This window comes from Flavobacterium sp. FlaQc-52, from assembly GCF_044007495.1.
Classification (GTDB): Bacteria; Bacteroidota; Bacteroidia; order Flavobacteriales; family Flavobacteriaceae; genus Flavobacterium; species Flavobacterium cupriresistens.
Map to the genome: position 1 here is coordinate 287,579 of NZ_JBIPCV010000002.1, position 115,343 is coordinate 402,921.

The 115,343-nt window shown below is 35.0% G+C and carries 104 protein-coding genes (2 of these 104 running past the window's edge); 38 read left to right on the forward strand and 66 right to left on the reverse strand.

The genetic code is table 11. From position 1 onward, the window contains the following. From ACHRV5_RS05010 to ACHRV5_RS05020, 3 genes are all read left to right on the forward strand, one after another. Positions 1–495, forward strand: the 3' portion of a protein-coding gene (locus ACHRV5_RS05010) for a PAS domain-containing protein (protein ID WP_047776165.1). 132 nt of this gene lie to the left of the window's left edge; only the last 495 of its 627 coding nucleotides appear in the window; its start codon lies off the left edge, out of view; it ends in the stop codon at positions 493–495. Between the two features lie 135 nt (positions 496–630). Next, positions 631–1,047: a Holliday junction resolvase RuvX gene (ruvX, locus tag ACHRV5_RS05015; RefSeq protein WP_230001566.1), complete on the forward strand. Its 417-nt coding sequence runs from the start codon at positions 631–633 to the stop codon at positions 1,045–1,047. A 121-nt stretch (positions 1,048–1,168) separates the two neighbouring features. Further along, complete coding sequence (locus tag ACHRV5_RS05020; RefSeq protein WP_047776162.1) at positions 1,169–2,665, forward strand: malate:quinone oxidoreductase; 1,497 nt, start codon at positions 1,169–1,171, stop codon at positions 2,663–2,665. 40 nt (positions 2,666–2,705) lie between these two features. On the opposite strand, the gene ACHRV5_RS05025 is transcribed toward ACHRV5_RS05020, so the two are convergent. Continuing rightward, positions 2,706–4,928 (reverse strand): FUSC family membrane protein, encoded by a 2,223-nt coding sequence (locus ACHRV5_RS05025; protein WP_395425995.1) that lies wholly within the window; start codon positions 4,926–4,928, stop codon positions 2,706–2,708. A 199-nt stretch (positions 4,929–5,127) separates the two neighbouring features. On the opposite strand from ACHRV5_RS05025, the gene def reads away from it, so the two are divergent. The 3 genes from def to mazG all read left to right on the forward strand — a co-directional run bounded on the left by def (position 5,128) and on the right by mazG (position 7,137). Beyond that, the gene (gene def, locus ACHRV5_RS05030; RefSeq protein WP_047776159.1) at positions 5,128–5,718 is read left to right on the forward strand and encodes a peptide deformylase; all 591 of its coding nucleotides are present in this window, start codon (positions 5,128–5,130) and stop codon (positions 5,716–5,718) included. Positions 5,719–5,783: 65 nt separating this feature from the next. Next, positions 5,784–6,266: a DUF5606 domain-containing protein gene (locus ACHRV5_RS05035; RefSeq protein ID WP_047776158.1), complete on the forward strand. Its 483-nt coding sequence runs from the start codon at positions 5,784–5,786 to the stop codon at positions 6,264–6,266. Positions 6,267–6,366: 100 nt separating this feature from the next. After that, positions 6,367–7,137, forward strand: a complete 771-nt coding sequence (gene mazG / locus ACHRV5_RS05040) for a nucleoside triphosphate pyrophosphohydrolase (protein ID WP_047776314.1) — start codon at positions 6,367–6,369, stop codon at positions 7,135–7,137. A 273-nt stretch (positions 7,138–7,410) separates the two neighbouring features. On the opposite strand, the gene ACHRV5_RS05045 is transcribed toward mazG, so the two are convergent. After that, positions 7,411–8,091, reverse strand: a complete 681-nt coding sequence (locus ACHRV5_RS05045; protein WP_047776156.1) for a Crp/Fnr family transcriptional regulator — start codon at positions 8,089–8,091, stop codon at positions 7,411–7,413. A gap of 1,165 nt (positions 8,092–9,256) precedes the next feature. Between ACHRV5_RS05045 and ACHRV5_RS05050 the strand changes: the two genes are divergently transcribed. The 8 genes from ACHRV5_RS05050 (at position 9,257) to ACHRV5_RS05085 (ending at position 18,337) form a co-directional block, all read left to right on the forward strand. Continuing rightward, positions 9,257–11,644, forward strand: a complete 2,388-nt coding sequence (locus ACHRV5_RS05050) for a heavy metal translocating P-type ATPase (protein WP_395425996.1) — start codon at positions 9,257–9,259, stop codon at positions 11,642–11,644. A gap of 114 nt (positions 11,645–11,758) precedes the next feature. After that, positions 11,759–11,950, forward strand: a complete 192-nt coding sequence (ccoS, locus tag ACHRV5_RS05055) for a cbb3-type cytochrome oxidase assembly protein CcoS (RefSeq protein ID WP_047776152.1) — start codon at positions 11,759–11,761, stop codon at positions 11,948–11,950. Between the two features lie 2 nt (positions 11,951–11,952). Next, entirely contained in the window at positions 11,953–14,142 is a 2,190-nt protein-coding gene (ccoN, locus tag ACHRV5_RS05060) for a cytochrome-c oxidase, cbb3-type subunit I (RefSeq protein ID WP_395425997.1), read from the forward strand. Positions 14,143–14,147: 5 nt separating this feature from the next. Then, complete coding sequence (locus tag ACHRV5_RS05065; protein ID WP_395425998.1) at positions 14,148–14,342, forward strand: CcoQ/FixQ family Cbb3-type cytochrome c oxidase assembly chaperone; 195 nt, start codon at positions 14,148–14,150, stop codon at positions 14,340–14,342. Position 14,343: 1 nt separating this feature from the next. Next, positions 14,344–15,279, forward strand: coding sequence for a cbb3-type cytochrome c oxidase N-terminal domain-containing protein (locus tag ACHRV5_RS05070; RefSeq protein WP_395425999.1), 936 nt, complete (start codon positions 14,344–14,346; stop codon positions 15,277–15,279). A 13-nt stretch (positions 15,280–15,292) separates the two neighbouring features. After that, entirely contained in the window at positions 15,293–16,711 is a 1,419-nt protein-coding gene (gene ccoG, locus ACHRV5_RS05075; protein ID WP_395426000.1) for a cytochrome c oxidase accessory protein CcoG, read from the forward strand. Between the two features lie 463 nt (positions 16,712–17,174). Next, entirely contained in the window at positions 17,175–17,624 is a 450-nt protein-coding gene (locus ACHRV5_RS05080) for a FixH family protein (RefSeq protein ID WP_395426001.1), read from the forward strand. Between the two features lie 11 nt (positions 17,625–17,635). Then, the gene (locus tag ACHRV5_RS05085; protein WP_395426002.1) at positions 17,636–18,337 is read left to right on the forward strand and encodes a sulfite exporter TauE/SafE family protein; all 702 of its coding nucleotides are present in this window, start codon (positions 17,636–17,638) and stop codon (positions 18,335–18,337) included. A 2-nt stretch (positions 18,338–18,339) separates the two neighbouring features. Here the strand turns inward: ACHRV5_RS05085 and hemN are convergent, their stop codons facing one another. The 8 genes from hemN to prfB form a co-directional block, all read right to left on the reverse strand. Next, entirely contained in the window at positions 18,340–19,704 is a 1,365-nt protein-coding gene (gene hemN, locus ACHRV5_RS05090; protein WP_395426003.1) for an oxygen-independent coproporphyrinogen III oxidase, read from the reverse strand. Positions 19,705–19,830: 126 nt separating this feature from the next. Continuing rightward, entirely contained in the window at positions 19,831–20,301 is a 471-nt protein-coding gene (locus tag ACHRV5_RS05095) for a hypothetical protein (protein ID WP_047776139.1), read from the reverse strand. A 109-nt stretch (positions 20,302–20,410) separates the two neighbouring features. Beyond that, complete coding sequence (locus tag ACHRV5_RS05100) at positions 20,411–20,758, reverse strand: hypothetical protein (RefSeq protein ID WP_395426004.1); 348 nt, start codon at positions 20,756–20,758, stop codon at positions 20,411–20,413. 1,237 nt (positions 20,759–21,995) lie between these two features. After that, complete coding sequence (locus ACHRV5_RS05105; protein ID WP_047776135.1) at positions 21,996–22,418, reverse strand: DoxX family protein; 423 nt, start codon at positions 22,416–22,418, stop codon at positions 21,996–21,998. Between the two features lie 121 nt (positions 22,419–22,539). After that, positions 22,540–24,168, reverse strand: a complete 1,629-nt coding sequence (locus ACHRV5_RS05110) for an acyl-CoA carboxylase subunit beta (RefSeq protein WP_047776134.1) — start codon at positions 24,166–24,168, stop codon at positions 22,540–22,542. A gap of 162 nt (positions 24,169–24,330) precedes the next feature. After that, positions 24,331–25,329: a UDP-3-O-(3-hydroxymyristoyl)glucosamine N-acyltransferase gene (lpxD, locus tag ACHRV5_RS05115; RefSeq protein WP_395426005.1), complete on the reverse strand. Its 999-nt coding sequence runs from the start codon at positions 25,327–25,329 to the stop codon at positions 24,331–24,333. A 1,048-nt stretch (positions 25,330–26,377) separates the two neighbouring features. Then, the gene (gene msrB / locus ACHRV5_RS05120) at positions 26,378–26,824 is read right to left on the reverse strand and encodes a peptide-methionine (R)-S-oxide reductase MsrB (RefSeq protein WP_047776131.1); all 447 of its coding nucleotides are present in this window, start codon (positions 26,822–26,824) and stop codon (positions 26,378–26,380) included. A 148-nt stretch (positions 26,825–26,972) separates the two neighbouring features. Next, positions 26,973–28,071 (reverse strand): peptide chain release factor 2 gene (prfB, locus tag ACHRV5_RS05125; RefSeq protein ID WP_117610300.1). Its coding sequence is split into 2 segments (ribosomal slippage): positions 26,973–28,007 and positions 28,009–28,071, totalling 1,098 coding nucleotides; the frame shifts between segments, so codons are not numbered across the junction. A gap of 150 nt (positions 28,072–28,221) precedes the next feature. Between prfB and ACHRV5_RS05130 the strand changes: the two genes are divergently transcribed. Next, on the forward strand, positions 28,222–29,241 hold the full coding sequence (locus ACHRV5_RS05130) for a low specificity L-threonine aldolase (RefSeq protein WP_047776127.1): 1,020 nt from the start codon (positions 28,222–28,224) through the stop codon (positions 29,239–29,241). A 94-nt stretch (positions 29,242–29,335) separates the two neighbouring features. Here the strand turns inward: ACHRV5_RS05130 and ACHRV5_RS05135 are convergent, their stop codons facing one another. Continuing rightward, on the reverse strand, positions 29,336–29,656 hold the full coding sequence (locus ACHRV5_RS05135) for a YbaB/EbfC family nucleoid-associated protein (RefSeq protein ID WP_047776126.1): 321 nt from the start codon (positions 29,654–29,656) through the stop codon (positions 29,336–29,338). A gap of 68 nt (positions 29,657–29,724) precedes the next feature. Here ACHRV5_RS05135 and ACHRV5_RS05140 point away from each other — a divergent pair, with 68 nt between their 5' ends. Beyond that, positions 29,725–31,860, forward strand: a complete 2,136-nt coding sequence (locus ACHRV5_RS05140) for a S9 family peptidase (protein ID WP_395426006.1) — start codon at positions 29,725–29,727, stop codon at positions 31,858–31,860. 70 nt (positions 31,861–31,930) lie between these two features. Further along, entirely contained in the window at positions 31,931–32,971 is a 1,041-nt protein-coding gene (locus tag ACHRV5_RS05145) for a PLP-dependent cysteine synthase family protein (RefSeq protein WP_047776313.1), read from the forward strand. A 1,374-nt stretch (positions 32,972–34,345) separates the two neighbouring features. On the opposite strand, the gene ACHRV5_RS05150 is transcribed toward ACHRV5_RS05145, so the two are convergent. From ACHRV5_RS05150 to gcvT, 3 genes are all read right to left on the reverse strand, one after another. Then, on the reverse strand, positions 34,346–35,059 hold the full coding sequence (locus ACHRV5_RS05150) for a YebC/PmpR family DNA-binding transcriptional regulator (protein ID WP_047776123.1): 714 nt from the start codon (positions 35,057–35,059) through the stop codon (positions 34,346–34,348). 354 nt (positions 35,060–35,413) lie between these two features. Continuing rightward, the gene (locus ACHRV5_RS05155) at positions 35,414–37,444 is read right to left on the reverse strand and encodes a S41 family peptidase (protein ID WP_395426007.1); all 2,031 of its coding nucleotides are present in this window, start codon (positions 37,442–37,444) and stop codon (positions 35,414–35,416) included. 491 nt (positions 37,445–37,935) lie between these two features. Further along, a complete protein-coding gene (gene gcvT / locus ACHRV5_RS05160) occupies positions 37,936–39,018 on the reverse strand; it encodes a glycine cleavage system aminomethyltransferase GcvT (RefSeq protein ID WP_047776118.1) in 1,083 nt (360 codons plus the stop codon). Positions 39,019–39,299: 281 nt separating this feature from the next. On the opposite strand from gcvT, the gene ACHRV5_RS05165 reads away from it, so the two are divergent. The 3 genes from ACHRV5_RS05165 to ACHRV5_RS05175 all read left to right on the forward strand — a co-directional run bounded on the left by ACHRV5_RS05165 (position 39,300) and on the right by ACHRV5_RS05175 (position 41,445). Beyond that, positions 39,300–40,148: an NAD(P)H-hydrate dehydratase gene (locus tag ACHRV5_RS05165; protein ID WP_395426008.1), complete on the forward strand. Its 849-nt coding sequence runs from the start codon at positions 39,300–39,302 to the stop codon at positions 40,146–40,148. 141 nt (positions 40,149–40,289) lie between these two features. After that, positions 40,290–41,072, forward strand: coding sequence for a HipA family kinase (locus ACHRV5_RS05170; RefSeq protein WP_047776115.1), 783 nt, complete (start codon positions 40,290–40,292; stop codon positions 41,070–41,072). Next, positions 41,062–41,445, forward strand: coding sequence for a DUF3037 domain-containing protein (locus tag ACHRV5_RS05175; protein WP_395426009.1), 384 nt, complete (start codon positions 41,062–41,064; stop codon positions 41,443–41,445). The genes ACHRV5_RS05170 and ACHRV5_RS05175 overlap by 11 nt, the downstream gene beginning before the upstream one ends. 188 nt (positions 41,446–41,633) lie before the next feature. Here the strand turns inward: ACHRV5_RS05175 and ACHRV5_RS05180 are convergent, their stop codons facing one another. From ACHRV5_RS05180 to ACHRV5_RS05190, 3 genes are all read right to left on the reverse strand, one after another. Further along, positions 41,634–42,182: a HutD family protein gene (locus ACHRV5_RS05180; protein ID WP_395426010.1), complete on the reverse strand. Its 549-nt coding sequence runs from the start codon at positions 42,180–42,182 to the stop codon at positions 41,634–41,636. A 68-nt stretch (positions 42,183–42,250) separates the two neighbouring features. Further along, on the reverse strand, positions 42,251–42,757 hold the full coding sequence (locus tag ACHRV5_RS05185; protein ID WP_047776104.1) for a GNAT family N-acetyltransferase: 507 nt from the start codon (positions 42,755–42,757) through the stop codon (positions 42,251–42,253). A 365-nt stretch (positions 42,758–43,122) separates the two neighbouring features. Continuing rightward, entirely contained in the window at positions 43,123–44,127 is a 1,005-nt protein-coding gene (locus ACHRV5_RS05190) for a hypothetical protein (protein WP_395426011.1), read from the reverse strand. 325 nt (positions 44,128–44,452) lie between these two features. Between ACHRV5_RS05190 and ACHRV5_RS05195 the strand changes: the two genes are divergently transcribed. Next, positions 44,453–45,382: a hypothetical protein gene (locus ACHRV5_RS05195; protein ID WP_395426012.1), complete on the forward strand. Its 930-nt coding sequence runs from the start codon at positions 44,453–44,455 to the stop codon at positions 45,380–45,382. A 195-nt stretch (positions 45,383–45,577) separates the two neighbouring features. On the opposite strand, the gene ACHRV5_RS05200 is transcribed toward ACHRV5_RS05195, so the two are convergent. The 4 genes from ACHRV5_RS05200 to ACHRV5_RS05215 all read right to left on the reverse strand — a co-directional run bounded on the left by ACHRV5_RS05200 (position 45,578) and on the right by ACHRV5_RS05215 (position 48,677). Beyond that, on the reverse strand, positions 45,578–47,047 hold the full coding sequence (locus ACHRV5_RS05200; RefSeq protein ID WP_395426013.1) for an FAD-dependent oxidoreductase: 1,470 nt from the start codon (positions 47,045–47,047) through the stop codon (positions 45,578–45,580). A gap of 104 nt (positions 47,048–47,151) precedes the next feature. Then, a complete protein-coding gene (locus tag ACHRV5_RS05205) occupies positions 47,152–47,739 on the reverse strand; it encodes a hypothetical protein (RefSeq protein ID WP_395426014.1) in 588 nt (195 codons plus the stop codon). A gap of 74 nt (positions 47,740–47,813) precedes the next feature. Beyond that, the gene (locus ACHRV5_RS05210; protein WP_395426015.1) at positions 47,814–48,395 is read right to left on the reverse strand and encodes a hypothetical protein; all 582 of its coding nucleotides are present in this window, start codon (positions 48,393–48,395) and stop codon (positions 47,814–47,816) included. A 75-nt stretch (positions 48,396–48,470) separates the two neighbouring features. Then, positions 48,471–48,677: a helix-turn-helix transcriptional regulator gene (locus ACHRV5_RS05215; protein WP_395426016.1), complete on the reverse strand. Its 207-nt coding sequence runs from the start codon at positions 48,675–48,677 to the stop codon at positions 48,471–48,473. A gap of 146 nt (positions 48,678–48,823) precedes the next feature. Between ACHRV5_RS05215 and ACHRV5_RS05220 the strand changes: the two genes are divergently transcribed. Then, positions 48,824–49,024: a hypothetical protein gene (locus tag ACHRV5_RS05220; protein WP_395426017.1), complete on the forward strand. Its 201-nt coding sequence runs from the start codon at positions 48,824–48,826 to the stop codon at positions 49,022–49,024. Positions 49,025–49,258: 234 nt separating this feature from the next. On the opposite strand, the gene thrC is transcribed toward ACHRV5_RS05220, so the two are convergent. From thrC to thrA, 3 genes are all read right to left on the reverse strand, one after another. Then, positions 49,259–50,548 (reverse strand): threonine synthase, encoded by a 1,290-nt coding sequence (gene thrC, locus ACHRV5_RS05225; protein WP_395426018.1) that lies wholly within the window; start codon positions 50,546–50,548, stop codon positions 49,259–49,261. A gap of 226 nt (positions 50,549–50,774) precedes the next feature. Beyond that, positions 50,775–51,698 carry a homoserine kinase gene (locus tag ACHRV5_RS05230; RefSeq protein ID WP_395426019.1) on the reverse strand — a complete coding sequence of 308 codons (924 nt, stop codon included), beginning with the start codon at positions 51,696–51,698 and terminating at the stop codon, positions 50,775–50,777. Positions 51,699–51,787: 89 nt separating this feature from the next. Next, positions 51,788–54,235, reverse strand: coding sequence for a bifunctional aspartate kinase/homoserine dehydrogenase I (thrA, locus tag ACHRV5_RS05235; RefSeq protein WP_395426020.1), 2,448 nt, complete (start codon positions 54,233–54,235; stop codon positions 51,788–51,790). Positions 54,236–54,882: 647 nt separating this feature from the next. Between thrA and hutH the strand changes: the two genes are divergently transcribed. The 4 genes from hutH (at position 54,883) to ACHRV5_RS05255 (ending at position 60,009) form a co-directional block, all read left to right on the forward strand. Next, a complete protein-coding gene (gene hutH / locus ACHRV5_RS05240; RefSeq protein WP_395426021.1) occupies positions 54,883–56,397 on the forward strand; it encodes a histidine ammonia-lyase in 1,515 nt (504 codons plus the stop codon). 48 nt (positions 56,398–56,445) lie between these two features. Next, entirely contained in the window at positions 56,446–57,090 is a 645-nt protein-coding gene (locus ACHRV5_RS05245) for a DUF47 domain-containing protein (RefSeq protein WP_230001592.1), read from the forward strand. A gap of 32 nt (positions 57,091–57,122) precedes the next feature. After that, positions 57,123–58,466 carry an inorganic phosphate transporter gene (locus ACHRV5_RS05250; RefSeq protein ID WP_230001593.1) on the forward strand — a complete coding sequence of 448 codons (1,344 nt, stop codon included), beginning with the start codon at positions 57,123–57,125 and terminating at the stop codon, positions 58,464–58,466. Between the two features lie 139 nt (positions 58,467–58,605). Then, positions 58,606–60,009, forward strand: coding sequence for an SMI1/KNR4 family protein (locus ACHRV5_RS05255; RefSeq protein WP_395426022.1), 1,404 nt, complete (start codon positions 58,606–58,608; stop codon positions 60,007–60,009). 130 nt (positions 60,010–60,139) lie between these two features. Here the strand turns inward: ACHRV5_RS05255 and ACHRV5_RS05260 are convergent, their stop codons facing one another. From ACHRV5_RS05260 to ACHRV5_RS05270, 3 genes are all read right to left on the reverse strand, one after another. Then, complete coding sequence (locus ACHRV5_RS05260; protein WP_047776309.1) at positions 60,140–60,655, reverse strand: DUF421 domain-containing protein; 516 nt, start codon at positions 60,653–60,655, stop codon at positions 60,140–60,142. Positions 60,656–60,757: 102 nt separating this feature from the next. After that, positions 60,758–62,128 (reverse strand): 30S ribosomal protein S6--L-glutamate ligase, encoded by a 1,371-nt coding sequence (gene rimK, locus ACHRV5_RS05265; RefSeq protein ID WP_047776087.1) that lies wholly within the window; start codon positions 62,126–62,128, stop codon positions 60,758–60,760. Between the two features lie 138 nt (positions 62,129–62,266). Continuing rightward, positions 62,267–64,813 carry an ATP-dependent Clp protease ATP-binding subunit gene (locus tag ACHRV5_RS05270; RefSeq protein WP_230001596.1) on the reverse strand — a complete coding sequence of 849 codons (2,547 nt, stop codon included), beginning with the start codon at positions 64,811–64,813 and terminating at the stop codon, positions 62,267–62,269. Positions 64,814–65,074: 261 nt separating this feature from the next. Here ACHRV5_RS05270 and gyrA point away from each other — a divergent pair, with 261 nt between their 5' ends. Together gyrA and ACHRV5_RS05280 are read left to right on the forward strand one after the other, a co-directional pair. Then, positions 65,075–67,717 (forward strand): DNA gyrase subunit A, encoded by a 2,643-nt coding sequence (gene gyrA / locus ACHRV5_RS05275; RefSeq protein ID WP_395426023.1) that lies wholly within the window; start codon positions 65,075–65,077, stop codon positions 67,715–67,717. A 40-nt stretch (positions 67,718–67,757) separates the two neighbouring features. Continuing rightward, positions 67,758–69,026, forward strand: a complete 1,269-nt coding sequence (locus ACHRV5_RS05280) for a tetratricopeptide repeat protein (protein ID WP_230001598.1) — start codon at positions 67,758–67,760, stop codon at positions 69,024–69,026. A gap of 67 nt (positions 69,027–69,093) precedes the next feature. Here the strand turns inward: ACHRV5_RS05280 and ACHRV5_RS05285 are convergent, their stop codons facing one another. From ACHRV5_RS05285 to ACHRV5_RS05315, 7 genes are all read right to left on the reverse strand, one after another. Then, positions 69,094–69,513 carry an OsmC family protein gene (locus tag ACHRV5_RS05285; RefSeq protein WP_047776081.1) on the reverse strand — a complete coding sequence of 140 codons (420 nt, stop codon included), beginning with the start codon at positions 69,511–69,513 and terminating at the stop codon, positions 69,094–69,096. A 640-nt stretch (positions 69,514–70,153) separates the two neighbouring features. Next, on the reverse strand, positions 70,154–72,145 hold the full coding sequence (locus tag ACHRV5_RS05290; protein WP_047776079.1) for a DUF349 domain-containing protein: 1,992 nt from the start codon (positions 72,143–72,145) through the stop codon (positions 70,154–70,156). 279 nt (positions 72,146–72,424) lie between these two features. Next, a complete protein-coding gene (locus ACHRV5_RS05295) occupies positions 72,425–73,165 on the reverse strand; it encodes a lipid A phosphoethanolamine transferase (protein ID WP_395426024.1) in 741 nt (246 codons plus the stop codon). 66 nt (positions 73,166–73,231) lie between these two features. Further along, entirely contained in the window at positions 73,232–73,981 is a 750-nt protein-coding gene (locus tag ACHRV5_RS05300; protein WP_395426025.1) for a shikimate dehydrogenase family protein, read from the reverse strand. Beyond that, complete coding sequence (locus tag ACHRV5_RS05305) at positions 73,981–75,378, reverse strand: tetratricopeptide repeat protein (RefSeq protein ID WP_047776073.1); 1,398 nt, start codon at positions 75,376–75,378, stop codon at positions 73,981–73,983. The genes ACHRV5_RS05300 and ACHRV5_RS05305 overlap by 1 nt, the downstream gene beginning before the upstream one ends. Before the next feature lie 206 nt (positions 75,379–75,584). After that, positions 75,585–76,781 carry an aspartate aminotransferase family protein gene (locus tag ACHRV5_RS05310; protein ID WP_047776072.1) on the reverse strand — a complete coding sequence of 399 codons (1,197 nt, stop codon included), beginning with the start codon at positions 76,779–76,781 and terminating at the stop codon, positions 75,585–75,587. 277 nt (positions 76,782–77,058) lie between these two features. Continuing rightward, entirely contained in the window at positions 77,059–78,726 is a 1,668-nt protein-coding gene (locus ACHRV5_RS05315; RefSeq protein WP_395426026.1) for an OstA-like protein, read from the reverse strand. Positions 78,727–79,011: 285 nt separating this feature from the next. Here ACHRV5_RS05315 and ACHRV5_RS05320 point away from each other — a divergent pair, with 285 nt between their 5' ends. Continuing rightward, the gene (locus ACHRV5_RS05320) at positions 79,012–80,880 is read left to right on the forward strand and encodes an alpha-amylase family glycosyl hydrolase (RefSeq protein ID WP_395426027.1); all 1,869 of its coding nucleotides are present in this window, start codon (positions 79,012–79,014) and stop codon (positions 80,878–80,880) included. Between the two features lie 446 nt (positions 80,881–81,326). Here ACHRV5_RS05320 and ACHRV5_RS05325 read toward each other — a convergent pair whose 3' ends face one another. The 7 genes from ACHRV5_RS05325 to rsfS all read right to left on the reverse strand — a co-directional run bounded on the left by ACHRV5_RS05325 (position 81,327) and on the right by rsfS (position 86,954). Then, the gene (locus ACHRV5_RS05325) at positions 81,327–82,106 is read right to left on the reverse strand and encodes a superoxide dismutase (RefSeq protein WP_047776067.1); all 780 of its coding nucleotides are present in this window, start codon (positions 82,104–82,106) and stop codon (positions 81,327–81,329) included. Between the two features lie 8 nt (positions 82,107–82,114). Beyond that, positions 82,115–82,384 (reverse strand): acyl-CoA-binding protein, encoded by a 270-nt coding sequence (locus tag ACHRV5_RS05330; RefSeq protein WP_047776065.1) that lies wholly within the window; start codon positions 82,382–82,384, stop codon positions 82,115–82,117. Next, positions 82,385–83,038 (reverse strand): phosphatidylserine decarboxylase family protein, encoded by a 654-nt coding sequence (locus ACHRV5_RS05335; RefSeq protein WP_047776063.1) that lies wholly within the window; start codon positions 83,036–83,038, stop codon positions 82,385–82,387. Further along, positions 83,028–83,918: a phosphatidate cytidylyltransferase gene (locus ACHRV5_RS05340; protein WP_047776060.1), complete on the reverse strand. Its 891-nt coding sequence runs from the start codon at positions 83,916–83,918 to the stop codon at positions 83,028–83,030. Before ACHRV5_RS05340 ends, ACHRV5_RS05335 begins: the two co-directional genes overlap by 11 nt. 1 nt (position 83,919) lies before the next feature. Then, complete coding sequence (locus ACHRV5_RS05345) at positions 83,920–84,528, reverse strand: lactate utilization protein B/C (RefSeq protein ID WP_047776058.1); 609 nt, start codon at positions 84,526–84,528, stop codon at positions 83,920–83,922. Between the two features lie 113 nt (positions 84,529–84,641). After that, the gene (gene ftsH / locus ACHRV5_RS05350) at positions 84,642–86,567 is read right to left on the reverse strand and encodes an ATP-dependent zinc metalloprotease FtsH (protein WP_395426028.1); all 1,926 of its coding nucleotides are present in this window, start codon (positions 86,565–86,567) and stop codon (positions 84,642–84,644) included. A 15-nt stretch (positions 86,568–86,582) separates the two neighbouring features. Continuing rightward, on the reverse strand, positions 86,583–86,954 hold the full coding sequence (gene rsfS, locus ACHRV5_RS05355) for a ribosome silencing factor (RefSeq protein ID WP_007809313.1): 372 nt from the start codon (positions 86,952–86,954) through the stop codon (positions 86,583–86,585). 94 nt (positions 86,955–87,048) lie between these two features. Here rsfS and ACHRV5_RS05360 point away from each other — a divergent pair, with 94 nt between their 5' ends. Continuing rightward, positions 87,049–87,777, forward strand: a complete 729-nt coding sequence (locus ACHRV5_RS05360) for a biotin--[acetyl-CoA-carboxylase] ligase (protein WP_395426029.1) — start codon at positions 87,049–87,051, stop codon at positions 87,775–87,777. Between the two features lie 160 nt (positions 87,778–87,937). Here the strand turns inward: ACHRV5_RS05360 and ACHRV5_RS05365 are convergent, their stop codons facing one another. The 3 genes from ACHRV5_RS05365 to pyrE all read right to left on the reverse strand — a co-directional run bounded on the left by ACHRV5_RS05365 (position 87,938) and on the right by pyrE (position 90,115). After that, entirely contained in the window at positions 87,938–88,603 is a 666-nt protein-coding gene (locus ACHRV5_RS05365) for a hypothetical protein (protein WP_395426030.1), read from the reverse strand. A gap of 316 nt (positions 88,604–88,919) precedes the next feature. Next, a complete protein-coding gene (locus ACHRV5_RS05370; RefSeq protein WP_047776047.1) occupies positions 88,920–89,312 on the reverse strand; it encodes a hypothetical protein in 393 nt (130 codons plus the stop codon). A 158-nt stretch (positions 89,313–89,470) separates the two neighbouring features. Then, positions 89,471–90,115, reverse strand: coding sequence for an orotate phosphoribosyltransferase (gene pyrE, locus ACHRV5_RS05375; RefSeq protein WP_047776045.1), 645 nt, complete (start codon positions 90,113–90,115; stop codon positions 89,471–89,473). A gap of 7 nt (positions 90,116–90,122) precedes the next feature. Between pyrE and ACHRV5_RS05380 the strand changes: the two genes are divergently transcribed. Continuing rightward, positions 90,123–90,725 (forward strand): NUDIX hydrolase, encoded by a 603-nt coding sequence (locus ACHRV5_RS05380; protein ID WP_395426032.1) that lies wholly within the window; start codon positions 90,123–90,125, stop codon positions 90,723–90,725. A 285-nt stretch (positions 90,726–91,010) separates the two neighbouring features. Here the strand turns inward: ACHRV5_RS05380 and ACHRV5_RS05385 are convergent, their stop codons facing one another. The 3 genes from ACHRV5_RS05385 to ACHRV5_RS05395 are packed head-to-tail and all read right to left on the reverse strand — an operon-like array spanning position 91,011 to position 93,485. Then, positions 91,011–91,355 carry a cyclic-phosphate processing receiver domain-containing protein gene (locus ACHRV5_RS05385; RefSeq protein ID WP_395426033.1) on the reverse strand — a complete coding sequence of 115 codons (345 nt, stop codon included), beginning with the start codon at positions 91,353–91,355 and terminating at the stop codon, positions 91,011–91,013. After that, a complete protein-coding gene (locus tag ACHRV5_RS05390; protein WP_395426034.1) occupies positions 91,355–91,756 on the reverse strand; it encodes a hypothetical protein in 402 nt (133 codons plus the stop codon). The genes ACHRV5_RS05385 and ACHRV5_RS05390 overlap by 1 nt, the downstream gene beginning before the upstream one ends. Position 91,757: 1 nt before the next feature. Then, complete coding sequence (locus ACHRV5_RS05395) at positions 91,758–93,485, reverse strand: M14 family metallopeptidase (protein WP_395426035.1); 1,728 nt, start codon at positions 93,483–93,485, stop codon at positions 91,758–91,760. A gap of 208 nt (positions 93,486–93,693) precedes the next feature. Here ACHRV5_RS05395 and ACHRV5_RS05400 point away from each other — a divergent pair, with 208 nt between their 5' ends. From ACHRV5_RS05400 to ACHRV5_RS05415, 4 genes are all read left to right on the forward strand, one after another. Next, the gene (locus tag ACHRV5_RS05400) at positions 93,694–94,152 is read left to right on the forward strand and encodes a cupin domain-containing protein (protein ID WP_047775967.1); all 459 of its coding nucleotides are present in this window, start codon (positions 93,694–93,696) and stop codon (positions 94,150–94,152) included. A gap of 18 nt (positions 94,153–94,170) precedes the next feature. Next, entirely contained in the window at positions 94,171–95,049 is an 879-nt protein-coding gene (locus ACHRV5_RS05405; RefSeq protein WP_395426036.1) for a dihydrodipicolinate synthase family protein, read from the forward strand. Between the two features lie 457 nt (positions 95,050–95,506). Next, positions 95,507–96,856 (forward strand): DEAD/DEAH box helicase, encoded by a 1,350-nt coding sequence (locus ACHRV5_RS05410; protein ID WP_395426037.1) that lies wholly within the window; start codon positions 95,507–95,509, stop codon positions 96,854–96,856. Between the two features lie 224 nt (positions 96,857–97,080). Next, positions 97,081–97,527 carry a hypothetical protein gene (locus ACHRV5_RS05415; RefSeq protein WP_047775962.1) on the forward strand — a complete coding sequence of 149 codons (447 nt, stop codon included), beginning with the start codon at positions 97,081–97,083 and terminating at the stop codon, positions 97,525–97,527. Positions 97,528–97,645: 118 nt separating this feature from the next. On the opposite strand, the gene ACHRV5_RS05420 is transcribed toward ACHRV5_RS05415, so the two are convergent. The 5 genes from ACHRV5_RS05420 to ACHRV5_RS05440 all read right to left on the reverse strand — a co-directional run bounded on the left by ACHRV5_RS05420 (position 97,646) and on the right by ACHRV5_RS05440 (position 101,385). Next, on the reverse strand, positions 97,646–98,224 hold the full coding sequence (locus tag ACHRV5_RS05420) for an alkylphosphonate utilization protein (protein WP_230001612.1): 579 nt from the start codon (positions 98,222–98,224) through the stop codon (positions 97,646–97,648). Positions 98,225–98,294: 70 nt separating this feature from the next. Next, the gene (locus tag ACHRV5_RS05425; RefSeq protein ID WP_395426038.1) at positions 98,295–98,912 is read right to left on the reverse strand and encodes a hypothetical protein; all 618 of its coding nucleotides are present in this window, start codon (positions 98,910–98,912) and stop codon (positions 98,295–98,297) included. A gap of 72 nt (positions 98,913–98,984) precedes the next feature. Continuing rightward, on the reverse strand, positions 98,985–99,443 hold the full coding sequence (coaD, locus tag ACHRV5_RS05430) for a pantetheine-phosphate adenylyltransferase (RefSeq protein ID WP_047775957.1): 459 nt from the start codon (positions 99,441–99,443) through the stop codon (positions 98,985–98,987). 189 nt (positions 99,444–99,632) lie between these two features. Further along, a complete protein-coding gene (locus ACHRV5_RS05435; RefSeq protein WP_395426039.1) occupies positions 99,633–100,241 on the reverse strand; it encodes a hypothetical protein in 609 nt (202 codons plus the stop codon). A gap of 172 nt (positions 100,242–100,413) precedes the next feature. Beyond that, complete coding sequence (locus ACHRV5_RS05440; protein WP_047776301.1) at positions 100,414–101,385, reverse strand: D-alanine--D-alanine ligase; 972 nt, start codon at positions 101,383–101,385, stop codon at positions 100,414–100,416. Positions 101,386–101,615: 230 nt separating this feature from the next. Between ACHRV5_RS05440 and ACHRV5_RS05445 the strand changes: the two genes are divergently transcribed. Then, positions 101,616–102,239, forward strand: a complete 624-nt coding sequence (locus ACHRV5_RS05445) for a PASTA domain-containing protein (protein ID WP_047775955.1) — start codon at positions 101,616–101,618, stop codon at positions 102,237–102,239. Continuing rightward, positions 102,229–103,272 carry an RluA family pseudouridine synthase gene (locus tag ACHRV5_RS05450; RefSeq protein WP_047775954.1) on the forward strand — a complete coding sequence of 348 codons (1,044 nt, stop codon included), beginning with the start codon at positions 102,229–102,231 and terminating at the stop codon, positions 103,270–103,272. The genes ACHRV5_RS05445 and ACHRV5_RS05450 overlap by 11 nt, the downstream gene beginning before the upstream one ends. Before the next feature lie 46 nt (positions 103,273–103,318). Here ACHRV5_RS05450 and ACHRV5_RS05455 read toward each other — a convergent pair whose 3' ends face one another. The 4 genes from ACHRV5_RS05455 to ACHRV5_RS05470 form a co-directional block, all read right to left on the reverse strand. Beyond that, positions 103,319–103,930, reverse strand: coding sequence for a hypothetical protein (locus tag ACHRV5_RS05455; protein WP_395426040.1), 612 nt, complete (start codon positions 103,928–103,930; stop codon positions 103,319–103,321). Between the two features lie 325 nt (positions 103,931–104,255). Continuing rightward, on the reverse strand, positions 104,256–105,479 hold the full coding sequence (locus ACHRV5_RS05460; RefSeq protein ID WP_395426041.1) for an ATP-binding cassette domain-containing protein: 1,224 nt from the start codon (positions 105,477–105,479) through the stop codon (positions 104,256–104,258). Between the two features lie 17 nt (positions 105,480–105,496). Continuing rightward, positions 105,497–106,354, reverse strand: coding sequence for a sulfurtransferase (locus ACHRV5_RS05465; protein ID WP_395426042.1), 858 nt, complete (start codon positions 106,352–106,354; stop codon positions 105,497–105,499). 127 nt (positions 106,355–106,481) lie between these two features. Next, positions 106,482–106,871, reverse strand: coding sequence for a DUF1398 domain-containing protein (locus tag ACHRV5_RS05470; protein ID WP_047775941.1), 390 nt, complete (start codon positions 106,869–106,871; stop codon positions 106,482–106,484). A gap of 357 nt (positions 106,872–107,228) precedes the next feature. Between ACHRV5_RS05470 and ACHRV5_RS05475 the strand changes: the two genes are divergently transcribed. Further along, positions 107,229–107,921: a hypothetical protein gene (locus tag ACHRV5_RS05475; RefSeq protein ID WP_395426043.1), complete on the forward strand. Its 693-nt coding sequence runs from the start codon at positions 107,229–107,231 to the stop codon at positions 107,919–107,921. Between the two features lie 26 nt (positions 107,922–107,947). Here ACHRV5_RS05475 and ACHRV5_RS05480 read toward each other — a convergent pair whose 3' ends face one another. The 10 genes from ACHRV5_RS05480 to ACHRV5_RS05525 form a co-directional block, all read right to left on the reverse strand. Then, positions 107,948–108,784: a mechanosensitive ion channel family protein gene (locus ACHRV5_RS05480; protein ID WP_047775938.1), complete on the reverse strand. Its 837-nt coding sequence runs from the start codon at positions 108,782–108,784 to the stop codon at positions 107,948–107,950. Positions 108,785–108,804: 20 nt separating this feature from the next. Beyond that, entirely contained in the window at positions 108,805–109,248 is a 444-nt protein-coding gene (locus ACHRV5_RS05485; protein WP_395426044.1) for a nuclear transport factor 2 family protein, read from the reverse strand. Between the two features lie 80 nt (positions 109,249–109,328). Next, the gene (locus ACHRV5_RS05490) at positions 109,329–109,766 is read right to left on the reverse strand and encodes an acyl-CoA thioesterase (RefSeq protein WP_395426045.1); all 438 of its coding nucleotides are present in this window, start codon (positions 109,764–109,766) and stop codon (positions 109,329–109,331) included. Between the two features lie 137 nt (positions 109,767–109,903). Beyond that, entirely contained in the window at positions 109,904–110,494 is a 591-nt protein-coding gene (locus ACHRV5_RS05495) for a hypothetical protein (protein WP_395426046.1), read from the reverse strand. 22 nt (positions 110,495–110,516) lie between these two features. Next, the gene (locus ACHRV5_RS05500; protein ID WP_395426047.1) at positions 110,517–111,545 is read right to left on the reverse strand and encodes a saccharopine dehydrogenase family protein; all 1,029 of its coding nucleotides are present in this window, start codon (positions 111,543–111,545) and stop codon (positions 110,517–110,519) included. 38 nt (positions 111,546–111,583) lie between these two features. Beyond that, positions 111,584–112,849, reverse strand: coding sequence for a Na+/H+ antiporter (locus ACHRV5_RS05505; protein ID WP_395426048.1), 1,266 nt, complete (start codon positions 112,847–112,849; stop codon positions 111,584–111,586). A gap of 294 nt (positions 112,850–113,143) precedes the next feature. After that, entirely contained in the window at positions 113,144–113,497 is a 354-nt protein-coding gene (locus ACHRV5_RS05510; protein WP_395426049.1) for a DoxX family protein, read from the reverse strand. 71 nt (positions 113,498–113,568) lie between these two features. Next, positions 113,569–114,324 carry an SDR family oxidoreductase gene (locus ACHRV5_RS05515; protein ID WP_395426050.1) on the reverse strand — a complete coding sequence of 252 codons (756 nt, stop codon included), beginning with the start codon at positions 114,322–114,324 and terminating at the stop codon, positions 113,569–113,571. A 91-nt stretch (positions 114,325–114,415) separates the two neighbouring features. Then, positions 114,416–114,793, reverse strand: a complete 378-nt coding sequence (locus tag ACHRV5_RS05520) for a helix-turn-helix domain-containing protein (RefSeq protein WP_395426051.1) — start codon at positions 114,791–114,793, stop codon at positions 114,416–114,418. Between the two features lie 187 nt (positions 114,794–114,980). After that, on the reverse strand, positions 114,981–115,343 hold the 3' portion of the coding sequence (locus ACHRV5_RS05525) for a hypothetical protein (RefSeq protein ID WP_395426052.1). Its footprint extends 174 nt past the window's final position; 363 of the gene's 537 nt are visible here — the last part of the coding sequence; its start codon lies beyond the right edge, outside the window — the gene reads right to left on this strand; its stop codon occupies positions 114,981–114,983.

A 115,343-nucleotide genomic window follows, 5' to 3' on the forward strand; every position in this document is an offset into this window, starting at 1 on the left:
GTTTGCGGATATGAAGATTACGAGCTTATGGGACAGCCACATAATATTGTCAGGCATCCCGATATGCCCAAAGTAATTTTTAAAGTTTTATGGGAAAATCTTAAAGCAGGTAAAAACTTTCATGCCGTTGTAAAAAATCTGGCCAAGTCAGGGAGATATTACTGGGTCATTACCGATTTTGAAATTGCGAAAGATGAAAATGGCGTCATTGTAAATTATTTTGGAAGAAGACAAGCCATTCCTCAAGAAGTCATTGCCCTGCATATTGAACCCTTGTATAAAAAATTACTGCAAATAGAAAACGCGAGCGGAGTGGAGTTCAGCGAAAAATACCTGATCGGATTTTTAGAAGAAAAAAAGAGATCGTATGTAGAATATATCAAGGAACTGATTTTAGACCACGAAAGAGCACAATCTAAGTCTTTCCACCAGGAGCAACAGGAAGAGGAGGAAGAAGACGAGAGAGGTTTTTTTAGTCGTTTATTTGGTAGATAACCCCATTTTTTTTAGGTTTTAATGTTGGATGAGTTCGTTTTGAGCAATCAAGACGGACTCTTTTTTTATAAAATGAAATAATTCTTTTTTCAGGTTTGTGAATTTTCCTTTCTATCTTTGATAAAAATTACTAAAATGCCAAGAATCCTCTCTATAGATTACGGACAAAAACGTACCGGAATTGCCGTTACAGACGAAATGCAGATTATTGCCTCGGGTTTGACAACGATTCCGACGAATACTTTAATAGATTTTCTGAAAGATTATTTCGCTAAAGAAAAAGTAGAAGCGGTCTTGATCGGGGAGCCTAAACAAATGAACGGGCTTCCGTCTGAAAGTGCTTCGATAATTAAAGGATTTGTAACGCATTTTTCAAATATCTTTCCGGATATGAAAGTAGTTCGTGTAGACGAGCGTTTTACTTCAAAAATGGCATTCCAAACGATGATAGATAGCGGATTAAGCAAAAAGCAACGCCAGAATAAAGGGTTGATTGATGAAATTTCGGCTACCATAATGCTTCAGGATTATCTTTCTTCAAAACGATTTTAGCATTTTCTTTTTCGGAATCTTCAAGGATTTTAGAGTTTTAAATTTCCTAACTTTTATCCTATGAAATTAGTTTTTTTTTGCAATTATAAAAAGTACCTTTGCGTTTTAAAATAAATTTGTTATGCCTGACGAAACAATACGTTCAAATAGTGAAGTAGTTCTCATTGGAGCTGGAATTATGAGTGCCACTCTTGGAGTAATTTTGAAAGAGTTACAACCGGATATTAAAATTGAAATATACGAAAGATTAGATGTTGCTGCAGCCGAAAGCTCTGATGCTTGGAATAATGCAGGAACCGGTCACTCGGCCTTTTGTGAATTAAACTACACTCCGGAAAAGGCAGACGGAAGTATTGATCCTAAAAAAGCCATAAGTATAGCGGAATCTTTCGAGGTTTCCCGCCAGTTTTGGGCCTACTTAGTGCAACAAAATAAAGTTCCCTCTCCCGACAATTTTATAAAAAGCGTTCCACATATGAGTTTTGTATGGGGAGATAAAAACGTTGAATACTTAAAAACACGTTTTGAAGCTTTACAAAGCAATCCAATTTTTGCTCAAATGACTTTTAGTACTGAATTTGAACAATTGAAACAATGGATGCCTCTTGTAATGGAAGGTAGAGAAAATAATGAAAAATTAGCAGCCACCTTTATGCCAATTGGTACCGATGTAAACTTCGGTGCATTGACCAGAAGCATGTTTAATTATCTGGAAAAACTAGATGGTGTGTCGCTGCATTTCAATCACGAGGTTCAAAAAATGAGACAACGTGAAGATAAATCCTGGAGAATTAAAATTACCGATTTAGCTACAGGACAAAAAAGAAAATCCTATACCAAGTTTGTTTTTATCGGAGCTGGTGGAGGTTCATTACCTTTATTAGAAAAAGCCAATGTTCCGGAAGGAAATGGGTACGGCGGTTTCCCGGTAAGCGGACAATGGTTAAAATGTACCAATCCTGAAGTGATTGCAAAACATCAGGCAAAAGTGTACGGAAAAGCAAGTGTTGGAGCACCTCCAATGTCCGTTCCACATATTGATACCCGTGTCATTGATGGTGAAAAAGCGCTTCTTTTTGGGCCCTTCGCCGGATTCTCTACACGATTCTTAAAAAACGGATCGTATTTGGACTTGCCTTTGTCTATAAAAGCAAACAACGTAATCCCAATGTTATCAGCGGGATTTCATAATATTCCATTAACCAAATATCTGATCGAACAAGTGCGTCAGTCTCCAAAAGACCGAATGAAAGCACTTCGTGAATATTTGCCAACAGCACGTTCTAAGGACTGGACATTAGAAAGAGCCGGACAACGTGTTCAGGTGATTAAAAAAGACGAAAACGGTGGTGGAGTTTTAGAATTTGGAACAGAAGTAATTAATACACATGACGGAACTTTAGCGGTTTTATTAGGTGCTTCTCCGGGAGCTTCTACTGCTGTTTCTATTATGGTGGACTTAATTAGCAGATGTTTTGCAGATCAAAGTAAATCACCTGAATGGGAAGAGAAAATGAAAATCATGATTCCTTCCTACGGTAAAAACCTGAATGAAACACCGGAGCTTTTAGAAGAAATGAGAAAATATACTTCTGAAGTTTTAAAACTGAAAAACTAGAATCAACTACTTACTATTATAAACAACAAATCCAGATGAATTAATCTGGATTTGTTGCTTTTAGCTCTTTCGTAATTTTTAGTATTTTTTCTGCCAGATTGCTCATCCAGATCAATTGCTCAATGACCATTTGAGCCTCCTGCATTTTAGCCTGACGGGTTTCTTTATCAAGTTCATCGTCTGCTGCCAGACGCGTAAAGTTAATACGTTTAAGTTCCTCGAATTGCAGGGTTACATCTTCCTTATCAAAAAAGGTATCGGTTATAATCGTTTCGTTTTTTAAAACCGAAATAGAATGATCAAGATTCGATAATATCGTTTTTATAATATAATTGAATGATTCCGAAGCAGATGTGGTTTGATGCGATTGAATATAAGTAGACAAAGAAGCCAAAGCCGATAGCAAAGAATGATTCAGAACCACCAGTTTATTGACTAATGGTAGCGTTTTTTGCTTTGATTTAGGTTCTTGCATCATGCGTTGAAACGAGGTCGTTAAATTGCCAATTTCAACAAAAGCATGTTTTCTGGCCAATCTGTAGGATGTTGGCGTTTCTCCTTTTTTATTGTAAAAATCAGCAATTTCTTTAAGGTAATTTCGATTGGCGCGAATCGAATTTTCGATATGAATCGGAGTATTGATAAACTCCCAGGCCGGCCATAAAAACTGATTGGCGATAAAAGCTAAAATAGCTCCGGCAAGTGAATCTAATATTCTGAACTGGATTACTTCTACAACATTTGGCGTTAGGATTCCGTAGATAAAAACCACATACATGGTTACGAAAGTGGCACTTATTTTATAGTTAATCTGTGTAAATGAGATACCCAGTAACATACAAACAATAGAAAATATACTCAACGCCACATGGTTCTGAATAAGGGATACAATCCCGAATGCCAGAAGTCCGCCAAGTACAGTTCCGAAAATTCGATTATATGAACGTTCTTTTGTTAATCCATAACCCGGACGCATGATAACAACGATAGTCAGTAGAATCCAATAGACATTCTGAAAAGGAAGAAAGTTCCCAACAACAAGACCAATCAGAATTGTAATGGTCAGTCTTAGAGAATGTCTGAAAATAGAAGAAGAAAAACTCATATTTTCAATAAGCGTGCGGAGCGGATAATACTGTGGTGTCAGAAATTTTTCCAGTTCCTTGTCTTTGTCTTTTAACTTGTAAGATTGCATGGCAAGCGAAAAGGCCCTTTGTATGATCTTGATTTTTCCAACCTGATTTTTAGCATATTTCAGCATATTGGTCAGCATAAGAACTCCTTCGTTTGCTTCTTCTCTTCCTAAGCTTTTTTCATAATCAAAAATGGCAAATTCGAGCGCGTCCAATTCATTTTTTAGATCATTTTTGTCCACATAAGCGGCAATATGATGTACATTTTTGGATAGTTTTTTTAAAGTGGAAGCCAGTTTGTACGCCACATTTTGATACGTTCTTAAAACATCAGGATGTTTGTCAAACTTTTCATGAAGTTTGTCGTAATCAAATGAGGTATATAATGCTAATTCCTGGATTTCAACAAGCGTTATAAAAACAAGTAACATTTTACGATTCTGACTGGTGGCAGCGGAAGTGCTTTGATTTCCAATTAACACTTTCCTTAAATCTTCGTTGATTTGGTTTAGTTCTACCTGAACAGCCAATTGCTTTTGAGTTATTTTCTCGCGATTCGCTTCAGGGCTCCATAAATCCCCTCTTAGTTTTAAATATTTTGCCGTAAGTTTTATGCCTTCAGCAATTTGTAATTCAACATATTTATAAGGTTGTACAAAATGAAAAATAAGCGAGACAATGAGGTATAAAATACCACCAATAAAGATAAAACCGGAATATTCAACCGCGTCCCAGCCTTCATGTAAATGGCCAAAAGACAAAGAAATTGAAAGTAATGCAGAAAAGGAAACCAAGGTAGCGCGCTGTCCATAAACAGAAATCATACAGCATAAAAACAGTAACAATCCTAAAAACGGATAAAATAATATCGGGAACGGATAAGCAAGATTCACCAGAAGATTTACACCCGAAACGATTAAGGAGGCCACAATAAGACCTTTTATCTTATGCGTTAAAGTACTCGGAATATCACTCGGATAGGTATAAAAAGCTCCTAAGGCAATCGTAAAACCAATTTCAAAATGTCCCAAAAAGTTCAAGATCAGAACAGGAACAACAGAAGCAATAGTTACTTTAGAAGCATTTAGAAAAGAGGTACTATTGGTAAATTTGGAGATACGATTAAACATATAGTATGGTTTACCAGCAAAGGTAAGAATTGTACGAATTCTTTTGGTACAATTATAGCTGAGTTTTTAATAAGCATGCAAAAATGAGATTAATATGTTGTTTAGAATTATTCATTGACTATTTTTTACTATTTTTGCCAGCTGAATTAGGAGAATAAAATTCAGTGTTTTCCAGTAGATAATACAAAAAATAATACAAATGATTTTACCAATTGTAGGATACGGTGATCCAGTTTTAAGAAAAGTGTGTGAGGTAATTACACCGGAGTATCCAAACTTAAAAGAGATATTAGCAAACATGTATGAAACCATGTACAACGCTTATGGTGTTGGACTTGCTGCGCCACAGGTTGGAATAGCAATTCGTTTGTTTGTAATTGATACAACTCCTTTTAGTGACGATGAAGATTACTCAACAGAAGAACAAAATAAATTAAAAGGTTTCAAAAAAACATTTATCAACGCCAGAATCGTGAAAGAAGAAGGCGAGGAGTGGAGTTTTAACGAAGGCTGTTTGAGTATTCCTGATGTTCGTGAAGACGTTTACAGAAAGCCAACCGTTACAATCGAGTATTGTGAAGAAGATTTTGTTGTAAAAACAGAGGTTTTTGACGGTTTGATTGCCAGAGTTATTCAGCACGAATACGATCATATTGAAGGAGTGTTGTTTACAGACAAAATATCTTCTTTAAAAAAGCGTTTGATTCAAAAGAAATTAAAAAATATTACAGAAGGCAAGACTTTTCAGGATTATAAAATGAAATTTGTTGCTGCCAAAAAAGGCAGATAATTATTTTTGAAAAAAAAAGAGACAATAAAAAATAAACGAAATTCTTAATACAAATTATAATAAACATGAATTTAGAAAAAATATTAGCTGTTTCCGGGAAACCAGGTTTATATGCTTTAAAAGTACAGACTCGTACAGGATTTGTAGCTGAATCATTAACTGATGGAAAAAAAATCACTGTAAGCTTAAAAAGTAATGTAAGTTTATTGTCTGAAATTTCAATTTATACGCAAGATGGTGAAAAACCGTTGACTGAAGTAATGCAACGCATTGCGGTTAAAGAAAACAAAGGTCAGGCGATTTCTCATAAAGAAGATAATGCAACTTTAACGGCTTATTTTAAAGAAGTTTTACCTGATTATGATGAAGAAAGAGTTTACCCATCTGATATTAAAAAAGTATTAAACTGGTACAATACACTTCAAGGAAAAGGTTTAGTGACAGATTTAGCTCCGGTTCCAACTGAAACTGAAGAAGCTCCTGTTGCTGAGGAAAAACCAAAAAAAGCTGCAGCTCCTAAAAAAGCAAAAGTTAAAAAAGAAGAATAGTAAATTTTACATTCAAATATAATAATCCTGTTAAGATGTTTTCTTGACAGGATTTTTTACTTTTACACCGTTCGGTTATACAATCAAAAAAACGTCAAAAATGAGCAAAGAACTTCAACTTCAGGCTTTCGAAAGATTATTAGTTATTATGGATGAACTTCGTGAGCAATGTCCGTGGGATAAAAAACAGACTTTGCAAACCCTGCGACACCTTACTATTGAAGAAACCTACGAATTAGGAGATGCCATTTTGGATAATGATTTGAATGAAGTTAAAAAAGAACTTGGAGATCTGTTATTGCATATCGTTTTTTATGCTAAAATAGGCAGTGAAACCAATGCTTTTGATATGGCTGATGTGTGCAATGAAATCTGTGATAAACTGATTCATCGCCATCCTCATATTTACAGCGATACGGTTGTAAAAGATGAAGAAGAAGTCAAACAAAACTGGGAAAAACTAAAGCTTAAAGAAGGCAAAAAATCAGTTTTAGAAGGCGTTCCGAGAAGTTTACCCGCTTTAGTAAAAGCCAGTAGAATACAGGATAAGGTAAAAGGTGTAGGTTTTGACTGGGAAGAACCACATCAGGTTTGGGATAAAGTACAGGAAGAACTAGAAGAATTACAAGTTGAAGTAAAAGCAGGCGATCAGGATAAAATAGAAGCCGAATTCGGAGATGTTTTATTCTCAATGATCAATTATGCCCGTTTTTTAAATGTTAATCCCGAAGATGCTTTAGAACGCACCAATAAAAAATTCATTAAGCGTTTTCAATATTTAGAAAGCAAAGCAAGTGATATGGGGAAACCTTTAATGGATATGACCTTAGCAGAAATGGATGTGTTTTGGAATGAAGCAAAAAAACAGTAATTAATAAGTTGTGGTTTTTTTTACCCCAATAATGAAACCAGCGATACCTCATTTTCTGAATTGTAATGACGTAAATTTCGAGAAAAAATTTAAAGATTTATAAAGGATTATTTTGAATATTTTTCACGCAGATTCTGCGGATTTTTTTGTCTCAATCTGTTTCAATCTGTGTGAGATTTTTTTGAGAATCCTTAGCTTAATGAAATTGAGCCAAAGCAGAAGGCTATTGAAATGGCAGCAGATTGAAAAATAATAATTAGCAACTGGAGTCAATTATTCCGCCAATCGCTTCAGGGAATTGATATCTTTAAGCACAATTTTTTTACCAACCAATTCGATTAGTCCGAGTTTATTGAAATCGGATAATAAACGAATACAGCTTTCAGTGGCAGTACCAATCATTCCGGCTAATTCTTCACGAGTAAGTTGAACTTTTAAGGTTTTGTCTGTGTTTTCGCCAAAAGTAGCCAGCAAATACAATAAAGTTTCGGCCAGTCTTTGTTTTACGGTTTTTTGTGCCAATGCGATTTTGTCGTTTTCAGATTCTTTTAAATCTTCGCACACCGATTGCATCAGGTTCATGGAGAACTGATTATTGTTGTTAAAAAAGTTGATGATTTCTGTTTTTGGAATAAAACAAACTTCCATGTCAGCGACAGCTTTTGCGCTTAGATTTGCGGGTTCGTTACTGATCATCGAGCGTTGCCCTAAAAGTTCACCTGATTTAACAAGCTTTACAATCTGATCTTTTCCGTTAGCACTTAACTTAGAAAGTTTTCCAATACCGTCTTTTACACAAAAGACACCATTGGTAATTTCACCTTCTTCAAAAATAGCATCCCCTTTTTTTATGCTTAATGTTGTTTTGCTATTTGCTAATCTAATAACCTCATCTTTATTCAGTGCTTTTAGAGAAGTAAGTTGTCTTACGATGCATTGATCACATTTGTTCATAGCAAAAAAATTTACTGCAAAATTACGATTATTCGTATTCAAAACCCCAATTATGCTGGAAAAATAACAGCAAAAAATTATTGATAGCTAGTATTTTTTTATTTCTGTAAAGTTAGAATTGTAATTGCGTGCAGTACATTTAAGTAACATTGTATTTTTTGAATAGCCGTTGGTTTCAACCAACGGATTTAAAAGGTGTTGATGTAAGGCTTTAGCCCAATATCATTAAGCCAAGGATTCTCAAAAAAGTTTCACGCAGATTTAGCGGATTTAGCAGATAAAAAAAATCCCCGAAATCTGCAAAATCTGCGTGAAAAAACATTTTAATCTAGTGACACTGGACTTTAGTAAAAAACTTAAAGAATAAATTTTGGCTAAAGCCTCTGGACTCGGACCTACAGTACCGTTGGTTGAAACCAACGGCAATTCAAATCCGGATTGATTATTTACAGTGGGAAGTGCCAATTTTAGAAGTTACAGATAGTATTTGCAATAAAAAATTCTCCTGATTTACTTTTTGTGTTTTATCCAAAATCGTATGTAAGAGTTTTAATAGCATGCTCCAATTATACTGGAAAAATAACAGTAAAAAATTATTGTTAGCTAGTATTTTTTATTTCTATAAAGTTAGAATTGTAATTGAGTGCAGTACATCTAAGCAATATGCATTTTTTGAATAGCCGTTGGTTTCAACCAACGGATTTAAAAGGTGTTGATGTAAGGCTTTAGCCCAATATGATTAAGCTAAGAATTGTCAAAAAAAAGTCTCACGCAGATTTAGCGGATTTAGCAGATAAAAAAAAATCCCCGAAATCTGCAAAATCTGCGTGAAAAAACATTTTAATTTGAATGACATTAGGCTTTAGCAAAAAAATTAAAGAGTAAAATTTTGGCTAAAGCCTCCGAACTCGGACCTACAGTACCGTTGGTTGAAACCAACGGCAATTCAAATCCGGATTGATTATTTTGCAGTGGGAAGTGCTAATTTTAGAAGTTATAGATAGTATATGTAATTAAAAATTCTCCTGATTTGCTATATGCGCTTTTTTAGTTGGTTTTCTAAATGCACTGCGGGTTTGTAATTATCCGATACCTGCGAATGATAAATATCATAGTTAAAGTCTTTTGTGATTTATAAACTTTGCATAAGTTAAAATAACAAATTATGAGCGAGCAAGGATGTTTTCATTGCGGATTAACCATTTCTAAAGACGAAGAGATCAATTTTGATGAAAAAAAGTTTTGTTGCAAAGGCTGCAAAACAGTTTACGAAATTTTCAGCGTTCATAATCTAACCTCTTATTATGATTTTGAAAAAGCACCAGGAGCTACACCGCAAGATATTCACGGCAAATATGATTTCCTGGAAAATGAAGCCATACTGTCTAAACTATTAGAATTTCAGGAAGGGAATACCGCTATTGTATCCTTAAGTATTCCGCATATACATTGTAGTTCGTGTATTTGGATTCTGGAAAACCTCAATAGGATGCAACCCGGAATCAGTAACTCGCAAGTTAATTTTCCGGACAAGAAAGTTCGAATTACCTTTAATTCTGAACTCGTTTCTCTTAAAACTATCGTTTACCTGTTAAGTTCAATAGGATATGAACCTTATATAAGTTTAGAAAATTATGAAACCGGAAAAAATAATGTAGATCGTAGTCTTACTTATAAATTAGGGGTCGCTTTCTTTTGTTTTGGAAACATTATGTTACTGTCATTTCCGGAATATTTCGAAATAAAGGAATTTTGGTTAGACAATTACAAACCATTTTTCAGGGTTTTGATTTTGATTTTATCATTGCCCAGTTTTTTATATTCAGCAAGTGGTTATTACGTTTCGGCTTATAAAAGTATAAGGGCCGGAATGTTAAATATTGATATTCCAATAGCCCTGGGTATTATTGTAATGTTCATCCGAAGTACTTTTGATATTGTAATGGATTATGGTTCAGGTTTCTTTGATAGTTTAACGGGGCTCGTTTTCTTTATGCTCCTGGGGAAAATGTTTCAGATTAAAACCTACAGTTTTTTAAGTTTTGAAAGAGATTTTAAATCCTATTTTCCGATCGCCGTCACCCGAATTGATGCTGACGGATCTGAAGAAAGTGTTCCGGTTTATGATATAGTAGAAGGCAATAGATTAATAATCAGAAATCAGGAATTGATCCCCGTTGATGGTATTTTGATTAGTGAAAAAGCAGAGATCGATTATAGTTTTGTTACCGGTGAAGCCATTCCGATTACCAAAAAATCAGGGGATAAAGTTTTTGCCGGAGGAAAACAAATTGGGAAGGTCATCGAAATGGAAGTTTTGCATTCGGTTTCACAAAGTTACCTGACACAATTATGGAGCAATGAGATTTTTCAGAAAAAGGTACTTCAGCAACATAAAACCATTACGGATACGATTAGTCGTTATTTTACGCCTCTGTTGTTATTAATTGCGTTTGCAGGTTTTGGATATTGGATTGCTATTGATGCAAACATTGCTTTTAATGTCTTTACGGCGGTGCTTATCGTAGCATGTCCTTGCGCCCTCGCACTGACAGCGCCTTTTACTTTTGGGAACATCCTCAGGATTTTAGGAAAACAAAAATTCTATCTTAAAAATGCGCTGGTAATTGAGCAGCTGGCAAAAGTAGATACTATAGTTTTTGATAAAACGGGGACGATCACCACCAGTAAAAAGGCAAATATCAAGTATGACGGGAAGCCAATTTCAGAAGAAAATAATGCACTTATAAAAAATGTACTTCGTGCATCAAATCACCCGTTATGCCGAATGTTGTATGACTTTTTACCTGAAAATAAAAAAACTAAAATCGATGATTTCTGCGAAATAACCGGAAAAGGAATTCAGGCCTCAGTTGCTAATAAAACAGTAAGGATAGGTTCAGCAGTATTTCTGGATGCTCCTGTTTCCGAAGAGACGCAGGCTGGGAAAACTTCGCTTCATATCGAAATTGACGGTATTTATTATGGCAGATTTACATTTCAAAATCAATATCGGGAGGGTTTAGAAAAATTGTTTTTAGCATTAAGCAAAAAGTATCAGATAAAAGTACTTTCGGGTGACAATGATGGTGAAAGAGCCAATTTAGAAGTAATCCTGCCGGAAAATACAGAATTGGTTTTTAATCAAAAACCCGAGCAGAAATTAGAATTCATTAAACAACTGCAGGAAAAAGGACAAAACGTGATGATGGTCGGAGATGGTTTGAATGATGCAGGTGCTTTGGTGCAAAGTAATATCGGAGTTTCAATCTCAGAGAATGTGAATGTTTTTTCCCCCGCCTGCGATGCCATTTTAGATGCATCGGAGTTTGCCCGCTTAGGTTATTTTTTAAAACTTTCGAAAAAATCAATTCTTATTATCAAGATGAGTTTTGCTTTATCCTTACTGTATAATATTGTTGGTTTATCTTTTGCTGTTACAGGCAATCTCCTTCCTTTAGTGGCGGCTATAATTATGCCTTTAAGTACGATTACTATAGTTGGATTTGTAACTTTTACTACTAACTATTTTAGTGCTAGGAATCTACGGTAAACTAAAAATATACGGAAGGTATTTTTATAAAGTCAACATTCCTCCCTTACCATGATAAATATCATTTTTTATACGCTCGTTACACAATAATTTTGGTAACATAAAATTTAGAGTATGAGTGTCATTTATCTGCTAATTACAGTAAGTATTTTCGTAGCAATTGGATTCTTTATTGCTTTTATCGTTGCTGTCAAATCCGGACAATACGACGATGATTATACCCCCTCGGTCAGAATGCTTTTTGACGATGAGACCAATATTACCCCCAAAAAGAATAAATCAAATACAGAAGAAAAACAAGTATAATTATGGAAATGGAACAGTTTTATTACGACAACAAAATTGTAAAGAAGTTCATTTACGCTACGATCCTTTTTGGAGTCGTAGGGATGTTAGTAGGACTGACCTTAGCGGTTATGTACCTCTTTCCCAATATAACCGACGGGATTCCGTGGCTGAGTTACGGGAGATTAAGACCTTTGCACACCAATGCGGTTATTTTTGCCTTTGTAGGTAACGCCTTTTTTGCTGGGATGTATTATTCGCTGCAACGATTGTTGAAAGCCAGAATGTTTAGCGACTTTTTAAGTAATCTTCATTTCTGGGGATGGCAGCTTATTATCGTTGCCGCTGCAATTACGCTGCCGTTAGGCTATACTTCTTCAAAAGAATATGCAGAGCTCGAATGGCCAATTGATATTGCTATTGCGCTTATTTGGGTCGTAATGGGGATTAATATGATTGGTACGATGTTGCGTCGTAGAGAACGCCATTTGTATGTAGCCATTTGGTTTTATCTGGCCACATTTGTTACCGTTGCCGTATTGCATATTTTCAACAATATCGAAATTCCGGTTTCAGCTTTAAAAAGTTATTCTGTTTACGCGGGTGTTCAGGACGCTTTAGTGCAGTGGTGGTACGGGCATAATGCCGTGGCCTTTTTCCTTACAACGCCATTTTTAGGATTAATGTACTATTTCGTTCCAAAAGTAGCCAACAGACCCGTTTACTCGTATCGTTTATCAATTATACATTTCTGGTCTTTAATATTTATCTATATCTGGGCAGGACCACACCACTTGCTATACTCTGCTTTACCAAACTGGGCACAAAATTTAGGAGTTGCATTCTCTGTAATGCTTATTGCCCCATCATGGGGAGGTATGATCAACGGACTTTTAACATTAAGAGGAGCATGGGATAAAGTTCGTGAAGAACCGGTTTTAAAATTCTTTGTAGTCGCCATTACAGGATACGGTATGGCAACCTTTGAAGGGCCAATGTTATCGTTTAAAAACGTAAATGCTATTGCACACTATACGGACTGGATTATTGCCCACGTACACGTTGGAGCTTTAGCATGGAATGGGTTTATGTCATTTGGTATCATTTATTGGTTAATTCCAAGAATGACAAAAAGCACTTTGTTTTCAAATAAATTAGCAAACTTCCATTTCTGGATTGGTACTTTAGGGATTATCCTGTACACCGTTCCGATGTATGTAGCCGGTTTTCTTCAAGCCTCTATGTGGAAACAATTTAATCCGGACGGGACTTTAACTTACGGAAATTTCCTGGAAACCGTTACGCAAATTATGCCAATGTACTGGATGAGAGCCATTGGAGGTACCTTGTATTTGATCGGTATGCTGACTTTGGTTTATAATATCATCATGACAGTAAGAGCCGGTCAACCAGTGGAAGACGAATTAGCTCAGGCTCCTGCTTTACAGGTAATAAACAGCAATAGACTTAGTGGAGAAAAATTCCACTCTTGGCTAGAAAGAAAACCAATCCAGCTAACCATTTTAGCTACGATCGCTATTTTAATCGGAGGAGTTATTCAGATTGTGCCAACGATTATGGTAAAATCAAACATACCTACGATAAGTAGTGTGAAACCATATAGTCCGTTGGAACTGGAAGGACGTGATTTATACATTCGTGAAGGTTGTGTTGGTTGTCATTCTCAATCCGTTCGTCCGTTTAGAAGTGAAGTCGAACGTTACGGACCACAAGCCAAAGCCGGAGAATTTGTCTACGACCATCCATTTCTTTGGGGGTCAAAACGTACAGGACCTGATTTGTTGAGAGTGGGAGGAAAATATAACGACAACTGGCATTTCAATCACTTTTGGAATCCTCAAAGTACTTCGGCAGGATCAATTATGCCGGGTTACAAATGGTTGTTTGATAACAAACCAATGGATACTTCTTTAATAGAAAAGAAAATGAAAGCCATGGTTTCGCTGGGTGTTCCTTATACCGATGCCGATGTAGCCAATGCGCAAAAGACTTTGAGAACGCAAGCAATAGCGATCGAGAACAATCTAAAAAGCGATCCTGATTTTGTAAAAAGTTACGAAGACAGTAAGAAGAAAGCAGCTGCAAAAGGCGAAAAATTCGTTCCTATGAACGAAAGAGAAATTGTAGCGCTGATTGCTTACATCCAAAGATTGGGTACAGATATTAAAGTAAAAGAAACTGCCAAAAACTAAGCGTTATGTTCGAACAAATTAAACACAACATGGAAAATATCTCGGGTATCGAAATTTACCCGATACTTTCCCTCCTGATATTTTTTTTCTTCTTTGTGGGTTTGGCCCTTTGGGTTTTCTCCTATAAAAAAGAAAAAATTAGAGAAATGAGTGCAATCCCTTTAGATGAAGGACTTTGTATAATATCAAAAGACAAATAAAATGAAAAAGTTTTTCCCCGTATATCTAAGAGTCCCTGTGATTTTCTTTATCGTTTTCGGTTTGATGGAGTATTTTATTGATTCAGGAGATAGGCCCGCTTTTGTAAAATATCCGATGGTTACTGTCTTTCTACTGGTCTTTTTATTCATTTTAATTGCAATAGAAATTACGCTAAGTGCTGTAAATCGAGTTCTGTTTCAATTATTGTCTCCCGAAGAAAAAGCAAAGATAGAATATGAAAAGAGTCTGCCGCTGACAGAAAGCAATTGGTACAAAAACTTAATGCAAAAATTGACCGAGACTCAACCCATAGAAAAAGAGGGTGACTTATTGATGGATCATGATTATGACGGAATCAAAGAGCTCGATAATAATTTGCCACCCTGGTGGGTCTATTTGTTCTATATCTGTGTCATTTTCGGAGTAATATATGTCGCCCGATATGAATTGTTTGGTGGTGACGATCAGGAAACGGAGTTAAAAATGGAGATGGCTCAGGCTAAAATTGATGTAGAAGAATACCTAAAGACTGCCCCCGATTTAATGGATGAAAAAACAGTTGTCCTGCTTACAGATGCACCAAGTCTGGATGCCGGAAAAGAAATTTTCACCACCAACTGTGCCGCTTGCCACCGTGCAGATGGAGGTGGCCAAATTGGACCAAACCTGACAGATAATCAGTGGATATTGGGCGGTGGAATTAAAAATTTATTTCACACCATAACCAACGGCGGACGTGACGGAAAAGGAATGATTTCCTGGAAAGGAACTTTAAAACCTAAAGAAATTCAAAAAGTAGCCAGTTATATTTTGTCTTTACAAGGTAGCAATCCAAAAGACCCGAAAGAATCTGAGGGCGAAATTTGGGTAGATGAAGCGGTTCCCAAAAAAGAAGCAGCGGTTGCTAAAGCCGCAGACAGTACGCAAGTTAAATAATAAAAGAAATACCATGTCAAATTTACCGGACGAAACATTTAGAGATACCATTGGAACTATTGATGAAGGTGGTAAAAGGAAGTTTATTTTTCCTAAGAAACCGTCGGGTAAATTTTATGAGTATAGAAAATGGGTTAGCTATGTGTTATTAGCCATTTTAATAGCTAACCCATTTATAAAAATAAACGGAAATCAGTTTATGATGTTCAATGTTTTGGAACGTCGGTTTACTATTTTCGGATTTCCATTTTGGCCACAGGATTTTTATCTTTTTGTAATCTCCATGCTGGTCGGTATCATTTTTATTATTCTGTTTACCGTGGTCTTCGGAAGGATTTTTTGCGGTTGGATTTGTCCGCAGACCATATTTCTCGAGATGGTTTTCCGTCGGATCGAATATTGGATTGATGGAGATCGTGGCGCTCAGTTGCGATTGTCAAAACAAGAATGGAATGCCGAAAAAATTCGCAAAAGAGTTTTAAAATGGATCGTCTTTTTTCTAATCTCTTTTGGAATTGCAAATGTCTTTCTGGCGTATTTAGTAGGGAGTGATACCTTGTTTTTAATGATCGAACAAGGACCTCTTGAACAGGCCAGTAACTTTATTGCGTTGCTGATTTTTACAGCGGTGTTTTATTTTGTTTTTGTCTGGTTTCGTGAGCAGGTTTGTATCATTGCGTGCCCTTATGGTCGTTTGCAAGGAGTACTTTTAGACAATAAATCAATAAATGTGGCCTATGATTTTGTTCGTGGCGAAAAAGAAACCGGCAGAGCAAAATTCAATAAAAAAGAAGACAGAGCGACCACAGGAAAAGGAGATTGTATTGATTGCCATCAATGTGTTCATGTTTGCCCAATGGGAATTGATATTAGAAACGGCACTCAGTTAGAATGTACCAATTGTACCGCCTGTATTGACGAATGCGACACTATAATGGAAACGGTTGGTTTGCCGAAAGGACTTATCAGATACGCTTCTGAGGATGAAATTGAGAAAAAAGCACCTTTTAAATTCACCGCCAGAATGAAAGGCTACACTGCCGTTTTATTGATACTGCTGAGTGTTTTTGTTGGAATGTTATTTTTAAGAACAGATGTTCAGGCGATTGTTTTGAGGCTTCCTGGACAGCTTTTTCAGCACAAAGGCGATAAAATAAGTAATGTGTATACTTATAAGATTGTAAACAAAACGATGAAAGAGTATCCAGATATCCATTTTGAGCTCATAGACCAAAAAGGAGTAATTAAAAACGTCGGAAAGCAACATTTTAAAGTATTGAAAGAAGGAATTTCGCAAGGAACTCTTTTTATTGAAATTGACAAAGCACTTTTAGAAAGCGACAAAACTAAAGTCAAAATTGGAATTTATAACGGAAATCAGTTACTGGAAACGGCAACGACAAATTTTTTGGGACCACGAAGTTTTAATTAATTCAAGTTTGGGGGGCTTATCCCTAAAATGAAACAAGTTATACCTCGTTTTCTGAATTGTAATACTGTAAAAATTAAAGATTAAAAATTAAAAGATTTATAAAAGGATCATTATGAATTGCCTACAGCTTTAGCTGTAGGAGTGCTGTTAAGATTAAACATTAAATGGCTTTAGCCAAAATATACCATAATTCTTTAGGCTAAAACACAATGCCATGAAGTAAAGAATCATCAAAAAAAATCTCACGCAGATTTAAGCAGATTGAAACAAAAAAAAATCCGCAGAATCTGCAAAATCTGCGTGAAAAAAATCTCTTAACTCAATGACATTGTACTTTAGTCCAACGTCATTGAGTTAAGAATCATCAAAAAAAGTCTCACGCAGATTTAAGCAGATTGAAACAAAAAAAATCCGCAGAATCTGCAAAATCTGCGTGAAAAAAAATAATTAAAATAATACTACCATGAAAATCAATTGGGGAACAGGAATAGTAATCGCGTTTGGATTATTTATGACCTTTATTTTATATTTTGTTTTTGAAGTACAATCGAATAGTAAATACGATAACGACCTGGTTGTAGAGGAATATTACAAACACGATTCGCATTTTCAGGACGAGATGGCAAGAATTCAGAACGCCCATGATCTAAAGAATAAACCTTCTATGATTTATACTGCTGAGGGTTTAAAAATAGCTTTTCCGAATAGTTTTGAAAATGAGAAAATAAAAGGAAACGTACTATTGTATCGACCATCAAACAAGAAATTTGATTTTGATACGGAAATCGCCTTGACCAATAATGCGTTGTTAATTCCACAGAAAAAATTAATCAAAGGACGCTGGGATGTCCATATGGAATGGCAGTATAATGGAATAAAATACTTGTTAAAAGAAGTGATTTATGTAAACTAAAATCAGGCAACATGTTATATTCAGCTTTTATATTCGGACTTATCAGTAGTTTTCACTGCATAGGAATGTGCGGCCCGATTGCGATGATGTTGCCTGTAGATCGTACCAATGAAGCCAAAAAGAGTGCCCAAATTATAACCTATCATTTAGGACGATTAACAGCTTATGCCACTATAGGATTACTATTTGGACTACTGGGACGAGTTTTCTTTTTAGCAGGATTACAGCAAAAAATGTCCATTTTTATAGGTGTCGCCATGATACTTGTGGTTTTGATTCCGGAGAAAACAATTTCTAAATATAATTTTTCGAAACCCGTCTACAAAATCATTTCAAAAATAAAATCAAGTTTAGGAAGTCATTTTAAAAGCAAGAGTTACAAATCCCTTTTTCTAATCGGTTTATTAAACGGATTCCTGCCTTGCGGAATGGTTTATGTGGCTTTATTTGGAGCAATGGCCATGCAAAGTGCCGGATTAGGAGTTTTGTATATGCTTTTGTTTGGACTGGGTACAGTGCCGTTAATGACCCTTGTAGTGTACATCAATTCGATAATTACGGTATCTTTTAGAAACAGAATTCAGAAAGTCATTCCGTATGTAGCGGTGCTTATTGGAGTTTTGTTTATCTTAAGGGGTTTGGGGCTCGGAATTCCGTACCTGTCACCATCAAATATGAGTTTATTTGTACAGCAAACGCCCAATTGTCATTAAACTTAAATGGTCATCGAAAACAAGTTTGTTTCCGGTGACTTTCTTTTTAAATGCAAATCAAAAGCCATACAAATATTGCGAACAAATGGTTTTCCGGCTTCCGTAATTTTTATTTTATGTTCTTCGATTACAATTAAATGATCTCTTTCCATCTCTTTCAAATCAAATAAAACATCGGGAAGTTCTTTAAAATAGCCTGTTTTATTATTCCAGGAAGTTTCAAATTCACAGGTAAGATTTAAAATATGTTTTCTTATTGTCAGATCTTCATCAGTAAGAACATGCCCCTTAACAACTGGCAATTTATCCCATTCCAACAATTGGTAATAATCTTCCAGATTCTTGGTGTTTTGAGCAAAACTGTACCAACTGTCGCTAATAGAAGAAACGCCCAGCCCAATCATGAGCTGAGTTTTAGAAGCGCTATATCCCATAAAGTTTCGGTGTAATTGGTTGCTTTGCGAAGCCTTATACAAACGATCTGTTTTTAAAGCAAAATGATCCATACCAATTTCGTGATAGCCATTTTCAGAAAGTAATTGTTTTCCAATCTCATACAGTTGTCGTTTTTCGGCATCTTTTGGGAGGTTTTCATCATTAAAACCACGTTGGCCATTCCCTTTTATCCACGGCACGTGAGCATAGCTGTAAAAAGCCAATCGGTCCGGTTTTAAAGAATTTGTTTTTTCGACCGTATCAATTATGTTTTCCAAATTCTGAAAAGGCAATCCAAAGATCAAATCGTGGCTAATAGAAGTATATCCGATTTCTTTTGCCCAAAACGATACTTTGGCTACGTTATGAAAAGGTTGAATGCGGTGAATTGCTTTCTGCACTTTTTCTGCATAATCCTGAACACCAAAACTAACCCTGCGAAAGCCTAATTCATATAATTTTTTAAGTTGTTCGTAAGTGGTATTGTTGGGATGGCCTTCAAAGCTAAATTCGTAATGATCTGCTTTATTGGCAAAAGAGAAAATTCCGTTGATGAGGTGTTCTAAATTGTTTACAGAAAAAAAAGTGGGCGTGCCTCCTCCCAAGTGTATTTCTTTTATAAGTGGTTTTTCTGTGAAAAGTTTGCAATACAAACTCCACTCTTTTAAAAGTGCTTTTATATACGTTTCTTCAACCGTATGATTTTTTGTGATTCGTTTGTTGCAACCGCAAAAAGTACACATGCTTTCACAAAAAGGGAGATGGATATACAAACTAATTCCGTTTTGGGTATTACTTTCTGAAAAAGCTTTTTGAAACGACTCTATCCATTTTTGTTCTGTAAAATCAGACTCATTCCAATACGGAACAGTAGGGTAACTGGTATATCTTGGACCGGGAACATTGTATTTCTGTGTGAGGGAAATTTTCATAAAAAATGGATTTTCGATTTATCAAAATTAAGGAGCGGGGCCAAGATATAAAATGATAAATGTCATACGACCGGCACAAAAAAAAGAGGCTCAATTGAGCCTCTTCGGTGAATTAAATAACTAACATTAAATAGAATCCTGAATGATTTTAAGCCATTTTTTTGCAAACTGCTGATCTTGATAAGCACTTATTTGTTTGATGCGATCGTCATCGAAATCATAGAATGGAATTGTAATTTTTTTGGAGGTTTCTTTTTCCTGAAACTCAAAATCGATTTTCAAGATGGTATCTGAACCGGATTCAGTAGTCGGAACCAATTTACAGGAAGAAATGTTTTTTAAATCCACGTAGGTAGATTCCTGTTGATTTGGATTGAAATTCATCAAAATAAATTTCCCGTTTTTCTGATCAATAGTAAGCGTTTTATTGTTTTGAGATTCCGTTAAATCGAAGTCCTGTGGGTGATTTGGGTTGAATCTTTTTTTTATGTCTAAAATTTTTGCTTTGTTTACGGCATTTGTTCTTGCAGAAAAATATATAGGGATGGCTACTATGATCGCAATCACAATACCAATAATAGTTACACTTGTATCCATTTTGTTTTTGAAGTTTAATTGAATGAAATAGTTAAACCGCTTTCATAAGGAAAACCGTTTAATGATTGGAGAAGAACGAACTTCTTCCGTTTGAAATTTCAAAAATTAATTACCAAAAATGATGGAAAGGATAGAGTAGAAGTAGTATTCTTTTACTCTGATTTAAATGTTGATTAGCAAAATTGGATGCTGATTTTACGGCCTGATGTCTTGGAATGGGCATCAATATAGCGTCAAACCATTTAACTATGTTTGGATAGTTGGTTTTGATATTTGCAACAAATTGATAGCTTGCCTGAGGTTGTATGAAAGCTAAAGAATCAGGTGATTCCATTGAGAACGTAGGATCTCTTTTCTCCGTTTGAGTTTTTTCAACAGTAATTTCATTCCCCTGACAAGCAAAGAAACTTATAATTAAAAGTGAAAAAAAGATAATGGTTCTGCGAATCCCGTTCATAGCGGCGAATTTAATTCATAAAAGACAATTAAAGAAATTTTAAAGAATTAATTAACGCTAAAAAAAGGTGTTATTATTTTATCCTCAACAGTTTTGTGATACAATTGAGGATAAAACAATATTATTTTTGCATTTTGAAATAATAATCAGCCGAGTGTTTTCCGCCTCCGTAGAACAAAAAGAAAATGCAAACTAATAAAACGACTATGGCTACAGTCAGATTTTCAGAGTGCCTATTTTATTGTCAATACCGAGTATTGATATTAAAATTTTCCTTTCCATTGCAACTAATTAATCCGGATTTGAATAGCCGTTGGTTTTAACCAACGGTCGTATATGTTTACGTCAAAAGGCTTTAGCCAAAAACCTTAAGTGTAAAGTTTTGGCTAAAGCCTGCATTATTGTCCTTTTTAAATCCGTTGGTTAAAACCAACGGCTATTCAAAAATACCTTTTTAATGATTTTTTTGAATATTCTCTAAATGAACTATAGGTTATTTTTGCATTTTGAAATAATAATCAGCCGAGTGTTTTCCGCCTCCGTAGAACAAAAAGAAAATACAAACTAATAAAACGACTATGGCTACAGTCAGATTTTCAGAGTGCCTATTTTATTGTCAATACCGAGTATTGATGCTAAAATTTTCCTTTCCATTGCAACTAATTAATCCGGATTTGAATAGCCGTTGGTTTTAACCAACGGTCGTGTGTGTTTGTGTCAAAGGGCTTTAGCCAAAACTTTAAGCGTAAAGTTTTGGCTAAAGCCTGGATCATTTTCCTTTTTAAATCCGTTGGTTAAAACCAACGGCTATTTAAAAATACCTTTTTAATGATTTTTTTGAATATTCTCTAAATGAACTATAGGTTATTTTTGCATTTTGAAATAATAATCAGCTGAGTGTTTTCTGCCTCCGTAGAACAAAAAGAAAATACAAACTAATAAAACGACTATGGCTACAGTCAGATTTTCAGAGTGCCTATTTTATTGTCAATACCGAGTATTGATATTAAAATTTTCCTTTCCATTGCAACTAATTAATCCGGATTTGAATAGCCGTTGGTTTTAACCAACGGTCGTGTGTGTTTGTGTCAAGAGGCTTTAGCCAAAAACCTTAAGCGTAAAGTTTTGGCTAAAGCCTGCATCATTGTCCTTTTTTAATCCGTTGGTTAAAACCAACGGCTATTCAAAAATACCTTTTTAATGATTTTTTTTGAATATTCTCTAAATGAACTATAGGTTATTTTTGCATTTTGAAATAATAATCAGCTGAGTGTTTTCCGCCTCCATAGAACAAAAAGAAAATGCAAACTAATAAAACGACTATGGCTACAGTCAGATTTTCAGAGTGCATATGTCCCATGGAATTTACGAGAACAGCTCCAAATAGTATGGGTAATTGCGCGGCAATTGCCCAACGGGTTAGTAATCCAAAGAAAATCATGATTCCCCCAATCATATGGGCTGGCGCAATATAATGTAAGAGAAACATTCCGCCTCCAAATTGGTCAATTGGTGAAATCAAATCATGCAAATATTGAACGTTGGTTACAAATGAAATTCCTTTCATAAATAAAAAAATGCCCAATACAATACGTATTAAATCTACTGGCAAATAAGTGTGCGAATTAGCCCATTTATTCAAGCTTTTTACATTTTCCATGATGTTACCTGATTAAAAATTACACACTAAGTTACTAATTTTTAATTAGATAAATATTTTTAAGGGACTTAAAATAAGTTTTTTACTTTTAATTTAACGTATTTTAAGAATCCCTTAAAAGTTATACCTGAATTACACCCAAATTAAATGGTTTTTGAATAGGAGCATGATTGGCAGCCTCAATTCCCATAGAAATCCATGTACGGGTATCTAAAGGGTCAATAATGGCATCTGTCCATAATCTCGAAGCAGCGTAATATGGAGACGTTTGCTCGTCGTAACGTGCCTTTATTTTAGTGAACAATTCTGTCTCTTTGGCTTCATCTACAATTTCCCCTTTAGCTTTAAGCGAAGAGGCTTCAATTTGAGCCAATACTTTTGCGGCCTGAGTTCCACCCATAACGGCAAGTTCTGCACTTGGCCAGGCAAAAATCAATCTTGGATCATAGGCTTTTCCACACATGGCATAATTTCCGGCTCCATAAGAGTTACCCACAATTACGGTAAATTTCGGAACTACTGAATTACTCACGGCATTTACCATTTTCGCGCCGTCTTTTATAATTCCGCCATGTTCTGATTTTGATCCAACCATAAAACCGGTCACATCTTGTAAAAAGACAAGGGGAATTTTTTTCTGGTTGCAATTGGCAATAAAACGGGTTGCTTTATCGGCACTATCAGAGTAGATAACCCCTCCAAATTGCATTTCTCCTTTTTTGGTTTTAACTACTTTTCTTTGATTGGCTACAATACCAACTGCCCAACCATCGATTCTGGCATAACCCGTGATCAAAGACTGTCCATAACCATCCTTATAAGCTTCAAATTCAGAATTGTCAACCAGACGATTGATGATTTCCATCATGTCATATTGTTCGTTTCTGGCTTTTGGCAGGATTCCGTAAATATCTTTTGGTTCTAAAGCAGGTTTTTCGGCTTTGATACGACTGTATCCGGCTTTATCAAAATCACCTATTTTATCTACGATGTTTTTTATTTTATCTAAGGCATCGGCATCATCTTTTGCTTTATAATCGGTTACACCCGAAATTTCGCAATGTGTTGTTGCGCCACCCAAAGTTTCATTATCGATCGTTTCACCAATGGCCGCTTTTACCAGGTAGCTTCCGGCAAGAAAAATACTTCCGGTTTTGTCTACAATTAAAGCTTCATCACTCATAATAGGCAGATAAGCACCACCGGCTACACAACTGCCCATTACGGCAGCTATTTGGGTAATTCCCATACTACTCATTTGAGCGTTATTTCTAAAAATACGTCCAAAATGTTCTTTATCAGGAAAAATTTCATCTTGTAATGGCAAATAAACACCGGCACTATCCACCAAATAGATAATAGGTAATCTGTTTTCCATTGCGATTTCCTGAGCGCGTAAGTTTTTCTTTCCTGTAATAGGAAACCAGGCGCCTGCTTTGACAGTAGCATCATTGGCTACCACAATGCATTGTTTTCCTCTTATGTATCCTATTTTGATAACCACACCACCGGAAGGACAACCTCCATGTTCGGCATACATTCCGTCTCCGACAAATCCTCCGATTTCGATACTTTTAGCATTTTCATCCAGTAAATAATCGATACGTTCGCGGGCTGTCATTTTGCCTTCTGCATGAAGTTTTGCAATTCGCTTTTCACCTCCCCCTAATTTGACTTTAGCAAATCTGTGTTTTAATTCAGAAAGTAGTAATTTATTGTGATCTTCGTTTTTATTGAAGTTTAAATCCATAAGAAATTGATTTTTTTACAAAATAGTCTGCGCTAATTTACAAAATCAATTGAAATAAACTATTATGGATTTAAAATTGAAATTTGATTTCTTTTTTGTAATTAAAGAGCAAAAAAAAACAGGAGCGAACTCCTGTTTAGTATATAGGTATAAATCGTACGATTATTTTTTAGATTCGCAAACCAATCTTTTTAGGATTGCCCATTGTTTTAGAGCATCACGAGCTTCTACAGCAGGATAGCCCAACATTGTTTTTCCGGCAGGGATATCTCCAACAACTCCGGAACCGGCACCTACAATGGCTCCGTCACCGATAGTGGTGTGGTCTTTAATAGAGGCGCTACCACCAATTATTACGCCGTTACCAAGGGTTACAGAACCTGCTAAACCACTGTTTCCGGCCATAATACAAAATTTACCTAATTTACTGTTATGTCCGATTTGAACTAAATTATCAATTTTACAACCGTCACCAAGAATGGTTGAACTGAATTTACCACGATCCACACAGGAATTGGCTCCAATTTCAACTCCGTTTCCGATAATTACATTTCCGATTTGTGGAATTTTGACTAATCCTTTCTCCTTACAAGGACGGAATCCGAAACCGTCAGCTCCAATTGTTGCATTTGGATGAATGATACAATCGCTACCAATATGGCAACGCTCGCGCACTACGGTTCCTGACCAGATAACGGTGTTTTTACCGATAGTACATTCGTCTAAAATAGTCACATTGGGATAGAGGGTCACATTAGCGGCAATTTCTACTTTTGGACCAATATAACAGCCAGCACCAATTTTACTTCCTTCACCAATAATAGCAGTTTCGTCAATAACCGCAGTTCTGTGGATTTGATTGTGAAATATTGGAGTAGGTGGGGCAAAAAGGGCAAGAATTTGAGACATCGCTAAATCGGCGTTTTTTACTTTTATAAAAGCACGATTATCTCCAGGTTCAATCGAAATATCTTCATTAACAACTGCTATTGAGGCTTTTGAAGCTTCCCATAATTTTTCATATTTTTTATTTCCTATGAAAGAAATTTCAGTAGTTGTTGCTTTTTCCAGTTGCTCTGTTGCAGTTACGCTTTGCGAAGTAGTGCCATAAATTTCACCTTTTATGACTTCGTTAATTTCTTGGATTGAATAGGATTTCATGAATGAATTAAATTGATTGTAGGGGTTATTTTTTGCCAAATAAAATCAATTTGATTCGAATTACCTAATGTTCTTTTTAAGTTTTTTAAATTACTCTCTAAATAATAGTTTAAATATTACAAATTTAATACTAGAACTACTAATTTTTTGATTGTTGTGCAATTTTTAGGTTTGCATAAATTTTGATTCCGCTGCAGATTTTGTAGTTTAAATATGTAAATCTCAGTAAAAAATAAAAAGAAGAATGAGGTTTTATTTTGTTGGTTATCATGTGTTTATTGTGAGCTGCTTTTGATGTTTTGTGCCGTACTATCTGCTTTGTTGTTTCTTTTTTATGAAAAAAGAGAGATCGGAAAAATTACAATTTTCGGTTTTTTGGACTCATTCCGAATTTTGATTTTGATTTTTGTTGTAATTCGTTCATAATGAGAGCAAAGCGTAAAACAGTGGCGAAAAAAAGTTTTTTTAGTGATGGCGAGATTGTATGAAAAAATAGTAGTATAAATAGTATGATTTATAAAAACGGAAGAAATGATTTAGCAGCGAATTGCTTTTAAAAGTGACTTACAATAATCGTTTACTTTATAAGACTAAAATAAAAAAGCGATTCACTTACTACTAAGGAATCGCTTTTCTGAATAATTGGTTTGTAAATAATTATCCTTTTTGAATTTTTTACTATTTGATTTGCTTCAAGCTTTGGCTCAATATCATTAAGTTAAGGATTGTCAAAAAAAAAGTCTCTCGTAGATTTTAGCAGATTAAAATAAAAAAAATCCGCAAAATCCGCAAAATCTGCGTGAAAAACATCGTAGCTATATTCCTCCAGCTAAAGTTCAACGCCATTAAATTAAGGATTGTCAAAAAAAAGTCTCACGCAGATTTTAGCGGATTGAAATAAAAAAAATCCGCAAAATCCGCAAAATCTGCGTGAAAAACATCTTAACTATATTCCTCAAACTAAAGCAGAAGATTATTCAATATAATGCTTTTACAAACCTTAAGTTGATTTAGCTTTCGGTATAAGAAAACTTATAACTTGAATTAATTACTCTTTTATTTTAGAAAGAGATATAGCATTGATGCAGTAACGCAATCCGCTTGGCTCCGGGCCATCGGGAAAAACGTGTCCTAAATGTCCGTCACAAGTATTACAAACTACCTCAACACGAATCATTCCGTACGATTTGTCGGCGTTATAAGCGATCGCATTTTCTTTAATCGGTTGCGTAAAGGAGGGCCAGCCTGTTCCTGATTCAAATTTTTCACTGGCATCAAAAAGTAGCGTACCACAACATTTACATTCATAAATTCCGGGATCAAATAAACTGCATAACTCAGAACTAAAAGATCTTTCTGTTCCTTTTAAACGAGTTACCTGATATTCTTCAGCAGTTAGAAGTTGTTTCCATTCTTCTTCTGTTTTTTCCACTCTCTTTTCAGGAGCCGGATTTCCTTTATTTGTAAAACGAATTACATCTGCCCATTTGATCATAAGTAGTTTTTTTAAATTCCAAATTCCAAATTCCAAGTTTCAAGTTTCAAGTTTCAAGTCTCAGTTTTCAGTTTTCTTGACGGTTTTGCTTTTGAATTTAATCAAAGAGTAAAACTGCGACTGCGACTGAAAACTGCGACTAAAAAAACTATTCCTCCTCCCGTTGTCCCATCATCATTAGAAAAGCTTTTAGGAAAGGATCAATATTTCCGTTCATTACGCCATCAACATCGCTGGTTTCGTAACCTGTACGAACATCTTTTACTAATTTATAAGGTTGCATAACGTAATTACGGATTTGCGAACCCCATTCGATTTTCATTTTTCCGGCTTCGATATCAGCACGTTGGGCTTGTTGTTTTTTAAGCTCAATTTCGTATAACTGAGAACGTAACATCTGCATGGCACGTTGCCTGTTGTCTTGCTGAGAACGGGTTTCAGAACATTGAATCTGAATTCCGGTTGGTTTGTGAACCAACTGTACTTTGGTTTCTACCTTATTTACGTTTTGTCCTCCGGCACCACTCGAACGGGAAGTTGTAATCTCGATATCGGCAGGGTTAATGTCGATTTCGATACTATCGTCAACAAGTGGGTAAACATAAACTGATGCAAATGAAGTATGACGTTTGGCATTACTGTCAAAAGGCGAAATTCGAACTAAACGATGTACACCGTTTTCTCCTTTTAAGTACCCAAAAGAATAATCTCCTTCAAACTCTAAAGTTACAGTCTTGATTCCTGCCACCTCGCCAGCCTGAAAGTTCAGTTCTTTTATTTTGAAACCGTAACTTTCTCCCCACATGATGTACATGCGCATCAGCATTCCGGCCCAGTCACAACTTTCAGTTCCACCGGCACCCGCCGTAATTTGAACCACAGCACTCAAACTGTCACCTTCGTCAGAAAGCATGTTTTTGAATTCTATGTTTTCAATATGCGATTGCGTAGTGTTGTAATGCTCGTCTAATTCCTCGGCTGAAAGTTCCCCTTCTTTATAGAAATCATAAGCAAGCTGTAATTCATCTGTAAGTTCAATAGCTTTGTCATAATCTTCAATCCATTTTTTCTTGTTTCGAAGGTTTTTTACAATGATTTCAGCTTCTTTAGGATTGTTCCAGAAGTCAGGTGCGAAGGTTTTTTCTTCTTCGTTGGCAATTTCGATTAGCTTGGCATCAACGTCAAAGATACCTCCTCAACGCACCAAGGCGCTCCACAATACCTTTAATTTGTTCGGTAGTTGTCATAAATTAATACAAGTTTTATATGTTTTTTATAAATATTACGTTAATTTGGTTCTGGGATATTCACTAGTTAAAGTTTATTAAAACTTATCTCGAATAACTGTCAGTAATACGTAATTTTGTTGTGCAAAAATAAGACATAGTTTTTAGAATATGGAAATAAATTTAATTAGCGATACCATTACCAAACCTTCTCTGGAAATGTTGCAGTATATGTTTAATGCCCAAGTCGGTGATGATGTATACAAACAAGACCCGACAGTCATTGAGCTTGAAACCAGAGTAGCGGAGTTTTTTGGGATGGAGGCCGGGCTTTTTTTTCCATCCGGAACTATGGCTAACCAAACCGCAATCAAATTACACACCCAACCGGGAGAACAATTAATTGCAGACAAATACGCCCATGTTTATCATTATGAAGGAGGAGGTGTTTCTTTTAATAGTGGTGTTTCCTGTTGTTTAATAGATGGACATCGCGGCATGATCAATGCTACTCAGGTAGCAGCAGCGATTAATGATCCTGAATTCTATCATAGCCCTTTAACAAGTTTGGTTTGTGTAGAAAATACAACCAATAAAGGGGGTGGTGCCTGTTACGAATTAGAAGATTTAAGAGAGATAAAAAAAGTCTGCGATGCCAATAATTTGAAATTTCATTTGGATGGCGCCAGAATTTGGAATGCGTTGGTAGCAAAAAGACAAAATCCAAAAGAATTTGGAGCAATTTTCGATACTATTTCGGTTTGTTTGTCTAAAGGATTGGGTGCGCCAATCGGTTCTGTTTTGTTAGGATCTAAAGCTGATATCCATAGAGCGTTGAGAATCAGGAAAATACTTGGTGGTGGAATGCGTCAGGTAGGGTATTTGGCAGCAGCCGGACTCTATGCTTTGGCTCATAATATTGAAAGATTGGCCGAAGATCACCGCAGAGCTAAAGAAATCGCAGCGGTTTTAAGTACAAAACCCTGGATAGCCGCAATAGAACCGGTAGAAACTAATATTTTGATTTTTTCATTGGCCGAAAACTACAGCGACCAGCTTTTAGTAGAAAAATTGAAACAGAAAAATATTTCAATAAGTTTAATGGGACACAATAAACTCCGAATCGTAACGCATCTGGATTATAGAGAAGTGATGCATACGTATGTTTTGGAGACACTTTCGAAGTTTTAGGAAAAAAGAGTTTAAATTTTGTTTCAGGTTTCAAGTTTCAGGTTTTTCGTAATACGTACAACTTGAAACCTGAAACCTGAAACCTGAAACATTCTTATTTAAACAAGTTGTCCATTCCCGGAATCATTGGCATATCCATTTTTGCAACGGCGTCCAATTCTCTTTCGTTTACACCTGTAGCTTTTTCAATCGCTTTATTGATCGTTACAATTAAGTAATCTTCTAATTGTTCTTTGTCTTCTAATAAAGAGTCGTCAATTGAAATGGAAGTTATCTTTCTATTTGCAGTTAAGGTCACTTTTAATAATCCATCAGCACTTTGTTCGTCAATTAAAACAGTATCCAGGCGCTTTTTTGTATCTTCAATTTTTTGTTGGGTTTCTTTAAGTTTGCCCATCATTCCCATTAAATCCATTTTTGTTGATTTTTAAATTATTCCGTACAAAATTAGTATATTGCTCTAGTATTTCAATACAATATTTTATGAAAAAATTAATTCTGTTTTATTGTGTTTGTGCTACTTTTGCTCCTTCTTATTTAAAAACTAATGCTCAATCTATGCCAAATGATATAACGGCTCCAAAGGCCAAAATAATTGAAAAGAAATTAAAAAAGCATAAAGAAACCCGAATCGACAACTATTTTTGGTTGAATAATCGTGAGAATCCTGAGGTTATTGATTATCTGAATCAGGAAAATGCTTACTACGAAAGTATGACAGCACATACAAAGGAAATTCAGAATGCCTTGTATGAAGAAATGAAAGGGAGGATTAAAGAAGATGATTCGTCGGTTCCTTATTTCTATAATGGATACTATTATATAACTCGTTTCGAAACCGGACAGAACTATCCTATTTTTTCAAGAAAAAAGGGAAGCCTTTCTGCTGCTGAAGAAATTTTATTCAATTGTAATGAATTGGCAGTAGGTCACGCTTACTTTAAGCTAGGAGGTTTAAGCATAAGTCCGGACAACAAATTTGCCAGTTTTGGAGTGGATATTGTGGGGAGAAGAATCTACACGATTCAGTTTAAAAACTTGGAAACAGGAGAAATTCTGGCGGATAAAATCGAAAATGCTACAGGCGGTTCTGTTTGGGCAAATGATAACCATACTATTTTTTATACCAAACAAGACGAAGTTACCTTAAGAGCCGATAAAGTATTCCGACATAAACTAAATACAAGTTCTGAAAAAGATGTACTGGTTTTTAATGAAACGGATGATACTTTTAATGTTTCCATCAGCAAAGAAAAATCAAGAAAATACATTGTAATAGGATCCGGAAGTACACTTACTACAGAACACAGAATCCTGAATTCAGACAATCCGGACGGAGAGTTTGAGGTTTTTCAGCACCGTGTACGTGGTTTAGAATATAGTATTTCGCATTACGAAGATTCGTTTTATATCTTAACCAATAAAGATAAAGCAACGAACTTTAAGTTGATGAAGACGCCTGAAAACAGAACAGAAAAGAGAAACTGGGTAGATCTTATCCCGCATCGTGAAGATGTTTTGTTGGAAGACATTGAGATTTTTAAAAATTATCTGGTTGTCGAAGAACGCTCCAATGGATTAAATCACATTCGAATCATGCCTTGGAAGGACGAATCGGATTATTATCTGCCTTTTGGAAGCGAAACGTACAGTGCTTATACGACAACAAATATTGATTTTGATACTGATATTTTGCGTTATAGCTATCAATCGCTTGCAACGCCATCTTCTGTGATTGATTTTAATATGAAAACTAAAACCAAAGAAATCTTAAAAGAACAAGCGGTTTTAGGAGGGAAGTTTGATAAAGAAAATTATATCGAAGAACGCATTTGGGCTACTGCCAGAGACGGTGTAAAAGTACCTATTTCTATCGTTTACAGAAAAGGACTCGAGAAAAATGGTAAAAATCCTTTATTGTTGTACGCATATGGTTCATACGGAATGACAATGGATGCTTATTTCTCCTCGACAAGACTTTCTTTGTTAGATCGTGGATTTGTATATGCAATAGCCCATATTAGAGGAGGAGAAGACTTAGGAAGACAATGGTATGAAGACGGAAAACTGTTAAAAAAGAAAAATACCTTTACAGATTTCATCGATTGCTCTAAATTTGTAATTAACGAAAAATTTACTTCTTCGAAACATTTGTATGCAGAAGGAGGATCAGCAGGAGGGTTATTGATGGGAGTTATCATAAATGAAGCCCCGGAACTGTATAACGGAGTTATTGCTCAGGTGCCTTTTGTTGATGTTGTTACAACAATGCTTGATGATAGTATTCCATTAACGACAGGAGAGTATGACGAATGGGGGAACCCAAACAATAAAAAGTATTACGATTATATGTTGTCTTATTCGCCTTATGATAATGTAAAAGCGCAACAATATCCAAATATGTACGTTTCTACAGGATTGCATGATTCACAAGTGCAATATTGGGAACCAGCCAAGTGGGTAGCCAAATTGAGAGAAATGAAAACAAATAATAATTTTTTGTTTTTAGATACCAATATGGATGCCGGACATGGCGGTGCTTCAGGAAGGTTTGAAGCACTAAAAGACTTAGCAAAGGAATTTAGTTTTTTATTAGATTTAGAAAAAATTAAAAGCTAATTAGATTTTTTTTGTTAAATTTGCAACCTATCGAGGTTATTTAAAAATGCCTTTGATTAACTATTTTTTTATGAAAGAAGAAATAAATGCTTATAATAATGTTTTAGAGTTAATAGGTAATACACCACTTATTAAGCTAAATAAAGTCACCGAAGAGTTAGAAGGAAATTTCTACGCAAAGGTAGAAGCTTTTAATCCGGGACATTCCTCAAAAGATAGAATAGCATTATATATTATTGAAGAAGCCGAGAAGAAAGGAATTCTGTCTCCGGGAGATACCATAATCGAAACTACATCAGGAAATACCGGTTTTAGTTTAGCAATGGTCAGCATTATAAAAGGGTATAACTGTATTCTAGCTGTAAGTTCAAAATCATCGAAAGATAAAATTGACATGTTAAGAAGTTTAGGAGCTAAAGTATATGTCTGTCCGGCGCACGTTTCTGCAGATGATGAAAGATCATACTACAATGTTGCCAAAAGATTACACGAAGAAACTAAAGGTTCGGTTTATATTAATCAATATTTCAATCAGTTAAATATTGATGCGCATTACAACACCACAGGTCCTGAAATCTGGGAACAGACAAAAGGTCAAATCACGCATCTTATTGCTTGTAGCGGAACAGGAGGAACAATTTCCGGAACAGCAAAATTCTTAAAAGAACAAAATCCAAATATTAGAATCTTAGGTGTTGATGCTTTTGGATCGGTATTAAAAAAATACCACGAAACAAAAGAGTTCGATAACAAAGAGATTTATCCATATCGTATTGAAGGTTTAGGTAAAAACCTGATTCCATCTGCGACAGATTTTGATATTATTGATAAATTCATGAAGGTAACCGACGAAGAAAGTGCTCACTCAGCAAGAGAGATCACCCGTAAAGAAGGTTTATTTGTGGGGTATACATCCGGAGCGGTGATGCAGGCTATTAAACAATATGCAGAAGAAGGTGAGTTTACCAAAGACAGTAATGTTATTGCTATTTTCCCTGATCACGGTTCACGTTACATGAGTAAAGTATTTAGTGATGACTGGATGAACGAACAAGGATTCTTTGATAGCATCAATGAAGAAGAAGTTCAAAAAATTGAATTTGTAAAGTAATTTAAATACTTTTAGAGATATAACTCCATTCGCCGGTCGAATGGAGTTTTTTTTTGGAGTTAAAGCAAGGGATACTTGGATTAACTCTAGAAAGAATAAGCGTCCCGTTTGTTCTTTCAACGAAGGAGACTCGACTTCGCTCGAAATGACAAACTAAATGTGTTCCTGTTGTGGAGTTGCTTGTGTGATTTCTCGTGCCTCGAAATGACAAACTAAATGTGTTTCTGTTGTGGAGTTCCTTGTGTGATTTCTCGACTTCGCTCGAAATGACAAAAAGAGCGAATCCTGTTCTTATACTAACGTTTTTCAACTAACCATGTCATTTCGAGGCACGAGAAATCACACAAGTAACTCGGCAAAGATTGGCGATTTTCTACATGAAATTACAGGAAATTGGGTTTGACGAATTGATGATGTTAATAGTTGAGTTTCGAAGAAATAAACTATATATTGATTAACAGTATTCATAATGTGAGCTCTTTTGATCTCGAAGAAAGAAATTAGATGGAGAGTGGGAGTAAAATTTAGAAACAATTGCTTAAAACAGCCTTAAAAGGCTTACGATCATCACTTTTGATTGTTTTGCCGACTATTTAGGTAAGTTAACGGGAAAATTTTCTTTTAACACTATTATACTATAGATTAGTGGTAGTGTAATAATACGTTGTTTTTAAATTACTTATAGCTGTGTGATGAAAAGTATACGACAATGCTGAGTTTATCGGTATTGATAAACGAAATTTTCAGACTTAAGAAGAGGAGTGTTTTCAGATCAACTGAAACGAGTGAGGGATGATAAAAAGAATAGTGATATATGACTTGACAGAAGGGAGTTATTTGTTGTAAATAACAAATGCCCTCTCTAAAAACAACCTTAAATTGAATGTAAAACTTTTATAGTTATAGATTGATTAGTTTATTAGTTGTTAAGTTTTGAATAGTGAAAAAGCCTCCTGAAATGCATCGTCAGTTGGCTTTTTGTTTTTTTACGGGTGTCGTTTTAGCTTATTACGCTTAACACTACGAATAAAATTACCAGAATAATCACGGCAAATTTGGTGTATTTTGATGTTCTCATAAGATTAATTTTTAGATTTTAATAAAACATTGCTTGCTGCAAATATAATAGTTAATCTGTCTTTTCATAATTAAAACAGAAACATTACAAAGCAGAAATCCGGGTTTAAGTAAAAAAGAACCGTAGATAAAAAATTAAACCATATAAGTGATGTAAGTCCATTTTAAGCAAAACGCTTAAGCTGATGTGAACTTACATCACTTATATGGTTTAAAATAAATGTCTTTACTTAGAGTTTGGGGAATAAAAAAAAGCTCTGAGTTTTCAGAGCTTTTGGATAGGTATATAGAAGTTTTTTATTCTTCTTTCATCGTATGATAAACGTTCATCACATCATCATCTTCTTCAATCTTTTCGATTAATTTTTCTACATCAGCGATTTGAGCTTCAGTAAGTTCTTTTGTGATCTGTGGAATACGCTCAAAACCAGAAGACAAGATTTCTAAACCTCTGTTTTCTAATTCTTTTTGCAAAGCTCCAAAGCTTCCAAAAGGAGCATAGATTAAGATTCCGTCTTCGTCTTCGAAAACCTCTTCTGCACCGAAATCAATTAATTCCAGTTCTAATTCCTCAGCATCAAGTTCTCCTTTTGCAATGCGGAAATTACAAGTATGATCAAACATGAATTCAACCGATCCCTGAGTTCCCATTGTTCCGTTGCATTTGTTGAAATAACTGCGAATATTAGCCACAGTTCTGTTATTATTGTCAGATGCAGTTTCAATTAATATGGCAATTCCGTGAGGAGCGTATCCTTCAAACAAGATTTCTTTATAATTGGCAGTATCTTTATTACTGGCATTTTTTATAGCGCGCTCAACATTATCTTTAGGCATGTTGGCCGCTTTTGCATTTTGTATTACAGCTCTTAATCTAGAATTGGCTTCTGGGTTAGGACCGCCTTCTTTGACAGCCATAACGATATCTTTACCAATTCGGGTAAATGTTTTGGCCATTGCAGACCAACGTTTCATTTTTCTTCCTTTTCTAAATTCGAACGCTCTTCCCATTACTAATTTTTTATTTTGTGATGCAAAAATACGGTTATTCCTTATTTTTCCAAAATCAAAAGGATTCTTTTTTGTATAATGTTTTTATAAGTAATTGTATTTAAAAACAATTGCTTTTATACCTTGACATGTAGCCACAAAACCTAATAAGAAAAGGATACATTTTATAGCATATTTGAGTACTGTGACTGAACACTGTAATTTATCCGAAAAGCCATAAGAAGATTAACCTGAAACCTGAAACAAATCCAACCTGAAACAATAATACCAACCTGAAACAAAACAAACCTGAAACAAACCCACCCCGAAACAAACCCACCCCGAAACAAACCCACCCCAAAACAAACCTAGTTTTTACTTCGATCCGTTAAATTCAGTAATAATATTCACAGCCTCATTCAGATACGGATTCGTTTTAAGATTGTCTATCTGGTACTGATTCATTGTTTTTTCAGTGGGGTAAACGCCTAATAAAAATTGGTTTACGGTAGAGTTGTAAACATCAAGCGGGTTGTTATCGTCATTAAAAGTATGAATTTCTGTCCAAAGAGCGCTGATTCTCTTTTTCTGCTCAAAAACAGCATCCAGTGTCATGAGCACTTCTGATTTTGGGACATTAACTAATTTATCGATTTTCTGATTGATTTTTTTAATGTCGTTGAAATAATAATTATCCGCTAATCTTATAGTGCTGTTGGTTGCTATTTTAGTGATGAGGTTTCGTTTTACGTAGGTTCTGTATTTTAAAAACGGTTTAATGCTGTCATTCTTGATGGCGGTTGGAAAATCACTTTCTTTTTGATACACGTCTTCGTAAAATTCCGGAAGTATTACATCTGGAGTAACGCCAACGTATTGATGACTTTTGCCGGTAACTCTATAGAATTTATTAATCGTGATTTTTAGAAAGTCGGTATTTTTTTCTTCGTCAAGCGAAAGAATGGTTTGCATCGTTGCCTTGCCAAGCGTAGTGCTTCCCAACAACAAAGCGCGATTGTAATCTTGCAGAATAGAAGAGAAAAACTCACTTGCTGAAGCTGTATTACTGTTTACTAAAATCACAATTGGGCCTTTGTAAATTAGTCCTCTAAAAGGGTCATTTATCACCGTTTGTTCTTGTTTATTGTCCACGACAACAGAAAGCGGGCCGTAATCAATAAACATACCGGCCATTTTTATAGCTTCTTCCATTGAACCTCCGCCATTGTCAATCAAATCGATTACCAGGCCTTCTATATCGTCTTTTTCGAGTTTGATTACCTCACGGGCGACATCATCAGCACAGCCTTTTCTACTGTTTCCGTCTAAATCAGCATAAAAACTTGGGATTTTGATGTAGCCGATTTTACTTTCCTTGCCAATTATAAAACTAAAGACCGAGTTTTCTTCATCTTTCATGACTTGCTTTTCAATAGCCACTTCGAAGCTTTTGCCTGAATTTCGTTTTAATGTAAAGACAATATTTTTATTTGATTCGGATAAAATCATGGTCGAAATGGATTCCAAAGAAGCGCAGGAAACTTTCAAAGTCTCTTTCTCATTGGAAACGGAGACAATCTGATCTCCTTTTTTAATCTGTCCCGTTTTAAAGGCCGGACCATTGGGATCGACTTCTTCTACGATTATTTCGTTTTTCTCATTTAGATTTACGGTCATTCCCAACGACAAATGCTCTTTTGATAAGGAAGCGACAAAACTGGATTTAGAATCATCACTAAAATAGGCGGTATGAGGGTCAAAATAGGTACAAAAGAAATTGTACAGTTTTTCGTCCTGCTTGCTTTTTGTTTCCAATAATGTATTTATGCGACAGATTTCGTTAGTTAAAATCAACTTTTTTGAAACTGCTTCAATCGATTTGAAATTGGTTTTTATGGAGTCTAAATTGTCACTGGTCTCTACGATATCATCTAAAATTTGATAGCGCAGTTTTTTTAGCCAGACTTTTTCTATATTTTCTTTGTTGAGATAAAAAGCAAATGATTTTTTGTAAAATCGTATGGTGTCGTTTTTGTTATAATCAATTGGTTCAGCTTGAATTTTCTCCAGAACGGTTTTGGTTCTAAGGAGTCCATTTCTGTATTTGGTAGTAATATCTGCTAAAAAGCTACAATCGTTCTGAAGAATCAAATCGTCTAAATTGTGGCGGTATTTTTTGGATATTTCGTCATATTCGCTCTGAAAAAAAATGTTTCGGGACGGATCTAATTCATTGATTAGATTATCGAAAACAAATACAGACAAACTATCGTCGACCGGTTTGGGACGAATATGCTCGGTTTGAATTAGTACATTTATCTTATTTAGTATTTCACAGGTTTTATCGCTATTTTGACTAAATAGAGTACTGGTAATTAATGCAAATGCAAATACTATTTTTTTCATAAATCTGAAAATGATCGTTCAGACTAAAATTACGTTTATTTTTCGATAAAAGACAGTAAATTCTTTAAAATATCGGCGAAGGAAATATTAAATGGGTCAAACTGCAGGCAGGAAGTTTTTTTGCTGCTAATTGCCCGAATTATGAGAGTTTTGACTTTGTGAATTGTAATGCCACAGATTAAAAGGATTATTAAGATTTTGTTTCTTGTTTTAACTTTTATAAAAGAGTATAGAGCACGTGACAGATTATAAAGAGAAGTTTTTTTACCACTAATTGCTCGAATTTCCACGAATTATTTTATCGCTTAAACTTTGTGTTATTTATAAAAAAATAAAAGGCAAAAGAAGAAAATCCTTTTAATCTGCGTAATCTGTGGCAGATTGAACTAAAAGAAAAACCACAAACCAATTAGTGAAAATTCGAGCAATTAGTGGCAAAAAAAATGCGTCACAATAAAAATTGCAACGCATCTATACTTAAGTTTAAAATATTATTTCTTGTAAAAAGGTAATTTAACCACTTTTGCAGGAACATCATTTTTTCTGATTCTGATAAAGATATCGCTGTCAACAGTACTATTGCTTACTGTTACATATCCTAAACCAATTCCTTTATTCATCGAAGGTGACATGGTTCCTGAAGTAACAACACCAATTACAGTGCCCGTTGCATCAACAATTTCGTAGTCGTGTCTTGGTACTGCACGCTCTTGCATTTCGAAAGCGATTAGTTTTTTAGTAACACCTTCTTCTTTTTGTTTTTTCAAACTGTCAGAATTGGTGAATTCTTTTGTGAATTTAGTGATCCATCCCAAACCTGCTTCTAATGGAGAAGTAGTATCGTTGATATCATTTCCGTATAAACAGAATCCCATTTCAAGACGTAAAGTATCGCGAGCTGCAAGACCAATTGGTTTGATACCAAAAGCTGCACCAGCTTCAAAAACTTTGTTCCAGATCGCTTCTGCATCTGCATTTTTGCAATAGATTTCGAATCCGCCTGAACCGGTGTAACCCGTAGCAGAGATAATTACATCACTAAGACCTGCAAAATCTGCCACTTCAAAATGGTAGTAAGCGATTGCTGATAAGTCGATAGAAGATAAAGATTGCATTGCTTCAACCGCTTTTGGTCCTTGGATCGCCAATAAAGAATAGTCATCTGAAAGATTTTTCATTTCAACACCTAAATCATTGTGTGATGAAATCCAGTTCCAGTCTTTCTCAATATTCGAAGCATTTACAACCAGTAAATACTCTTCTTCTTTCATTTTGTATACAATTAAATCGTCTACAATTCCACCGTCATTATTTGGTAAACAAGAATATTGCGCTCTTCCGATCGTTAAAGTCGAAGCATCATTTGATGTTACTTTTTGAATTAAGGCCAAAGCATTTGGTCCGGTAAGTAAGAACTCACCCATGTGTGAAACGTCAAAAACGCCCACACTGTTACGAACCGTTTCGTGTTCTGCATTGATACCTTCATATGTAATTGGCATATTATACCCGGCAAAAGGTAGCATTTTTGCTCCCAGACCTTCATGTATGTGCGTAAGCGCAGTATTTTTCATTGTGTTGTTTTATATAATTGAGTCGCAAATTTATTTAAAAAATATCAAAATAAAACAGTCTAAATTATAAAATTCTTAAAGATTGATACTGATTTTGTGTGATTCGCTATATCTTTTGCTTTTTTAAGAAAAAAAATAAGGAGATACCGTAGTAAACATTGCGTATAGTACCTGTACTTGTAAAATTAATGTAAAGAATGAACGAGTTCTGTATTTTAGTAATAAGAAAATTCTTCGTATTCAATATTTTTCATACTTTTAGGTCTGTAAAAGTATCCAAAATGAAAGTTCCGCTTCAGATCACAAAACAAGAAATTCTGACCTTTTATAAACGTCCAAATCCTTTAACTCATAAGGGGATTCAAGGTCATGCTCTAATTATTGGCGGCAGTTATGGGAAAATAGGAGCAGCAGTTTTGGCCACAAAGGCATGCATAAAATCAGGTTGTGGACTGGTCACTGCTTTTACACCAAAATGTGGGTATCAAATTATGCAAATCAGTATTCCCGAAGCAATGGTTATGACAGATCAAAGCGAAAATTGTATTACCAAAATTGATTTTTCGTTAGTACCGCAAGCAATCGGAATTGGTCCCGGAATCGGGCAGGAGCAAAGGACACAAATAGCGCTTTTTGAATTTTTAAAAAACAATAAAAGCCCTTTAGTTCTGGATGCGGATGCTTTAAATATCTTATCGAATAATAAATCCTGGCTCGATCTCTTACCTGAAAATACGATTCTGACACCTCATCCTAAAGAACTGGAGCGGATAGTTGGAAAGTGGAGCTCAGAGATTGATAAATTTGAAAAGACGATTATTTTCTCGGAACGCTATAAAGTTATAATTGTGATGAAAGGAGCGCCTACTTTTATCATTAATCAAAGTAAAATTTACCAAAATACAACTGGTAATGCCGCATTGGCAACTGCCGGAAGCGGAGATGTGTTAACCGGAATCATTACCAGTTTATTAGCACAAGGCTACTTACCGGATCAAGCTGCAAGACTTGGTGTTTTCCTTCATGGATTAACGGCTGATATTGGAGTGCAAAAAACAGGATATCATTCTTTTATTGCCTCTGATAGCATTAAGAATCTGGGAAAGGCATTTCTATCGCTGGATTCTTAGCACTTTAGACTTCTCCACTTTTTATGCAGATACTTTGTAAAGAATGTAGATTTGGTCCGAATTTTAAAAAAAAAATCTAAAATCTAAAATCGGAATTCAGAAATCAAAATTCGTAAGTTTGTATTCCAGTAAATACTGCTTATGAAAAACAATTTCGATCTCAGAACGGTAAACGTTACGCGTTATATTACGCCTTTGCGCGAGGGCGGTTCTTTACCCGCTTTGGCAGAAGCCGATGACGATTTTAAATATGTATTAAAATTTAAAGGTGCAGGACATGGTGTAAAAGCTTTGATTGCCGAATTGGTTGGTGGTCAAGTTGCGAAAGCTTTAAAATTACAGCTTCCTGAATTGGTTTTTGCTCAGCTCGATGAAGCATTTGGCAGAACCGAGGCTGACGAAGAAATTCAGGATTTATTGCAAGGCAGTCAAGGGCTTAATCTGGCACTTCACTTTTTGTCGGGAGCTATTACTTTTGATCCTGCTGTAACAACTGTTGATGCTAAACTTGCCTCTCAAATTGTTTGGCTGGACGCTTATATTACCAATGTTGATCGCACTTTCAAAAACACAAATATGTTGATCTGGCATAAAGAATTATGGCTGATCGACCATGGGGCTTGTCTGTATTTTCATCATTCCTGGAACAATTGGGAACAGCATGCTAAAAGTCCGTTTGCCTTGATAAAAGACCATGTTTTGCTGCCACAGGCTTCTCTTTTAAAAGAGGTAGATGCTGAATTTAAAGCGCTTTTAACACCCCAAATTCTGGAAGAAATTGCGAATACAATTCCGTTAGAATGGCTGCAATGGGAAGATACTGACGAAACTCCCGAAGCTTTGCGAAACGTATATCTACAGTTTTTGCAAACTCGTTTAAATAATTCCGAAATCTTTGTAAATCAGGCTCAAAATGCAAGATAGTCACTTATATGAGTATGCTGTAATTCGTGTGGTACCAAGAGTGGAACGCGAAGAATTCCTCAATATCGGAATCATTTTATTTTGCAAAAGAGCTAAGTTTATAAAGGTGCTTTTTCACATTAATATAACTAAAATTGAAGCACTTTCTGATGATTTTGATATCGAACAATTAGAATGTAATTTAACTTCATTACAAAAAATTGCCAACGGGGACAAAGATGGAGGTCCAATTGCTGAATTTGATGTTCCGGAACGTTTTAGATGGTTAACCGCAATCAGGAGTTCGGCGATTCAAACGTCAAGACCTCATCCTGGTTTGTGTGAAGATTTAGAAAAAACGATTCAAAGGCTTTTTGACGAACTGGTTTTGTAGGAAGAGGTTTAAAGGTTTGAAGGTTTTTGTTTCAGGTTTCAAGTTTCAAGTTTTCTTAAGCGAGATAAAAAGCAGTATAAATTCGCTTAATCTGCCAAATCCGCGTGCAAAAACACATTCAGTTAAAACCTGAAACTTGAAACCTGAAACAAAAAAAACGAATCTATCCTTTTCAATTGACGATCGGATTAAAAGTCCAATATTCCGTAGAGGCATTCATTGGAAAAATGAAGTAGTATATTTTCCTTTTTTTGATTTTCAATGACCAATAAATCGTAAGGTTTTAGATCGTACGGTTTCTCATTAATTTTGATAACTGTTGTATCTAAGGAAAATAAAATCACTATTTGTGCATTACAATTCTGATTGCTATTGGCTATTTTTAGTTTGTGATGGCTTATTTTTTCAGAAACCATCCAATTAAAATCAATGCCTTTTGTATAAGAAGTCACTTCATCATCGGAATTAAATTCCATGATTTCATATTTCTCATATACTTTTTTTTCTTTGTTTAAGTCAATATGTAAATCGTTATCAAGCATTACCAAGTAGCGGTAATAGCCCTTAAATTGCGTAAATTCTGAAGGCACTTGCTCTATTGTAGCACTGCTTATTCTGAATGCAAAATCCCTGTCGGCATAGTGGGCAGTTTTCGGATGTATCAGATATTCGTAGGTCAATCCACCACTCCAAACAGAGGCTTTACTATTTTCTTTTGGGAAAAGATGTAGGTTCATTTTTTATTGTTTTTAATAAGCAATCAAATGTGCTATTTTTTCAATGATTAACAATTGCACTTAAAAACTTAAATCTTTTTCTCGAAATAAATAAATTCCAGAGGTTTTTCAGAGATATTTACGTGAATTTCGCTTTGTGGAAAAGCTTCTCTTTCGCCTGTATCTTCATAACCATTACGTTTGTACCAGGCGATCAATTCTTCACGAACAGAAATCACGGTCATAATAATTGCATTTAAACCTAAAGATTTAGCATGATTTTCGGCTTCAGCCAACATTTTTCTGCCGATTCCGCTATTTTGTAGCTCGGGTGAAACGGTTAACATTCCCAAGTACAATTGATGTTCTTTTTCGACCAATAAAACAGAACTAATGATTTTTCCATTCTCAGTAAATTTCAAAATAGTGTTTTTTGGATCCTGAATGGTTTGCGTCAATTCTTCTTCAGTAGTTCTTTTTCCTTCTAAAAGATCGGCTTCTGTAGTCCAGCCTTTTTTTGACGATTCTCCTCTGTAGGCCGAATTGATTAATAGGTTTAATGCAGGGATGTCTGCTAATGTTGCTTTTGTGATCATTTGTAACAGGAATGGACTATGGTTTTATTTTTCAAAGATAGAAAAAGTAAATGTGTTTGAAAGATCAGATTAAGGATCAAATCTAAAAGTTTTGTGGAAGTGAAAATCTCGCAGAGTTGCAAAATCGCAAAGTTTTAAAGTAAAAACTGAAAAAAAAATTGAGACTCCATGACATTTGAGAAACCCAAAGTGAGAGAGTGGAAAACAAAAGGGTAAAGCTTAAAAATAAGAAGAGAAAATTTTGCAGCTTGGCGTCTTTGCGAGACTTTCAAAGCGGAAAGAGAAGTTAATACAATAAAAAAGCGCAAAGTCAAGGACGTTTGCGCTTTGTAAATATATTTTAAACCCGGATAAAAAGCATCAGATTATTCGTAGCTGTATACCGTTTTTGTAACGGTTTTTTCGTCAGGATATGCCAAATCGATTACTTTAACAGTAGATTCTGTCAGATAGCCATTAGCATCATATTTATAATCATACTCGTTTCTCATTTCGTATAAGGTCACCCCTTCAGAAACGGCTTTAATTTTCCAATCTAAAATGTGCATCCAATTGTAAATGTAACATCTGAAAATTGGCTCACTGGAATATATACCGGCTTTTGTGTAGTCTACAGTAAGTTCGTAAGTGGTATCTACAATCCTGTCTTTAACAACATAAGAAGTAACTCCGTTGGTAACGACACGTTTTGAATAATTTTTTTGCAAGCTTGTTATATTTACAAAAACCTTATTGCCAACATAAGTATACAAATAGGTTGTATTTACCGGGTTGGTAACCGGAACCTGAAGATAACTTCCGTCAGGTTGCTGTTGAAGAATTCTTTGGGTATAAGTTCCGTTTTCGACTTCTTTTATATCACGTCCGATTTCGTCATAATAAATATCGGTTACGTTTCCGTTTGGAGCAGTTACTTTTGAGATAAAACCGCTACTGTTGATTTCTGTAACAATATCAGCATAGTAGGCATTAGTAACTTGATTAGCTTCATTAAAATCGAATTTTGTAATATTTCCAACTAATAGATTGTCTGTATATTTATCGATTGAGTGTAATCTGCCTCTTGTATCGTAAGTATAACGTCTTTCTCTTAAGTTTTCTTCTATTTCGTTGCCGTTATCATCTTTGATAATATCAGAGACTACTTCTTTTATTAAACGATGCGGTGCTGTTTCGGTTGACTTTCCAGTAGTTTTTGCTGCCGTTTTTTTAGGAATCAATTGTATGGCAGGTTTAAATACCTCCTGGTTTGGTAATCTGGGGTCAACTACATCGGGAGTAGGTGTAGCGGGTGCGTTTTCGTCGCTTGCACAGCTTGTAAAAAGAAGGGGTAAAGTAATAAGTAAAAAAGCTAAAGTAGTTTTCTTCATTTTTGGTAATGTGAGTTAAATGGTGATTGTTAATTTTGATTGAAAGATACTGTTTTATTTATGATAAACGCGGGGTAATTTCAAGACTAATAAGTCAAAAGTTGACTATTTGATTGTTGAAACATTTGGCTGAACTGTATTCATTAACCGGAAAATCGATTCAGAATTAAAGTATTAAAGTGAAAAAAATAATGCGGTTCAGATTTATTTTCAGGTATGTTTTTTTGTTGTTATTATTTTTGGAAAAGAAAGGGAGAATAGGAAAAATAATAATTATGTTTGCGCCACTATAAACGAACTATTTCACCTATTTTAACATAAAAACATGAGATTTTCTAAATTACCATTTATTTTGTTTTCTTCTATCTGTATTACAATTACTTCTTGCTCTTCTGACGAAGATTCAGCTTCAGATACACTTCCTGTGCAACCCGAAGTTGTCAATCCTGCAAATGAAAAATTAGTTTCGGTTGTTTATCCTTTTAGCAATAATATTCCTTACATGATGGATAAGCAGACTTTTGAGTATGATAATTTAAACAGAATCAGCAAAATAAAATTTACGGGTTTTGTCTACGGAGTTACTTATGTAAATGCGGATTTGATTGAGATCAATTTATTAGAAGATCCAATCGAAGGAAGAAAGATGGTATCAAAAAAGACAATCAGCCTGAAAGACGGAAATGTTATATTGATTGTAGATAAAAAGTTTGATCTGATAGAGACCACTAATGAAAGTAAAAATGCAGCAACAGATTCTACACTATTCAGCTATAGTAATAAATACCTTTCAAAGGTTCAGTTTTATGGCAAATCAGTCAACTGGGGGAATTCTTACAGTCTAGACAAACAGTTTGACTTTATTGAAGTTAACGGAAATATTACACAAGCCAAAGAAACATCGGAATACTCCGGAATTACAGAGGTTAATTATTCTTATGATAGTAATCCTTATCTAAATATGGGGGATATGGTTTATGAAACACCCTTGTATTTTGGTAGTGTTGAGGGGTTGCATGTTTTTTTTAAAGATAAATTAGGAAAGAAAAATGTTAACAATATCGCTAAAGCCGATTTTTCATATGAAAAAAGGTCTAATAAATTTTTGGGTTACAGAACGATTTTTTTTACAAGAAATTTGGATAAAAATGGCAGACTAAGCGAAATTTTATTGTCAGGTACATTAACGAAAAGTGTTGATGGTACTCCGAGTTCAAGTTTCAATAATGAAAAAATGAGTTTTATTTATAAGTAAAAACGAATACAGTAGAAGATACTTTTGAATTTAAGTCTTAGCCGTTTCGGATTTCCGAAATAGCTAAGACTTTTTCTTGGTGTAAAAACTTTTTTAATCTTGAATAAATTCAGTTTAGGACTTCTATATTGACCATTGTCTTTCTGGATTGATTTTGTTTGCGCTCACGAGCGGGACGCTCGCGTTAGCGGGGAATTATTTATAATGCTGATAAAATTTATTGTTGAAAATCTCTTTTGGATCATACTTCCTTTTAAGCTCAAAAAAAGCATCAGTTTGCGGATACACGCTTCTCATTTTTACTTTGTCGATATGTAATCGGTATGGTAAATAAAAAGTTCCGTTGTTTTTTATGGTAATATCAACCAAATCATTTGTTAGAATCGCCATCTGATTTTCCTGTTTCTCCGTCTTTTTTTGATTGAACAGGAAAACAAAACCAAAGACATTTTCTTTTGCATAATTCATATAGGTGTCTTCGTCCTTGTATACACCGCGAATTGTGATATTAATCAAATCAATATTGGATTTTTCCAAAATAGGCTTCATCTCATTAATAAACTGGTTGAAGTTTCTTTCCGGAATAAAATACTCCTGTAAAATATCAGTCGAATTTGGATCTTTATTCTCAATCAAAGAAACGTGATCGTTTAACAATTCATTTCTGGAATAGACTTCATTTCTAGAAACTTTATTCATTTCAGATTCTAAATCCCAACGTAGTCTTTTGCCGTATTCACTATTGACTGTACTTCTGAAAACCAATCGTTTGGTTTCCTGATTGTTTTTGTTTTGTTGTTGTAAGGGTAATGGTTTGTTGTCCGTCTTTTCAAAAAAAGTTAAAGTAGCATCTTCTAAAAAATGTTTTTTAGAAATTCGTAATCTTCCAAAAACCAGTTCAACATTTGGATTTTCGGAGACGTATTTTTTATAATTTGAAACATAATTTTCGGAACTCAAACGAACATACTTAAATCGTAATGCCGTATTTTCAGTAACTTTTAGCTTTACATCTAAAATAATTCCGAAAAGACCGTAGCCACCCAAAACTAATTTAAACAGTTCTTTGTTTTCGGTTCTGCTGCAGTTGAGAATTTTACCTTCATAATTCATGAGGGTAAAAGAAACAATACTCGATGAAATAGGAGGAGAGTCCTTCTGCCAACCATGCCCATTGACACTCATAGAGCCGCCTACAGAAAAAGAACTGAAAGCCTGCATTACTGAGATCGATTTTCCATAGGTATCTAAATATTCAATTGCATCTTGCCATAACGCACCAGAACCAATAGTTAGGATATTAGTTACAGTATCTAGTTTCATGTTTTTGTAAGGCAGCATATTGATCTCAATTCCGTCCGGATAAATACTATGGCCGCCCATACTGTGCTGTGCGCCGGCAATAGCTATTTTTAGATTTTTCTCCTTCGCGTATCTTAAGATGTTTTGAAGTTGTCTTACAATTGAATCTTTATCTTTCGGAACCTTAAGTATAGTATCAACTTTGGTTAGATTAAGCTGACTTGCATCGTTGGTATAACCGTTTGGAGTTTCGGTTTTATGATCTTTTTCATTCCATTTTGTTCTCAATACGTGAATAATGGGAATTGATATGAAAATTAAGGTTATTAGAATGAGGACTAGATAAAAATGTTTTCTCTTCATTTACAGGATTTTATTGGTAGAAGTTAATATAGCACGTTTATGTAATAATATAAAATGGGTAGTTTTTCGTTTCTGCTCTCGTGGGCTTTATATTTTGCGCCAGATTAATACTTTGGAGTATTCTTTTTGGTTTTAAGGAGTAATTGATTTTCCTTTTCAATCATTTTTTCAAAAGGAGATTTACTTGGAAGATGTTGTTTCTGATATTCTTCAATTAATGGAAGCGTTAAAACAATTTTTAAGGTATTATGATAATCTTTTATTTCAATGCGTTTTTTATGAATCGTTTTTATAAGATTTTCCAATTCTGCTTTTCGGGAAACATATTTTTCTTGATTTTTATGGAGTAAATTTAAAATCTTTTGTTTCATTACACTGTCATTAATAGTGTTAATATAGCTGTTTGCAGAACTGTAATAAGCATCAGATTTTTGGTCGTAATCATAGAAGATGTCTGTAGTATCTCTTGTATTCAACTCATCTAATTGATTTTCTAAAACTTTTAATTCAGGAGATTTATTTACAAGTTCTTGATAGAGGTCGTCAACTAAATTATTACCGCTTCTTAAACTTCCTAAATCAATACTTTTTTCTTGTAATGCTTTTGGTTCTTTGTTATTTCGATCCGTAGATTCGCTTTCTCGGCAAGATGTTAAAAGTACAAGTGAAAGGACAGTGAATATTTTAAGCATAGTTTTATTGGTTTTAAATGGTGGTGTTTTTTAATTTAATAAATAGTGATAGAGAATAAGAGTGAGACCAATTATTAGAATCCCAGTATTTTAATTAATATGAAAGTCATCAAAATTAGTATAGGAATCAAAATCGTTTTAAAAGACGTCTTCTTTTTATTATTTAAGTTTTCTAAAAAAGGTATTGGGTCAGTAAGAAAAGCAGTTGCATTTGAGGTTTTGATACTGGCCATAAGATCTTCTATTTTTGGTTTGTGAATTTCTCCTTTTAAATCCATCAGAATAAGTTGATTGTCTTCACAAAGTTTTAAAATTGGCTGAAGGGTAGTAGTAAGATTTGAAGCTTTTCTTAAATCAATGCGGAATCGGAATTCTATAATTTGATTTTTATCTTCATTTAAAGAAATACTGCAGTCATTGTCTTCTTCATTTTTAGTATCTCCTTTCCAGCATATACAGGTTTCGTCTTCCCAATCGGCTCTTTTTATAATACTGTCCATTGTGGAAATAATAGAAATCGTATCACCATCGAAATCTTTCCAAAAAGGTTCAGTTTCAGGTAGATATTCCGTTGTATTATTTTTGAAAATGCATTGGTAATCGTTTTGAATAGATTTTTCAGGAACAACGATTAGGAGATATTGCCAAATTGCCATAGTTATTTGGTTGATTTTGTTTGCGTTCACGAGCGGGACGCTCGCGCTAGCCTGAGATATTTTTTTTTCCTTGTTTTATTTTGTTGAAACCAATAATAGTCTAACATCTACATCTAATACCTCTGCAATTTTCCTTAAAACCTCAATACTTGGTTGGGAATTATTATTGCAATAATTCGTTACGACCACATAACTTTTTTCAATTTTTTCAGCTAGCCATGTTTGTGTTCTTCCTTGCTCTTTCAGTACTTCTTTGATCCTGTTCATTTGAATATCAGCCATTGATTCGTTTTTTGTAATGCTATTTAACATAGAAAATTATTGTCTACTAATAACTTTCTTTCGGTATGTTAAATTATGATATAAAAATGTATTGTAAAATATTGTAATTTAGCATATATTTGTATTGAAATTCAATATATAAAATCATGAAAACTTATACCAAAGCCGATCTTGAACAAATTGTTATGACACAATTAGAAAACCTGAATGCTATTAACGACCTATTATGTATCATGAAAGTGCAGAATGAACTGCTGCACAATGCCAACAAAAAATTGAAAGATGAAATTTCTGAATTTAAGGAGAAGCATTTTACATATCCAACTGGTAAACGAAATAGTAAATAAGATTTATTGGGTTAGTTTGAGTATTCAATTTGCTGGCGCGAGCGTCCCGCTCGTGAACGTTCCAATGGCTTTCTGGCTTAATTTTGTTTGCTTTCGCGAGTGTGACGTTCGCAATGGCGCGGGGAAATTAGAATCGAATTTTGATTAGAATTTAATATTTTAAAAAAAAGCCACAAATCACAAGAACAAAATCCTCATGATCCATGACTTTTAAAATTTTATAAGCAGAGCAAACTACCCTAAAAACGCCTTCAATTCCTCATAAGTCCCAATCTTCACACTAATTTTCTCTTCATTAATAACACTCTCAATTTGAGCAGGAATAGGAAGCGTAATTCCTAATGCAGGTTCAACCACATCTAAGAACTTAATTGGGTGCGCCGTTTCTAAGAAAATTCCAATGGCATTTTCGTGTTTTTTCAGTTCTTTTTTCAAGCCTAAGTATCCAACAGCGCCGTGTGGTTCTGCGATGTAACCGTCGGTATTGTAAATGTTTTTTAGAGCAACTAATGTCTCTTCATCCGTATAACTATAAGAAGAGAAATCTTTCTCGAAAGCTTTTAAATCATTGTTGTACAATTCCTGAATTCGGATAAAGTTACTTGGATTTCCGACGTCCATAGCATTAGAAATGGTTGCTTTAGAAGGCTTCGGATCGTATTTTCCGTTTTCTAAAAATCTTGGCACTGTATCGTTTACGTTTGTAGAAGCTACAAAATGTTTAATAGGTAAACCCAATTTCTTTGCCATAATTCCGGCGCAGATATTTCCGAAATTCCCACTTGGACAAGAGAAAATCAATGGTTTGTTTTGGTTTTTCAAGGCTTTGTAGGCAAAGAAAAAATAGAACATTTGCGGTAACCAACGCGCAATATTGATAGAATTTGCCGAGGTCAGGTTTTTGTGTGCCAAAGTTTCATCTAAAAACGCTTTTTTAACCATATCCTGGCAATCATCAAAAACGCCATCGACTTCCAGTGCTTTTATGTTTTGTCCTAAAGTAGTCAGTTGTTTTTCCTGAATGTCACTCACTTTTCCTGACGGATATAAAATAACCACATCAACGCCATCAACGCCAAGGAATCCGCTTGCGACAGCACCACCCGTATCTCCCGAGGTTGCTACTAAAACAGTGTTTTTAGCTTCTTTTTTGTCTTTGTTAAAGTACGCCAGGCAACGCGACATAAATCGTGCTCCGACGTCTTTAAAAGCCATTGTTGGGCCGTGGAATAATTCTAACGAGTAAATTCCGCTTTCGACTTGCACCACCGGAAAATCAAAGCACAAAGTCTCGGCAATAATTTCTTTTAAAGTTGAAGTCGGAATTTCGTCTCCAACAAATTGTTTAATCGCTTCAAAAGCAATTTCTTCGTGACTTAAACTTTCGATTTTATCAAAAAAAGAAGGATCTAAAGCTGTGATTTCTTCCGGGAAATATAATCCTTTATCACTCGCTAATCCTTGTATTACGGCTTCCTGAAAAGAAACTTTTGGGGCATTGTGGTTTAAACTATAGTATTTCATTTCTAATTTTTGATTTTAGAATTTAGATTTTAGAATTGTTGTTGTGGATAATTCTGATTTCTAAATCTTAATTATTAGCGGTTCTTTTTGTCAATTTCGACGTAAGGAGAAATCACACTCGGAACTCGACAACAGTACGTCCTCACTTGTGTGATTTCTAGTTTGAAATGACAAACGGTACCCAAAATTTTTAATTCTGAATTTTTAATTTTTAATTCTTTTCAAATTACAAAATCCTAACCCCATCAGGATTAATCTTCGAAACGTGAATTTCATACGGTAGATTCATCTTTTCGTAAACGTCGCTCATGGCTTTTGCAATTCGGTTTGCGGTTTCTTCTCCGCGGCTTAAAGCGAAAATGGAAGGGCCAGAGCCTGAAATTCCCGAACCTAAAGCGCCGTTTTCTAGAGCCGTTTGTTTGATTAAATCAAAACCCGGAATCAAAACGCTTCTTAAAGGCTCTACGATTTCATCATGAAGCGAACGTCCGATCAGGTCATAATCTTTGGTGTACAATCCGGCTACCAATCCGCCGACATTTCCCCATTGCATGATGGCGCTTTTAAGGGAAACATTTTGTTTTAATACCGAACGGGCATCAGAAGTTTTCAACTCGATTTGAGGATGAACCACCGTAGCAAACAATTCTTCCGGACTGTCAATTCTAATAATATCAAGCGGACTGTAACTTCTTACCAAAGTAAAACCGCCTAGAAGGGCAGGAGCAACGTTGTCTGCATGCGCATTTCCACTGGCTAATTTTTCGCCTTGCATAGCAAATTGCACCAAGTCTTTTCTGGAAAAAGGTCTTCCCAACAATTCGTTGATTCCGAAAACAGCTCCCGCAGAACTGGCCGCACTACTTCCGATACCGCTTCCGGCTTTGATATTTTTGTAGATTTCAATTTCAAAACCAAAATCCAATTCATCTAAGGTTTCCAACATCGCTAAAGCAGCCACCCCCGAAACATTTTTTTCTGTTTCTAATGGCAAATCGGCACCAATAATTTTAGTAATTCGTACCCCTTTCTGATCCGATTTCCGAACAATCATTTCGTCACCCGCGTTGTCTAAGCAAAGTCCAAGCACGTCAAATCCACACGAAAGATTCGCGATTGTTGCCGGGCAAAATAGTTTTATTTCTGTCATTTTTTTTTGTTTCTGGTTTCAGGTTTCATGTTTTAAGTTTTTGCAGAACGTGCTACAAAAACTTAAAACATGAAACTTGAAACAAAAATTTATATGTTTCCAATTCTAATCACATCTGCAAAAATCCCTGAAGCGGTAACCGCTGCACCTGCTCCGGCACCTTTTATAAGCAAGGGCTGATCGACGTAGCGATCGGTGTAGAACAAAACAATGTTGTCTTTTCCTTCTAAGTTATAAAAAGGATGCTCTTTTGGGATAAACTGTAAACCAACGCTCGCTTTTCCATTTTCGAATTGTGCTACGTATTTTAGTCTTGAATCTTTGTTTAAGGCTTCTTCGTAAATGTTTTCGAAATGGGGTGCATGTTTGATTAAGGTTGCGAAAAAGTCATCGTTGTTTGTTGTCGATAAACATTCGGCAGGCAAAAACGATTCGTTGGCGATGGCGTCGATATCCATTTCGTAACCGCTTTCGCGAATTAGAATCAGGATTTTACGAGCAACGTCAATTCCGCTTAAGTCAATTTTAGGATCAGGTTCTGTAAATCCTTGTACTCCGGCTTCTTTTACCACATCGTGAAAAGAGTTGTTTTTATCGAAGTTATTAAAGATAAAATTCAGACTACCCGATAAAACGGCTTGAATTTTATGCACTTTATCACCTGAAGCAATTAAGTTTTTTACGGTATCAATAATAGGTAATCCCGCACCAACATTTGTTTCAAACAAAAACGGAGCATTATACTGACGCGATAAGTTTTTTAGTTTTTTATAGTTGGCATACGCAGACGAACAAGCAATTTTGTTACAAGTTACGACCGCTATACTTTGTTTTAAAAACTGTTCATAGGTATCGGAAACACTTGCATTTGCTGTGATATCGACAAAAATACTGTTACGTAAATTCATTTCTTTAGCACGTTCGATAAAGGCTTCTTTGTTGGCTGGTTCTCCTTTGTCTAAATCATTTTGCCATTCTTTAAGCGAAATGCCGTCTTCGTCAAAAAGCATTTTTCTGGAATTGGACAAAGCAATCACACGAACATTAATCTTCAGATTGTCTTTTAAGAATTTCTTCTGATTATGAATTTGCTCTATGAACTTTTCTCCCACGTTTCCAACACCCATGACAAACAAATTGAGCTGTTTGGTGTTTTCTTCAAAGAAATTCTCATGTAAGGTATTCAGTGCTTTTTTAACATCTCTTTCGTTGATTACAGTCGAGATATTACGTTCAGAAGCACCTTGCGCAATGGCACGGATGTTTACGTTGTTTTTTCCCAGAGTGCTAAACATTCTACCGCTTAGACCTTGGTGATTTTTCATGTTTTCGCCAACCAAAGCAATGATGCAAAGGTCTTTTTCTACGATACAAGGATCTATTTTGTTTTGAAGGATTTCAATTTCAAAAGCTCTGTTTATTGCGGCCTCGGCATTTTCGGCGTCGGAATTCAGGATTCCGATACAAATAGAGTGTTCAGAAGAGGCCTGAGTGATAAAAATAACATTTATTTTTTCCTGAGACAATACCTCAAACAAACGTTTTGATGAACCCGAAACTCCAATCATTCCAGGGCCTTCCAACGTTAGCAAAGAAATATGATCAATATGGCTGATTCCTTTTACAACAGTATCTTTTGACGAAACCTGATCAGAAATTAAAGTTCCCTCGGCTTCGGGTTCAAAAGTATTTTTGATTAAAATTGGAATATTTTTCCTTAAAACGGGTTGAATTGTAGGCGGATAAAGCACTTTTGCCCCAAAATGAGACAACTCCATAGCTTCTTGGTATGAAATAGTAGCGATTGGTCTTGCTTGTTTTACAATTTTAGGATTTGCGGTAAACATTCCGTTTACATCAGTCCAGATTTCCAGTTGTGTTGCATTTAAAGCGCCGGCAATAATAGCAGCAGTATAATCAGAACCACCACGACCTAAAGTGGTAGTAATTCCGTCAAGAGTGGAGGCAATGAATCCCGGTAAAATAGTGATTTGTGATTCGTTTTCAGTAAAATAGTCGTGAGTTAATTGATTGGAGATTTCAAAGTTAACAACTGCTTTACCAAAGTTATTATTGGTTTTAATGAGCTCACGGCTGTCTTTGTAAACGGCATTTTTATCGATTTGCAGGTAAGCTTGTGCAATGATAAAAGACGATAACAATTCACCGAAACTTAAGATAGTATCTGCTGTTCTAGGGGATAATTCTCCCAATAAGAAACAACCGTCCAGTAAAGTTTCTAAATGATTGATAATTCTTTTGATATGACTTAACAAGCTACTTTGTTCGCTTACCGGAATCAGTTCTTTTAAAGTGTCAAGATGTTTTTTCTCGATTTCGGCAATAATTTCCCTGAAGCTTTCGTCGTTCGCTGCGGCTTTTGCAGCTGCCAATTGAAGAAGGTCCGTTACTTTGCTTAATGCGGAAACCACTACAGCTACTTTTTCCTGTTTGGAATTTTGGTTTATTATTTCGAGAGCGAGCTTTATATTTTGTGCATTGGCAACCGAAGTTCCGCCAAATTTTAATACTTTCATTTTGATGATTTTTTTCTTTGATGCAAATATTTTTATCTATCCAATAGCTTTCTTCTTTTTTGAAAAAAGTATAGACAATCAGGATTATATGTAAAAGTGTATACCCCTAAGGGGTAGTAGTTGTTGTAGTAGAAATTGTGGTAACAGCAATTACAGCTCCGATTGGAGTTACTGTAGAAGATTGATATGTAGTGCTGTTACTTTTCATTTTGATTTTTCAAAAGTACAGTTTTTTATAAAAGTTAAAAATCTTTATTTTCTTTTTGCGAATATTTCATTATTTCAAAAATATAAAATTCAATATTGAGTATTTTATAAAATTCAATATATAAAATAAGCTTATTCGTATATTTATTTACTTTTTATTGAGGTCGTTAAGTCAAAAGTTGTTTGAATTTAATGACAAATTCAGTTGAAAAAGCGGTTTAGTCTATAAATTTAATAGACTTTTTAGTTTTTTGATTTTCTGAGGACTATTAAAAAATCGGTTTATTCGGGTTATATATTATTATAAGATTTATATGGTTAATAATATGAAATGATTAGAATTGGCAATATTAGATTGTGGCAATTTTAATTATTATGAACAAATGTTGCTTTTTAATATTGATTTGTTGAATTTTGACATCTTAAAATATTTAAACAACATGAGAGAGATTCATTATATAAGTACGGAGACCATAACTTTAGAAGATTTACAAGAAATAATCGTAAATCAAAAAACACTTGAATTATCAGAAGAAGCAAAAGTAAACGTTCAGAAATGTCGCGATTATTTAGATAAAAAAATGGCGTCACATTCTGAGCCTATCTACGGAATCAATACTGGTTTTGGATCACTTTGTAATGTGAAAATTTCAAATGAAAACCTGTCAAAATTACAAGAAAACCTTGTAAAATCGCACGCTTGTGGAACAGGAGAAGAAGTACCGGCTGAAATCGTAAAAATGATGTTGTTGCTTAAAATCCAATCTTTAAGTTACGGACATTCGGGAGTTCAATTGCAAACGTTAGATCGTCTGGTTGCTTTTTACAACAACGATATTTTACCTATTATTTATACACAAGGTTCATTAGGAGCTTCCGGAGATTTAGCCCCTTTGGCACATTTGTCTTTGCCTTTGTTGGGAGAAGGAGAAGTGCTTTTTGAAGGAAAAAAAGTAGCTTCAGCAGAAGTTATGAAACATTTTAACTGGGAGCCAATTGTCTTGAAATCCAAAGAAGGTTTGGCATTGTTAAACGGAACTCAATTTATGAGTGCTTACGGAGCTCATATTTTAATTAAAGCTTATAAATATTCGTATTTGGCAGATTTGATCGGAGCTATTTCATTGGAAGGTTTTGATGGAAGAATAGAGCCTTTTAATGAATTGATCCATTTTATACGTCCTCACAAAGGACAAATTGTGACGGCACAACGCATCAATGAGTTCTTGGAAGGAAGTGAGATTATTGCTCAGGAAAAGAAACATGTTCAGGATCCCTACTCATTCCGTTGTATACCTCAGGTTCACGGAGCTTCAAAAGATGCGATTGATTATGTTAGAAAAGTATTCAAAACAGAAATTAATTCCGTTACAGACAATCCAAATATTTTTGTTGAGTCAGATCAGATTATTTCCGGAGGTAACTTTCATGGACAACCTTTGGCTTTAGCATTAGATTTTATGGCAATTGCTTTGGCTGAATTGGGAAGTATTTCAGAAAGAAGAACCTATCAGTTGATTTCAGGATTGCGTAATCTTCCGGCGTTTTTGGTTGATAATCCGGGGTTAAATTCCGGTTTTATGATTCCACAATATACAGCGGCAAGTATTGCGAGTCAAAATAAGCAACTGGCTACTCCGTCAAGTGTTGATAGTATTGTTTCGAGTAACGGACAGGAAGATCACGTAAGTATGGGAGCAAACGGTGCTACCAAAGCATTACGTGTTATGGATAATATTGAGCGTATTTTGGCAATTGAGTTGTTAAATGCGTCACAGGCTATCGCGTACAGAGAACCTTTAAAATCAAGTGATTTCATCGAAATGTTCTTAACGAGCTACAGAGAAGTGGTGCCTTTGGTAAAAGAAGACCGAATTTTGCATTATGACATCGAAAAAACAGTATCGTTCCTGAACAGTTTTCAAATTGAAAACGATTTGTTAACAATGGCTTAACATTACAAAGTATTAATGAAGTAATTTTGCGCTATCAAAAATAAAAAAATGTCAATAAACAGTATTTTCCAATTTTTAGTGCCGAAAGACAAAAAATTCTTTCCACTTTTTGAAGAAGCTTCAAGTAATTTAATTGAATTAGCTTCTAATTTACACGAAGCTGTAAACCTTCCATTGAAAGAAAGAGAAGTTCTTTTTCAAAAAATTGATGAGTTAGAGCAAAGAGGAGAAGACATTACGCGTCAGACCAATCTTGAATTGAGCAGAAACTTTATTACGCCGTTTGACAGAGAGGATATTCATACTTTGATTACTTCTATTGATAACGTAGCGGATTACCTTCATGGAGCCGCAAGCAGAATGAAATTGTATCAGGTTGATAAGATTACAAAATCGATCAGAAAGATGACGGAAATTAACCTTGAGGCTTGTCAGAATATTGACAGTGCGGTAAAGGAGCTTAGAAATCTAAGCAATATGAAAGTTATTAAAGAGGCTTGCGCCAGAATTAATAAACTTGAGAATAAATCTGATAATGTTTATAACAAAGCAGTTTTTGAAATTTTTGAAAACGAAACAGATGCTAAAAATATTATTAAATATAAAGAAGTTTTATCTGTTTTAGAATCAGCTACAGACAAATGTAAGAGTGTTGCGAACATACTGGAATCTATTTCTGTAAAACATTCTTAAATTCAATTTATTTCATTCTGAAGTTATAATTTATGACGCTACTTATAATTATTATAGTATTAGCCTTAATTTTTGATTACATCAATGGTTTTCATGATGCGGCAAATGCTATTGCTACAGTTGTTGCGACAAAGGTACTAACGCCTTTTCAGGCCGTTCTTTGGGCAGCATTTTTTAACTTTCTGGCTTACTGGGTTTTCGGATTTGGTGTTGCGGATACTGTTGCAAAAACAGCGCACACTATGGAGATTAACCTGGTTGTAATTCTGGCCGGTGTTATTGCAGCGATTTGTTGGAATTTATTGACTTGGTGGCTTGGAATTCCTTCGAGTTCCTCGCATACTTTAATTGGTGGATTTGCCGGAGCTGCAATAGCTCATGCGATTGCTGTACACGGTTTCTCAGGTTATGTTGGCGAAGATGGAGTTACACATTATTGGTATGAAATAGTAAGTTGGTATAAGGCAGGAAAAGACGGTGGAATGCCATCAGGAGTTCTTATCATTATTGCTTTTATTGTTTTAGCACCATTATTGGGAGCATTGGCTTCTTATTTAATTTCGATTTGGTTGTTAAATGCTTCTCGAAAAAGTATTGGACCTAAGATATTTACTGTTGTCTTAATGCTGCTAACAATCTGGTTTGTTTACAGTCAGATGATTCCTTACGAAGAGATTTTGGAAAAAGGAGGAAAAGCTCGTTTCGACTCTCATTTTTGGAGTGTAGTTTTCGATCCACACAATATTAAATGGTTTTTGGTAGCCTTTATTGTGCTAACGGTTAGTGCTTTTTGCTTAATATTCAGTAGCTTAAATTTACATCAGGCGGATGCAGCATTAAAGAAAATGCAATTATTGTCTTCTGCTGCGTTTAGTTTAGGACACGGAGGTAATGATTCACAAAAAGTAATGGGTATTATTGCTGCGGCAGTAGCGGTATACATCAATACAAACCCTGGGGTTCATATGGATTCTTGGTTAGATGTGGTCTTGCCAAATGATGATTTAGGTGTAAAAGGAGTAATGCCGGGATGGATTCCATTAGCGTGTTATTCTGCAATTGCAGCCGGAACTTTAAGTGGTGGTTGGAAAATTGTAAAAACAATGGGTTCAAAAATCACAAAAGTAACTTCTTTTGAAGGTGTTGCTGCTGAAACTGCTGGAGCTTTAACGCTTTATTTTACAGAGCATTTAAAAATTCCGGTAAGTACAACACATACAATTACAGGTTCTATCATTGGTGTTGGATTGACAAAACGTGTATCTGCCGTTCGTTGGGGGGTAACCGTAAGTTTGATCTGGGCTTGGGTATTAACTATTCCTATTTCGGCTATTTTAGCAGGTTTAGTGTATTTCGTATTGAGTATTTTTATTTAAATAAAATGATTTTTGTAAAATGTGAGATTTAAATTTTACATTTTTAAACATAGGAAAAAGGATAATTTCGAAAGATTTTATCCTTTTTTTTTTATTTTTTAAAATTGAACATTCCATATATTTACCATTTAAACAGTTAATGATGTTTGTAGAGCAGGTACAAAGAATAAAAAGTAAGCTTATTAAAGCTAAAAATGCTGATGTAAAGTTAAAAGTATTTGGTTCGGAAGAGCATAAGTATGCTTTAGGGTATGCTTTGAATGAGAAAGATATTTTAAAATTTGAAAAGGAATATGATTTAGAATTGCCTGAGTGCTATAGAACTTTTTTGACTAATGTTGGCAATGGAGGGATAGGTTTTAATGCTTCAGGAGCTGGTCCGTTTTATGGTATTTACCCATTTGGAAAAATGATCGAGGAATTGATCGATAAAAATACAAAAGAGTATTTAAGTCAGGATTGTGTTTGGTATCCAAATATGACGGATGAATATTGGGATGAAATAACAAAAAATATTGATGAAGAAGGTATCTCAGATGAGGATTTTGAAATCGAATTAGGGAAAATATTTTCAGGAATTTTGCCTCTTGGATCACAAGGATGCAGTTATATTCATGGGCTTGTATTAAATGGTGAATTTAAAGGCAGAGTTGTTAATCTTGACCTTGATAGGCAAAAACCGAAATTTACTTTCGAAAATAATTTTTTGGATTGGTATGAAAGATGGCTTGATGAAGTAATTTCAGGAGATCTGATTGTAGATACTGCAACTTGGTTTGGATATTCAATGGGAGGTAAAGCAGAGGATCTTTTAGAAACATATTTTTCTGTGAGCGAATTCAATATTAAAAAAGACTGCCTAAATGCGCTTTTAAAAAAGGCTAAACTGGATACGGAAACTTTAGATGTTATAGAGGCGGAGTTTAAATTAAGATCCGGAGAAATTCAGGAAGTTTTACTTCAAATACTGACAAAGTTTGATTACAACAAAGCACATGTTCATTTAATTGAATATGCAAAGGAAAATTTACTGCAGGTCTTTCAGTTTGTTTTTTGGTATGCAAAGGAGAAAAGCAGCGACTGGCTTGGAAGTATTGAGTCAAATGATGGAAAGATAAATGATGAAGAAACGTTTCGATTTTGTACTTATTTATTAAAAGAAATGAATATAGATTATGGTGAAATAATTACGCCTTTTGCATCTAATGAGAATGAAAATATTAGGGTTAGTGCTTACTATTCACTTGGTCAGTTAAAAAATAAAAGTAAATACCTTGAAACTTTTATTCAGGGTTTAAATGACAAAACAGACTCTGTTGTTCATACAGCCTTACAAGCTTTGGATGGGCTTGAAGATAAAAAGTTATTAAGGCATTACAAAAGTATTTCCGAAAGATTCCCGAAAGAACAAAATTATATTTTGGTGAATTTAAATCTTAGACTAAAGCCTTTTGGTTTAACAAATTCAACAATTAAAAATATAGATGTGGAAACGTATGAGTTCTTCACGGACAAGAATAAATGGTATCAGTTTTGGAAATAATACTAATTAATTAAAATAGCAAAAAAGCTGCTTTCTTATTTAAAGCAGCTTTTTTTTGTATTGTTAAACATTAACATTTGTAATATCATTTTATAAACACACACACACATTTCATTTTTTATACCAAATGCTACTTCCTAAAATTCTTATGATTGTGTTTCCGTTTGTAATGCGTCTCTTTTAAGTTAGTTTTATCTTGGGAAATAACACTAATAGTACCGTCAATTTCCAACATACAAAGCTTTACATCGGTAAAATGTTCTAATCCATGTTCACGCATGGCTTCTTTTAATTCGTCGTGGGAAATGTCTAATTTGCTTAGGGATTTAAAATCTAATTTTCCGTTATGAATAAGAATCTCGGGTTTGTCTAATAACAGATCGTTAAGGACTTTGTATTTGTGTGTTAGTTTTTTAATAATGAAATTAATTACAAACAACACTAAAGCCGCAACCAGTCCACCCCAAAGGCTTGTGTCCGGGCCAACCATCGCATTTTGAACTGAATTACTAATTAATAAAATCAGAATAATATCGGCGGTATTTAATTGTGAGAGTTCTTTTTTTCCAAAGATTCGGAGTGCAATGGTCATGAAAAAATAGACAGCAACACTTCGGAAAATAATATCAAGATAGGGGTACAACATTGCTTTTTTTAATAAAGTTAAATAAAAAAGCTTTGTCAAAGTTTTAAACCTTGACAAAGCTGCTAAAATAATTATGCTGTAGTTAAGTTTTAATGAACTTACTTAAGATAGCTTGAAATTTTTCTCAATCGCTCGGATCATTTCTCCGGCAATGTCTTTGTTTGTTGCACCTTCAATTCCTTCAAGACCCGGCGAAGAGTTTACCTCAAGCAATAACGGCCCTTTAGAAGAACGAATGATATCTACCCCGGCTACTTTTAAATCCATTGCTTTTGCGGCTTTTATGGCGATTTTTTTCTCTTCGGCAGTTACTTTTATAACAGAAGCGGTTCCGCCAAGGTGGATATTGGCTCTGAATTCGCCTGGCATAGCTTCACGCTGAATGGCAGCCACTACTTTTCCGTCAATAACAAAACAACGAATGTCTTTTCCGTTGGCTTCCTTAATGAATTCCTGAACAAGGATATTGGCATTTAAGCTTTTGAACGCATTAATAACACTTTCTGCTGCTTTTTTGGTTTCTGCCAAAACAACTCCTTTTCCTTGTGTTCCTTCCAATAATTTTACGATTAACGGAGAGCCACCAACCATTTTAATTAAGTTGTCGGTGTCTAATGGAGAATTAGCAAAACCAGTCGTCGGAATGTCAATACCACTATTTAATAACAGTTGTAAGGAGTATAATTTATCACGGGACTGTGTGATGGCTGTAGCTGAATTTAAACAGAAAACTTTCAAAGCCTCAAACTGACGTGTCAAAGCGCAACCGTAGAATGTAATACTTGGTCTGATACGTGGAATGATAGCGTCAAATTGATTAAGAATTTTTCCGCCTCTGTAATGAATTTCGGGAGTTTTCGCATCCAGTTTCATGTAGCATTCTTTGATGTTCAAAAAGTGCATTTCGTGACCACGCATTTCGCCGGCCTCCATGATTCTTTTATTGCTGTACAATTCAGGATTGCTGGCCAGAAGTCCGATTCTTAAACCGGAAGTTGCTTTTTCTGAATTTTGGTATAATTCTTTTAAGGATTCCGGAGTTGGTTGTCCTAATAAGTACTTTTCTTCCGGATCAACCAATACACGTCCGCTCATAGCCTCACGACCTAAAAGCATTCTGAAACCCATTGAATCTCTATTGGTTAGCGTCATTTCGATAGGCCACTTCGCATCACCAATTTTAAGATGCGTCTGGATTACGTAACGGTGTTCTCTAAAACCACTGGAGCTTTTTACAATTCTTTTGTCAACCAACGGTGCTTCACAATGTATGATGGTTTTGATGTTATTCTGAATCGGGTTAATGTCGAATTTTACCCAGTTGGTATCATTTTTAATAAAAGGAGCTATGTTTATAGCATGCAATGCCGATGTCTTTGCACCGGAATCCACACGAGCCTTGATTGTTGGGATTCCTAGTTCTGGAAATGAGCACCATTCTTCGCTACCTAAAATGACTTTGTTTTGAAGCATACGTTGTTTTTTATTATAGAATTTAATAGTCAAAAATAACTATTTGCTTTTAATAAATCGAGGATTTGGACTAAAGAATAAACCCGTTATGTTATAAAAACGTAACGGGTTTGTTATTTCTGTTATAAAAATAAGTATTTATTGATTTGTTGGCTCTTCGGCTTTGTGTATTTCTACAGAAAGTTCTTGAGAGTCGTCTTTTAGATCCATTAAAATCTCATCACCGGAATGTATTTTTGAGGTAATGATCTCTTCTGCCAATAAATCTTCAACGTATTTCTGAATCGCTCTTTTTAACGGTCTCGCACCAAATTGTCTGTCAAAGCCTTTTTCTGCGATAAATGCTTTGGCTTTATCGGTTAGATTTAAGCTGTATCCTAATTCAGCAACACGAGAGTACAGTTTTTTAAGTTCGATTTCGATGATTAAATCAATATCTGCTTTTTCTAATGCATTGAAAACGATAACGTCATCAATTCTGTTTAAGAATTCTGGAGCAAATGTTTTTTTCAATGCATTTTCGATAATGCTTTTTGAATTATCATCGGCTTGAGCTATTTTCGCAGCAGTTCCAAATCCAACACCTTGTCCGAAGTCTTTTAACTGACGGGCTCCAACGTTAGAAGTCATGATGATGATCGTGTTTTTGAAATCAATTTTACGACCTAAACTATCTGTCAAATAACCGTCATCTAATACTTGAAGCATCATGTTGAACACGTCCGGATGTGCTTTTTCGATCTCGTCTAAAAGAACAACACAGTACGGTTTTCTACGTACTTTTTCGGTTAATTGACCACCTTCTTCGTAACCTACATATCCCGGAGGCGCTCCCACTAAACGGGAAATAGCAAATTTTTCCATGTATTCACTCATGTCAATACGTATTAACGCATCTTCAGAATCGAATAATTCTTTTGCTAAAACTTTAGCCAATTGTGTTTTACCAACTCCGGTCTGACCTAAGAAAATAAACGAACCAATTGGTTTGTTCGGATCTTTAAGTCCGGCTCTGTTACGTTGAATAGAACGTGCAATTTTCAGAACAGCTTCGTTTTGACCAATTACTTTGTTTTGAATTAGTTCCGGTAATTGGGCTAATTTATTACTCTCTGTTTGTGCAATTCTGTTTACAGGGATTCCGGTCATCATAGAAACAACATCGGCTACATTATCTTCTGTAACTTCAATACGGTTGTTTTTAGAGTCTTCTTCCCATTGTTCCTGAGCTACAGCCAGGTCTTTTTCGATGCGTTTTTCATCATCGCGAAGTTTGGCTGCCTCTTCATATTTTTGTTTTTTAACAACCATATTTTTAAGCTCACGCACTTCTTCCAGCTGACGTTCTAAATCTAAAATTTGTTTCGGAACATCAATGTTGGTAATGTGTACACGAGATCCAGCTTCGTCAAGAGCATCGATAGCTTTGTCCGGTAAAAAACGCTCAGACATATATCTGTTGGTTAATTTTACACAAGCTTCGATTGCTTCTTTGGTGTACGTAACATTATGGTGGTCTTCGTATTTGTCTTTTACGTTATTTAAAATCGCGATTGTTTCCTCAACAGAAGTTGGTTCTACAATAACTTTTTGGAAACGTCTTTCTAAAGCTCCGTCTTTCTCGATGTATTGTCTGTATTCATCAAGAGTAGTGGCTCCAATACATTGGATTTCTCCTCTTGCTAAAGCAGGTTTAAACATGTTGGAAGCATCCAGTGAACCTGTTGCTCCACCAGCACCTACAATAGTGTGAATTTCATCAATAAAAAGAATGATATCGTCGTTTTTCTCGAGCTCGTTCATAACGGCTTTCATTCTTTCTTCAAACTGACCGCGGTATTTTGTTCCGGCTACTAAACTGGCCAGATCAAGAGTAACTACACGTTTGTTGAAAAGAATACGAGATACTTTTTTCTGAATAATGCGTAAAGCCAGACCTTCTGCAATAGCAGATTTACCAACTCCCGGCTCTCCAATAAGTAGCGGATTGTTCTTTTTTCTACGGCTTAGGATTTGAGAAACGCGTTCAATTTCTTTTTCGCGTCCTACAACCGGATCCAGTTTTCCTTCCTCAGCCATTTCTGTTAAATCTCTCCCAAAATTATCTAAAACCGGAGTTTTTGACTTTTTGTTTGACTTATTGGCGGGATTGTTAAAACTACTTTCTTTAAGACTGTCATCTTGTCCTGAATCGTCGTTGTATGATTCGTTTCTTGGCAAGTTTTCTAAGAATTCTTCTTCGTTTGGAGTCATATTTAAATATTGTTCTTTAGCTATATCATAATCTATTTTTAGTTTATTCAATAGCTTGGTTGTGGGATCGTTTTCGTTTCGTAAGATGCATAACAGCAGGTGTGCCGTGCTGATCGATGAACTTTGAAATACTTTTGCTTCGAGAAAGGTGGTCTTCAGAGCTCTTTCAGCTTGTCGGGTAAGATGAAGATTTTTCTTTTCGGCATTGACTTCAACGCTTTGATTGGCTGGACTGAGTATTTCTACTTTTCTGCGTAAATGATCTAAATCAACAGCCAGGTTATTGAGAATATGAATGGCTTTACCGTTTCCATCTCTCAAAATGCCCAGCATTAGATGCTCAGTACCAATAAAGTCGTGGCCCAAACGCAAGGCTTCCTCTTTACTGTAGGTAATAACATCTTTTACTCTTGGTGAAAAATTATCATCCATAATATATAATTGTAATGTATTGTAAATTTAGTGAATTACTGTGTGAAAAACAAAAACCGTACCCTTCGGAATCTCATGACAGCTAATAGACAAAAAAAATAGCAATTATAGCGTTAAAAAACGCTTAATTTATTAACTGAAATTGAAAATAAAGTTGTTAATAAATCATTGAAATAAGTGTATGAAGATAGTTATAAAAATTTCAAAAAACCGTATCTTGGCACGCTTTGAAATTAATATAATTATTTAATATAACAACTTATGTCTGAAGGAGAAAAGTTAATTCCTATTAACATAGAGGATGAAATGAAATCAGCTTACATCGATTATTCGATGTCAGTAATTGTATCAAGAGCACTTCCGGATGTTAGAGATGGCTTGAAACCGGTACATCGAAGAGTTCTTTATGGAATGTATGATTTAGGAGTAACTTCAAGATCTGCACACAAAAAATCAGCGAGAATCGTAGGAGAGGTTTTGGGTAAGTATCACCCACATGGTGACACCTCTGTTTATGACGCTATGGTGCGTATGGCTCAAGAGTGGAGTATGCGTTATTTATTAGTAGATGGCCAAGGTAACTTTGGTTCTGTCGATGGTGACAGTCCGGCAGCAATGCGTTATACTGAGGCAAGAATGCGTAAAATTTCGGAAGATATTATGGCAGATATCGAAAAAGAAACAGTTGATTTTCAACTCAACTTTGACGATACTTTATATGAGCCAAAAGTAATGCCAACCAGAGTTCCTACTTTATTAGTAAACGGAGCAACAGGTATTGCAGTTGGTATGGCTACTAATATGCCACCACACAATTTAACAGAAGTTATCAACGGTACATTAGCGTATCTGGATAATAATGATATTGAAATAGACGAATTAATGACACATATTAAAGCTCCTGATTTTCCAACAGGAGGTGTAATATATGGTTATGAAGGCGTTCGTGAAGCTTTTAAAACCGGTAGAGGACGTATTGTAATGCGTGCTAAAGTTGGTTTCGAAGAAGTAGACGGAAGAGAATGTATTATCGTTACAGAGATTCCATACCAGGTTAACAAAGCCGAGATGATCAAACGTACGGCTGATTTGGTGAACGATAAAAAGATTGAAGGGATTGCCAATATTCGTGACGAATCAGATAGAAACGGTATGCGTATCGTGTATATCCTGAAACGTGATGCTACACCAAACGTAGTTTTAAATACCTTATATAAATACACTTCATTACAATCTTCTTTTAGTGTAAACAATATTGCATTAGTAAAAGGACGCCCACAAATGTTGAATCTGAAAGATATGATTCACTATTTTATTGAGCACCGTCACGATGTAGTAGTGCGTAGAACTCGTTTCGAATTGCGTAAAGCAGAAGAAAGAGCACATATTTTAGAAGGATTAATTATTGCTTCTGATAATATTGATGAAGTGATCGCGATCATCAGAGGTTCGAAAAATACGGAAGAAGCACGTGATAAATTAATTGAAAGATTCAATTTGTCAGACATTCAGGCTCGTGCCATCGTAGAAATGCGTTTGCGTCAGTTAACAGGTCTGGAGCAAGATAAATTAAGAGCTGAGTTTGAGGAATTAATGAAATTAATAGAGCATTTGAAGGCTTTATTAGCAGACGTAGGTCTTAGAACCAACTTAATTAAAGAAGAATTGGAAGAAATTCGTGAGAAATATGGCGATGCCCGTCGTTCTCTAATCGAATATTCTGGTGGTGATGTAAGTATTGAAGATTTAATTGCCGATGAGAATGTGGTTATTACCATTTCGCACGCCGGTTATATCAAACGTACAAACCTTACAGAGTACAAAACACAAAACAGAGGTGGCGTTGGACAAAAAAGTGCAGGAACAAGAGATCAGGATTTCCTTGAGCATATGTTCGTTGCAACCAACCACCAATATATGATGTTCTTTACGCAAAAAGGAAAATGTTTCTGGATGCGTGTTTACGAAATTCCGGAAGGAAGCAAAACCGCAAAAGGTAGAGCAATTCAGAACTTGGTAAACATTGAAAGCGATGATAAAGTAAAAGCTTTCATTTGTACACAAGATTTAAAAGACAAAGAGTATATCAACAGTCATAACCTTGTCATGGTAACCAAACAAGGACAGGTTAAGAAAACATCTTTAGAGAAATATTCTAAGCCTAGAGTAAATGGTGTTGCTGCTATTACAATTAAAGAAGGGGATGAATTACTGGAAGCGAAATTAACAAACGGAGAAAGTCAAATTATCTTGGCTGTGAAATCCGGTAAATTAGTTCGTTTTGAGGAAACTAAAACCCGTCCGATGGGAAGAACAGCTTCCGGAGTTCGTGGAATTACGCTAAAAGACGATACCGATGAAGTAATTGGTATGGTTACTGTTGATAAAGACAACGTTAACGATTCACAAATCTTAGTAGTAACCGAGAACGGATACGGTAAACGTACCAAACTGGTTGATGATGATGGTGAAGATGTGTACCGAATTACGAACCGTGGAGGAAAAGGAGTTAAGACACTTAATATCACGGAGAAAACAGGGAAATTAATTTCGATTAATGCGGTAACCGATGCGGATGATTTGATGATTATCAACAAATCTGGATTAACAATCAGAATGGCAATTGAAGATTTACGTGTAATGGGTCGTGCAACGCAAGGAGTTCGATTGATTAACTTAAAAGGAAAAGATTCAATCGCTGCTGTTACAAAAGTAATGAAAGACGATGTAGCAGAAGTTGTGGTTGACGAAGATGGTAATGTTATCGAATCAGCGATAGAAAGAGTGAAGCCGGATTTAGAAGTTCTTGAAGACGATGGTACGGCAGAAGAAGAGGACGATGAAGACGATGCTGAAGAAGAAACAGAAGACGAAGAGGATTCTGAAGAAGAATCAGAAGAATAAGTAAACCACAAAAATAAATTAAATATACAAATTGACTATTATGAAAAGTAAATATGTAATACTTGCGTCAGCATTATTGATTTCAGTAGCTACTTTTGCTCAAAAAGATCAGATTAAAAGTGCTGAGAAAGCATTAAAAAACGGAGACGCACAAGGGGCTATCACAATATTAAAGGATGCCGAAAATTTAGTTGTTAATGCTAAAGATGTAGAACAAGCACAATACTATTTTGTAAAAGGGAACGCTTACTTGGATTTGGCTAACAAAAAAGTTGAAGAAAGTAAAAATTTATCTCTTGCAGCAGAGAGCTACAAAAAATTAATTGATATTGAAAAAGAGTCAGGAAAGTTAAAATACTCTACTCAGGCTGCTACTTCAATTACTCAAATTAAAGGAAACTTGATTAACTCGGCTATTGCTGATACACAAGCAAGCAAACATGCTGACGGTGCAAAAAAATTATACGAAGCTTATTTGTTAGATAAAAAAGATACAATTAACTTGTACTACGCAGCTTCAACAGCGGTAAATGCTCAAGATTATGATGCAGCTTTACCAATGTACGAAGAATTGAAAAAAGTAAATTATTCCGGAAAAGGAACTAGTTATTTGGCATTAAACAAAGCGACTAAAAACGAAGACGGTTTTAACAATGCTAACGAAAGAGATTTAGCTGTAAAATTAGGAACTCACGAAAAACCAAGAACGGAAGCAATTCCTTCTAAAAGAGGTGAGATCAACAAAAATCTTGCTTTAATCCTGGTTCAAAAAGGACGTATTGAAGATGCTAAAAAAGCCGTTGCAGATGCTAGAAAAGCAAATCCGGAAGATTCTACTTTGTTGCTTACAGAAGCCAATCTATATTTAGAAACGAAAGATTTTGAAACATACAAAAAATTAGTTAACGAGGCTTTACAAAAAGACCCGAACAATGCTGATCTATTGTTTAACTTAGGAGTAATTAGTAACAATGCTAAAAATCCTGCTGACGCTGAGAAATACTATTTGAAAGCGATCGAAATCAAACCGGATTATACAAACGCTTATCTTAACCTTGCAGCTTTAAAATTAGAAGCAGAGAAACCAATCATTGAAGAAATGAACAAATTGGGTACTTCTGCAAAAGATATGAAACGTTATGACGTTTTAAAAGCGCAAAGAGAGTCTGTTTTTAAAGGAGTTATTCCTTACCTTAAAAAAGCAAACGAATTAGATCCTAAAAACGAAGATGTTTCTAAAACATTATTAGGTGTTTACAAAGCATTAGAAATGACTGCTGAAGCAAAAGCTTTGAAAGCTACAATGTAAGCAGAAATGAATTAGTATAAAAAAAACCAAGGCTTGACCTTGGTTTTTTTATGCTTTAAAGTTTCGTCTAACTTACCAAAGTAGCAGTTAACGTAATTGTCGTATTTAAAAGCTTTGATATTGGACAAATTTCTTTCGCTTTAGCAGCCGTTTTTTCGAATTCTTCTGCTGAAATCGAAGGAACTTTTCCTTTTAAATCCAAATGAATCAAAGTTATGGTGCCGTCTTCAAAAGTTACTGTCGCTTCTGTAGTTAAATCATCTGCGGTAAAACCTCCTTCGTTGAGTAAAAAACTTAATTGCATCGTAAAACAGCCCGAATGCGCTGCTGCAATAAGTTCTTCCGGATTCGTTCCAACTCCGTCTGCAAATCTTGTTTTAAAAGACAATTGCGCATTGTCTAATGTAGTACTTTGTGTACTGATAGTTCCTTTTCCTTCCATGCCCGTACCTTTCCAGTTGGCATTTGCTTTTCTTGTAAATTTCATATTGATACTATTTAAAGGTTTACAATCTTCTGATTCTCAAATATAATCAATATTTTAAAGAATAGTTTTATGAAATTTAATTAGAACGTTAAGTTTCTGGGAGAAATGCTTGAAAACATAACTGTGTCCAAAGTTTGGATCGAGTCAAAAAAATTGTGGACTAATTTGTGTAAATCTTCTTCTGTTTATCTTGTTGGTGATTTTTTAGGCTTTATTTCTCGCAAAGACGCAGAGCCGCCAAGTTTTTATACTGATTTTTTAACTTCGCGACTCTGCGACTTCGCGAGATTTTTGTTTCTCTGCATCTTCTGTACTTGATTTCGAAGTTTTCCAAGTAAAAAATGCCAAACAGTTTTTCTCTTCTTTCCTCCATTTGTCAGGCTGAGCGAAGTCGAAGCCCTTTTTACCTAACCAGCCTTCGACTACGCTCAGGGTGGCAATAATTCATAAAAGAGCGTTTAATTGGCGTCTTTAGAGCGTTTTTAACGAGATAAACACAGGAATCCACAAAACTTTATGTCGATCTTGCTTTGCGAACCCTGCGTAAATCTTTGCGAACCCTGCGCTTAAAAAAAAGTGCATAAAAAAAAAGGTGCAATGAGAATTTCATTACACCTTTTATATTTTTAAATCAAAAGTCTTATTCCTGACCTAGATTACGTAATTGTTTTAGTTTGTCTTTCCAAACATCAAGGCTTTCCTTATGAACAGCAATGTTTTTACGAACTTCAAGAACAATTGAATTCTCTTTCTTAGCATTTTTTGTATTGGTGAAAAACTGAATGTTGTTCTCTAATTGGAAGATTTCATTTTGAACCTCTTCAATCTTACGCATTAAGAAGATCTTTTCGTTGTCCAGTTTTCTTGTGTCGTTACTTTCCGATAAAGAATCTATACGGTTAGAGAAACGCATCATTTCGGTTTCTTTTTTACTCAAACTTAATTTTTCAAAAAGAGCATCCAGGATTTTATTGAATTTCCCTTCAATATGACGTCTTGAGAAAGGTACTTTACCAAAACCTTTCCAAGTTTCAATATGTAATTTTATAGCGTCCAAATCAGTTTTGTGGTCTCCGGTAAGCTGGTAAGCTCTTAAGATATCCAAGTACGCTTTTTTGTTGTCAAAAGCAGCTACTTCATCACCGTTTTCCTCTGATTTGTGCTCTTTTAATTTATCAAAATAGTGATTACAAGCGTCTTTGAAATCCTTCCAGATTTTATCAGAATATTTTTTAGGAACATGACCAATTTGTTTCCACTCTTCCTGAATTTGTTTCATGATTGGAGTAGTGGCGCCAAAATCAGTACTTTCTTGTAATTCTTTGGCTTTGGCAACAAGAGCCATTTTTTTATTTAAGTTGTCGTTTTGATCTTTTTTAATGTCCTTATAAAAAGAATTTTTAAAAGAGTTGAAATTTCTAACGGCAGTTTTAAAAGAAGCCCAAGTTTCTTCGTTTACCTCAGACGGCACTTTTCCAGCTGCAAAGAATTCATTTCTTAACGCTTCTACTTTTTGAATTTGTAGCAACCATTGCGAATGTGAGTTTACTTTTTCAGTACCTAGAACTTCTAATTTACCAATAATCTCTTTTTTAATTTCAAGATTTTGTTGCTCATTAGCTCTTTGGCTTTCAAATAAAACCTCTCTTTTATCATGGATTTTTTTAGTCAGTTCACTGAACTTGTTCCAGATGGTATCACGGTGTTCTTTAGAAACAGGTCCGATATCTTCTTTCCAGATTCGGTGTAGGTCTTGTAATTCTCTGAAAGATTTACTGATATCCGTTTCGTTTACCAATTCTTCAACACGAGCTATAATTTTTTGTTTTTGCTCTAAGTTGTATTTAAAATCTAAATCTCTGGCTTCACGATCTAAGTGCAGATAATCATAGAAATTTTCTACATGAAAGTGATAGTTGTTCCAAACGTGATTGTATTTGTCTTTTGGAATTGGTCCTGCATTTTTCCATCTCTCTCTTAAATCATTAAAATGTTTAAGCGTGTCTTTGATGTTTTCCTGCGGGTTTATAAGTTCTTTTAGCTCCTCAACAATTGCAAGTCGATTGTCTAAATTAGATTTTAAGTTGGTTTGTAAATGTTTAAAATGAGCATTTCTCTTTTCTCTGAAAATAGAATAATATTCATCAAACTTAGATTTTAATGGAGAATGGTATTCAAATTCTTCATTAGGATCTTGTTTAGAAGCGTTGAATTCTTCTTTTTTCTCCTCTATAAGATGATTGTATTGTAATAAGAATGATTTCTTGATTTCTTCGATATGCTCTTTTACAGACATTACTTTGTCTGTATTTACAAGTTTTTTCAGTTCGTCAACAAGAGTATCTAGCGTAAAAGTATCATAATCCTGCATAGGGATTTCATGACGTTCTTTTAACGTTTCATCTTCACTTTCCTCAGCGTTCGAATTGGTGATCGCATCTAATGCCTCTTGATGATCTGCTTCCGGAGTTTCAGCCACAGTTTCTAATTCAATTTCAGTAGTTGAAACTAAATTTTCCGCTGCAGTTTCAGAATCAGATTCTTCAATCACATTGTCTTGTATAGAATCGCTAATCTCGATTTCTAGTTTTCCGTCTGCATCTTGCAGGTTATCATTCTTTTCTTCTAACATTTTAAATGTATAAGGTTTATTGGTTTAAGTAGAGCGAAAGATAGTAAAGGTGTTTCTAAATACAAAATAAATCGTTTGTTTATGCACTATTTTTCGATGAAAACCTTATTTATTGTTCTGTTTTAGGGATGTGATATTCTTTTTTTTGTTTCGTTTTCTGAAATAAATTCAAAATTTGACCCCATACCATTTTTGGAAAAATGCTATTAATTGATTATTTCGTTTTCTATTGAGGATTTTATTTTAAGAAATCTGAAATTTTGTAGTCAAAGATCTTTGTCAGAATAAGATTAGAAGACCAACCTCCAAACCATAGTTGTATGTTTTATTTCCTCCAAAAGCCACACTCGGATGGATGTAGGCTAGGTTAGTCGGTGTGATTTTTCGGCCAAATTCTAAAAAAGCATTATTTTGAAAGCCTTCTAAAATACTATTGTACCGAAAAGCAACATCGGCAGCAATCCAGTTTTTGCCAAAAAAATGAAATAGTACATTTTCATAAGCAATGACACTAATGTCACTTCGTTCACTGGAACCGGCAAAACTCGCCTGATATTCTAAGGATGTGATCCAAAGGAATTTTTTATCGCTCATATATTTACCATAAAAAACGGCCGGCATCACAACCCATTTGCCCGATCCGAAGCTGGGATCTGCGGCAGAATTGGCATATACTCTTGCTCTGAGAGCAATGCCGTTTTGTCTCTCCATAAAAGGAATATAACTAACTCCCATACCAACATCTCCAATACCGCTTTTATTTATCGAATTGGTATTGGCTGATATTAAAGGAAGGTCAAACCGTAAATTCCAAGCTTTGTCTCCAATCGGAACTAAAGCACGTACTTGTGTAGTATTAAAAGAACCATTGTCGGTATCTAAATACTCATTAAAAAGTAATATGGTTTTTAGAAAATAATGATAACGGGGTTCCGAAAAAGGGCTTTTGGACTCAACTGTTCCTTGAGCATTTGTAGCCGTGGCAATTAAAAAAAATAGAATAAGTAATGATTTATTCATAACTACCTGTTAACGAGTAGTCTAATGTACGAAAATTACTTTAACATTTTATGGACGGCCGGTTTTTTATTTATTCCAGATTTTCCAAGCTTTTTCGGCTTGAAAAATAAGCATGTCGTAGCCATTTTTTATAACAGCACCTCGTTCTTTTGCATTTTTTAGAAATTGAGTTTCCTCCGGATTGTAAATTAAATCATAAGCGATATGCTTATTGGTGAAATACTCATACGGCAGGTCAGGGCAGGCTTCAATATTAGGGCTTGTGCCTACCGGAGTACAATTGATGATAATTTGATAATTGTCAAAAGTAGTGGCGTTGATTAAATCGTAATCAATGATGTTGTCTTTGGCTTCTCTCGAAACAAAAGTATAAAGAATATCAAGCTCATCAAGAGCAAAAGCAACCCCTTTTGAGGCACCACCGGTACCTAAAATGAGTGCTTTTTTGTGATGGGGTTGTAATAGTGGCTTTAATGATTTTTTAAAACCATAGTAGTCCGTATTGTATCCTTTTAATTTACCGCTTTTGGTAAATTTTATGGTATTAACAGCGCCTATTAAAGCCGCTTTTTTTGAAAGTTTATCTAAAAAGGGAATGACTTGCTCTTTGTATGGAATCGTAACATTTAATCCTTTTAAATCCGGATTGTTTTTAACTAATCCGGTGAAGTGATTGATTTCTGAAATGTCAAAATTTTCGTAGCTGTTGCCGGTAAAAACTTCATTGCTAAATTTTTCAGTAAAATATCCTTTCGAAAAAGAGTAGCTAATGTTACGGCCCAGTAAGCCAAAACGTCTTTTTAAAGTGTCAATCATTATTGCTTTCTGTGTTTTTCAATATAATTTTTAACCATTTTTTTGGTCCAGACTACCGGAAACAAATCTTCGATTAAGATGTAATTGTCAAAGTTTAAACGTAATCCGTTGCTTAAATGAAATTTAGCTTTTGTATTGTCCTGAATCATAAAATACAATCCCGCAAGACGATATTCAACTTCATTTTCTTCAGGGAAGTATTCCGACGCCTGTAATAAGGTTTGGATGGCGCTTTCAAATTCACCTAAAAACTGAAGAATATCAACCCAGAATAACCAGGTTTCTAAGGCGTAATCGCCAAATTCTACTGCTTTTCTATACCCAAACTCAGCCTCTTCAAAGAAGTTCATTTGTTTGTTTATCGTTGCGTAACGTTTCCAGTACAAACGATTTTGATTGTCAATAGCCAATGCTTTATTGACAAAGAATAAGGCTTTCTGGAAGTTTTTTTGACGAACATAAAAATCAGTAATCGCAATCCATCCTTTGTCTAAAAGTGGATCTTCATGTACGGTCTGATTGTAATATTGTAATGCTTTGGCTGAATTGCCCAGTTTTTCATGACATTTTCCGATACGCAACAAAGCATACGAGGTAGCATCGTCTAATTCGATGGTACGGTTGTAGCTTTCGATGGCTTTGCTGTAGTCTTTCAGGCGTTCGTAAGCTTTCGCTTTTTCCATAAAGGCACCTAAGAACTCATCGTCTATGATGGTTGCATAATCAAAGGCACGAATGGCATTTTCATATTCTTTAACACCATAGTGCAAGCGACCTAACTGATGCCAGGCAATCTCACTGTACGGGTTTTTGTTGATATAGTCGTTCAGATATACAATGGCGTCCTGATTTTGATCTAAAAATTCAAAACAATACACCACATTGTATAAAGCAGACTGATCTTCTAAATCTTCTTCAAGACATTTAATAAAACTGTCTTTTGCCATCTCAAGGTTATCCATAAACAGATATTCCATTCCGATCAAGTTGTACACGTCAGCATAATCGTCTGTATATTGCAGCGCAATTTTAAGCAATTCTACCGCTTTTTCGTGTTGGTCTCTCTTAGAACAAATATTGGCTTTCTGGATATAAATTTCCTCGTTGTTAGGTTCAATTGCATACAACTCATTCAAAAGCTTTTCAGCGATGTCGAGTTTGTCATCGTAAACCAGCATTTCTACTTGTACTAGTTTTAAGCCCGTAGATTTTGGGTGCTGATCTAATGCGAGTTTTAAGGCTTTTTTTGCTAAATTAGCCTTACCTATGTCTAAATAATGAAGAATAATTTCTTCAAATTCTTCAGAATCAAAAAAGAGTACTTTGTTAGTTTTTAACATCGACTCAAATTTGGATAGGGATAGGTTATAATCTTCTTCTTCGTTGCTTAATTGCATACTTTGTTTATTTGAAATTAGCCTGTTATAAAATTAGGCAACCATATTTTGTTGTGAGGAAAGGGGATTAATTGTTTTGAACAATTTAATTAACAATATGGACAGAATTCGTGTTCTGTTTTTTTAGGTGGTATTCTTTTTTCTTGTAAAAGAATACAGCATTATTATTCTAAAATTTAATACTAATCCGGAGTATTTACCCCTGATTAATTTTCTTGTTCCTTTTTCATTATTTCATCCATAACATTCAAGATAATGGCACAACCTTCTTTTATTTCCTCTTCAGAAATCGTTAATGGCGGTGTTATTCGTATCGCGCATCCTTCAAACAGCAACCAGAATAAAATGAGCCCTTTGTCCTGACAATTCAAAATAACTTCGTTGGTTATTTCGGCAGTTTCAGTCATGGCGGCAAGCATCAATCCTTTTCCTCTAACTTCCTTTATCAAAGGATGTACCAAAAGCGATCTGAAGAGTTTTTCTTTCTCTAACGCCTCTTGCATGAGGTTTGTTTCAGTTAATTCCTGCAAAGTTGCCAGACAGGCTGACGCAATGACAGGATGACCTCCAAAGGTGGTGATGTGTCCTAATTTCGGATTTTCCGTTAAAAGATCCATTTTTTCTGCCGATGCCGTGAAAGCGCCTACAGGCATTCCGCCACCCATTCCTTTACCCATAACCACAATATCCGGAACGACATCGTAGTTTTGAAAACCAAACAGTTTTCCGGTTCTTCCAAATCCGGGTTGGATTTCATCCACAATCATCATGGCTCCAACTTCATCACAGCGTTTGCGTACTTTTTGAAGGAAATTATCATGGGGTTGGATGAATCCTGCACCTCCCTGAATGGTTTCTAAAAGAATAGCGGCCGTTCGCGTAGTAATTTTTTGTAAATCTTCTTCGTTATTGAATGTAATAAAATCTACATCAGGCAACAGCGGACGAAAAGCTTGTTTGCGTTCCTCAAAGCCCATAACACTCATGGAGCCCATCGTATTACCATGATACGCATTATGACACGAAATAAGCTGACTGCGACCTGTTGTTCTTTTAGCCAATTTAAGCGCTCCTTCAATCGCTTCTGTACCTGAATTGACCAAATAAGTTTTGTTCAGGGATTCGGGAAGGAGTGAAGCTAATAATTTGCAATATTCTACCGCAGGACTTTGCGAATATTCGCCATAAACCATCACATGCGAATATTTATCTAACTGGTCTTTTATAGCCTGATTGACTCTCGGATGCTGATGACCAAGCGTGCAGGCAGAAACTCCGGCCACAAAGTCTAAATATTTTTTATTGTTGGTATCGTATATGTAGGAACCAATGGCATGCGAAACCTCCATTCCTAAAGGATAAGGGGATGTTTGTGCCTGGTATTTTATAAAATCGGGATTCATTTCTTTTTTAGGTGCTAAGTTGCTGAGATTCTGGTTTTTTTGTTTCGGGTTTCAAGTTTCAGGTTGCTGAAAACTGCTACTGCGACTGAAAACTATTTCTTGAGTTTCAAGTTTCAGGTTGCTGGAAACTGCGACTGCGACTGAAAGCTACTTCTTGAGTTTCAAGTTTCAGGTTGCTGAAAACTGCTACTGCGACTGAAAACTACTTCTTGAGTTTCAGGTTTCAAGTTTCAGGTTGCCGAAAACTGCGACTGAGACTGAAAACTGCGACTGAAAACTATTTTTTCTCCTTGGTCTTCTCCTTACTCTTTTGTTTAACAGTTGGCTTCTTTTTATCGTAATCTAATGTGTCTTTCATGATTTTCATGGGAACATTTTCTTTTGCATCATCTTCTTTTCCTTCTTTGACTAATTTATCGTTGAGTTCATTCTCTTCGGGGGTAAAAATATCGTCTTTAGATTTTATTCGTTCATCGCCTCGCCAGACTAGACCTCGCAGTTTTCGGGCATTTTCGGGCAGATCAGCTTCGGGGTAGATATCGCCATCTACTTTGTTGAAAAAAGTGATGGTTTCGAGCGCATTGTTTTCTAAAATCATGTTGATTTTACTACTCACGTTTTTATTGATACCGATAAGTTCATGGGCATCATTCCGCATATAATAAATTACTTCCGTGTTTTTTATGACATCGACATCATGTAGTTTTCCATCCCGAAATTTACCAAATAAATTGATACCCTTGACCTGATTGTAACCCGTTCCTAGAGTATCCCGTGAGACCATAAAGGTATTGTTGAGCACTTTTAAAGAATCGATTTTTCGAGTTGTATTATTTCCGATAAGGTGCATGATGTCTCCTGTAATCTGACTTTCGCCATTCCAAAGAATCGGATTTCCGATTAGTTTTGTTAATGCACTTTTAGAGTTGGAATGAATCGAATCGCATTTTCCGCTCATATCGGTTTTGTAAAAACGTGCATTGTTATAAGCCCTAAGGATTCGCTCGCCTTCTTTACCGGTAACCATCAGTTTTTTTCCGTGAATATAAACGGAATCATTGTCTACAAAGTTAACCGCAACGGCTCTTTTGGTAACAAACATCGAATCTTTCAGTTTAAAGACTTCTGCATAATGTCCTTTTACGATTCCGCGATTGATAGAATCCGTAATTTTCACATTCCGCGTTGCAGAAGCAAATTCAGTATTCCGATTGTAGAATAAACTATCGCCCTCTATGCGCCGATCATCGTATTTTATATAGGATTTTCGCAGTAAATGTGCCAGATTTTTCTTGGTGTCATAAAAACCATTTTCTGTATAGATATAGTTGGTTTTACTGGTAATCGTCGACGGACCAAATAAGTAACTGTGTCCTGAGTTACTGTAATAATCCAGGTGATTTGATTTGATTACGTATTTCGGGTTGGTAAGCGTAACGGCCGTTAAAAACTTAAACTTTTTCTCGGTCACATAATACCTGCCTGATTTACTAACCAAAGTATTGTCTTTGTTGATGATAGTTCCTTTTGTGTTGTAAAAAACTTCCTGAACATTTCGGTCAAAATTGATTGTATCCGTTTGCAAAGTGGCATCCGGAGAAGTCATTACAGCATTTCCGGTTGCAAAAGCTTTTTTCATATTACCATTGTACTCGGCATATTTACTGTTTAGAAACAAGGTGTCACCCTGTACTAATTGTACATTTCCGAAAGCTTTCAGATAGTTTTCTTTTTGAAAAAAGTAAGCCTTGTTGCAAGTTAGTACTACACCATCATGATTGACCTTCACATTTCCGGTTAACAAAAGCGCGTCCGGCATTAATACCTGATCGACATCAGAAAAATCAGCATTCTCGACAATGATTTTTTTGGGTGTTTGTGCAAAGATGCTTTGAACACTTAAAAGAAGCAAACAATAAGATATGAAAAGGAGTGATTTCTTCAATGGTTTAAATTTTTGTCAAATTTATGAAAAAGGTTACAACCTTTAAGGATATTAGGATTAATTTATAATTCATAAATTTCATTATAGGTTAAGCGAATTTTAAAAGTTTAAATTATGAACAAAAACCGCTACTCTCTCGTTGTAGTTTGTCTTTTTGAATTGGAAACAGTATAAATTGATTTAAGTTTTCTTCGGGTTTTAAAAATTAGTTTAAATTTAATAAATGGTTTCTAAATTATCGATTTAATCTCTCGGTTTAGAAAAGAATCAGTTTATAAAATCAATATGATAAGTAAAAGAATTTTTGTTGCAGGAATGGCTGTAACGATGCTGTTTTCGGCATGTAAAACAAAAGATTTGAAAATGAACAGAGACAAAGAGGAAGTTGCTGCAGCTAAGAAAATTGTCGTGTATCAGGTTTTTACACGTTTATTCGGAAATAAAAACACCACTAATAAACCATGGGGCACCATTGAAGAAAATGGGGTTGGAAAGTTTGATGATTTTACAGATAAAGCATTGCATGAAATTAAAGATTTAGGGGTGACTTATATTTGGTATACCGGAGTTCCACATCATGCTTTGGTTCGTGATTATACAGCTTATGGAATTTCAAACGATGATCCGGAAGTGGTAAAAGGAAGAGCAGGTTCTCCTTATGCAGTAAAAGATTATTATAATGTGAATCCTGATTTAGCGGTAAATCCTGCCAATCGTTTACAGGAATTTGAAGCTTTGATTGCGCGAACCCATAAAGCGGGATTGAAAGTCATTATTGATATAGTGCCCAATCATATTGCCAGAAAGTATGAAGGAAAAAGCAACCCGGAAGGGGTTCGGGATTTTGGCGCTGATGATAACGTAACGGTTGAATACAGTAAAAATAATAACTTCTATTATATTCCGAATCAACATTTTCAGATTCCTGATGGCGATATTCCGCTTAATGGAGAAAAAAACCTTCTCGTTGATGGTATTTTTGATGAAAACCCGGCAAAATGGACGGGTAATGGCTCCCGTAAAATAAAACCGGATCAAAACGACTGGTACGAAACCGTAAAAGTAAATTATGGAATTCGTCCGGATGGTACAAAGGATTTTCCGGAACTTCCGGCTGGTTTTGATCAAAAAAACTATCAGGAACATTTTGCCTTTTGGCAGGATAAAGACGTGCCGGATTCCTGGAAGAAATTTAAATCGATTGCTTTGTATTGGACAGCTAAAGGGGTTGATGGTTTTCGTTATGATATGGCCGAAATGGTTCCTTATGAATTTTGGAGTTATATGAATTCGGCAATCAAAATGAAAAACCCAAAAGCCTTTTTATTGGCCGAAGTTTATAATCCGAATGAATACCGCAATTATATCCGTTTGGGGAAAATGGACTATTTGTATGATAAAGTAGAAACATACGATAAGCTAAAAGATATTATTCGTGGAAAATCTTCAACAGATGGTTTGTCTGAAATTCAAACCAGAATGTCGGATATCGAACATCATATGTTGCATTTTTTAGACAATCATGATGAACAGCGCTTGGCAAGTCCTGAATTTGCAGGAACTCCGGAAAAAGGTAAACCATTGATGGTTGTTTCTACTACAATCAGCACATCGCCAACGATGGTGTATTTTGGACAGGAGGTAGGAGAGGCTGGGAATGAAAACGCCGGTTTCGGTACCCGTTCCCGAACTTCAATTTTTGATTATATCGGCGTTCCAAATCATCAGCGTTGGATGAATGAGGGGAAATTTGATGGTGGTCAGCTTTCAGAGTCGGAGAAGAATCTTCGTGATTTTTATAAACGTTTATTGAATTTTTCGATTAACAGTCCGGCTTTGATGGGAAGTTTTCAGGAAATTCATTCTGTAAATCGTCAGAATACAGGTTATACCGATCTGATTTATTCCTATGTGCGTTGGTCCGAAAACCAGAAGTTGATTGTTGTGGCTAATTTTTCTTCGGAAAAGACAAGCGAATTCGAATTAAAGGTTCCTGCTGATGTTATTTCTAAATGGAAATTAAAGGATGGTTCTTACGTGCTTTTGGATCAGTTGTATTTGCAGAGTAAAATTTATTTTACAGTAAAGAATGGTGAAGGCGTTGCACGAGTTAAAATTGGGCCTTCTGAGTCGTTTATTTATGAAGTGAAGTAACTTTTTTAACCGCAAGGATCGCAAAGGAGTTACGCTAGGTTCGCTATGGTGTTTTTTCTTAGACTTTATAAAAAATAGATAAAATCAGTTAGCGCATTTTGCCATAAAGCTATTGAAGCTTATAAAAAAACAGTTTTGGTTTTCGGTTTAAAGTTGAAAATAGATTCATTTACAATTTGATATTTTTTTATCACGCAGATTTAGCAGATTTTTTTTGTTACCGCGCAAAGTTAAAATAGCTACTGTTGTTTTGTTAGCAGTAAATAAATCAGCTCAATCTGCAAAATCTGCGTGCTAGAAAAAACCACAAAGCGATAAGTAAAACTTGCGTTCTTTGCGCAAAGACTTTGCGCCCCTTGCGGTTAAACTTCCTAACCTTAAAAGTTTATAAGGATAAAAAAAAATAGGCTGTCTCTTAATGTAGAAACAGCCTGTTTTTTTATGTTTTATACTTTTCTGACTTTCTTTAAAGCCTCAATATAATTTTCGTTTACTTTTTCCCAATTTATGTGTTGATAAAAAGCATCAATATAGGTTCCTTTTCGGTTTTGATAATCGAGATAATAAGCATGCTCCCAAAGATCAATTCCCATAATGGGTGTTCCGGGGATCAAAGCATTTTTCATTAGCGGATTGTCCTGATTATCGGTCGTTGTGACTTGTAATTTTCCTAATTTGTCCACTACCAGCCAAACCCAGCCCGAACCAAATTGTTTTGTTGCCTGACTTTTAAATTGGTGTGTAAGATTATTAAACGAACCAAATTCTTTATTAATTGAACCTGCAAGCGTATCTTTTGGAGTTTGCTCTTTTGGTGTCAGAATATTAAAATAAAGCGTGTGATTGTAATACCCACCAGCATTTTGACGAAGTTTGGCATTGTTGAGATCTAATTTTTTCAGTATATCTTCAATCGTCATATTCTCATATTCGGTAGAAACAATTTCTTTATTTAAAGTATTCGTATACGATAAATAATGTTTGGAATAATGTGTTTCTAAAGTAAGTGATCGTATGGCAGGAGCTAAACCGTCATAAGGAAAAGAAAGTTTGGTTAAAGCAAAAGAACCTGCTTCAGCTTTTACATCATCGGGGGTTCCTATGAGTATTTTTTCTTCTTTTGTTGGTAAAGGAACTTCTACAACTTCGGTTAGCTTATTGTCCTGACAAGAAAATAATGCTAAGAATGAAGTTAAAATACTGAAACGAACAATGTTTTTCTTCATAATAAAAATTATTTTGCTGTTAGTGAATTAATGATTTCGATATAATTTTCTTTAGCCTCATCTCTTGATAAATGGCTTATTTGCATCCATGCATTTGTTTTGAAAGCGTCTCTTAAATCAAAATTTTCAGATTGATTGTAAACGGCTGTTCCAAAAGTGGCTTGTTTGTAATAGGCATATAGCCTTAGTTGCACATCTTGCGGCAACGCGGCTTGTGTCATTTTTAATGCATTTTCTACAGCCTCAGAGAAACGTGTATCTAAATCTTTTATCGTCATTTAAGCTTTTGTAGCAATAATGGTTTTTCCTCCAATTGCTTTTTGGTTTAATTCCACATTAATTGGAGTACCTAAAGGTAAAAATAAATCTACTCTCGAACCAAATTTAATAAAACCTGCATCAGTTCCCTGAATAACCTGCATTCCTTCTTCGGCATAATTCACAATTCGACGCGCCAAAGCACCTGCAATTTGTCTGTATAATACCTGTCCGAAAGTATCATTTTCGATAACAACGGTAGTTCTTTCGTTTTCTTCGCTTGCTTTTGGATGCCATGCAACTAAAAACTTTCCAGGGTGGTATTTACTGAATTTGATAATACCGTTCATTGCGTAGCGCGTAACGTGCACGTTTATTGGTGACATAAAAATAGAAACCTGAAGACGTTTGTCTTTAAAGAATTCACCTTCGTAAACTTCTTCAATTACCACAACTTTTCCATCAACTGGAGCAAGAATGTGATCACTGTTTAAAACGGCGATTCTTTTTGGGTTTCTAAAAAATTGCAGAATAATAATCAAAATTAACAAAGCTGCTATTTGAACAAGCATTCTTAGCCAATTGATATCGATAAATTTTTCAGCAATTAAAAGTACGGCAACAGTAAAAACTGTACCTAATAAGATTGATGGGGCTCCTTCTTTATGAAACATAATATAAAATTTGGTAAAATAAAAATATAAATGGTGCAACAAATATAACACTATCCAGGCGATCTAAGATGCCTCCGTGTCCCGGCATTATCGAACCGCTGTCTTTTACACCGGCGATTCTCTTAAATTTAGACTCGATCAAATCACCGATCGTTCCAAAAACACTTACTATTAAAGCAATAATCGTCCATATTAAAATGGATTTATTACTAAAAGCCGGACTAGGCTGAATGTAAAGTTTTGAAATTAAAAAACCGGCAAAAGCAGCGAATACAACACCTCCCAAGAATCCTTCTATGGTCTTTTTTGGAGAAACACGCTCAAAAAGTTTGTGTTTTCCCATCGATTTTCCAACCAGATAAGCAAAAGTATCATTGGTCCAAATCAGAACGAATAGTCCAATAATAATTTTCGGATTGTAATCGTTGGTTCCAAAAGAAATTTTGACAATAAAAAGAAAGGGTAGTGTAATATATCCCAGTAGGTAGAGATATTTTGAGGAAATGCTTACTTTTTGAACAGAGTCATAAAATAAGAATATAATACATTTAACTGATATCACTACTGTAACAGCAAGAAGTATCAGATTTAATTGTTGAATGTTGGTTTCTAAATCGAGGTTTGTTTGAAACAATTCATCCAGATAAGCAGTTGTCTGTTTGTTGTAATGACTTAGGAGTACAATAACAGCATATAACAAAACTCCGAATAGAATGGCGAAGATTTTATTAAGGCTTACCAAGTTGCAAAACTCGTAAATTGTAATGATCAGGAAAATACCAAAAAGGATAATAAAGCTTTCAGTAGAAAACAAGATCGAACTTAATAGTAAAGCAATATAAACAGCACCGGAAATGGCTCGCTTGAGTGTTTCGTTCATCTTAAAGATCCTCTAAGAGCAATAAATATAGATTTTTCGCAACACTTCCGTATTGTGTAAAATCTTCTTCTTTTGCTTTTTCGAAATATTTTATTGTGGTAATATTAGTTGGATAATCCCTTTCGTATTTGTGTTTAATAGCACTTAGACCATCGCTTTTTATAGCCAGGATCTGACTTGTAGTTGCTATTATGACAATGTTAGCAGGTAATTCGTTTGGTTTGTCTTGTCTGATTTGTTTGGATGAAAACAAGATCGAACCTTCATCGGCAATCAGGTTTTCGCAAGAGGCAAGTAAAAATTTAGGATTTCTAGGAGAGATGTAAAGTAATTTATTCTCTTCTAAGAGGCTAAATAACCCCGGTTCATAACATAAAACTTCGTTTTCGAACCAGTCGTTTTCTTCCAGAATATTTTCAAACTGTTCAGCAACTTCTTGTTTGTTTTCACAATACAAAAATTTACCGCCATTCTTCTTAAAATTAAAAATGAACCTCTCGTCAATTGACAAATGACTATCAGGACTTGCCGCACTTCCTCCATATTCGCTTTCATGTTCTTCATCAGAAGCGGAGTCACCGGAACCAAATATTTTTTTGAAAAAATTCATTTTATATGAAATACTTTACATGTTAATTGAAAACGTTCAAAGATAAAAAAATCTTAATTCAAAAGGCTATTTTGAATTAAGATTTTAAAAAATATTAAATATTTCTGTATAATTTACGAAACTACTTCTTCAAGATTTTTATCAAAAGTACGTTTTCCGAAAATTGTTTCTAAGTCATCTTTGAAAATAACTTCTTTTTCAATTAAGATATCAGCAAGCTGATTTAATTTGTCTTTGTTTTCTTCCAGAATTTGAATGGCTCTTTTGTACTGACCTTCAATTAATTCTGAAATTTCAGCATCGATAATCTTTGCTGTCTCGTCAGAATAAGGTTTCGAGAAGTTGTATTCGCTTTGTCCGCTTGAGTCGTAATACGTAACATTTCCGATTTTATCATTCAAACCGTAAATCGTTACCATAGCACGAGCTTGGCGCGTTACTTTTTCCAAGTCACTTAATGCTCCGGTTGAAATTCTGTCAAAAGTTACTTTTTCAGCAGCTCTTCCACCCATAGTAGCACACATTTCGTCTAACATTTGATCTGTTCTAACGATTTGTCTTTCTTCCGGAAGGTACCAAGCAGCTCCTAAACTTTGTCCACGTGGCACAATAGTTACTTTAATAAGTGGTGCAGCATGTTCTAACATCCAGCTTACCGTTGCATGACCCGCTTCGTGAATCGCAATTGCTCTTTTCTCTTCTGGAGTAATGATTTTGTTTTTCTTTTCAAGACCTCCGATGATTCTGTCAACAGCATCAAGGAAATCTTGTTTGTCTACTGCAGTTTTGTTGTTACGCGCCGCAATCAAAGCAGCTTCGTTACAAACATTTGCAATATCAGCACCTGAGAAACCAGGAGTTTGTTTGGCTAAGAAATCTAAATCAAGACCTTCTACTTTTTTGATAGGAGCTAAATGTACTGCAAAGATTTCAGCTCTTTCGCGAATGTCCGGTAAGTCAACAAAAATTTGTCTGTCAAAACGACCAGCACGCATTAAGGCTTTATCAAGAACATCAGCTCTGTTGGTTGCAGCCAAAACGATTACGTTAGAGTTTGTGCCAAAACCATCCATTTCTGTAAGTAATTGGTTCAAAGTATTTTCTCTTTCGTCATTTCCGCCTGACATATTGCTTTTTCCTCTTGCTCTACCAACTGCATCAATTTCATCGATGAAGATAATAGCAGGAGATTTTTCTTTTGCTTGTTTAAACAAATCACGTACACGTGAAGCACCAACACCAACAAACATTTCTACAAAATCAGAACCTGATAAAGAGAAGAAAGGTACTTGAGCTTCACCCGCAACTGCTTTTGCAAGTAAGGTTTTACCAGTTCCCGGAGGTCCTACCAATAAGGCTCCTTTTGGAATTTTACCTCCAAGATTGGTGTATTTTTCTGGGTTTTTCAGGAATTCTACAATTTCTTGTATTTCTTCTTTTGCACCTTCTAAACCGGCAACATCTTTAAATGTTGTTTTGATATCTGTTTTTTCATCAAACAGTTTTGCTTTCGATTTTCCAATGTTGAAAATTTGTCCTCCACCGCCACCGGCACCGCCTGACATTTTACGCATAATGAAAATCCAAACACCAATAATAATGATGATAGGAAGTAAGCTGATCAGGATATCGCTCCAGTTGTTTTTTTGCAAGAAATTAAAATCTTTCAGTTTGCCTTCGCCAACTGCTTTCTCTAATTTCGTTTGAAAAATCTGGTCGTTACCAATTTCTAAAGTATAATGAGGACCTTTGTTTGGTCTTTCAAAAATATCTTTTGCTACTTTTTTATTCGCTGCATCTTTTAGTGCTGCTGTTGTAAGGTATACTTCAGCTTCCGCTTTGTTGTATACATTTACTTTCTCAATTTGTCCTTTTTCTAATAAAGAGTTGAATTTAGAAGAGGTCAATTGAGCGGGTTCGCTTAAGCTAGATCCTCCGGTTGCAAAACTTATAAATAAAAAAACCAGAAGTATTGCAGTATATATTAACCAGGGACTTATTTTAAATTTACTCGGATTTGGATTATTATCTTTAGCCATTAGAAAAAATTTTCTTTAGTATTTGTTTTCGATTGTAGTTATTTTGGCATCACCCCAAAGGCTCTCGATATTATAGTATTCACGGATGTGTTTTTGGAAAACATGTACCACGATATGAACATAGTCCATCAGAACCCATTCTGCGTTATCGGTTCCTTCTACGTGCCAAGGTTTATCTTTTAAATCTTTGGATACTGTTTTCTGAATTGAGTTTACAATGGCGTTAACTTGAGTGTTAGAGCTTCCGTTGCAAATTACAAAATAGTCACAAACAGCCGTGTCTATTTCTCTTAAGTCAAGAATATCGATATCATTCCCTTTTACTTCTTCAATTCCTTTGATTATGTTCGCTAATAGAACGTCATTATTAATAGTCTTTTTCGCCATGAATTATTTTATATGATTTTGTAAAGTTACCAATTTTTGTCATTAATTTTGAACCTTAACAAAATATTAAATTAAGTATAAATAAATTATTTAAATGAAACTAATCAAACTCGATGCCATAGATTCTACAAACGATTTTCTTAAGGCATTGGCGAGCCAGGAAGAGCTTGATAATTTTACAGTGGTAACGGCTGAAAATCAGATAAAAGGCAAGGGGCAAATGGGCTCCAAATGGCAGTCTGAATCCGGTAAAAACTTAATTATGAGTGCCTTGGTAAAGGATTTTTTGTTTGATAATGAACAGGTTTTTAATTTAAGTATAGTAGTTTCATTAGCCGTAATTGAAACTTTAAAATCGTTGGATATTTCTGATTTAAGTATAAAATGGCCAAACGACATTATGTCATACAACAAGAAGATTGGTGGCATACTAATAGAAAATACTCTCAAAAGTGATGGCAGGATCGTGTCAGTTGTTGGATTAGGACTGAATGTTAATCAAACAAATTTCGCCGAATTGCCTAATGCTTCCTCTTTATCGGTGATTTCCGGAAGAACTTTTGATAAGGATGTTTTACCTTTTTTAATCACAGAAAAAATAGAACAGAAAATTGAGGCATGGAAAACCAATTCTGAAGTTTTCTGGGACGAATACTTTAATTCTTTGTTTAGAAAGGGGATTCCAATGCCCTTTAAAAATCTCCAGAATCAAAACTTCATGGGAATTATTCAAGGGGTTTCTCCTGTTGGAAAAATACAAATAATGCTTGAGGACGACTCTGTGAAAGAGTTTGAGATTAAGGAGATTCAGATGCTTTATTAGGGAGGCGCTAAGGTTCTGAGTTGCTGAGTTTTTGGTTGTGAAAGGCTCAGAGGGAAGAACTGAAATTGAAAGATTTTAATTGTTTGATAGAAATAAATCCGCTAAATCTGCGTGCTTAAAAAAAAACTCATGACTTTTATACAAGATTTAAAAGAAATATTTAAATCTGTTCAATCTGCGTGCTGACATTCTTTTTTGGTTCAATTTTTCTATTCCAGTAGATAATATAGATTGTTCCCAGAATGGAGGGTGTTATCCAGGCTATTAAATTACCAATACCCAATCCGGCGACGATATAGGCCGTAATAGAGGCGATTAAAGCTCCAATCATCTTTCCGATATGTTTTGAAAGCCAGTTTCTATTGGTTTCTGAAAAGTTTTTATAGAAAATAAAATCTTTTACGGTCATGTAAAATCCAAATCCACCAAAAAAAGTAAACAGGATTCCGTTTGCAATGTTATTCAATTGACAATAAACGCCTAACGAAATCATTAGTACTGAAAAGAATAACATCGTTCCTGAGATTATTTTGTCTAATCTATCTGCTTTTGATTTATGTTTAAAAGTCAAAGCTCTGTTTCCCGAAATAACAAGATAGATGGTAAACAATCCAATTAGAAATAAAAATATATTTTGATGCTTTGGCATCCAGCAAATCGGCAACGAAATAAGGGAGCTGGCAATCATACCAATTGAGAACAGTTTTCCCGTTCTTTTATGCAGTTTTCCGCCTTTTTTGACCATAATACTCCCTATTCCGGTAATTAGTCCAAGTCCTCCAAAAAAAGCATGAATGTAAATTAAAATTTTAATAGCTGGTTCCATTTTGATGTGTTTTAGTTTGATGTGTTTTAGTTTGATGAGCCAAACTTCGATCAATAATGCGGAGCGGAATAATTTATAGTTCTGAGTTGTGGTTTTTTGAGGATGAATTGGTTTTTTTGAGGTTCTGAGGCGCTGAGATGCTGAGTTGCTAAGTTTTTAGGGAGCAAAGGTTCAGATGGGAAGAGCTCAAATTTGGGGTTTTAATTTTGTTATAGATGTAAATCTGCTAAATCTGCCAAATCTGCGAGCGAAAACAAGACAATAAAAAAGTCCGATCGTAAAATCGGACTTTTAAATTATGTGGGCTAATTTACAATTAAAGCTTTGTCATATTAGTAGCCAAAGTTTCAATGAATTTGCTAATTGGTCCTTTGATCATCATGGCCATCATTGCATTAAATTCACCTTCGAATTGCAATTGTACAGCACTTTCTGAGTCAGAAATACTATCAATGTTAGAAACCAATGTAAACGGAAGTTTATCACTAGCAGCGCCCAAGACAATCTTGTTTGGAGCTGTTTTTTCTTTCATTTTTAGTTTTATTTCCGGCATACCTTTTAATCCAAAAATAAAAGCATCTTCGCCAATTACTTCAAATTTAGCAATGTTATCCGGCATTAATTTTTCAAAATTCCTAACATCAGTCAATAAATCAAATAGATCTTGCGCTGATTTCTGAACAGTAACTTTTGGACTTTCTAAGTTCATATTTTATTTTTTATTTAAGCTAAGTTGGTTGTTTAACCGCAAAGTTCGCAAGTTTTGTTCTATTGTAAAACGTTATAAACGCAAAGTTCGCAAAGGTTTTATGTTTAAGTTGTAGAATCAAGACCAAGAATCTAAAATCTGCAATCTAAAATCTACAATTACTCTTGTCTCCAAGTTGACGGACTCACATTCCATTCTTTTAATGCAGCCATATCATCCTCAGAGATGTATTGTTTTTGTACCGCCAAATCCAATAAGTTCTCGTAATTGCTTAGCGTATACAAATCGATATTAGCATTTTTAAAGTTTTCTTCGGCAACATTAAAGCCATAAGTAAAGGCTGCTGCCATTCCTTTAATGATAGCGCCTTCATTGCGTAAAGCTTCAACAGCCATCAAACTACTGTTTCCGGTACTGATTAAATCTTCTACGACAACTACACTCTGACCTTTTTGCAGGAATCCTTCTACTTGATTCTGTCTTCCGTGTTTTTTTGCTTCCGGACGGACATATACGAAAGGTAGTCCAAGGCTTTCGGCCACTAAAATACCAATTCCTATTGCCCCGGTTGCAACACCGGCAATGACATCTGGTTTACCAAATTGTTTTTCTATATTTTTCGCAAACTCATCACGAATGAAATTTCGGATGGCTGGAAATGAAAGAATTAACCTATTATCGCAGTAAATAGGTGACTTCCATCCAGAAGCCCATGTAAAAGGATTTTCTGGATTCAATTTAATTGCATTTATTTGCAAAAGCAATTCGGCTGTTTTTTCGGCTGTATCTTTATTAAAAATCATAGTACAAATGTATAAAGTTTTTGTGAACGACAAACCACTTTTTTTGACAAATGAAATCTCGAGAGAGACCAATTTTCAATTATTTCTGTTAGAGAGCATTGATATTGAACAGCTTATTGTCAAAATTTTTCAGAATAAAATTCAAAAAGCGTATTTGTACCATCCTGATGAAAAGGAGATATTGAAGACGCTGAAGGCTAAAATTCCTGTAAACAAAGCCGGCGGAGGATTAGTTTATAATAAAAAAGGGGAAGTTTTATTTATTTTCAGAAACGGAAAGTGGGATCTGCCAAAAGGCGGAATCGAAAAAGGAGAGGAAATAGAGAACACTGCCATGCGCGAAGTCGAAGAAGAGACTGGCGTAGGAAAATTAAGAATCACGAACAAGCTTCAGAAAACCTATCACGTTTTTAAACGTAACGGAAAATACAAACTCAAAATCACACACTGGTTCGAAATGCATTCCGATTTTGAAGGAACACCGCACGGACAACTGGAAGAAGGTATTGAAAAGGTCGCCTGGTTAAATCCTGAACAAATTAAAGAAGCTTTGAAGAATTCGTATGAAAACATCAAGCTGTTATTTGAAGAAGAAATTCAGTTCCAATAACTGCTGGTGTAAATTCCAAATCTTTAAAATTCCAAATTCCAATTTTACGTTGAACTTTTAAATTCAATTGGAATTTGGAATTTTTTTAGGTTGTTTCAAGTTTCAGGTTTCAGGTTTTGTGAAAACTGTAACTGGGACTGAAAACTATTTCTTAGATTTTTGAGTCTTTTTATCGTCGCTAGCGCGAGCGTCCCGCTCGTGAGCGCAAAGAGAATCAAACTACGGAAGAAAGTAAGAAATGGCAACGGGCACGAGCGGGACGCTCGCGCTAGCTAAAAAAAAGAACTAGCTATTTTCGTTTCTCAAATGTCTAATATAATTATCAAGTAAACTCTGAATTTGCTGACTAGCAACAGGATTGGCAGAATGTACATTAAATTTTAGGTTTATTAAATCAAGACCGGATTCATAAACCAGCCATTTTGCAGCAGCATAACCATCTTCGGCAATAATACCATTTTCGTCTAATCCCAAATCATTATCAAAACTGATTAGTTCAGGAAGACCGTTTTCGAGTATGGTTTTTTTGAAGTCATTAAAATTTCTTACGATTACAAAATCATCATCAGTTAAATTTTTGTAAACCATTTTTACGGTTCTCAGGTCGTCAAGAAAAAGCTTATATGTCATTATTTAGGATTTGGTTTTGTTGTAATTATGATTGCGCCTCTGTCTCCTTGAGAGCCATATATCACTGTAGCGCTTCTTTTGTTTAAAAATGAAATTTGATATAGGTCCTTTTTTTGGAGCGGTAAGAAAACGGTATCTTTTTCTATATCATATTTAATTGGTATGCCATTAATTATAATAATGGGAGACAAACTAATTTGATTATTTTGTGCTATTTTATGAATAGAATCAGATAAATAATATTTTTGATTGTCAGTGTCTTTAAGTACAAATATTTTGTCTTTTGAACAACCAGAAGATATTATGAAAATAAAAAGTATTAAAATTGACTTCATTAATTTTTGTTTTTTATCCACCTTTACAAAATGCTTTGATTTTATGGTAGTTAAATCTTTAAACATTTTACAAAACCCGATAAACCGGATACTGCAAATGCGCCTTCTCATAATATGCAGAATGTTTGTAAATCCATTCTAATTGTGCTTCAGGATTTTTAGCAAATGTTGTGTCGTTTTGTTTTTTTGTTTCCAGTTCTGCTTTTAATGTGGGATTCTCTTTCAACAATTTTGCAGCAGTATCTTCAAAAACGTATTCGGAATAATGTTCTTTTTGTTGTAGAATAGCGTCAAAGAAATTCCAATTGAAGAACGAATCCACACCTTCTGGTTCAAAAGCTTCCAATAAATATTTTGCACCTTTTTGATTTGTCGGTACCAGGTAATCGCCTTTCGCGAAAGCAACTTTTACGATTTTAGAAGTTATACTTGTATTTCGATGTATATAATGCCCTTCATAAGCGGATGGAGTCGTTTTGAAATCAGCGATTTTATAACTTTCAACCTCAACAATTGTGTCGTTTTTTAGTTGAGAATAAGTGATTCCGTTGTTTTTCAAAAGATCGATTATGTTCCAATAACCACGCGGAATAATATAAGCGGTTGGAATCACAACTTCTTTAACTGATTTAAATTCTTTGATGTATGGAACGTCTTTTTTGTACGGCTTGCTTCGATCATAGTACAAACGGTTTCCGGTTGTAGCATCACTTTTTTTGTACCCCGCTTCATAGCCTAAAAAGGAGAATTTAGTGGTTTTGGTACTGTCCATTTCCCACTTCAAAGTATAGGACTTTTTCGGTAGATATTGCGCTTCGTTTTTTGCTCTAAGCTGTTTGATTTTTAAATAATTATCTTCCATGAAGTCGATTGTGGATTTCATGTATTCGTAGGTTACTTTTACACGATCGGCATACTTTTTAAGCATGTGCGTTTCAACCACAAAACCGATTGTATTAAATAGTGAAGTATAACCCGTAGTATACCTCGGACTGTCTGTAAACTGGCCAAAACCTTTGTCCGGTGTATCTTTAAAAGAATCTACATAAGGGGTTGTTTCGATTTTTTTATTTTGTAAATCTTTCACTAAAGCCGGCATCATTTCGGTATTCATAAAATCACCCAAAACGGTTCCCAGTTTATTGTGTTGCGTCATAATATACGTTAGCTTGTATTGATAATCTGATCCGTTACTTACGTGATTGTCAATAAAAACATCAGGATTTGTTTTCTGGAAAATTTCGACAAAACTTTTGGTATTTCGAGTGTCGGACTTTATTAAATCCCTATTTAAGTCATAGTTTCGGGCATTTCCGCGGAAACCATAAATTTCCGGACCATCCTGATTGGCTCTTGTTGTTGAGTTTCTGTTTAAAGAGCCCCCAATATTATATACCGGAATCGTTACAATTACCGTGTTTTTTGGCGCTTTGATTTTTCCTAAAGCCAAATCTCTGAACAATTGCATGGTGGCGTCAATTCCGTCCGGTTCTCCGGCGTGGATTCCGTTGTTGACAAGAAGAACAGCTTTGTTTTTTTGAATGGCATTAAAATCAAATGCCGCATCCGGATTGAAACTAATCATGTGTAAAGGATATCCCGAGTCTGTCAACCCCATTTCCTGCATTTGAACCGTTGGAAAATCTTGGGACAAAAGAGTGTAGTACTTTATAGTTTCATGATAATCGGCCGCTTGATTTCCATTGCCTTTTTCGAAAAAAGTATCGTATTTTTTGGTGTTTTGCGCGAAAATTGTAAGGGTGAAAAGTAAAATGGGAATTGTGAAAAGTCTCATGATTTGGGTTTTTAATAGGAGTCAAATATAATTATTTGTTGTAAATGTTTTTAATGCTTTTGTAGTTATCAGGAATGTTTCTTTAAAATTTAATTTTCCGAAAGTGAATCTGGACTAGTAGTTTGTTTTAAAACTGTGCCACTTGTGTAGTCCAAACTTAAAGTAGTTTTGAAAACGCAATACTGCAATAAACAAAATTTCAAAAATTATGGAAACTAAAGAACAATTTTCATCGAAAGATTTTCACCAAACTTTTGCCCGACCAACATTTGTGAAACCGGAAAAATTAATTCACAGAAATGTAGAAGATGCCGGAGTACACAATCAATTTTCTACCGAAAGAAAACACCCGGTTTTTTTCGTTGATCTTCCCAGTAAAAATGTAAGCATGACTATCGGTGGTTTGTTACCCGATCAAATGACAAACAGACACAGACATACTTATGAAACCGTATTGTATGTCATAGAAGGGCATGGTTACACAGAAGTTGAAGACGAAAGGGTAGAGTGGAAGGCCGGAGATGCCGTTTATATTCCGAGTTGGGCATGGCACAGGCATAAGAATCTGAGTAGTGAAGCGTCTGCAAAATATATCGCTTGTGAGAACGCACCACAGCTTCAAAATTTGGGTGTTGCCTTGAGAGAGGAGGAGGGAAGAGATCTTTAACAAACTAAAAAAATACAAATGAAAAATAACTTATTTAAAGGCATTATAGCCTATCCGATTACTCCTTTTGACAAAGAAGAGAAAGTAGATATTACGTTGTATAAAAAACTATTAGAGCGATTGCTTGTTTCAGGTTCACACGGAGTTGCGCCATTAGGCAGCACGGGTGTAATGCCTTATTTGACAGACGAAGAGAAAGAAGCCGTTACCGAGGCAACCATAGAGCAAGTCAAAGGCAGGGTTCCGGTTTTGGTTGGAGTATCAAACTTAACGACCGAAAGAACGATTTATCATGCGAAATTTGCAGAGAAAGCAGGCGCCGATGCGGTCATGATTATTCCGATGAGTTACTGGAAATTATCTGATGATGAGATCGTAAAACATTTTGATACTGTGGCAAAACAAATAACAGTACCAATCATGGCGTACAATAATCCGGCGACAGGAGGAGTAGATATGTCACCGGCCTTGCTTAAAAGGATTCTTGAAATTCCCAATGTTACCATGATAAAAGAAAGTACGGGAGATGTTCAGAGAATGCAATATTTAAAAAGAGAACTGGGAGACGATGTGGCATTTTATAACGGTTCAAATCCGTTGGCATTGGCTGCGTTTGCTGCCGGCGCTACAGGATGGTGTACGGCAGCACCCAATTTGATTCCGAATTTAAATACGGATTTGTATAATGCGATTCAGAATAATGACTTGAATGAAGCTCAGAAGGTGTTTTACAAGCAATTAAATCTTTTGAAGTTTATAGTGAATAAAGGTTTGCCAAGAGCGATAAAAGCCGGCTTGGAGATTCAGGGAATAGATGGAGGTTTTTTGAGGAGTCCTTTGAAGCCATTGACTGAGAGTGAAGTTAAGGAGTTGGGATTGATTTTGGAGGAGGTTTAAAAAGATTCAGGTTTGAAGTTTCATGTTTGAAGTTTCAAGTTTCAGGTTTAAAAGTTTCAGGTTTAAAAGTTTCAAGTTTCATGTTTGAAGTTTGAAGTTTGAAGTTTCAGGTTTGAAATGGGGGTGGATTTGGATGGCGTGTTTAAACGCAAGGTTCGCAAAGGTTTTTCGCAAAGGCGCAATGCTGTGCTTAAGATGTTCTTTGACTTCGCTTGGGGTGATTTTTGACTTGACTCAGAGAAATCTTCGGTTTTAGCCAGGACGCCCTTCGACTTCGCTCAGGACTACATACCGTATGTCAAGCTGAGCGGAGTCGAAGCCTTTTACGGAAAACCTGAAACCTGAAACTTGAAACTTGAAACTTCAAACATGAAACATGAACCTTCAAACTTGAACCTCCAAACCTGAAAAAAAACTTTACCCTCATAAACAACACTATTTTGTTTACTTTTGCAAAATGAATAAAAAACACCATTCCAATAATATACTTTCGAATTTAGGTATTGAGAGCCTGAACGAAATGCAGGAAGTTGCACAAGATGCAATTCTTAACGATAATAATGTTTTACTGCTTTCTCCAACGGGATCGGGAAAAACACTGGCTTTTTTATTGCCGGTTTTAGAATTATTGCAGCCTGAAGTGCTTTCGGTTCAATGTTTGATTTTGGTTCCTTCTCGTGAATTAGGATTACAGATCGAACAGGTTTGGAAGAAAATGGGGACTGATTATAAGGTAAATATCTGTTATGGAGGTCACTCGATTGACACTGAAATTAAAAATTTAAGTAATCCACCGGCTGTTTTAATCGGAACTCCGGGGAGAATTGCAGACCATATAGAAAGAGGAACTTTCCGAATGGATAAAATTCAGACTTTAATTTTGGATGAATTTGATAAGTCATTGCAATTGGGTTTTCATGAGCAAATGTCTTTTATCATTGGCAAGCTAACGAAATTAAACAAACGTGTTTTGGTATCGGCTACTTCAGATATTGAGATTCCGAGATATACCCGCGTGGTTAATCCGACCGTTTTAGATTTTATTCCGGAGGAAGAAGAAAAAGACAATCTTTCGATGAAGATGGTGGTTTCTCCTGCGAAAGATAAATTAGGGAGTTTATTCAATCTAATTTGTTCTTTAAAATCGCAATCGGCTATTGTTTTCTGTAATCATCGTGATGCCGCTGAACGTATTAGTGATACATTAAATGAAAAAGGAATTTATTCGGTGTATTATCATGGCGGAATGGATCAGGATGAGCGTGAACGTGCTTTGATTCAGTTCAGAAACGGAAGTGTGAGTTATCTGATTACAACAGATTTGGCTGCCCGTGGTTTGGATATTCCGGAAATGAAACACGTTATACATTATCATTTACCTTTAAAAGAAGACGAATTTACGCATAGAAACGGTCGTACGGCACGTATGCAGGCTTCGGGTACGGCTTATATACTCATTCACGAAAGTGAAAAAAAATTAGATTACATCGATTACGGAATGGATGTTTTGAATGTTGAAAATACAACAACACTACCAAAACCACCTGAATTTCAAACAATCTACATTAGCGGAGGAAAGAAAACAAAACTGAATAAAATTGATATTGTGGGGTTCTTTTCGCAAAAAGGAAAACTGGAAAAAGGCGATTTAGGATTGATTGAAGTAAAAGATTTTATTTCTTTCGCAGCAGTAAAATATAACAAAGTAACAGAGCTCCTTAAGAATATTAAAGAGGAGAAAATGAAAGGGAAGAAATTTAAAATTGAAGTGGCCAGAAAGGTAGTTAAGAAAGAAGAAGAGCGATAGTTTTTTTGAATTTGAAGAACTTTTTGTAAAGCTTTATCTCTTAAATAAGTGTGGTTTTTGAATTTAAATTATTGATTGTTAATATGTTGTGGTTCGTTTATTGAGGAATGAAATGCTTTTGAACAAAATCAACAATTTAATGTTAATAAAATAGCAGTTTTAGAGGTAATTTTTCCTAATTTCGGCGTTTAATAATATAAGTAAAAATTAACCCCAAATTCATTATGAAAAACATTATTACCCTTGCCCTTATGCTCTTTAGTTTTGTTTCGTTTGCGCAAATTAAAGTCCTTGAAACTGTACCAGTTGAAAAATTGGGAAAAGTAAATAACAACTATATTCAAAAAATTGGAGATGAATATACGGTTTATTACACTAGTATTCAAAATGAGGACGAATCGTCAAGTTTAAGAAAGTTTACTTTCAAAAACGTAAATAACGATTACACCAATTTGTACAATATTATTTTAAATGGTTTTACAGCAAGCCCTTTATATGATATCAAATTAGAGTTGCCAAACAATTACATTTGGTTGCATTACACAGGAAGTGTTCTTCCGGAAAAAGCGACTGTTCAGTTTATGGTTTCTACTAAAGATGCTTCTTCTGCAACTAGCAGTGTTTCTGAGCCATTCGTTAAAGATCAGATTAATAAATTGTTTCAAAAATAATTTGTTAGCAGACACTATATTAAAAAGGCCGTTCAGTTTTCTGAACGGCCTTTTTTAGTTTTCAGTCGCAGTCGCAGTTTACAGAAATGTACTGAAACCGAAGACTGCGACTGAAAACTTATATCTTCTTAACGTACTGTGTGATAATTACAATCTGTTGTCCGTCTACTTTTCCTTCAATGTATTCGGCATTTTCATGATCTAAACGAATGTTACGTACAGCAGTTCCTTGTTTGGCAACCATGCTTGATCCTTTTACTTTTAGGTCTTTAATTAAAACCACAGAATCTCCGTGCTCTAAAATTACGCCGTTACTGTCACGGTGAATTAGTTTATTTTCGTCCTCTTCACCTTCTCCTGTTGCTTGTGCCCATGCCAAAGTATCTTCGTCTAAGTACATCATGTCAAGCAATTCTTGCGGCCATCCTGCAGCACGCATACGGCTTAACATTCTCCAGGCTACGACTTGTACGGCAACATTCTCGTTCCACATACTGTCGTTTAAGCATCTCCAGTGATTTAAATCGACATTGTCGGGATTTTCGATTTGATCTATACAAGTAGTGCAAGCGAATATACTTTCATCAATTCCGCCTTTTTGAGTAGGTAAAACGGTATATACTTTTAGGTTTTCGGTTGCGCCACAAAGTTCACATTTCGATCCGCTTCGTTTGTTTAATTCTCTTTCTATGCTCATTTTGTCTTTTTTTTTTTGGCGAATGTATAGTTAAATACTACGTTTCGCAAATTATGTATTGAAGATTAAATTACTGTTCGCGTTTAACTTCATAAATTTTATTTTCATTGTAAAGTTTCAACATATTCTTTCTGGATATCGAATATGCCTCTTTATAATTTTGTGCGATATCAATTTTATCGATATCTGTTTTTGAATCAATTTCCATTTTATTTGCAAAAATAATCAGACTGTCTTTTGAAACTTGATCGACTTTCATTGTTGAATAATGTCCCTCTACAGAGTTAAAAAAATAAACATCTCCCACTTTTGGGTTTTTGACATAGCTTTCACTGTCTAAATCTGTTTGATGTGAATTATAAAAGCATAAAATAGCAATGGCAGCAACTAAAATTAATCCTGAAAACATCCAAATAGGAGTTTTTATCCCTCCATCTTTTTCTTTTTCTCTATCGAGTTTTGTTTGAATGTTTGCTGGTAATTCAATTTTTTCAAATGTTTTTTTACAGGAATTGCATTCAGTAAGAATTACTTTTTTGATTGGAAAAAATGGAATCCAATATAAGTGTGCGTATTTTCCGTATATGCTATAAATCATTGATACATTAGTATCGCAATTTGGACAATCTACATTTATAATTTGTCCGTCTTTTAAATTACTGGCTTTGGTTCCGTAAAAAAATATCATTTTATGTTTTTTGGTTTGTGCTGCAAAAATAAAGATATATCCTACCGATCCAAATTTATATTTAAGACTAAATTATTTCTGCACCCTTACCGCATCCGGAACCAACATTTCATACTCGCCACCATTTCGCAATACGTCGCGAACAATACTGGAACTGATATAGGATGTTTTGGCTGCAGTTAGCAAGAATACGGTTTCTATTTTTGAAAGACGTCTGTTGGTATGCGCAATCGCTTTTTCGAATTCGAAATCGGCTGGATTACGCAACCCTCTTAAAATAAAGTTCGCTTTTAGTTTATGGCATAAGTCGATGGTAAGACCTTCATAGGTAATAACCGTTATTTTTGGTTCGTCTTTGAACGTTTCTTCAATAAATCGTTTTCTTTCTTCGAGTGAAAACATGTATTTTTTTTCGGCATTAACACCAATCGCAATGACAATTTCATCGAACAAAGAAATTCCTCTTTTGATAATGTCTTCGTGACCTAGTGTAATGGGATCAAATGATCCGGGGAATATGGCTTTTCTCATTTTTTTTGAGGTTCTGAGTTTCTAAGATTCTAAGGTTCTGATTTTTTGAGGTTCAGAGGTTTTTATTTTGATTGTGGAGTTTCTAGTATGATGTTTTCTTTTTTGAAATGACAATATTGGGTTATTTTAGTTTTTTTACGTTTCTAAAGAATACACCTTTCGTTATTTAGATAATAAGCATAGAATAGCTTAGTTGCGATCTATTTGATAAATTATATTTTTGTCATAGAGGTCTTTCAAGTCTTGTTTTGTAAAGTTTTGTGTTTTATTATAATTCTTATCAATATTAATGTCATTAATGCCAGTAGAATTATCTACTTCCATATCGTTAAGATAAATACCAACACTATCTTTTGATACTGATTTTACTTTCAAAGTAGTATAATGCCCATCATTGTTTACAAGGTAAATATCACCGGTTAAAGGGCTTTTAATGTAATTTTTTTCGGCTTTTTTTGCCTGAATACCTGTATAAATACCAAATGAGAGTACAGACATTAGAATGATAGAACCCGTATATTGCCATAAAGGGGTTTTTACGGGATTCTTTTTATATTGTTTCTTGAAATTGTCCTTAATATCAATTGGTAATTCTTTTAATTTCCATGTTTTTTTACAATGATCACATTCGACTATTATTGTACGTTTTATAGGTGCAGCAGGTATAATAACAATATTTACGAAACCACCATAAATTGAAAAATTTAACCCGTTTTTATTATTACAGTTTGGACATGAAGCATTTTCAATCGTTCCTGTTTGTAATTGTTTTATGTTACGGCCTATATTTATGATCATATATTCTGAGTTTATTTTCTTTTTTGATTGATTTTTTTGTGTGATTTGCTCTAAGGGTCAAGAAAACTATCGTAGCCAGGCTTTACTCGAAATAGCAATTCAGGTTTTTTAAAAAACTAAAAAAGGTTCTGAAATCTTAGTAACTTAGAATCTCAGAACCTCAGTAACTTTTTTAAACTAACGCCAGCTCAATCGCATTAGTGAATAAATCTTCCAGAGAGATTCCTGCTGCTCTGGCTTGCTGTGGAATCAAACTTTCTGTTGTTAGTCCCGGAATGGTGTTCATTTCGAGCATATAAGGTTCGTTGTCTACGATAATGAATTCGCTTCTGGAGAAACCTTTCATTTTTAAAACTTCGTAAGCACGTTTGGCTGTTTCAGCTACTTTTTGAGTTAATTCGTCTGAGATTCTTGCCGGTGTTATTTCTTGTGATTTTCCTTCGTATTTGGCTTCATAATCAAAGAAATCATTGTCGGATACAATTTCTGTAATTGGTAAAACTTTAATTTCACCTTTATAATTGATTACACCAACCGAAACTTCTGTTCCGTCAAGGAAACTTTCGATGATGATTTCGTTGTCTTCTTTATAAGCTACCTCGATAGCAATTGGCAATTCGGCAGCGGTTTTTACTTTTGAAATTCCGAAACTTGATCCTGCTTTGTTTGGTTTTACGAAACAAGGTAAACCTACTTTTTTTACAATTTCTTCGGTATTGATAACATCACCTTTGTTCAGGTAATAAGAAATGGCTGTTTTGATTCCGTATGGTTTTAAAACCGAAAGTAAATCACGTTTGTTGAAAGTAAGTGCAGATTGGTAATAATCGCAGGAAGATTGTGGAATGTTTAACAATTCGAAATAAGCCTGCATTAATCCATCCTCACCCGGAGTTCCGTGAATGGCATTGAAAACACAGTCAAAAGTAATTTTTTGCCCGTTTACAGTTACGGAGAAATCATTTTTATCAATTGGAAATTCAGCTTCATTTTCGTCTACATATACCCATTTTTCTTTGAAAATATGAATACGAAAACCAACGTATTTTGTTTTGTCAAGATATTGGTGCACAACATTTCCGCTGATAAGAGAAATTTTATATTCGCTTGAATATCCGCCCATGATGATGGCTATGTTTTTCATTTTTTTATGTTTAGTATGTTTTGTTCGTTTTTTTGTTTCAAGTTTCAAGTTTCAAGTTTCAGGTTTCAGGTTTCAAGTTCGACAATTTTGTGAACTTTGGGTGAAATCTTTGCGGCCTTTGCAGTTAAATTTTAACGTAGCGTTTTTTTGCCACTTTCTTGTTTTAAACAAAATTATCATTTTTTTTGAAACGAAATAGGTTTATCTTTGCCACAACTAAAAATAATTTTATGAGTTTACGTAAGTATTTAACAAGCCGTGTGTTCTTTTTGCAAGTATTAGGTGCGGCTGCTATTATTGCAGTTTTGGGTTATTTGTTTATGCATTGGTTGACTTTTACAACTGATCACGGGCATGAAATCGCTGTTCCGAATTTATCTAAACTAACCGAAGAGCAAGTAGAAGCAAAATTGGACGAGCTGGACTTAGATTATGTGCTTTTGGATAGTGTTGATTACCGAAGTGAATTTCCAAAATACAGTGTAGTGGAGCAGGATCCATTGCCTGGAACAAAGGTAAAAGTTGGTAGAAAAATATATATAAAAATTAATGCTTCCGGATTTTCGTCTGTTCGAATTCCGGATTTAATAGAAAAAACGTATCGTGAAGCAGTTCCTACGCTAAAGGCTTTAGGACTTGAAGCAGGAACAATTACCTATATTCCGAATCTTGGAAAAGATATGGTTTTGGAAATGCGTTACAAAGGAAGAAATTTAAAAGTAGGTGACCGTGTATTGAAAGCTTCTAAAATTGATTTGGTTTTAGGAGACGGAAAAGCAACGTATGCAGATGACAGTCAGGCGACAGATAGTTTAGCTGTGCCACCAACTGAAACCCCAAAAGATGAACAATAATATTGAAAATTTAGATTTGGAAGACGAGTTATTCGAACATTTCAGATTTGAAGTCCCTAAAGGTCAAGCGCTCTTGCGTATTGACAAATATTTAATGAATTTGATTCAGAATGCGACTCGAAATAAAATTCAGAACGCAGCTACTGAAGGAAACATTTTTGTAAATGATATTCCGGTAAAATCAAATTATAAAGTAAAACCATTAGATGTGGTAACCGTGATGTTATCGCACCCGCCCTTTGAAAATCATATTCTTCCGGAAGATCTTCCATTGAATATTGTTTATGAAGATGATGCTTTGTTGTTAATCAACAAGGAACCGGGAATGGTAGTACATCCGGGTCACGGAAATTACACCGGAACCTTAGTGAATGCTTTGGCACATCATTTTGATAATCTGCCAATGAATAGCAGCGAACGTCCTGGTTTGGTTCACAGAATCGACAAGGATACTTCAGGACTTTTGGTTGTAGCCAAAACCGAAGCTGCCATGACACATTTGGCAAAGCAATTTGAAGCCAAAACTTCTGAACGTGAGTATATCGCTCTTGTTTGGGGTAATGTAGCGGAAGAAGCGGGAACGATTGAAGGAAATCTGGCCCGACACTTAAAAGACCGCATGCAAATGGCTGTTTTTGCTGATCCTGAAATCGGGAAACCTGCAATTACACATTATAAAGTGTTGGAACGTTTTGGTTATGTAACGCTTATTTCTTGTAAATTGGAAACAGGCAGAACACACCAAATCCGTGCGCACCTGAAACATATCGGACATCCGCTGTTTAATGACGAACGTTACGGAGGGCATTTGATTCTGAAAGGAACCACTTTTACAAAATACAAACAATTTATAGACAATTGTTTCAAAGCATTACCACGTCAGGCTCTGCATGCTAAAACACTTGGTTTTGTGCATCCGACTACGGGAGAAATGATGCGTTTTGATACCGAATTACCGCAAGATTTTCAAGATTGTATTGAGAAATGGCGCAATTATGGAAAGACGCATAATATGGAAGACGAAGAGAACTAATTAGATAATTTTGTAATATAAAAAGCTCCTATTGGAGCTTTTTTATTTAGATACTTTTTACAATAAAGTCGGTTATTTTTACTTCTCCATTTGTTAAGAGACCCAATTTTCCATGTTGGCTTAAATTGCTTTTTTCTAAGGAACATTCCAGTTTAGTGACATTATCTACAGAAAAGAATAATTGATTGTTTAAAACCCGAATTTTGACCGAATACCAATGATTATTTTTTAAGCTGATTGATTTGGTAAATAAACTTGGTCCGCCACGTTTGTCGTATTCGTTACTTCCTTTGTTGTAGGTGCCTCTGCCAATAACGATATTCTGATCAATCTGATAAAGGTAAGTTCTGATGTATTTATCCTGATCGATATGGAGCATTATTTCAAATAAAGATTCTTTTGTCATATTGACTTTCAAATCAATTTCGAAATTTTTCGGAAGTTGTTTTTTAGATTCCATAACACCCCACACCATAGGATCTCCGGTACCCATTAAGGTGTCTTTTTGTAAAGACCAACTTTTTGAATTTTGCTTCCAGTCGGATTTGATTTGTGCTGTTTTGGTTAATTGATATTCTTTTTTTTGTGTTGAAATTACGCTGGAACAGGAAATTAATAATAAGGACAACAGGGAGAATGTAAGGTATTTAAATGTCATAAGTTTGGTTTTTAATTCAATTTCAGCATGGTATTTTCAATCCATCAAGCCTTTTTTTGTAGCTCTGTCAATTTCGACGAAGGAGAAATCGCGCTCTCAAATCAACAAAGATTGGCGATTTTCTATGCGGAATTCCTTGTGTGATTTCTCCTTTGTCGAAAGGACAAACGACGTTTTTTTTAAAATAAACCAAATTTTTAGATCCAATTTTTTACACCTGATCCTTTTTTTAGGCAAGTAACGCAAAGTAAATTTAAAATGAACTTACATTACTTATATGGTTTAAAATATACTTTTACTTGATTATCAACTTTTGCACCGGATGCTATTTTACTTTTCCAATCGAACCTGTTGGTGTGGGTACTAATTCAAATACGGAGGTAGGAGCGAGGCCTGATTCGATGCGGTGTGAAACGTAGATGATCGCCACGCTGGTTTCTTGTTTTATGGTATTGATAAGCTGAATTACCAAATCTACATTTTCGTCGTCTAAACCTTCGACAGGTTCGTCCAGAATTAATAAGGGTGGATGTTTTAAAACGGCACGAACAATCAACGCCACTCTTTGCTGGCCAATTGACAGTTCAGTAAAACGTTTGTTTTTTAAAGAACTCATTTCGATTACTTCAAGCCATTGTGCTACGTTTTGCTTTTGAAAAGTTGTGGGTTCTGTATATAATCCGATAGAATCGAAAAATCCGGACAGTATCATTTGTTCTAAAGTGTGGCCTTTTTGAAACAAATCGGTCATCGAAGTGGTGAAGATTCCGATCTGTTTTTTAATATCCCAAACACTTTCTCCCGTTCCTTTTTTTCTTCCAAATAAAAATAAATCCTGACCAAATCCTTTTGGATTGTCTCCCGTAATTAAAGAAAGGATCGTGCTTTTTCCGGAACCATTTGGACCGATAAGTTGCCAGAACTCACCCGGTTTTATGGTCCACGATATTTGATCTACAATTTTTCTTTCTTCGTAACTTACCGAAACGTTTTCCATTTTTATTAATACACTTTCGTGAAAGGAATGCGGTTCTATGGCTTTTGGAATTGAAGTAGTCTGTAATGTTTTAAAATGGTTTTCGACTTTTGATAATGGATGTAAGGCAAATGAATTGTCCTTAATTTGAGCTTTATTCGGAACAAAATCAAGAACGTCAACATATCGATTAACCAATTGAATAATAGCAATACTATCGGTCATTTTTTTTAGAGATTCTGCCAAAACAACACGAGAGGCTTGATCTAAATGATCAAAAGGATTATCGAAAATGATGAAATCAGGTTTTTGATTGATACAGTATCGCAGAAATTCTTTTTTGCGCTCGCCTGAAGAAAAGGTTCGCAATTGTCGGTGTGAATCCGGAGAAGCTTCTACAATGTCGTATTGGTATTCTTTTTCAATAAATTTCTCTATCGCCATGTCGGAGAAAAGAATGCCTTTTTGGTCTTTAAAAACGGCCAGTTCTCCTTCAATAGTGCCGGAAAGTAACGTGTCGATAAAAGCTTTTTTGTTTACTTTATTTGATAAAAGGATATCCCAATGCTGCATTTTTATTTCTTAAAAGATTAATTGTTTTCTTTGGTTGCCATCGGACGATCGTTACGTGACCACTCGCTCCAGGAACCTACATATAATTTTGGAATCGGAATTCCGGCATAATCCATTGCTAATAAAGTATGACAAGCCGTAACGCCCGAACCACAATGGACTATTGTATTTTCGGGTTTTACAGAACCTAAAATTTCAGTATATTTTTTTGCTAAAATTTCAGCAACATGATAAAAGCCGTTTTCGTCTAAGTTTTCACTAAAAGGAACATTAGTCGCTCCCGGTATATGTCCTGCGATTAAATCCAGAGGCTCTGTGAGACCATCAAAACGATTTTTGTCTCTAACATCAATAACGATAAACTCGTCATTATTTCGGGCCGTTTCAACTTGGTCTATGTCCGCTAAACCCAATTGCCATTCTTTAATCGGGTAGTTTTCTACGGTGTCAAAATGTTCAATTTCTGAACTTATTGGAAAGCCACTTTTGACGGCAGCCTGTAAACCACCGTTTAAAACCTGTACTTTTTCATGTCCGGCAGCTCTGAGCATCCACCAAAATCTGGCGGCGGCATTGGAGACGTTTTTATCATCATAAATTACAATATGGCTTGAAGGTTGAATTCCAAGTTTTGATAGTGTTTTTGAAAATTTATCAAGAGAAGGTAAAGGATGTCTTCCACCGTTTGCAGGCTCGGTTGTGATCGTGGCTAAATCATGGTTTAAGTCAACGTATCGGGCAGCTTTTAAATGCTCTTTTTTATAATTTTCTTCCGCACCGATTCCAGCTCTCGCATCTATTAGTATGATTTTTTGAGAAGCATGTAATTCCAGTAGCTCATTGGGATTTATAAGAGGCGAAATTTTAGTTGACATGGCTTTGGCGTTTTTTGGTTTTATAAAGGATTGAAAATTGGTGATTTGTGTTTGATGCTTCCTTTTTTTGCCACGAATTGTATGAATTGGCGCGAATTGAATTTGTTGGTTTGTTTGGTGACTGAGGTTAACTTGGGATTTTTTCGATCAGGATTTCATTATCTGATTGATCAAAATAAGTACAGGTCATTTCGACTATATCAACACGCCATTTTGCAATACCACATTGCGCACAATGGCCGCAGAATGTTATATAATCGGTTTCACCATACTGATGTTTTACCAAAAACTCAATAAATAGTTCTTTGTTCGGAAAAGGGGCAACTTTAATTTCGGCATATTTTTCATCAGCAGTAACGTTGTAATTGTTTACGCCGTAATATTCTACATGACCGTCGTGCACAAAAGTATCGTATCCTTTAACACCCAGAATAATTAAGTCTTGTATATAGTTTGGAAAATCGGCACCCGATTTTACTTTAGAATGTGCTTCTTTTATTTGTTCGATTGTAAACATATTGTCAGTTTTTTAAGATTGCTATTATAATTCAAAAATACGATTAATGGATCAAAAAACGGATTCCGTTTTTATTATGTGACCGAATTTGAATTGATACTTATAAAAGTAAAGAGAACCATTTTTAAAACAAAGAGTAAAATGCTAAAGTTATCTGAAAAAGCAAAGGACTGGGAATTACCGTCACTTCTAATTTTTGTAGGTTTCTTTTTAGTTTCGTTTAATTTAATGTTAACTACTTGATTTTTAAAATGTTGTATTTTGGCGATGAATAATGCACTTAAAAGGATATTTTTTTTAAATAGCAAGGTTTTTCGTAAATTTAATAGTAGAATGTTGTAAGCTAAAATTGATATTATGAAAAGAACAATACTTCTATTCCTGTTGACAGCCCCTACATTTGCCCAGGAAATCAATACATTTGATTTTGCCGTTATAAACTCAACCTTAATTTCACCCAATATCGATCTTGATAAAGGACGTAGTGTTGTTGCGGGCAATGAAAATCAATATTCGACTTACTTTCAGTACGCCTTTACGATGTGCGAGGACGATGTTATTTTGGGAGCTGGCATCGATAAGTCTGATATTGATCGGTCTTATGTTGGTTATATCGGTAAGATATGTGAAAAATTCAGAGCTACAATCGCTATAGGTTACTTAGAGTCGAGGAGTGGTTATGACGGAACATTTACGGGATTTAGTGTATCCTGGCATTTTAAGGAGAACACTTTTATTGGTGGTAGTCTTGAGAATCTGCATTCTACAAGTATTAGTTATGATACCGATGAAAGTTCCGATTATTACAGAAAACTGGTTCCAAAAGTTTTTGCGAGTTACGAAATTATTCCACATGTGATTGCTTTTGGTCAGTTAAGCAGCAGAGTTAATGATATTGCTTTAAAATATCAGAACGATCGTTTCGCGGCGGGAGGGTTTTATTCCGGTCAGGGAGAAGAAGGAATTTTTGGAACAGTAAACTTTGGTCGTTTTGCAGTTTCCTGCAGTACAACTTTTGATAAAGTAAATTTTGGATTGAAGTTTCAATAAACTAACAACGTCTTACTCTAGAAAATTTATTTCTTTAACGTGACAACCTGTTGCGGATAAGGGATATCAATATTGGCCTCGTCAAAACGTTTTTTGATGCTTTGCAATAAATCGCAATACATAATAAAACCGTCCGTAGAGTTTTTTGCCCATGCCCAGGTTTTTATATTGACACTTGATGCACCGAGTTCAACTACTCTTGCATTAACTAAAGGCGTGTTTTTCTTTTTTTCTTCGGCAGTTCGATTATCAATAGAAAGGGGATGTTTGCTGACTTCCTCTTTCATGATTTCCAGCGCTTTTTCGATATCCGATTCGTAACCGATACCAATTTGGATTATTTTGCAACACTTGGTATCGTGCATATTGGTGTTTACAATAATTTGATTGCTAATAATCGAATTTGGAATAATGATTCGGTTGTTTTCCGCATCTTTCAGAACGACCTGTCTTAGATTGATATCTTCAACGGTACCTACAAAATTGTTGATGGTAATTTTGTCATTGATTCGAAAAGGCTTAAAAATCACAAGAAAAATACCGCTTACAATGTTACTTAACGCTTGTTGCGAAGCCAAACCGGCCACTATCGAAATAACACCGGCTCCTGCCAAAAAGGAATGTCCGATAATTTTAAATTCCGGAATTTGTATTAAGGCAAATGCAAATCCCAAAATATAAATAACCGTAATGATTAAGTGTTTTAAAAACTTAAAACCTGTCGCATCGTATTCTTTATCGCTGAGTTTGCGATAGAGAAACATTTTTAAGGCTCTATCTGTAATGGCACCCAAAACGATGGTTACAATCACTATAATAGCGACAAAAATGCCTATCCTAAAATCTGTTATATAATCAATCATTCGTTGTAAAAAGGAGCTTATTATTCGTCGAAATTGTCGTAATAGGTAAAGTCTTTTGTGATCAAACCGTTTTCAATTGTAAAAACAGTACAAATTGGGAGTTCAAAAGTTGAATCGTCTTCGGCAGTTCCGGAAGACACAAATTCAACGATAACATTATTTTCGCCTGAAGGATAAATCTGAATGACTTTATCAGTCAAATCCGGAAACATCTGATTTAATTCACTGTATTTTTTTAGGGTTTCAGCACGAGTTTGTTTTACGATCCCTGTTCCGAGTGACGGATCTTTAAAATCGGCAGTCGGAGTATACATTTCGGACATTTCTTTCCATTTGTGGTTGTTGAAATGCTCGAAATATTGTTTGACTAAGGCTGTATTTTTTGACTCCATATTTTGCGGTTTTTGGTTGTTACAAGAGATTAAAATTAATAGTGTAAAAAAACTTATGATTGCTTTTTTCATAGTTATCGTTTTAATTATGGTTGAAACATTCGTTTAACTGTAAGCACAAAATGGAGTCAATTTATTACATAGGAGCTGTTTTAAAGCGCTATAAAATCTTCACTTTTCGGGAAAATACTCAAAGCATCAACTGCAATTTGTGGAGTTGGAGTAGCTAATTTACGCAATTTAGTATCCATCCAGGCACCATCAACAGTAATAACGGCACAAAGCGTATCATCTTCCTTTCTGAATTCGTGAACGATAGACCAACGCGAAGCATCCGCTTTCATTTTGGAGGTTTTGGTATGAATGAATATTTTATCTGAAAGTTTTAGCTCTTTTCTAAAAACGCACTCTTCTCTAAATAAAATGGGTCCAAAGCCCTCTGTCTGCATTATTCTTAAAGTCAACCCCAATTGTTCTAAAACTTCAATACGATGTTGTGCGCCAAAATCGTAATAAGCACTATGGCGAACGTGAAAATTTGGGTCAAGATCTGACCAGCGAAAAGATAATTCTTTAGTAAATGAAACCATTTGTTTTTTTAATTTTAATGTTAATCGGAACTGTTTTTTGAGATTTGTTTCTCAGAAAAACGGTTATTGTCAGAAATCGAAATTACAAATAAAAACCGGAAAAGTTCTTTATGAAAACTTAAAGTATCAGCGACAGCTTAATAATATTCTGTTTGAAAAGAGACGAAATCCTGTAATTTAGGTAATGGTCTGATAAGGACTTTCTTCTGGGAATGAGTTGGCTTTTCACTTTCGTCGTCATAACGTTCTGTATCCTTAATTCGGATTCCGGTAGATAAATTAAAATCGATTGTGGTCATTGTACCTAGGCCGTCAGAATAGGCTTCGGAGAAACCGATAAGTTCGAAATTGCCATTTTGAAATCGGAATTTATGTTCATAATGGCCTCTTGTAAGTTCAATATTAATATTGAGAATTCCTTTTTTGATCGTAATTTCTGAAAAAGCATTCCCTGAGTAATAACCTTTTTTGCCCTCAGGAAATGCTGGATCTATTGCTTTTGTTGAAGAAATAATTGGTTTGAATTTTCCATTTGTTTCAGCAAAATAGATTTCGAGTTTATAAGGTCCTTCATCATTTAAGGTGTCTTGTGATACTAAAACATAATCGATTAAACCGTCTTTGTTTAAATCGCCTTTTACTTTGGTAATCTCTTTATTGAAATTATCTTTTTGAGCAAAGAGCAACGTGGAGAAAAGGATAAAGTATAGTGAAATCAATTTTGCCATTGGGTAATGCAGTAATTTATTTTTAATTCAGTTGAGATTCTTTTATGGCTGATATTTGGATGTCATCTTCATCTAAAGCTTGTAAAAAATCTGCTGCATCATAAACTTCTCCCATTGTTGTTACACCGGTCTTTTTTACTCTGCCGGACAAAATTCTATTTATTCCTTCTACTACCAACGGAGCGGTAACGGCATAAATATCCTGTCCCTGAGCGGTAATGATTCTTATTTGGTTGTCTTTTGTTGCAACAACATCAACACAGAATTGTTGTGAGGATCTGTTTTTGCTGTCTACAGCTTTAGGTTCCGGAGTATCATCATTTCTCAGATCATTCAAAGAGTTTTGACTAAGATAGGTATTAACACTGCTAACATTTAAATGACGCGAAATAGTAATGATTTCAGAAAGCGGCAAAGCAACAACTTCCTTAATCCCAATTGGACTTTTAAAATCCCATTCTTGCGAAGGACTTGCTTCAAGTTCTTGTAAACGATTGTCTTTGAACGTTAATCTTTTATAGTGATTTCGGTCTCCTGTTACCCTTGTTCCTTTTGTTGGATGCCACGAATCCAATCCGATATAAACATTTATTTCATCGATCCGGTTCCAATCGTGGGTTAGGGCAGTACTCAATAAATCGGCTAATCCGCCATAGAAAGCAGAGGCCGGAATTATGAGGATTTTATCGTTTTTTGCCTGTTCAGAAAACTGTTCGAAGATGTCTAAAACAGGTTTTTGTTCCGCCGTTAAATCAATGTAATGACTACCCAGTCGCAAAGCAGATTTTATGATAGGTTCTGCAGTGTCTAAGTAAGGGCCGGCACAGTTTATAATAATTTCTGCACCTGAAAATGCATCGTCTAATGTTTTCGGATCGTGAATAGATGCTGCTTGTATTTTTAAATCTGGATATTCTTGATTTAAAAGCACTAATTTTTCCTGATCTCTTCCCGAAAGAATAAGATTTGTGTAACCTTGTCTGTAGAGTTCGGAGACAATAAACTTTCCGGTGTGTCCGTAGGCACCATAAATTGCAATTCTATTTTTCATAAGGGTTAGTTGGTTTAGTAATGTATAAAAAATATATTTTAAGAACGATTCGTTTCTTTTGGAGTTAATTTTTTTACAATCCAGGGCAAAGTAAGTCCTTGTCCGATAAGGGTTAATAATACAACCGCAACTGAAATAAAAATAATAGCATTTCTTTGAGGGAATGGCGTTCCGTTTTCCAGAAATTTGGGCAATCCGATCGCGATTGCCAACGAAACAATACCGCGCATACCGGACCAACCCAAAGTGATACTGTTGTTGAAGTCTAAAAGAGCATGTTCGCTTATTTTTCTTTTTCCTTTTGTATTTAGAAAAGCTTTTTGAAGGTTTATTTTTTGCAGAAAAACCCTTCCCATCCTAATTAGCAGTGCTGTGATGGTAATTATCGCAGCATACCCAATATAAGGCAAAATCATAGTATTGTCTATGTCTTTGAGGATGTAGCGGAAATTAAGACCAATTAAAATAAAGATTAATCCGTTAAGGAGAAAAATAATAATATCCCAAAGCGTTCTGGAGTTGTTTTTTAGACTTTCAGGGAAGATTTTATTGCTGAATCGGGCAATAGACAATCCTAAAACGACTACCGCGATAACGCCTGAGACGTGCAGATGTTCAGCAACAAGATAGGCTACAAAGGGCATTAAGAGCATAAAACTAATCGTAACGTTCACATTTTTATGCACTTTGGTTAGGATGTAAGCGAGAATTTTGGCCATGATAAAACCAACCAAAAAACCACCTCCAAGCAATAACATAAACTGTAAGGTCGCTTTCCAAATTACAAAAGCTGATCCCATTACAGCCGCCACAGCAAAGCGGTAAGCAACAAATGCCGATGCGTCGTTAATAAGGCTTTCTCCCTCAAGGATTGTGATGGTTTTGTGTGAAATTTTCAGCCCTTTTGTGATACTTATAGCCGCTACAGCATCGGTGGCAGAAAGGATTGCGCCAAGTACAAACGAAAGCGGCCAGGTCATTCCGGGAATCAGGTAATGGGCAACAATGGCAATTCCTAAAGTGGTAACAAAAACTAATGTAATGGCCAATGTACCAATTGTATTGATATTGGTTTTAAAATCATTAGGCGAAATATTAAAAGAAGCATCGTATAAAAGCGGAGGCAGAAAAATCAAAAAAATAATTTCGGGATTAATCTCAATTTCGCCCATGCTTGGAAAAAAGCCGATTATGATTCCAACAATAACCAATAAAATAGGGTAGGGTAACTTAATTTTATCTGCAAAAGCAGAAAGTCCAATTACGATGGCCAGGATAAAAATGATGATGCTGTAATTTTCCATTATTTGGCTTTTACTGAATGAGGTATTTTTTGAGATTACTAATTTAGTTATTTCTTAAAATAAAAAATTCACAAAGTTTCTTAAAATTATCCTGTTTCTATTTTATTGGTAGTTGATTTTTGATGTTATAACATAAGAATTACAATTTCTGACCTTAGTAAAAAAGGAGAAACTCCCTATTTGGCTAGAAGAGGAATGTGAAAAACAAGTGTTTTGGCTGAATGTAAATGAAATTGAAAAAGCTAACAATATTAAAATTCCGAACTGATAAAAATACAGAATAATTGATTCTTATTAATTTGTTTTTGAAAGTGGGTGTTGCAGATAAATGATTATCATATTGAGTATGAGAAAAGGCAATTCAATAGCAACACCTTTTAAATCTTTATCTAAAAGACGAAAACAAATAATCATAAGGATCCCGGCTCCCATTAAAAAATTACCCCAAACAAATGTTCTTGGAAAAGGTATTAGCAAAGCACTGATAATTGTAACGGCTCCATTTATAATTAGCACTGTTCTGTTGAAGTTCCATTTACTGAATATTTCGAGCATTTCAGGTTTAACGGTGAGCATTGCATACCCTTGTTTTAGTCCCATAAAAATAGCAATAAGCATCAAGACGGTATTAATGATTTTCAGTATCATAGGCTGTTTTTTTTACTGTAAAAGGCAAACAACAATGTCATTTGCCTTTTGTAAAGTTATTGAATTAATTCTTATCTTGTTGTGTAACCACCATTTGCAAAGATAGTTTGCCCGGTTATCCACCAACCTTCAGTTACTAAAAATTCTATTAAGGGAGCAATATCATTAATATCGGTTAGCCCACCTAATGCCGATGCCGATTTGTGATAGGCAACCGCTTCGGGAGCTTCCTGTCCATAGAAAAAAGGAGTATCCATAGGTCCGGGTGCAACAGCTGTTACTGAAATACCTCTATTCCCAAATTCTTTAGAAGCAGCTCTGGTGAAGTGTTCTACCGGTGCTTTCATTCCTTCGTAGGTTGAATACAAGCCAGTGTAGGCAGCTAGTAAGGAAGTAACGATGGTATTGATTTTTCCATTGTCGTTTAATTTTTTCCCGGCTTCCTGAATAAAAAAATAAGCTACTTTAGAATTTATATCTGCCATGCTATCGTATTCCTCTTCTGTGGTTTCAACATAAGGTTTTTTTAATACTTTGCCAATTGTGTTAATAGCAATGTCTATACCTCCAAATTTTGCAATTGTTGCATCAAAAAATTGAGTAATGTTTTTAACATCAGTCATATCTCCTTGAAATAAAAATGCTTCACCTCCTTTATTTATGATCTCTGACAATGTTTGTTCGGCGTCTGCTTTGGTGCTTTCGCTGTTGTAATGTATTGCCATTTTGGCCCCTTTCGCTGCGAAATTGCGGCTTAATAAACCACCTAAGTTTTTTGCACCACCTGCTATTAAAACTACTTTTCCATTTAAATCATTTCGTATCATAATAATCGTTTTTTAATTATTTTATACGTCAAAATTGAGCAAATGAAATTGTTCTATCGTGGTGAACTTTTCGGAACTTTTGAAATAGGTTTTATTTTTTTAATTGCCGGCGAAACTCCCCGGCTGTTTTTCCCGTAAATTTTTTAAAAAACTTAGAAAAGTTGGAAGGATCGTAAGTTAATATTTTTGCTATTTCTGCAATAGATAAATTGGTTTCTGTCAGTAATGATTTTGCTTTGTTTACAATTTTTAAATCGTAAAAATGACAAGGATGATGTCCTGTTACTTCTTGTAGAGTATCAGAGAGATGCGAATGAGAAATAAATAATTTGCTTGCAATTTGATTGAGTTCCATAAAATCGGAAACTTTTCCTTGCACAACATCTTCTATATGTAGGTCTAAAAAATCGAAATAAAGTGCTGTAATTTCCTGACCTCTGTTTTGGCTATTATTTTGCGTCTCTTTCATACTGGATGTCAATTCAACATAGTGTTTTTTACAAAGTTATGAATAACCTTTTGGGAATTAATAACTTTGTGAGTAAAGATGCTGGTTTTTACCATTATGCACGAATTACACAGTACAAAAGTGTCTTTAAATTTAGCCCAAATTCCTAATCGCCCCGAACGGCTGTTATAGCCAGTTTTTATATTAGTTAATTAAGGTTTGTCTTACTTTGCATTAGTTTTTTTAGTTTTATAGCCTCTGTAAGGTCTATTCCGCCAGTAGCTGTTATAGTTTCGTATCCATAAAAGAAAGTTATTTTTATTTTGTCGGTAATTCTTAGAAGTTGGAGCATTGCTATTGGTCCTTCAGATACTGCTTCATCTTTAATATCAATTGTTTTAACTTCTGAAAGTTTATATGTTTTTGTTTTTGTCCAAAGAGGGGATAGTTTACTTAATTTTAATTCTCCATTACTAATACTTATTTCTCTTATTCCTTTTAGTTGCCATAGTAGTCCTCTTAGTGTAAAATAAACTACAGTTATGGATAATACCAAAATCATAATTCGACT

Excerpts from the sequence above, each read along its gene's own strand:
- ACHRV5_RS05330 (WP_047776065.1), bottom strand. The coding sequence starts at position 82,384 with ATGACGATAAAAGATTTAGATACACGTTTCTCTGAGGCTGTAGAAAAT.
- ACHRV5_RS05100 (WP_395426004.1), bottom strand. The coding sequence starts at position 20,758 with ATGAACGGGATTCGCAGAACCATTATCTTTTTTTCACTTTTAATTATA.
- ACHRV5_RS05210 (WP_395426015.1), bottom strand. The coding sequence starts at position 48,395 with ATGGCAATTTGGCAATATCTCCTAATCGTTGTTCCTGAAAAATCTATT.
- ACHRV5_RS05500 (WP_395426047.1), bottom strand. The coding sequence starts at position 111,545 with ATGAAAAATAGAATTGCAATTTATGGTGCCTACGGACACACCGGAAAG.
- ACHRV5_RS05400 (WP_047775967.1), top strand. The coding sequence starts at position 93,694 with ATGGAAACTAAAGAACAATTTTCATCGAAAGATTTTCACCAAACTTTT.
- ACHRV5_RS05185 (WP_047776104.1), bottom strand. The coding sequence starts at position 42,757 with ATGATCACAAAAGCAACATTAGCAGACATCCCTGCATTAAACCTATTA.
- ACHRV5_RS05505 (WP_395426048.1), bottom strand. The coding sequence starts at position 112,849 with ATGGAAAATTACAGCATCATCATTTTTATCCTGGCCATCGTAATTGGA.
- ACHRV5_RS05215 (WP_395426016.1), bottom strand. The coding sequence starts at position 48,677 with ATGGCTGATATTCAAATGAACAGGATCAAAGAAGTACTGAAAGAGCAA.
- pyrE (WP_047776045.1), bottom strand. The coding sequence starts at position 90,115 with ATGATTTTTAATAAAGATACAGCCGAAAAAACAGCCGAATTGCTTTTG.
- ACHRV5_RS05255 (WP_395426022.1), top strand. The coding sequence starts at position 58,606 with ATGATGTTTGTAGAGCAGGTACAAAGAATAAAAAGTAAGCTTATTAAA.
- ACHRV5_RS05340 (WP_047776060.1), bottom strand. The coding sequence starts at position 83,918 with ATGAACGAAACACTCAAGCGAGCCATTTCCGGTGCTGTTTATATTGCT.
- ACHRV5_RS05180 (WP_395426010.1), bottom strand. The coding sequence starts at position 42,182 with ATGAACCTACATCTTTTCCCAAAAGAAAATAGTAAAGCCTCTGTTTGG.
- ccoN (WP_395425997.1), top strand. The coding sequence starts at position 11,953 with ATGGAAATGGAACAGTTTTATTACGACAACAAAATTGTAAAGAAGTTC.
- ACHRV5_RS05145 (WP_047776313.1), top strand. The coding sequence starts at position 31,931 with ATGAAAGAAGAAATAAATGCTTATAATAATGTTTTAGAGTTAATAGGT.
- ACHRV5_RS05405 (WP_395426036.1), top strand. The coding sequence starts at position 94,171 with ATGAAAAATAACTTATTTAAAGGCATTATAGCCTATCCGATTACTCCT.
- ACHRV5_RS05070 (WP_395425999.1), top strand. The coding sequence starts at position 14,344 with ATGAAAAAGTTTTTCCCCGTATATCTAAGAGTCCCTGTGATTTTCTTT.
- ACHRV5_RS05415 (WP_047775962.1), top strand. The coding sequence starts at position 97,081 with ATGAAAAACATTATTACCCTTGCCCTTATGCTCTTTAGTTTTGTTTCG.
- rsfS (WP_007809313.1), bottom strand. The coding sequence starts at position 86,954 with ATGGCGAAAAAGACTATTAATAATGACGTTCTATTAGCGAACATAATC.
- ACHRV5_RS05445 (WP_047775955.1), top strand. The coding sequence starts at position 101,616 with ATGAGTTTACGTAAGTATTTAACAAGCCGTGTGTTCTTTTTGCAAGTA.
- ACHRV5_RS05310 (WP_047776072.1), bottom strand. The coding sequence starts at position 76,781 with ATGAATCCCGATTTTATAAAATACCAGGCACAAACATCCCCTTATCCT.
- ACHRV5_RS05480 (WP_047775938.1), bottom strand. The coding sequence starts at position 108,784 with ATGATTGATTATATAACAGATTTTAGGATAGGCATTTTTGTCGCTATT.
- ACHRV5_RS05025 (WP_395425995.1), bottom strand. The coding sequence starts at position 4,928 with ATGTTTAATCGTATCTCCAAATTTACCAATAGTACCTCTTTTCTAAAT.
- hemN (WP_395426003.1), bottom strand. The coding sequence starts at position 19,704 with ATGAAAATTTCCCTCACACAGAAATACAATGTTCCCGGTCCAAGATAT.
- ACHRV5_RS05460 (WP_395426041.1), bottom strand. The coding sequence starts at position 105,479 with ATGCAGCATTGGGATATCCTTTTATCAAATAAAGTAAACAAAAAAGCT.
- lpxD (WP_395426005.1), bottom strand. The coding sequence starts at position 25,329 with ATGAAATCCTATTCAATCCAAGAAATTAACGAAGTCATAAAAGGTGAA.
- ACHRV5_RS05370 (WP_047776047.1), bottom strand. The coding sequence starts at position 89,312 with ATGAACTTAGAAAGTCCAAAAGTTACTGTTCAGAAATCAGCGCAAGAT.
- ACHRV5_RS05365 (WP_395426030.1), bottom strand. The coding sequence starts at position 88,603 with ATGGAACCAGCTATTAAAATTTTAATTTACATTCATGCTTTTTTTGGA.
- ACHRV5_RS05020 (WP_047776162.1), top strand. The coding sequence starts at position 1,169 with ATGCCTGACGAAACAATACGTTCAAATAGTGAAGTAGTTCTCATTGGA.
- ACHRV5_RS05095 (WP_047776139.1), bottom strand. The coding sequence starts at position 20,301 with ATGGATACAAGTGTAACTATTATTGGTATTGTGATTGCGATCATAGTA.
- ACHRV5_RS05285 (WP_047776081.1), bottom strand. The coding sequence starts at position 69,513 with ATGAAATTTACAAGAAAAGCAAATGCCAACTGGAAAGGTACGGGCATG.
- ACHRV5_RS05335 (WP_047776063.1), bottom strand. The coding sequence starts at position 83,038 with ATGTTTCATAAAGAAGGAGCCCCATCAATCTTATTAGGTACAGTTTTT.
- ACHRV5_RS05390 (WP_395426034.1), bottom strand. The coding sequence starts at position 91,756 with ATGTTTAAAGATTTAACTACCATAAAATCAAAGCATTTTGTAAAGGTG.
- ACHRV5_RS05140 (WP_395426006.1), top strand. The coding sequence starts at position 29,725 with ATGAAAAAATTAATTCTGTTTTATTGTGTTTGTGCTACTTTTGCTCCT.
- coaD (WP_047775957.1), bottom strand. The coding sequence starts at position 99,443 with ATGAGAAAAGCCATATTCCCCGGATCATTTGATCCCATTACACTAGGT.
- ACHRV5_RS05190 (WP_395426011.1), bottom strand. The coding sequence starts at position 44,127 with ATGAAGAAAACTACTTTAGCTTTTTTACTTATTACTTTACCCCTTCTT.
- ACHRV5_RS05245 (WP_230001592.1), top strand. The coding sequence starts at position 56,446 with ATGTCAATAAACAGTATTTTCCAATTTTTAGTGCCGAAAGACAAAAAA.
- ACHRV5_RS05410 (WP_395426037.1), top strand. The coding sequence starts at position 95,507 with ATGAATAAAAAACACCATTCCAATAATATACTTTCGAATTTAGGTATT.
- ACHRV5_RS05520 (WP_395426051.1), bottom strand. The coding sequence starts at position 114,793 with ATGAAAGAGACGCAAAATAATAGCCAAAACAGAGGTCAGGAAATTACA.
- ACHRV5_RS05065 (WP_395425998.1), top strand. The coding sequence starts at position 14,148 with ATGTTCGAACAAATTAAACACAACATGGAAAATATCTCGGGTATCGAA.
- ACHRV5_RS05420 (WP_230001612.1), bottom strand. The coding sequence starts at position 98,224 with ATGAGCATAGAAAGAGAATTAAACAAACGAAGCGGATCGAAATGTGAA.
- ruvX (WP_230001566.1), top strand. The coding sequence starts at position 631 with ATGCCAAGAATCCTCTCTATAGATTACGGACAAAAACGTACCGGAATT.
- ACHRV5_RS05170 (WP_047776115.1), top strand. The coding sequence starts at position 40,290 with ATGAAAAACAATTTCGATCTCAGAACGGTAAACGTTACGCGTTATATT.
- ACHRV5_RS05470 (WP_047775941.1), bottom strand. The coding sequence starts at position 106,871 with ATGTTTACAATCGAACAAATAAAAGAAGCACATTCTAAAGTAAAATCG.
- ACHRV5_RS05200 (WP_395426013.1), bottom strand. The coding sequence starts at position 47,047 with ATGAAGAGAAAACATTTTTATCTAGTCCTCATTCTAATAACCTTAATT.
- ACHRV5_RS05455 (WP_395426040.1), bottom strand. The coding sequence starts at position 103,930 with ATGACATTTAAATACCTTACATTCTCCCTGTTGTCCTTATTATTAATT.
- ACHRV5_RS05475 (WP_395426043.1), top strand. The coding sequence starts at position 107,229 with ATGAAAAGAACAATACTTCTATTCCTGTTGACAGCCCCTACATTTGCC.
- ACHRV5_RS05495 (WP_395426046.1), bottom strand. The coding sequence starts at position 110,494 with ATGGCAAAATTGATTTCACTATACTTTATCCTTTTCTCCACGTTGCTC.
- ACHRV5_RS05290 (WP_047776079.1), bottom strand. The coding sequence starts at position 72,145 with ATGTTAGAAGAAAAGAATGATAACCTGCAAGATGCAGACGGAAAACTA.
- ACHRV5_RS05270 (WP_230001596.1), bottom strand. The coding sequence starts at position 64,813 with ATGGATGATAATTTTTCACCAAGAGTAAAAGATGTTATTACCTACAGT.
- ACHRV5_RS05380 (WP_395426032.1), top strand. The coding sequence starts at position 90,123 with ATGTATAAAGTTTTTGTGAACGACAAACCACTTTTTTTGACAAATGAA.
- ACHRV5_RS05515 (WP_395426050.1), bottom strand. The coding sequence starts at position 114,324 with ATGATACGAAATGATTTAAATGGAAAAGTAGTTTTAATAGCAGGTGGT.
- ACHRV5_RS05050 (WP_395425996.1), top strand. The coding sequence starts at position 9,257 with ATGAGCGAGCAAGGATGTTTTCATTGCGGATTAACCATTTCTAAAGAC.
- ACHRV5_RS05345 (WP_047776058.1), bottom strand. The coding sequence starts at position 84,528 with ATGAATTTTTTCAAAAAAATATTTGGTTCCGGTGACTCCGCTTCTGAT.
- ACHRV5_RS05110 (WP_047776134.1), bottom strand. The coding sequence starts at position 24,168 with ATGGATTTAAACTTCAATAAAAACGAAGATCACAATAAATTACTACTT.
- rimK (WP_047776087.1), bottom strand. The coding sequence starts at position 62,128 with ATGCTTCAAAACAAAGTCATTTTAGGTAGCGAAGAATGGTGCTCATTT.
- ACHRV5_RS05130 (WP_047776127.1), top strand. The coding sequence starts at position 28,222 with ATGGAAATAAATTTAATTAGCGATACCATTACCAAACCTTCTCTGGAA.
- ACHRV5_RS05320 (WP_395426027.1), top strand. The coding sequence starts at position 79,012 with ATGATAAGTAAAAGAATTTTTGTTGCAGGAATGGCTGTAACGATGCTG.
- ACHRV5_RS05085 (WP_395426002.1), top strand. The coding sequence starts at position 17,636 with ATGTTATATTCAGCTTTTATATTCGGACTTATCAGTAGTTTTCACTGC.
- ftsH (WP_395426028.1), bottom strand. The coding sequence starts at position 86,567 with ATGGCTAAAGATAATAATCCAAATCCGAGTAAATTTAAAATAAGTCCC.
- ACHRV5_RS05175 (WP_395426009.1), top strand. The coding sequence starts at position 41,062 with ATGCAAGATAGTCACTTATATGAGTATGCTGTAATTCGTGTGGTACCA.
- thrA (WP_395426020.1), bottom strand. The coding sequence starts at position 54,235 with ATGAAAGTATTAAAATTTGGCGGAACTTCGGTTGCCAATGCACAAAAT.
- gyrA (WP_395426023.1), top strand. The coding sequence starts at position 65,075 with ATGTCTGAAGGAGAAAAGTTAATTCCTATTAACATAGAGGATGAAATG.
- ACHRV5_RS05435 (WP_395426039.1), bottom strand. The coding sequence starts at position 100,241 with ATGATCATAAATATAGGCCGTAACATAAAACAATTACAAACAGGAACG.
- ACHRV5_RS05300 (WP_395426025.1), bottom strand. The coding sequence starts at position 73,981 with ATGATTGACACTTTAAAAAGACGTTTTGGCTTACTGGGCCGTAACATT.
- ACHRV5_RS05295 (WP_395426024.1), bottom strand. The coding sequence starts at position 73,165 with ATGAATAAATCATTACTTATTCTATTTTTTTTAATTGCCACGGCTACA.
- thrC (WP_395426018.1), bottom strand. The coding sequence starts at position 50,548 with ATGAAATACTATAGTTTAAACCACAATGCCCCAAAAGTTTCTTTTCAG.
- ACHRV5_RS05045 (WP_047776156.1), bottom strand. The coding sequence starts at position 8,091 with ATGAACAAATGTGATCAATGCATCGTAAGACAACTTACTTCTCTAAAA.
- ACHRV5_RS05360 (WP_395426029.1), top strand. The coding sequence starts at position 87,049 with ATGAAACTAATCAAACTCGATGCCATAGATTCTACAAACGATTTTCTT.
- ACHRV5_RS05220 (WP_395426017.1), top strand. The coding sequence starts at position 48,824 with ATGAAAACTTATACCAAAGCCGATCTTGAACAAATTGTTATGACACAA.
- gcvT (WP_047776118.1), bottom strand. The coding sequence starts at position 39,018 with ATGAAAAATACTGCGCTTACGCACATACATGAAGGTCTGGGAGCAAAA.
- ACHRV5_RS05425 (WP_395426038.1), bottom strand. The coding sequence starts at position 98,912 with ATGATATTTTTTTACGGAACCAAAGCCAGTAATTTAAAAGACGGACAA.
- hutH (WP_395426021.1), top strand. The coding sequence starts at position 54,883 with ATGAGAGAGATTCATTATATAAGTACGGAGACCATAACTTTAGAAGAT.
- mazG (WP_047776314.1), top strand. The coding sequence starts at position 6,367 with ATGAGCAAAGAACTTCAACTTCAGGCTTTCGAAAGATTATTAGTTATT.
- ACHRV5_RS05485 (WP_395426044.1), bottom strand. The coding sequence starts at position 109,248 with ATGAAAAAAGCAATCATAAGTTTTTTTACACTATTAATTTTAATCTCT.
- ACHRV5_RS05385 (WP_395426033.1), bottom strand. The coding sequence starts at position 91,355 with ATGACATATAAGCTTTTTCTTGACGACCTGAGAACCGTAAAAATGGTT.
- ACHRV5_RS05440 (WP_047776301.1), bottom strand. The coding sequence starts at position 101,385 with ATGAAAAACATAGCCATCATCATGGGCGGATATTCAAGCGAATATAAA.
- ACHRV5_RS05105 (WP_047776135.1), bottom strand. The coding sequence starts at position 22,418 with ATGGAAAATGTAAAAAGCTTGAATAAATGGGCTAATTCGCACACTTAT.
- ACHRV5_RS05250 (WP_230001593.1), top strand. The coding sequence starts at position 57,123 with ATGACGCTACTTATAATTATTATAGTATTAGCCTTAATTTTTGATTAC.
- ccoG (WP_395426000.1), top strand. The coding sequence starts at position 15,293 with ATGTCAAATTTACCGGACGAAACATTTAGAGATACCATTGGAACTATT.
- ACHRV5_RS05135 (WP_047776126.1), bottom strand. The coding sequence starts at position 29,656 with ATGGATTTAATGGGAATGATGGGCAAACTTAAAGAAACCCAACAAAAA.
- ACHRV5_RS05280 (WP_230001598.1), top strand. The coding sequence starts at position 67,758 with ATGAAAAGTAAATATGTAATACTTGCGTCAGCATTATTGATTTCAGTA.
- ACHRV5_RS05305 (WP_047776073.1), bottom strand. The coding sequence starts at position 75,378 with ATGCAATTAAGCAACGAAGAAGAAGATTATAACCTATCCCTATCCAAA.
- def (WP_047776159.1), top strand. The coding sequence starts at position 5,128 with ATGATTTTACCAATTGTAGGATACGGTGATCCAGTTTTAAGAAAAGTG.
- ACHRV5_RS05080 (WP_395426001.1), top strand. The coding sequence starts at position 17,175 with ATGAAAATCAATTGGGGAACAGGAATAGTAATCGCGTTTGGATTATTT.
- ACHRV5_RS05510 (WP_395426049.1), bottom strand. The coding sequence starts at position 113,497 with ATGATACTGAAAATCATTAATACCGTCTTGATGCTTATTGCTATTTTT.
- ACHRV5_RS05195 (WP_395426012.1), top strand. The coding sequence starts at position 44,453 with ATGAGATTTTCTAAATTACCATTTATTTTGTTTTCTTCTATCTGTATT.
- ACHRV5_RS05325 (WP_047776067.1), bottom strand. The coding sequence starts at position 82,106 with ATGAAGAAAAACATTGTTCGTTTCAGTATTTTAACTTCATTCTTAGCA.
- ACHRV5_RS05490 (WP_395426045.1), bottom strand. The coding sequence starts at position 109,766 with ATGGTTTCATTTACTAAAGAATTATCTTTTCGCTGGTCAGATCTTGAC.
- ACHRV5_RS05260 (WP_047776309.1), bottom strand. The coding sequence starts at position 60,655 with ATGTTGTACCCCTATCTTGATATTATTTTCCGAAGTGTTGCTGTCTAT.
- ACHRV5_RS05165 (WP_395426008.1), top strand. The coding sequence starts at position 39,300 with ATGAAAGTTCCGCTTCAGATCACAAAACAAGAAATTCTGACCTTTTAT.
- ACHRV5_RS05230 (WP_395426019.1), bottom strand. The coding sequence starts at position 51,698 with ATGACAGAAATAAAACTATTTTGCCCGGCAACAATCGCGAATCTTTCG.
- msrB (WP_047776131.1), bottom strand. The coding sequence starts at position 26,824 with ATGATCAAATGGGCAGATGTAATTCGTTTTACAAATAAAGGAAATCCG.
- ACHRV5_RS05465 (WP_395426042.1), bottom strand. The coding sequence starts at position 106,354 with ATGTCAACTAAAATTTCGCCTCTTATAAATCCCAATGAGCTACTGGAA.
- ACHRV5_RS05395 (WP_395426035.1), bottom strand. The coding sequence starts at position 93,485 with ATGAGACTTTTCACAATTCCCATTTTACTTTTCACCCTTACAATTTTC.
- ccoS (WP_047776152.1), top strand. The coding sequence starts at position 11,759 with ATGAGTGTCATTTATCTGCTAATTACAGTAAGTATTTTCGTAGCAATT.
- ACHRV5_RS05155 (WP_395426007.1), bottom strand. The coding sequence starts at position 37,444 with ATGAAAAAAATAGTATTTGCATTTGCATTAATTACCAGTACTCTATTT.
- ACHRV5_RS05450 (WP_047775954.1), top strand. The coding sequence starts at position 102,229 with ATGAACAATAATATTGAAAATTTAGATTTGGAAGACGAGTTATTCGAA.
- ACHRV5_RS05150 (WP_047776123.1), bottom strand. The coding sequence starts at position 35,059 with ATGGGAAGAGCGTTCGAATTTAGAAAAGGAAGAAAAATGAAACGTTGG.
- ACHRV5_RS05035 (WP_047776158.1), top strand. The coding sequence starts at position 5,784 with ATGAATTTAGAAAAAATATTAGCTGTTTCCGGGAAACCAGGTTTATAT.
- ACHRV5_RS05205 (WP_395426014.1), bottom strand. The coding sequence starts at position 47,739 with ATGCTTAAAATATTCACTGTCCTTTCACTTGTACTTTTAACATCTTGC.